General features: G+C 45.6%; 100 protein-coding genes and 2 pseudogenes (2 of these 102 running past the window's edge). 62 read left to right on the top strand and 40 right to left on the bottom strand.

Translation table 11 applies throughout. From position 1 onward, the window contains the following. A protein-coding gene (locus ACFSRY_RS16465; RefSeq protein ID WP_377510259.1) for a DNA topoisomerase IV subunit B crosses the window boundary here: on the bottom strand, window positions 1-290 show its 5' end (the start). 1573 nt of this gene lie to the left of the window's left edge; 290 of the gene's 1863 nt are visible here — the first part of the coding sequence; it begins with the start codon at window positions 288-290; its stop codon lies off the left edge, out of view. 342 nt (window positions 291-632) lie between these two features. Between ACFSRY_RS16465 and ACFSRY_RS16460 the strand changes: the two genes are divergently transcribed. From ACFSRY_RS16460 to fbaA, 3 genes are all read left to right on the top strand, one after another. Further along, window positions 633-1769: an AI-2E family transporter gene (locus ACFSRY_RS16460; protein WP_377510256.1), complete on the top strand. Its 1137-nt coding sequence runs from the start codon at window positions 633-635 to the stop codon at window positions 1767-1769. Window positions 1770-1810: 41 nt separating this feature from the next. Then, the gene (locus ACFSRY_RS16455) at window positions 1811-3313 is read left to right on the top strand and encodes an exonuclease domain-containing protein (protein ID WP_377510253.1); all 1503 of its coding nucleotides are present in this window, start codon (window positions 1811-1813) and stop codon (window positions 3311-3313) included. Between the two features lie 111 nt (window positions 3314-3424). Further along, window positions 3425-4501: a class II fructose-bisphosphate aldolase gene (gene fbaA / locus ACFSRY_RS16450; protein WP_377510250.1), complete on the top strand. Its 1077-nt coding sequence runs from the start codon at window positions 3425-3427 to the stop codon at window positions 4499-4501. 53 nt (window positions 4502-4554) lie between these two features. Here the strand turns inward: fbaA and ACFSRY_RS16445 are convergent, their stop codons facing one another. Genes ACFSRY_RS16445 through ppsA form a run of 7 tightly spaced genes read right to left on the bottom strand, consistent with a single transcriptional unit; the run spans window position 4555 to window position 15111 of the window. Then, complete coding sequence (locus ACFSRY_RS16445) at window positions 4555-5505, bottom strand: 1-phosphofructokinase family hexose kinase (RefSeq protein WP_377510247.1); 951 nt, start codon at window positions 5503-5505, stop codon at window positions 4555-4557. A gap of 44 nt (window positions 5506-5549) precedes the next feature. Beyond that, window positions 5550-7952: a glycoside hydrolase family 65 protein gene (locus ACFSRY_RS16440; protein ID WP_377510244.1), complete on the bottom strand. Its 2403-nt coding sequence runs from the start codon at window positions 7950-7952 to the stop codon at window positions 5550-5552. A 1-nt stretch (window position 7953) separates the two neighbouring features. Next, window positions 7954-8781 (bottom strand): trehalose-phosphatase, encoded by an 828-nt coding sequence (gene otsB, locus ACFSRY_RS16435; protein WP_377510241.1) that lies wholly within the window; start codon window positions 8779-8781, stop codon window positions 7954-7956. A gap of 5 nt (window positions 8782-8786) precedes the next feature. Continuing rightward, a complete protein-coding gene (locus ACFSRY_RS16430) occupies window positions 8787-9533 on the bottom strand; it encodes an HAD family hydrolase (RefSeq protein ID WP_377510238.1) in 747 nt (248 codons plus the stop codon). A 42-nt stretch (window positions 9534-9575) separates the two neighbouring features. Then, a complete protein-coding gene (locus tag ACFSRY_RS16425) occupies window positions 9576-12404 on the bottom strand; it encodes a cation-translocating P-type ATPase (RefSeq protein WP_377510235.1) in 2829 nt (942 codons plus the stop codon). Window positions 12405-12453: 49 nt separating this feature from the next. Continuing rightward, window positions 12454-12636 carry a hypothetical protein gene (locus tag ACFSRY_RS16420; RefSeq protein WP_377510232.1) on the bottom strand — a complete coding sequence of 61 codons (183 nt, stop codon included), beginning with the start codon at window positions 12634-12636 and terminating at the stop codon, window positions 12454-12456. Window positions 12637-12687: 51 nt separating this feature from the next. Further along, window positions 12688-15111, bottom strand: coding sequence for a phosphoenolpyruvate synthase (gene ppsA / locus ACFSRY_RS16415; RefSeq protein ID WP_377510229.1), 2424 nt, complete (start codon window positions 15109-15111; stop codon window positions 12688-12690). A 242-nt stretch (window positions 15112-15353) separates the two neighbouring features. Between ppsA and pgi the strand changes: the two genes are divergently transcribed. After that, a complete protein-coding gene (gene pgi, locus ACFSRY_RS16410) occupies window positions 15354-17009 on the top strand; it encodes a glucose-6-phosphate isomerase (protein ID WP_377510225.1) in 1656 nt (551 codons plus the stop codon). Window positions 17010-17103: 94 nt separating this feature from the next. Further along, window positions 17104-18699, top strand: a complete 1596-nt coding sequence (locus tag ACFSRY_RS16405; protein ID WP_377510222.1) for a hypothetical protein — start codon at window positions 17104-17106, stop codon at window positions 18697-18699. An 8-nt stretch (window positions 18700-18707) separates the two neighbouring features. Here ACFSRY_RS16405 and ACFSRY_RS16400 read toward each other — a convergent pair whose 3' ends face one another. Both ACFSRY_RS16400 and ACFSRY_RS16395 read right to left on the bottom strand, forming a co-directional pair. Continuing rightward, complete coding sequence (locus tag ACFSRY_RS16400; RefSeq protein WP_377510219.1) at window positions 18708-19619, bottom strand: DUF58 domain-containing protein; 912 nt, start codon at window positions 19617-19619, stop codon at window positions 18708-18710. A gap of 12 nt (window positions 19620-19631) precedes the next feature. Next, window positions 19632-20045 (bottom strand): septal ring lytic transglycosylase RlpA family protein, encoded by a 414-nt coding sequence (locus ACFSRY_RS16395; protein WP_377510216.1) that lies wholly within the window; start codon window positions 20043-20045, stop codon window positions 19632-19634. A gap of 131 nt (window positions 20046-20176) precedes the next feature. Here ACFSRY_RS16395 and ACFSRY_RS16390 point away from each other — a divergent pair, with 131 nt between their 5' ends. Both ACFSRY_RS16390 and ychF read left to right on the top strand, forming a co-directional pair. After that, window positions 20177-20530, top strand: coding sequence for a DUF3276 family protein (locus ACFSRY_RS16390; protein WP_377510213.1), 354 nt, complete (start codon window positions 20177-20179; stop codon window positions 20528-20530). 232 nt (window positions 20531-20762) lie between these two features. Then, window positions 20763-21860, top strand: a complete 1098-nt coding sequence (ychF, locus tag ACFSRY_RS16385; protein ID WP_377510210.1) for a redox-regulated ATPase YchF — start codon at window positions 20763-20765, stop codon at window positions 21858-21860. Between the two features lie 172 nt (window positions 21861-22032). On the opposite strand, the gene ACFSRY_RS16380 is transcribed toward ychF, so the two are convergent. Next, a complete protein-coding gene (locus tag ACFSRY_RS16380) occupies window positions 22033-23355 on the bottom strand; it encodes a type IX secretion system plug protein (RefSeq protein WP_377510206.1) in 1323 nt (440 codons plus the stop codon). Between the two features lie 158 nt (window positions 23356-23513). On the opposite strand from ACFSRY_RS16380, the gene ACFSRY_RS16375 reads away from it, so the two are divergent. Then, window positions 23514-24383 (top strand): SDR family oxidoreductase, encoded by an 870-nt coding sequence (locus ACFSRY_RS16375; RefSeq protein ID WP_377510203.1) that lies wholly within the window; start codon window positions 23514-23516, stop codon window positions 24381-24383. A gap of 1 nt (window position 24384) precedes the next feature. Here the strand turns inward: ACFSRY_RS16375 and ACFSRY_RS16370 are convergent, their stop codons facing one another. From ACFSRY_RS16370 to ACFSRY_RS16360, 3 genes are all read right to left on the bottom strand, one after another. Then, window positions 24385-24831 (bottom strand): OsmC family protein, encoded by a 447-nt coding sequence (locus ACFSRY_RS16370; RefSeq protein WP_377510200.1) that lies wholly within the window; start codon window positions 24829-24831, stop codon window positions 24385-24387. Between the two features lie 78 nt (window positions 24832-24909). Beyond that, on the bottom strand, window positions 24910-26265 hold the full coding sequence (locus ACFSRY_RS16365; protein ID WP_377510196.1) for a sensor histidine kinase: 1356 nt from the start codon (window positions 26263-26265) through the stop codon (window positions 24910-24912). Further along, on the bottom strand, window positions 26255-27643 hold the full coding sequence (locus ACFSRY_RS16360) for a sigma-54-dependent transcriptional regulator (protein WP_377510192.1): 1389 nt from the start codon (window positions 27641-27643) through the stop codon (window positions 26255-26257). The genes ACFSRY_RS16365 and ACFSRY_RS16360 overlap by 11 nt, the downstream gene beginning before the upstream one ends. 267 nt (window positions 27644-27910) lie before the next feature. Here ACFSRY_RS16360 and ACFSRY_RS16355 point away from each other — a divergent pair, with 267 nt between their 5' ends. Together ACFSRY_RS16355 and ACFSRY_RS16350 are read left to right on the top strand one after the other, a co-directional pair. Then, window positions 27911-30319 (top strand): ABC transporter permease, encoded by a 2409-nt coding sequence (locus ACFSRY_RS16355; RefSeq protein ID WP_377510189.1) that lies wholly within the window; start codon window positions 27911-27913, stop codon window positions 30317-30319. 699 nt (window positions 30320-31018) lie between these two features. After that, window positions 31019-32626 (top strand): alpha-amylase family glycosyl hydrolase, encoded by a 1608-nt coding sequence (locus ACFSRY_RS16350; protein WP_377510186.1) that lies wholly within the window; start codon window positions 31019-31021, stop codon window positions 32624-32626. A gap of 53 nt (window positions 32627-32679) precedes the next feature. On the opposite strand, the gene ACFSRY_RS16345 is transcribed toward ACFSRY_RS16350, so the two are convergent. After that, the gene (locus ACFSRY_RS16345; RefSeq protein ID WP_377510183.1) at window positions 32680-34341 is read right to left on the bottom strand and encodes an alpha-amylase family protein; all 1662 of its coding nucleotides are present in this window, start codon (window positions 34339-34341) and stop codon (window positions 32680-32682) included. A gap of 123 nt (window positions 34342-34464) precedes the next feature. Here ACFSRY_RS16345 and ACFSRY_RS16340 point away from each other — a divergent pair, with 123 nt between their 5' ends. Then, window positions 34465-35211, top strand: a complete 747-nt coding sequence (locus ACFSRY_RS16340; protein WP_377510180.1) for a DUF2490 domain-containing protein — start codon at window positions 34465-34467, stop codon at window positions 35209-35211. A 59-nt stretch (window positions 35212-35270) separates the two neighbouring features. Here ACFSRY_RS16340 and abc-f read toward each other — a convergent pair whose 3' ends face one another. Further along, on the bottom strand, window positions 35271-37205 hold the full coding sequence (gene abc-f / locus ACFSRY_RS16335) for a ribosomal protection-like ABC-F family protein (protein ID WP_377510177.1): 1935 nt from the start codon (window positions 37203-37205) through the stop codon (window positions 35271-35273). Between the two features lie 329 nt (window positions 37206-37534). Here abc-f and ACFSRY_RS16330 point away from each other — a divergent pair, with 329 nt between their 5' ends. Both ACFSRY_RS16330 and ACFSRY_RS16325 read left to right on the top strand, forming a co-directional pair. Beyond that, window positions 37535-38086, top strand: coding sequence for a 2'-5' RNA ligase family protein (locus ACFSRY_RS16330; protein ID WP_377510174.1), 552 nt, complete (start codon window positions 37535-37537; stop codon window positions 38084-38086). A gap of 79 nt (window positions 38087-38165) precedes the next feature. Continuing rightward, the gene (locus ACFSRY_RS16325) at window positions 38166-40775 is read left to right on the top strand and encodes a M1 family metallopeptidase (RefSeq protein ID WP_377510171.1); all 2610 of its coding nucleotides are present in this window, start codon (window positions 38166-38168) and stop codon (window positions 40773-40775) included. A gap of 60 nt (window positions 40776-40835) precedes the next feature. On the opposite strand, the gene ACFSRY_RS16320 is transcribed toward ACFSRY_RS16325, so the two are convergent. Next, a complete protein-coding gene (locus ACFSRY_RS16320) occupies window positions 40836-41807 on the bottom strand; it encodes a deoxyhypusine synthase family protein (RefSeq protein WP_377510168.1) in 972 nt (323 codons plus the stop codon). Between the two features lie 178 nt (window positions 41808-41985). Then, a complete protein-coding gene (gene hslV, locus ACFSRY_RS16315) occupies window positions 41986-42528 on the bottom strand; it encodes an ATP-dependent protease subunit HslV (protein ID WP_377510165.1) in 543 nt (180 codons plus the stop codon). A 452-nt stretch (window positions 42529-42980) separates the two neighbouring features. Between hslV and ACFSRY_RS16310 the strand changes: the two genes are divergently transcribed. The 5 genes and pseudogenes from ACFSRY_RS16310 (at window position 42981) to ACFSRY_RS16290 (ending at window position 45928) form a co-directional block, all read left to right on the top strand. Further along, window positions 42981-43997, top strand: coding sequence for a hypothetical protein (locus ACFSRY_RS16310; protein WP_377510162.1), 1017 nt, complete (start codon window positions 42981-42983; stop codon window positions 43995-43997). Between the two features lie 72 nt (window positions 43998-44069). Next, window positions 44070-44600 carry a hypothetical protein gene (locus ACFSRY_RS16305; protein WP_377510159.1) on the top strand — a complete coding sequence of 177 codons (531 nt, stop codon included), beginning with the start codon at window positions 44070-44072 and terminating at the stop codon, window positions 44598-44600. Further along, window positions 44593-44733 (top strand): type II toxin-antitoxin system RelE/ParE family toxin, encoded by a 141-nt coding sequence (locus ACFSRY_RS16300; protein ID WP_377510156.1) that lies wholly within the window; start codon window positions 44593-44595, stop codon window positions 44731-44733. Before ACFSRY_RS16305 ends, ACFSRY_RS16300 begins: the two co-directional genes overlap by 8 nt. A gap of 10 nt (window positions 44734-44743) precedes the next feature. Next, window positions 44744-44965, top strand: a pseudogene (locus ACFSRY_RS16295) (helix-turn-helix transcriptional regulator). A 72-nt stretch (window positions 44966-45037) separates the two neighbouring features. Further along, window positions 45038-45928 carry an FG-GAP repeat domain-containing protein gene (locus tag ACFSRY_RS16290; protein ID WP_377510153.1) on the top strand — a complete coding sequence of 297 codons (891 nt, stop codon included), beginning with the start codon at window positions 45038-45040 and terminating at the stop codon, window positions 45926-45928. Between the two features lie 122 nt (window positions 45929-46050). On the opposite strand, the gene ACFSRY_RS16285 is transcribed toward ACFSRY_RS16290, so the two are convergent. Together ACFSRY_RS16285 and ACFSRY_RS16280 are read right to left on the bottom strand one after the other, a co-directional pair. Further along, window positions 46051-47763 carry a pyruvate dehydrogenase complex dihydrolipoamide acetyltransferase gene (locus tag ACFSRY_RS16285; protein ID WP_377510149.1) on the bottom strand — a complete coding sequence of 571 codons (1713 nt, stop codon included), beginning with the start codon at window positions 47761-47763 and terminating at the stop codon, window positions 46051-46053. Between the two features lie 89 nt (window positions 47764-47852). Beyond that, window positions 47853-48512: a histidine phosphatase family protein gene (locus ACFSRY_RS16280; RefSeq protein WP_377510146.1), complete on the bottom strand. Its 660-nt coding sequence runs from the start codon at window positions 48510-48512 to the stop codon at window positions 47853-47855. A 58-nt stretch (window positions 48513-48570) separates the two neighbouring features. On the opposite strand from ACFSRY_RS16280, the gene ACFSRY_RS16275 reads away from it, so the two are divergent. From ACFSRY_RS16275 to ACFSRY_RS16240, 8 genes are all read left to right on the top strand, one after another. Then, window positions 48571-48990 (top strand): hotdog fold thioesterase, encoded by a 420-nt coding sequence (locus ACFSRY_RS16275; RefSeq protein ID WP_377510143.1) that lies wholly within the window; start codon window positions 48571-48573, stop codon window positions 48988-48990. A 3-nt stretch (window positions 48991-48993) separates the two neighbouring features. Further along, complete coding sequence (locus ACFSRY_RS16270) at window positions 48994-50175, top strand: chorismate-binding protein (protein WP_377510140.1); 1182 nt, start codon at window positions 48994-48996, stop codon at window positions 50173-50175. 76 nt (window positions 50176-50251) lie between these two features. After that, a complete protein-coding gene (menD, locus tag ACFSRY_RS16265) occupies window positions 50252-51952 on the top strand; it encodes a 2-succinyl-5-enolpyruvyl-6-hydroxy-3-cyclohexene-1-carboxylic-acid synthase (RefSeq protein ID WP_377510137.1) in 1701 nt (566 codons plus the stop codon). Between the two features lie 254 nt (window positions 51953-52206). Next, window positions 52207-52662 carry a DoxX family protein gene (locus tag ACFSRY_RS16260; RefSeq protein WP_377510134.1) on the top strand — a complete coding sequence of 152 codons (456 nt, stop codon included), beginning with the start codon at window positions 52207-52209 and terminating at the stop codon, window positions 52660-52662. Window positions 52663-52838: 176 nt separating this feature from the next. Continuing rightward, the gene (locus tag ACFSRY_RS16255) at window positions 52839-53951 is read left to right on the top strand and encodes an AMP-binding protein (protein ID WP_377510131.1); all 1113 of its coding nucleotides are present in this window, start codon (window positions 52839-52841) and stop codon (window positions 53949-53951) included. A gap of 67 nt (window positions 53952-54018) precedes the next feature. After that, the gene (locus ACFSRY_RS16250; protein WP_377510128.1) at window positions 54019-54894 is read left to right on the top strand and encodes an SMP-30/gluconolactonase/LRE family protein; all 876 of its coding nucleotides are present in this window, start codon (window positions 54019-54021) and stop codon (window positions 54892-54894) included. Window positions 54895-54991: 97 nt separating this feature from the next. Continuing rightward, a complete protein-coding gene (locus tag ACFSRY_RS16245; RefSeq protein ID WP_377510125.1) occupies window positions 54992-55921 on the top strand; it encodes a DUF1835 domain-containing protein in 930 nt (309 codons plus the stop codon). Between the two features lie 56 nt (window positions 55922-55977). Beyond that, window positions 55978-56394, top strand: coding sequence for a T9SS type A sorting domain-containing protein (locus ACFSRY_RS16240; protein ID WP_377510122.1), 417 nt, complete (start codon window positions 55978-55980; stop codon window positions 56392-56394). A 70-nt stretch (window positions 56395-56464) separates the two neighbouring features. On the opposite strand, the gene hutG is transcribed toward ACFSRY_RS16240, so the two are convergent. From hutG to ACFSRY_RS16225, 3 genes are read right to left on the bottom strand one after another with little or no spacing between them, the layout of a single operon-like run. Then, the gene (gene hutG, locus ACFSRY_RS16235) at window positions 56465-57442 is read right to left on the bottom strand and encodes a formimidoylglutamase (RefSeq protein WP_377510119.1); all 978 of its coding nucleotides are present in this window, start codon (window positions 57440-57442) and stop codon (window positions 56465-56467) included. Between the two features lie 11 nt (window positions 57443-57453). Further along, window positions 57454-58710, bottom strand: a complete 1257-nt coding sequence (gene hutI / locus ACFSRY_RS16230; RefSeq protein WP_377510116.1) for an imidazolonepropionase — start codon at window positions 58708-58710, stop codon at window positions 57454-57456. 22 nt (window positions 58711-58732) lie between these two features. Next, a complete protein-coding gene (locus ACFSRY_RS16225; RefSeq protein ID WP_377510113.1) occupies window positions 58733-60445 on the bottom strand; it encodes a urocanate hydratase in 1713 nt (570 codons plus the stop codon). Between the two features lie 121 nt (window positions 60446-60566). Between ACFSRY_RS16225 and ACFSRY_RS16220 the strand changes: the two genes are divergently transcribed. Then, the gene (locus ACFSRY_RS16220; protein ID WP_377510110.1) at window positions 60567-61205 is read left to right on the top strand and encodes a class I SAM-dependent methyltransferase; all 639 of its coding nucleotides are present in this window, start codon (window positions 60567-60569) and stop codon (window positions 61203-61205) included. A gap of 65 nt (window positions 61206-61270) precedes the next feature. Here ACFSRY_RS16220 and ACFSRY_RS16215 read toward each other — a convergent pair whose 3' ends face one another. From ACFSRY_RS16215 to ACFSRY_RS16200, 4 genes are read right to left on the bottom strand one after another with little or no spacing between them, the layout of a single operon-like run. Further along, window positions 61271-62317, bottom strand: a complete 1047-nt coding sequence (locus ACFSRY_RS16215) for an NAD(P)-dependent alcohol dehydrogenase (protein ID WP_377510107.1) — start codon at window positions 62315-62317, stop codon at window positions 61271-61273. Window positions 62318-62346: 29 nt separating this feature from the next. After that, window positions 62347-63255 carry an SMP-30/gluconolactonase/LRE family protein gene (locus tag ACFSRY_RS16210; protein ID WP_377510104.1) on the bottom strand — a complete coding sequence of 303 codons (909 nt, stop codon included), beginning with the start codon at window positions 63253-63255 and terminating at the stop codon, window positions 62347-62349. A 27-nt stretch (window positions 63256-63282) separates the two neighbouring features. Beyond that, complete coding sequence (locus ACFSRY_RS16205) at window positions 63283-63933, bottom strand: 3-keto-disaccharide hydrolase (protein WP_377510101.1); 651 nt, start codon at window positions 63931-63933, stop codon at window positions 63283-63285. A gap of 15 nt (window positions 63934-63948) precedes the next feature. Further along, window positions 63949-64419 (bottom strand): c-type cytochrome, encoded by a 471-nt coding sequence (locus ACFSRY_RS16200; RefSeq protein WP_377510098.1) that lies wholly within the window; start codon window positions 64417-64419, stop codon window positions 63949-63951. A 201-nt stretch (window positions 64420-64620) separates the two neighbouring features. Here ACFSRY_RS16200 and ACFSRY_RS16195 point away from each other — a divergent pair, with 201 nt between their 5' ends. After that, window positions 64621-67068 carry a zinc-dependent metalloprotease gene (locus tag ACFSRY_RS16195; RefSeq protein ID WP_377510095.1) on the top strand — a complete coding sequence of 816 codons (2448 nt, stop codon included), beginning with the start codon at window positions 64621-64623 and terminating at the stop codon, window positions 67066-67068. A 79-nt stretch (window positions 67069-67147) separates the two neighbouring features. Here ACFSRY_RS16195 and ACFSRY_RS16190 read toward each other — a convergent pair whose 3' ends face one another. After that, a complete protein-coding gene (locus tag ACFSRY_RS16190) occupies window positions 67148-67411 on the bottom strand; it encodes a hypothetical protein (RefSeq protein ID WP_377510092.1) in 264 nt (87 codons plus the stop codon). A gap of 154 nt (window positions 67412-67565) precedes the next feature. On the opposite strand from ACFSRY_RS16190, the gene ACFSRY_RS16185 reads away from it, so the two are divergent. Together ACFSRY_RS16185 and ACFSRY_RS16180 are read left to right on the top strand one after the other, a co-directional pair. Continuing rightward, window positions 67566-68186 carry an HAD-IB family phosphatase gene (locus ACFSRY_RS16185; RefSeq protein ID WP_377510089.1) on the top strand — a complete coding sequence of 207 codons (621 nt, stop codon included), beginning with the start codon at window positions 67566-67568 and terminating at the stop codon, window positions 68184-68186. Between the two features lie 210 nt (window positions 68187-68396). Further along, on the top strand, window positions 68397-69752 hold the full coding sequence (locus ACFSRY_RS16180; RefSeq protein ID WP_377510086.1) for a hypothetical protein: 1356 nt from the start codon (window positions 68397-68399) through the stop codon (window positions 69750-69752). A gap of 167 nt (window positions 69753-69919) precedes the next feature. On the opposite strand, the gene ACFSRY_RS16175 is transcribed toward ACFSRY_RS16180, so the two are convergent. Together ACFSRY_RS16175 and namA are read right to left on the bottom strand one after the other, a co-directional pair. Next, window positions 69920-70204 carry a GNAT family N-acetyltransferase gene (locus tag ACFSRY_RS16175; RefSeq protein WP_377510083.1) on the bottom strand — a complete coding sequence of 95 codons (285 nt, stop codon included), beginning with the start codon at window positions 70202-70204 and terminating at the stop codon, window positions 69920-69922. A gap of 54 nt (window positions 70205-70258) precedes the next feature. Further along, window positions 70259-71332: an NADPH dehydrogenase NamA gene (namA, locus tag ACFSRY_RS16170; protein ID WP_377510078.1), complete on the bottom strand. Its 1074-nt coding sequence runs from the start codon at window positions 71330-71332 to the stop codon at window positions 70259-70261. Between the two features lie 184 nt (window positions 71333-71516). Between namA and rluF the strand changes: the two genes are divergently transcribed. Beyond that, window positions 71517-72506 carry a 23S rRNA pseudouridine(2604) synthase RluF gene (gene rluF / locus ACFSRY_RS16165; RefSeq protein WP_377510075.1) on the top strand — a complete coding sequence of 330 codons (990 nt, stop codon included), beginning with the start codon at window positions 71517-71519 and terminating at the stop codon, window positions 72504-72506. Window positions 72507-72635: 129 nt separating this feature from the next. Beyond that, entirely contained in the window at window positions 72636-73688 is a 1053-nt protein-coding gene (locus tag ACFSRY_RS16160; RefSeq protein WP_377510071.1) for a pseudouridine synthase, read from the top strand. 78 nt (window positions 73689-73766) lie between these two features. Here the strand turns inward: ACFSRY_RS16160 and ACFSRY_RS16155 are convergent, their stop codons facing one another. The 5 genes from ACFSRY_RS16155 to ACFSRY_RS16135 all read right to left on the bottom strand — a co-directional run bounded on the left by ACFSRY_RS16155 (window position 73767) and on the right by ACFSRY_RS16135 (window position 78502). Further along, complete coding sequence (locus ACFSRY_RS16155) at window positions 73767-74234, bottom strand: SRPBCC family protein (RefSeq protein WP_377510067.1); 468 nt, start codon at window positions 74232-74234, stop codon at window positions 73767-73769. Between the two features lie 194 nt (window positions 74235-74428). Further along, window positions 74429-75283, bottom strand: coding sequence for a pirin family protein (locus ACFSRY_RS16150; RefSeq protein ID WP_377510064.1), 855 nt, complete (start codon window positions 75281-75283; stop codon window positions 74429-74431). Window positions 75284-75383: 100 nt separating this feature from the next. Next, window positions 75384-76271, bottom strand: coding sequence for a cysteine synthase CysM (gene cysM / locus ACFSRY_RS16145; RefSeq protein ID WP_377510061.1), 888 nt, complete (start codon window positions 76269-76271; stop codon window positions 75384-75386). 59 nt (window positions 76272-76330) lie between these two features. Next, window positions 76331-77647, bottom strand: a complete 1317-nt coding sequence (locus ACFSRY_RS16140) for a PQQ-dependent sugar dehydrogenase (protein WP_377510058.1) — start codon at window positions 77645-77647, stop codon at window positions 76331-76333. A 9-nt stretch (window positions 77648-77656) separates the two neighbouring features. Continuing rightward, window positions 77657-78502, bottom strand: coding sequence for an oxidoreductase (locus ACFSRY_RS16135; RefSeq protein WP_377510055.1), 846 nt, complete (start codon window positions 78500-78502; stop codon window positions 77657-77659). A gap of 138 nt (window positions 78503-78640) precedes the next feature. Here ACFSRY_RS16135 and ACFSRY_RS16130 point away from each other — a divergent pair, with 138 nt between their 5' ends. From ACFSRY_RS16130 to ACFSRY_RS16120, 3 genes are all read left to right on the top strand, one after another. Further along, complete coding sequence (locus tag ACFSRY_RS16130; RefSeq protein ID WP_377510052.1) at window positions 78641-79702, top strand: PA0069 family radical SAM protein; 1062 nt, start codon at window positions 78641-78643, stop codon at window positions 79700-79702. A gap of 98 nt (window positions 79703-79800) precedes the next feature. After that, window positions 79801-80595, top strand: coding sequence for an FRG domain-containing protein (locus tag ACFSRY_RS16125; RefSeq protein WP_377510049.1), 795 nt, complete (start codon window positions 79801-79803; stop codon window positions 80593-80595). 91 nt (window positions 80596-80686) lie between these two features. Next, window positions 80687-81805 carry a hypothetical protein gene (locus ACFSRY_RS16120; RefSeq protein ID WP_377510046.1) on the top strand — a complete coding sequence of 373 codons (1119 nt, stop codon included), beginning with the start codon at window positions 80687-80689 and terminating at the stop codon, window positions 81803-81805. Between the two features lie 154 nt (window positions 81806-81959). On the opposite strand, the gene ACFSRY_RS16115 is transcribed toward ACFSRY_RS16120, so the two are convergent. Further along, window positions 81960-82100, bottom strand: coding sequence for a hypothetical protein (locus tag ACFSRY_RS16115; protein ID WP_377510043.1), 141 nt, complete (start codon window positions 82098-82100; stop codon window positions 81960-81962). Window positions 82101-82140: 40 nt separating this feature from the next. On the opposite strand from ACFSRY_RS16115, the gene ACFSRY_RS16110 reads away from it, so the two are divergent. The 10 genes and pseudogenes from ACFSRY_RS16110 (at window position 82141) to ACFSRY_RS16065 (ending at window position 91482) form a co-directional block, all read left to right on the top strand. Then, a complete protein-coding gene (locus ACFSRY_RS16110) occupies window positions 82141-83412 on the top strand; it encodes a tyrosine-type recombinase/integrase (protein WP_377510040.1) in 1272 nt (423 codons plus the stop codon). Next, a complete protein-coding gene (locus tag ACFSRY_RS16105) occupies window positions 83294-83560 on the top strand; it encodes a tyrosine-type recombinase/integrase (RefSeq protein ID WP_377511223.1) in 267 nt (88 codons plus the stop codon). The genes ACFSRY_RS16110 and ACFSRY_RS16105 overlap by 119 nt, the downstream gene beginning before the upstream one ends. Before the next feature lie 98 nt (window positions 83561-83658). Continuing rightward, the gene (locus tag ACFSRY_RS16100; protein ID WP_377510037.1) at window positions 83659-84057 is read left to right on the top strand and encodes a hypothetical protein; all 399 of its coding nucleotides are present in this window, start codon (window positions 83659-83661) and stop codon (window positions 84055-84057) included. 285 nt (window positions 84058-84342) lie between these two features. Then, complete coding sequence (locus ACFSRY_RS16095; protein ID WP_377510034.1) at window positions 84343-84609, top strand: type II toxin-antitoxin system RelE/ParE family toxin; 267 nt, start codon at window positions 84343-84345, stop codon at window positions 84607-84609. After that, window positions 84593-84898 (top strand): helix-turn-helix domain-containing protein, encoded by a 306-nt coding sequence (locus ACFSRY_RS16090; protein ID WP_377510031.1) that lies wholly within the window; start codon window positions 84593-84595, stop codon window positions 84896-84898. Before ACFSRY_RS16095 ends, ACFSRY_RS16090 begins: the two co-directional genes overlap by 17 nt. Window positions 84899-85308: 410 nt before the next feature. Beyond that, a pseudogene (locus ACFSRY_RS16085) lies at window positions 85309-85971 on the top strand (transposase); the annotation flags it as partial. 21 nt (window positions 85972-85992) lie between these two features. After that, entirely contained in the window at window positions 85993-87057 is a 1065-nt protein-coding gene (gene rsgA, locus ACFSRY_RS16080; RefSeq protein WP_377510028.1) for a ribosome small subunit-dependent GTPase A, read from the top strand. A gap of 716 nt (window positions 87058-87773) precedes the next feature. Continuing rightward, window positions 87774-90116, top strand: a complete 2343-nt coding sequence (locus tag ACFSRY_RS16075; RefSeq protein WP_377510025.1) for an ABC transporter permease — start codon at window positions 87774-87776, stop codon at window positions 90114-90116. Window positions 90117-90258: 142 nt separating this feature from the next. Then, window positions 90259-90903 carry a hypothetical protein gene (locus tag ACFSRY_RS16070; protein WP_377510022.1) on the top strand — a complete coding sequence of 215 codons (645 nt, stop codon included), beginning with the start codon at window positions 90259-90261 and terminating at the stop codon, window positions 90901-90903. A gap of 138 nt (window positions 90904-91041) precedes the next feature. Then, window positions 91042-91482 (top strand): GNAT family N-acetyltransferase, encoded by a 441-nt coding sequence (locus ACFSRY_RS16065; protein WP_377510019.1) that lies wholly within the window; start codon window positions 91042-91044, stop codon window positions 91480-91482. A gap of 44 nt (window positions 91483-91526) precedes the next feature. Here ACFSRY_RS16065 and ACFSRY_RS16060 read toward each other — a convergent pair whose 3' ends face one another. Further along, entirely contained in the window at window positions 91527-92912 is a 1386-nt protein-coding gene (locus ACFSRY_RS16060; RefSeq protein ID WP_377510015.1) for an alpha/beta hydrolase family protein, read from the bottom strand. Window positions 92913-93136: 224 nt separating this feature from the next. Between ACFSRY_RS16060 and ACFSRY_RS16055 the strand changes: the two genes are divergently transcribed. The 3 genes from ACFSRY_RS16055 (at window position 93137) to ACFSRY_RS16045 (ending at window position 96381) form a co-directional block, all read left to right on the top strand. Next, window positions 93137-94030 (top strand): transglutaminase, encoded by an 894-nt coding sequence (locus tag ACFSRY_RS16055; protein ID WP_377510012.1) that lies wholly within the window; start codon window positions 93137-93139, stop codon window positions 94028-94030. 141 nt (window positions 94031-94171) lie between these two features. Continuing rightward, a complete protein-coding gene (locus tag ACFSRY_RS16050) occupies window positions 94172-94810 on the top strand; it encodes a YczE/YyaS/YitT family protein (RefSeq protein WP_377510009.1) in 639 nt (212 codons plus the stop codon). Between the two features lie 104 nt (window positions 94811-94914). Then, window positions 94915-96381 (top strand): aminoacyl-histidine dipeptidase, encoded by a 1467-nt coding sequence (locus ACFSRY_RS16045; protein ID WP_377510006.1) that lies wholly within the window; start codon window positions 94915-94917, stop codon window positions 96379-96381. Window positions 96382-96458: 77 nt separating this feature from the next. On the opposite strand, the gene glgP is transcribed toward ACFSRY_RS16045, so the two are convergent. The 3 genes from glgP to mug form a co-directional block, all read right to left on the bottom strand. Then, entirely contained in the window at window positions 96459-98111 is a 1653-nt protein-coding gene (gene glgP / locus ACFSRY_RS16040) for an alpha-glucan family phosphorylase (RefSeq protein ID WP_377510003.1), read from the bottom strand. A gap of 376 nt (window positions 98112-98487) precedes the next feature. After that, complete coding sequence (locus ACFSRY_RS16035) at window positions 98488-98757, bottom strand: hypothetical protein (RefSeq protein ID WP_377510000.1); 270 nt, start codon at window positions 98755-98757, stop codon at window positions 98488-98490. A 154-nt stretch (window positions 98758-98911) separates the two neighbouring features. Further along, a complete protein-coding gene (mug, locus tag ACFSRY_RS16030; protein WP_377509997.1) occupies window positions 98912-99463 on the bottom strand; it encodes a G/U mismatch-specific DNA glycosylase in 552 nt (183 codons plus the stop codon). A gap of 280 nt (window positions 99464-99743) precedes the next feature. Between mug and ACFSRY_RS16025 the strand changes: the two genes are divergently transcribed. The 14 genes from ACFSRY_RS16025 to ACFSRY_RS15960 all read left to right on the top strand — a co-directional run. Continuing rightward, window positions 99744-100637 (top strand): EboA domain-containing protein, encoded by an 894-nt coding sequence (locus ACFSRY_RS16025; protein WP_377509994.1) that lies wholly within the window; start codon window positions 99744-99746, stop codon window positions 100635-100637. Between the two features lie 43 nt (window positions 100638-100680). Continuing rightward, complete coding sequence (locus ACFSRY_RS16020; RefSeq protein WP_377509991.1) at window positions 100681-101622, top strand: TatD family hydrolase; 942 nt, start codon at window positions 100681-100683, stop codon at window positions 101620-101622. 1 nt (window position 101623) lies between these two features. Then, window positions 101624-102532 (top strand): UbiA-like protein EboC, encoded by a 909-nt coding sequence (gene eboC, locus ACFSRY_RS16015; protein ID WP_377509988.1) that lies wholly within the window; start codon window positions 101624-101626, stop codon window positions 102530-102532. 108 nt (window positions 102533-102640) lie between these two features. Then, complete coding sequence (locus ACFSRY_RS16010; RefSeq protein ID WP_377511220.1) at window positions 102641-103819, top strand: 3-dehydroquinate synthase; 1179 nt, start codon at window positions 102641-102643, stop codon at window positions 103817-103819. Between the two features lie 55 nt (window positions 103820-103874). Further along, window positions 103875-105155 carry a metabolite traffic protein EboE gene (gene eboE / locus ACFSRY_RS16005; RefSeq protein ID WP_377509985.1) on the top strand — a complete coding sequence of 427 codons (1281 nt, stop codon included), beginning with the start codon at window positions 103875-103877 and terminating at the stop codon, window positions 105153-105155. After that, window positions 105100-106503, top strand: a complete 1404-nt coding sequence (locus ACFSRY_RS16000) for an alkaline phosphatase family protein (protein ID WP_377509982.1) — start codon at window positions 105100-105102, stop codon at window positions 106501-106503. Before eboE ends, ACFSRY_RS16000 begins: the two co-directional genes overlap by 56 nt. Window positions 106504-106716: 213 nt before the next feature. Further along, window positions 106717-107148, top strand: a complete 432-nt coding sequence (locus ACFSRY_RS15995) for an HYC_CC_PP family protein (protein WP_377509979.1) — start codon at window positions 106717-106719, stop codon at window positions 107146-107148. 161 nt (window positions 107149-107309) lie between these two features. Further along, the gene (locus tag ACFSRY_RS15990; RefSeq protein WP_377509976.1) at window positions 107310-108605 is read left to right on the top strand and encodes an efflux RND transporter permease subunit; all 1296 of its coding nucleotides are present in this window, start codon (window positions 107310-107312) and stop codon (window positions 108603-108605) included. A 29-nt stretch (window positions 108606-108634) separates the two neighbouring features. Then, complete coding sequence (locus ACFSRY_RS15985; RefSeq protein ID WP_377509973.1) at window positions 108635-110533, top strand: efflux RND transporter permease subunit; 1899 nt, start codon at window positions 108635-108637, stop codon at window positions 110531-110533. Beyond that, window positions 110520-111824 (top strand): TolC family protein, encoded by a 1305-nt coding sequence (locus ACFSRY_RS15980; protein ID WP_377509970.1) that lies wholly within the window; start codon window positions 110520-110522, stop codon window positions 111822-111824. The genes ACFSRY_RS15985 and ACFSRY_RS15980 overlap by 14 nt, the downstream gene beginning before the upstream one ends. A gap of 32 nt (window positions 111825-111856) precedes the next feature. After that, entirely contained in the window at window positions 111857-113167 is a 1311-nt protein-coding gene (locus ACFSRY_RS15975; protein WP_377509967.1) for an efflux RND transporter periplasmic adaptor subunit, read from the top strand. Between the two features lie 18 nt (window positions 113168-113185). Then, window positions 113186-114385: an efflux RND transporter periplasmic adaptor subunit gene (locus ACFSRY_RS15970; protein ID WP_377509964.1), complete on the top strand. Its 1200-nt coding sequence runs from the start codon at window positions 113186-113188 to the stop codon at window positions 114383-114385. A 63-nt stretch (window positions 114386-114448) separates the two neighbouring features. Continuing rightward, a complete protein-coding gene (locus ACFSRY_RS15965; protein WP_377509960.1) occupies window positions 114449-115081 on the top strand; it encodes a DUF3347 domain-containing protein in 633 nt (210 codons plus the stop codon). Between the two features lie 104 nt (window positions 115082-115185). Further along, window positions 115186-115343, top strand: the beginning of a protein-coding gene (locus ACFSRY_RS15960) for a DMT family transporter (protein WP_377509957.1). Its footprint extends 298 nt past the window's final position; the window shows 158 of its 456 coding nt (coding positions 1-158); it begins with the start codon at window positions 115186-115188; the stop codon falls past the right edge of the window.

Raw genomic sequence — 115343 nt, 5'->3', positions numbered from 1 at the left:
TTGATTTTACTAACGCAGTCGATCACCTTACCCAGCGGAATACCACGGCCATAGTCCCTAACCTGTACCTTATGGTCAGAAATCTTTATGTCAATGGTCTTACCAAATCCCATAACATGTTCATCGATAGAGTTATCGACCACTTCTTTTACCAGGATGTAAATACCATCGTCTGATGAGGAACCATCTCCAAGTTTACCAATGTACATACCAGGTCTCAGCCTGATGTGCTCACGGGGTTCAAGTGACCTGATACTATCTTCAGTGTAATTATGCTCTAACTCTGCCATTCTGTAAGCGTAAGTGTAGTTGTTTAGGTAAAATCAATCGGAAAGATAAAAAAATAAAAGCGACACAGCGCAACATTTAGTTCCTGACCAGAACAAATCCCAATGCAAGGAAGTTGCTTGCTAAATTTATTAGTAAATATATGACTGGTCCTGAGGCTGTATCTTTTTCACAGCTATAGAACCATAAAATTAATGCTCTGGTTCATAAAAAACAAGGTTAATACTGATAAAGAAAGCCAATTTTTTTAGCAAAACAATATATAAAAACTTCTATTAATTAAGCAGTACTTTTACTTACTTTCGCTCCTGAAACAGCTGCTTTACTGAGTATCAAAATTATAAATGGAAATAAAACTGCCCCAGTACTTCAAATTTGTTATCATAATACTCGGCATCATTTTGCTGGTGTGGCTTCTACAGGCTTTTAAATCTGTACTCGTTCCCTTAGCCTTTGCTTTGCTTTTTTCTTTATTGCTGCTTCCACTTGCAAGGGACATGGAGCGTTTTCGCATACCTCGGCCTTTAGCTATTTTTTTCTGTATCATTTTAGTTGTATCAGTTCTGGGAACTGTTGTATGGTTCCTGTCCATGCAGCTGATCAGCCTTACTTCAGAGTTAGATACCATAGGCCAAAACATGGGCGACCTGGTGGACAAAGTGCAGGACTACCTTTATGTGAAGTTTGGGGTAGAACCTTCTGACCGTTCTGTGCTGATCCGAAATGCTATAGGAAGCTTGCAAAACATAACCACTAATTTCCTGGGCAGCACCATCTCTATGACAACCGGTGCACTGGCAGCATTTACCATAATCCCCATTTTTGTATTCTGCTTTCTATACTACCGGGATCACCTGGAGCAGTTCCTGTTCAAGTTTGTAACCAAAGACAGACGGGGTGGCTTGATTCAAACCGTAGTAACCATACAGCACGTTGTCCAGAGCTATATTTCAGGTTTAATGATCGTTATTTTTATAGTAGCGTTATTAAATTCTGCCGGCCTGCTGCTCTTGGGAGTCAAGTATGCTGTTTTCTTTGGAGTGTTCGCTTCTATCCTAACCATCATCCCTTACATCGGAATTCTTATTGGTGCTTTTGTTCCGGCTTTATTTACGCTGGCAACCACCGGTCATCTGATCGATGCTGTGCTTGTAGTGGCCGTCTTTATGTTCGTGCAGTTTTTGGAGGGCAATTTCATCACCCCTTTTGTGGTAGGCTCCAAAGTAAGTATTAATCCTTTTGCAGCCATTGTGGCGTTACTTATAGGTGGCGAAATCTGGGGAGCAGCCGGCATGATACTTTCTATTCCCTTCATTGCCATGCTAAAGGTAGTTTTTGATGCTTATCCGCCTCTTTCTCCTTTTGGTTTTCTACTCGCTGACATTGATGAGGTAAATCATAAAAAGCCAGGTCGCATAAGTACCTGGTTTAATGAAGTGTGGAACGGTATCTGGCATAGCAATAAGAAGGAAAACGAATAAATGCTAAAAATATTCGTGCTAACGGTTAAGCAGGTGCAGATTTGAAACGTAATACTAAAAATATTGGTTTAGGAGTAGAGCCATTGGCAGCAGCCAGTGCGCCGGAAGTAACGGACCTAAATCCAAACCACTTGTACGCCATAATTGACATTGAGACCACAGGCGGTCAGCCTGCTCAAGACAAGATCACAGAGATCGCTATTTTTATTCACGACGGTCAGCAGATAGTTGACAAATACAGCACGCTCGTAAACCCACAGCGTCCTATTCCATACTTCATTTCTCAGCTAACCGGCATTACTGATGAAATGGTACAGGATGCACCTAAGTTTTATGAGGTAGCCAAGGAAATCGTAGAATTTACGGAGGGCAAAGTTTTTGTTGCCCACAATGTCCGGTTTGATTACTCTTTCATCAAGAAGGAATTTGCCGATCTTGGCTTTACCTTTCAGCGCAAAACACTCTGCACCGTACGCCTTAGCCGTAAACTTATTCCAGGCCTTCCTTCCTATAGTTTAGGTAAGCTGTGTAAGAGCATAGAAATACCATTGCTCCAGCGGCACCGGGCTATTGGAGATGCTGAGGCCACTGCTAAACTTTTTGACAAGCTTATCAAGATCAACAGACCTGTTGTAGACGGAAACATGCATATGGCTGCAGAGACGTCGCAGGCCCTGAAGCAGGAAATTAAAACCTCACTTCTTCCCCCTAACATTTCCAAAGAACAGGTAGATGCTCTACCAATGGTACCAGGCGTATATTATTTCTACAATGAGCAGGGTGAGGTAATTTATGTTGGCAAAAGCATTAACATCAAGAAAAGAGTCATACAGCACTTCAACATTGATTATAAGAGCCGCAAGTCTCTTGACTTTAAAAATAACATAGCTGACATTTCTTACGAGTTGATGGGTAATGAGCTTGTTGCTTTGCTGTTTGAATCAGCTGAGATCAAGCGCATGAAACCGCAGTATAACCGCCAGCAGCGCAGAAGTGTGTTTAACACGGGTATATTCGTGTACGAGGACAGCAACGGTTATAAACGTATGACCTTTGGCAGCGTGAACAAGGCAGATGATAAGAGTATGACACCGCTTGTGGCACTCTCTAACCATTACAAGGCAAAAGGATTCCTGTTCCATAAAGTAGCCAAATATAACCTTTGCCAAAAGCTGTGCGACCTGTACAAAACCAACGGCGCCTGCTTTGATTACCAGGTACACCAGTGCCAGGGGGCCTGTATCGGCAAGGAATCTCCAGAAGAATACAATCAAAGGGTGGAGCAGGCTATAGACTCCTTCACGTATGAGCACAACAGTTTTGTTATCCTGGGCAAAGGTCGCGAACCTGGAGAAAAATCAGTGGTTGTAGTGGAACACGGCATTTACCTGGGGTTCGGGTTCATTGATGAGACTTTCTCAGCTTCTTCGCTCTCTGATTTCAGAGAAGTAATTACTAGATATAACGATAACAAGGATATCCAGCAGATTATTCGTGGGCACATGAGAAGCAAACATAAAGATAGAGTGATAGTCTTTGAATAATACTTACGGGGATAATATCAAAGGCTATTTTATCACCTGTTTCTTTTGATTTCCTGCTAAATCTGCTTTAATTATGATTTCAACTCTAGAAATTAATTAAAGAAGCTAAATGTGAGCGAAACAAAAACCAGATTCAGACCAGGCGTACTTCATGGAGAAGAGGTTTCCAACCTCTTCAAATATGCCAACGAAAATAACTTTGCACTTCCTGCCGTAAATGTAATCGGCACCAACTCTATCAATGCTGTTCTTGAAACAGCCAAGGCAGTTAACTCACCTGTAATCATTCAGTTTTCGCACGGTGGAGCTCAGTTCTTTGCTGGAAAAGGGCTCAGCAACGACAACCAGAAAGCTGCCATTGCAGGTGCCATATCCGGTGCGCAGCATGTACACCTGATGGCAGAGGCCTATGGCGTACCCGTTGTTTTACATACTGACCACGCTGCCAAAAAACTCCTGCCATGGATCGATGGCTTGTTAGACGCCGGTGAGAAGTATTATCAGCAACACGGAAATCCGCTGTACAGTTCTCATATGCTGGATCTCTCAGAGGAGCACATTCATGAGAATATTACAACCTGCGCCAGCTATTTAAAGCGAATGAATGCCATAGGCATGACCGTAGAGATTGAATTAGGTGTTACAGGTGGAGAGGAAGATGGCGTTGACAATACCGGCGTTGACAGCACGCGCCTCTACACGCAGCCAGAGGAGGTGGCTTTCGCTTATGAAGAACTCAAAAAAGTAAGTGACAGGTTTACCATTGCTGCCGCCTTCGGAAACGTACATGGGGTATACAAACCTGGTAATGTTGAGCTACGCCCGGAGATACTTAAAAATTCTCAGGATTACATTCAGCAAAAGTATGGAACCGGACCCAACCCTGTGAATTTCGTATTCCATGGCGGCTCTGGCTCAGAAAAACATCAGATAAAGGAGGCCATCTCGTATGGTGCCATTAAAATGAACATCGACACAGATATGCAATGGGCATTCTGGGAGGGGGTACGCAACTACTACGAAGGCAAGAAAGGCTACCTGCAGAGCCAGATTGGTAACCCGGATGGAGAAGACTCCCCAAACAAGAAATATTACGACCCGCGAGTTTGGCTACGTGAGGGAGAAAACAACTTTATTGAACGCCTGAAAGAAGCATTTACTGACCTGAATGCAAATAATAGAAACTAACTTGGCGTTTGCTTTAAACAGGAATGGCGAAGGGTACCCTTCGCCATTCCTGTTTAAAGCTGCACTTGATGTTCCTGCAACCATTTGAAAATTTCTTCAGTGTCCTCTTTACGGCAAAGTTCTGAGCCAGGCGTCATGGTTGCGGCTGTGCCGGCAGCTACCCCATACCGAACAACTTCATCCAGACTGCACCCTTTTGCCAGGCTCATCACCATTCCTGCAACCATACTGTCACCGGCGCCTACCGCACTTTTTTGCGGCACAGTTGGCGGTACAACATAGGTTATACCTTCCTTAGAAGCTAACATAGCACCGCGCGGCCCTAACGATACCACCAGTACTTTACACTTTCCCTCCTCCAGCACCTGCCTGGCTATTTCCTCTTGTTCAAGGGCGGAAATCTGATCTTTATTAGCAAGAGCAGCTAATTCACCTAAATTGGGCTTTAGCAGGTATACCCCCTCTCCTGCCGCCTTAAGTAGTGCCTCTCCCGATGTGTCAACGATTAGTCGAAACCCTCTTTTGTTTGCAATCTCAGCTAACTGCAGGTAAAAATTATCAGGCACTCCCGGAGGTAAGCTACCACTGGCTACAACATATTTAGGAAGTTCATCCTGCTTCATATTTTCTAGCTTTTCCAGGCATCGCTTCCATTCATTCTCATGTGTTTCCGGACCAGGCATGCCAAAACGGTACTGATTGCCTGTACTGTCTTCCATCACCATCAGATTCTCCCTGCTCCAGTTACGGGTCTTTACCGTCCAGTAATCTATTCCCTCTTCCTTTAGCAACTCACAAAGCTTTTCGCCCGCCGGGCCTCCTTCTAGAAACCAAGTACTGGACTTGCCGCCTAATTTCTTTATTGCCCTTGACACATTGATACCACCTCCACCGGGCTCAAAAACGGGTTGCTCACAACGTAATTTTTTTTCCGGCAGCACTTGATACACATGGGTGCTTTTATCTAAGGCTGGATTCAGGGTAATGGTGATTATTTCGTGCATATGCTGATTTTGAAGTTTCTTCTTGCCTTTGTAAAGCAATAGTTTTATCTCTTAATGTTAAATTCTTTATGATCACCGGTATTAAAAGTGTATACCTTGCCATCCATGCCTATCTGTACATCTTTGGTCCACCCTCTATCCAGGGTAATGATCATTTTCTCCTGCATAATCTGTAAGGAGAGCCAATGGCTCCTATAACGGATCTGAAAATTCAGACAGCCAAGTTCTTCCGGCAAAACAGGATTAAACCAAAGAACATCATCACGTATCTCTAAGCCAGTATAGCAGCGTTGTATTAGATCAACTGTGCCCGCCATCGCTCCTAAATGAATACCCTCCGGTGTGGTTCCTCCCTGCACATCTTCCACATCACTCATCAAGGCAATCTCAAAGTTTACCCAGGAGCGCTTACGGTCAGTACGGGCAAGTACCCAGGAGTGAACAATTTTACTTAACGTAGACCCATGGGAAGTTCTTGACTCATAGTAGGCAACATTGTCTGGTATACTTTCAGTATTAAAATTATAACCTAACCGGGTAAAAAGCTGCAGTAATTCCTCAGAAGAAAATAGATAGAACAGCATCATTACATCGGCTTGCTTGCTGGCCTTATAAGCATTTACATCTTTGTTTTCACTCTCCAGGATTCTGTCCAGTCGCATAGCTTCACCATACTTTTCCTTGTACGCTTCCCACGGAAATTCCTGTAACGCCTCATACCCCTCGAACTGGGCGATGATATCACTCTCGCCAATGAAAGGAACATACATACGCTGGCTGATATGCTGCCAGCGTTCCACATCGTCGGTTGAAATGGAACACTTATTCATCAACTCCTCAGTGCGGGACTGGTCAATTGTTTCAATAACCTGCAGGGCGCACTGGATCACCCAAACAGCCATTACATTAGTATAGGCATTATTGTTTAAACCCGGGCTGGTAGAGCCGGGATATTCTGTATGGTACTCATCCGGACCTACAACATTTCTGATTTCGTAGCGGCCTTTCTCCTGGCTGAAGATGGCAATGGTGGACCAGAATTGGGCAATCTCGAAAATCAGTTCCGCTCCATAAAAAGTTAAAAACTCTTTATCATGGGTGGCCTGATAATACTGCCACACATTGTATGCAATTGCCGCGTTTATATGACGCTGCAGAAAAGTATTATCTGGTATCCAACGTCCGGACTTTGGATTTAGATGGACGATCTGACTTTCTTCACGGCCATTACTTCCGCTTTGCCAGGGAAACATAGCCCCCCTGTATCCTGCTTCCAGCGCCGCGTATCGTGCTTCAGGCAAACGCCGGTAACGGTACATCAACAAAGCCCTCGTTAGGTCTGGAAGGCGCAGGTTCAGGTAAGGGAAAATGAACAGTTCGTCCCAGAATATATGTCCCCTATACGCCTCGCCGTGCAGTCCCCTTGCCGGAACACCAACATCGCGCCCGATAGAGTTGGGTGAAACGGTTTGTAAAAGGTGAAACACATGTAACCGCAGCACAGATTGCGCCTCTTTATTACATGTCAGTTCCAGATCGCACCGCTTCCACATTCGCTTCCATGCGCGACTACTGGCACTCAGCAGATGCTCAAAGTTCACTATCCGTTCTATGTTTCTCAACGCCTCCTGCAGCGGTTCAGATATAGCAAAGTCTCGGGAGGTGTAAATGAGTACTACCTTTTCAACCCCTATGGGCTGATTTTGGCTGCAGGTTATCTTTAGCACCTGCTCTACGTAATTATTCTCTGCTCTTGAATGGCGCTCCACCTCCTGCTTTTTTCCATCTGCCACAACAACTGTACGGGCAGCCTGAGCCATTCGAACTTTCGACTGCTTTGTTTGTACCAGAAGGTAAATGGATTCCTCGTCATACTGGTCTGCCCCTATGGGCTCAAGGTGCTCTCTCTCAAGGGAGCGATAGCGGGCTACACCACTGTTTGTTACCCGGCCATCCAGAGCTGTGCGAACCTCAATTTCTCCGGACCAGTTCAGCGGGGTAAGCTCCCAGACCTGTGCAGCCACATGAGGGTTAGCCATACTTACAAAGCGCCTGCTAACTAATCTTGTTTCACGGCCTTCTACATCTCTAAAGTGTATGTCCCGCCGTAAGACCCCCTCCTGCATGTCGAGTTCCTGGTAAAATTTTACCAGCTCAACCTTTTCCAGGCTGAACCAGTTACCTCCTGCATGCCTGAAGGTAAGGGGGAGCCAGTTCGGCCAGTTCACAAGGTCCTCATTTTCTACCTGTTTTCCTGCTACCTCTGAGATTGCTCTGTTGTACCCGCCTCCGAGGTAGGTACCCGGGTAATGCACTTTTTCATCCGCTTCTGCCTCCTCAAAGGCTCCTCTTGTTGCAAAGTACCCATTCCCCAGGGTACAAAGAGCTTCCCTTAGCGGCTGTTCTTCAGGAACCCAGTCTTCGTAAATAATCTCCCAATCAAGCATGCTACTCGTTCTTTAAATGATGTGTAAGTGATTCCAGGAATTTCTTCACCTCTTCCACATCTTTCAAATGATAAGATGCGGCAGTTCTGTCATCGTGTTCTCCTACCAGTATTCCCACACCCTGCCCCTGAAGTGAAGCAAAGGCATCTTCATCTGTTATGTCGTCACCAATATACAAGGGCACGATTTCCGGCTGGTTTAGCTTTAGCTCATCCATCAACCACAGTACAGCTCTTCCTTTGTGCCAGTCAAGGTTCGGCTTGAGCTCTATGATCTTTTTACCTAAACCTTCTTTTAACTCCGGATGCTTTTGAAGTACTTCTGCTGTTACTTTTTTCACCTTCTCTACCAGGTCATCATCGGCAACATTTCTATAATGCACGGCAATGGCATACCTTTTACGCTCCACCCATGCGCCTTCCACATCCTGTAGCTTATCCTTCAGCTCCTTATCTGCCTTTTCCAGAGCAGGCAAGGCTTCTTTTGCTCCACCCGGTTCTGTGTGCATATTATTTGGTCCGGAAATATCAAAGCCGTGGGAACCGGCAAAGTAAAGGTTATCCAGCTGCACAAAGTTTTCCACGTTAGCTCTGTCGCGACCACTTACCACTGCCACAAAACTTACCCTGGCTAGCTGCTGCAAAGTTTCGCGCATCTCCGGAGCCAGGAAAGCTTTATCAGGATCTTTAACAATTGGTGTCAGGCAACCGTCGTAATCAAGGAAAACAGCTGGCTTTTTACCCTTGAGCAGGTTTGAAATATCTTCTAAAGCTGACGGCAGTTCATTCGCTTCTCTTTTTTGTACAGTCTTCTCGTTTTGTTTATTCATAGTTCTTATGATGGGAATTTCTCAATCACCACGTCTGCTCCGTGGTCTAAAAGTTCAGTAGGATTATTTGTACGGTCTACACCAACAACTAAAGCGAAGCCTCCTTGTTTGCCAGCTTCCACCCCAGCCAGGGCATCCTCAAATATGGCAGACTCCCAAGGTTGCACCTGCAGCTGCCTGGCGGCCTCCAGAAACACATCGGGCGCAGGTTTTCCTTTTAACCCCAGTTCAACTGCAACTACTCCATCTACGCGCACTTCAAAAAGGTGCTCAATTCCCGCTGACTCCAGTATTGCTTTACAATTCTTGCTAGCTGAGATCACGGCGGTTCTTAGTCCTTTCCCCCGTTGTTTCTTCAGCCATTCCACCGTATCCTGGTATACATCTACCCCCTCCTGCCGCACCACTTCCTGAAAGTACGAATTTTTAAGGTTACCCAAACCAGCAACGGTCTCCTTGCCTGGTTCGTCAGTAGGCGCACCTTCCGGCAGTACTATACTGCGGGAAGCAAGGTAATTACGCACCCCATCGTAACGAGGTATACCATCAACGTACTGGCGGTAATCCGTTTCTATTTGCAGAGGTTTATAAATCTTCCCTTCTCGTTTTCCACGCTCCTCAAGATAGTCGTCAAACATCCTTTTCCAGGCATGTGCATGAACACGTGCAGTTTGCGTTATCACACCATCCAGATCGAATATGAGTGCTTTGATGTTTCTTTCTTTTAACAGCTTTTCTATACTTTTTTCCATGTGTATTGTTATAAACATGCTAAAAATTAAGGCATCAATTGCTCAGCGCTCACTTATGGCTTCTTCTATTTCCTGCCTATCCTTGACCTCTCGTGTCCTTTCCAGTTGTTTTTCCTCCGGACTTACATCTTCAAGCTTCCCAAAGCGAATGCGTTTGTAAATTTCTGCAAACCATATAACAGAAGAAGATAACACCAGGATTACAATAAGATCAAGAATAGGTAACTCTTCAAACCGGAAAATACCACTTAATAAAGGCGTGTAAATAACTATAAGCTGCAGCCCCAGCGATACAAGAAAACAAATGTTTATGTACTTGTTACTGAAAGGACCGATTGTGAAGAGAGATCGATTAAGGGACCTCATATTGAAAGTGTTAAAAACCTGTGTCATGGCTATCACCAGAAAAACACCTGTTCGAGCTATTGTATCTCCCTTTGGTAGGTAGTAAGCAAACGTGGCAAGAGATAAGCCAACCATTACCACACTCATGAGGAGCAGATAGGGTATTACACTTTTGTCCAGGATATTCACTTCTCTTACAACTGGCTTCTGCTTCATTATTTCACCATGGCCACGCTCAGCGGCCAATCCAAGTTCCATTACACCGTCTGTCACCAGGTTTACCCAAAGAATCTGGGTGGCGGTAAGCGGGAAAGGCCAGCCTATAGCCATGGCAATAATGAACACCGCCACAAAAGCAAAGTTGGTAGTGAGAAGGAAAAAACTTGTTTGCCGTACATTCTGGAATACGATGCGGCCTTCGCGAATAGCTCTGACAATAGTTGAGAAATTATCATCTGACAGCACGATATGAGCAGCATCTTTGGCAACGTCTGTTCCCCGTATACCCATGGCGATGCCAACATCAGCACGCTTTAATGCTGGGGCATCATTTACGCCATCGCCAGTCATCGCTATCAGGTGGCCTTTGTCCCGCATATGTTCTGCTATGCGCAGCTTTGTATCAGGGCTCACCCTTGCAAAAACAGATACATTATCTACCAGTTCATCAAATCTTTTGTCATCAACGTCCAGTTCATTCTCCTCAAGTGCATCTGGATAATCCCCCGTCTTTTCGGCTGTTTCCAGTATGCCTACTTCCCGGGCAATGGCAGCACCGGTCTTTTTATGATCGCCTGTTACCATCATCACCCGGATGCCAGCTGACTTACATGCTGCTATAGCTTCCTTTACTCCTTGCCTTGGCGGATCGACTATTCCTGTCATACCTATCCACACCAGGTCATGGACATCATCCGCCTTCAGATCATTTGATGCACCTTCCGCTTCTCTATAGCCCAGTGCCAACACGCGCATCGCTTTGTCTGCCCACTCGTCCATCCTGGCTTCTATCTGACCACGTGATTCCTCCGAAAGCTCCTGCGGCCCCTCTTTTATCAGAACTTTTGTACTCAGTTGCAGCACTTTCTCCGGGGCTCCTATTGTTAATATTTCCCGCTTACCCTTATTTTCAATCAGTGTAGCCCTAAACTTTTGTTCGGAATTAAAGGGAAGATCATCAAGCACTTCTACAACCTCATCATGCTCATCCGCAACGCCGCCTCCCTTCTTTGCCAACACCAGCAGCGCCACTTCTGTTGGATCACCTGAAACCTCCGGTTCTTCACTTTCCTCCTCACTCCCTTTGTTTTTCTTCTGCTCATTTGCACCATCACCCAAACGGGCATTATTGCAGGTTCCGGCAACGAGTAAAAGCTTAGCTAAAACAGGATTGCCGGAAGTATTTTCCTCCTCCTGCTTATTGCCTATCTCACCTTCCAGGGAATAACCGCTCCCCGATACTTCTAGCGCTGTACCGTCTCCTAAATACACCTCTTTCACGGTTAGTATGCTTCTGGTAAGCGTGCCTGTTTTATCGGTAAGGATTACGGAAACAGAACCCAGCATTTCAGTAGCTGTGAACTCGCGGATGATGGCATTTTGTTTAGCCATTCTCTTTGCTCCTATGGCCAGCACAATGGAAATAACGGCGGGCAGCCCTTCGGGAATAGAGGAAACAAGTGTGGCTACAGTTACTAGCAGCACCTCTTCAAAAGCAAAGTCTCTTACATAGTAACCAAGAATAAAAACGATAATGGAGGTAACAATGGATATGACAGCCATTTGTTTCCCGAGCCGTTCCGTTTTTTTTCGAAAATTGGTGGAGGTGGTTTTGATATCACCCAGTGACTTGGAAATTTTGCCGATCTCTGTGTTGGCCCCCGTTCCCGTTATAACCGCGGTGGCAGCACCCCGCGCAACATGAGTCCCTTTCCAGAGCATATTGGTACGATCACCCAGATTTGTATTTTCCTCGAGAGGCTCTGTGCTCTTCTCTATAGGCAGGGACTCACCTGTTAAGGAAGCTTCTTCGGTCTGCAGGCTTTTACTGGACAGGATGCGGGCATCAGCAGGTATACCGTTGCCTTCCTCTAAAGTGATCACATCTCCGGGCACCAGTTCTCTTGCCTCTACCGTTTTTGCCTTGCCGTCACGTAGTACCGTTGCCTCCTGCTTTATCATGCTTTTTAAAGCAAGAATGGCCTTCTCTGCCCGGTACTCCTGGAAGAAGCCCAGTACAGCATTGAACATGATTACGCCGAGTATCACATACACATCTACCATATGATCGGCGTACCAGGCCACTCCTGCTGCCAGAAGCAGGATAAGGATAAGAAAGTCTTTAAACTGCTTCAGGAACAGAATAAAAGGATTTATGCCCTCCTTACCAGTTAGCTCATTTGGCCCTACTTCCTGCAGGCGCTGCTGTGCTTCTTCCTGCGTTAAGCCTTCTTTCCCCGCCTTTAGCTTTTCAAGGGTTTCCTCTGCTGAAATACTGTGGAAGGGATACTTCTGATCTAAGGCCATTGCTGTTTACTACGTTGAGGGAAAGTGATCTGATGCAGCAGGGCCTCTCCTAGGGAATTCCTTCGGTGCGCTCATGTGGGGGAATATATGGCCCTTGCTCTGGCCTTGTGGCTCTGTTGTCGCCGCCAGTAATATAGCCTGTTGGTCCGGGAGGTGTTCGTTTTCCTTCATCCTCCCGTAATACTCCCTTTTTACCCGTTTTCTTATTTTGGTTCTCTTCTTTGTCTTTCATTTTTTTCAAATTACAGGTGTAGAAGCCTTACTTGAATTTGCGTCAACTTCTTTAACGAATTCTTCTTTCTGCTTCTACGATATTTTTGATGCCTTGGGCAATCGCGTCCGGGTTGAAGGAGATACTGTCTATGCCCTGCTCCACCAGAAACTGCGTTACCTCAGGATAATCGCTTGGCGCCTGACCACAAAGCCCGATTTTCCGACCATTAGCCTTGGCTGCTTTTATGGCCATTGAGATCATTTTTTCAGCTGCCGGATCACGCTCGTTAAATAGCTTACTGATTGTAGAAGAATCTCTGTCAATACCCAAAGTAAGTTGAGTCAGGTCGTTTGAACCAATAGAGAATCCGTCAAAAATGGCAGCAAACTCTTCCAGAAGAACAACATTGCTCGGCACCTCGACCATCATGTATAATTCCAGCCCCTGCTCTCCCTGCTTTAACCCCTGGTCAGCCATTATCTCCACCACTTTCCTGGCTTCTTCCACTGTGCGGCAAAAAGGAATCATGAGTTTCACATTTGTAAGTCCCATATCATCCCGAACCATGCGCATGGCCTGGCACTCCAACTCAAATCCTTCTTTGTAAGCTTCATGGTAATAACGGGAGGCACCCCTGAAACCAAGCATTGGGTTTTCCTCCTGCGGTTCGAACTGAACACCGCCAAGTAGATTAGCATACTCATTACTCTTGAAATCACTCATTCTGACAATCACATCCCGTGGATAGAAAGCAGCTGCAATTGTAGCCACTGCCAGAGCCAGGCGCTCTACAAAATAAATTGCAGGAGTTTCATAGCTAGAGGTCAACGCTTTGATTTTCTTCTTTGCTTCCTTGTCTTTTAACTCATCATACTTCAGCAAAGCCATAGGATGTGCTTCTATGCTGTTATTAATGATGAATTCCAGTCGCATGAGTCCTACACCTGCCACCGGGTACATCGCGTATTGAAAAGCCTGCTCCGGGTCACCAAGTATAAGCATTGGCTGGGTTTTAGGCTCGCCAAGCTCCTGCAGATCAATCTCATCCTCCTCCCATTCCAGCTTACCTTTATATACCTTACCTTCCTCGCCTTCGGCACAGGAAACCGTTACCTCCTGCCCGTCTTTTATACTTTTGGTAGCATTTACAGTGCCCACAACGGCTACAGCACCTAACTCGCGGGCAACAATGGCCGCGTGGCTTGTTCTTCCCCCACTATCTGTTACAATTGCGGAGGCCTTTTTTAACACCGGGTCCCAGTCAGGATTTGTAATACCCGTAATTAGTACATCGCCTTTCTGCAGCTTGTCAGTTTCTTTAGGAGAATGTAAAAGGCGCGCTTTACCTGCGGCAATTTTATCCCCTATGGCATTTCCGGTAGTGATTACTTTCCCGTTTGAAGTGAGGTGATATGTTTTAATAGTAGTTTTCCTCTTGCTGCCATGTACTGTCTCAGGTCGTGCCTGCACGATGAACAGCTCCTGGGTTCTGCCATCCTTTGCCCACTCTATATCCATGGCCTTGCCGTAATGCTCTTCGATAAGTAATGCCCATCTGGCAAGCTTTGTTATTTCATCATCATTTAGCACCCACTGCTTTTGTCTTTTTGGAGGAGTAGGAATATTTCTGGTTGTGTCACTTTTGCCCGCTTTGGCAGCAGCTGTCGTTCCGGTGCTATTTTTATCTTTACCAGAGGCGTATACCATAGTTTGCTCCTTAGCTCCCATCTTTTTTGAGATGATAGCACGCTTGTTTTTCCTGAGGCCTTCCTTAAAGACGTAGAATTCATCAGCGTTAACAGCGCCTTGCACCACGTTATCCCCTAAGCCCCAGCTACCAGTAACAAAAATAACACTAGTAAGGCCGCTCTCCGGGGCTATGGTAAAACATACGCCGGCACTTGCTTCATCAGAGCGCACCATACGTTGCACCCCAGCCGATAACGCTACCTGCATGTGTTCAAAGCCATTATCAACCCTGTATTTGATTGCTCGGTCGTTAAATAGCGAAGCATAACAGTTCTGACAGGCTTCTACTACTTTATCAGCTCCTCTGATATTGAGAAAGGAATCGTGCTGGCCTGCAAAACTTGCTTCGGGTAAATCTTCAGCCGTAGCACTGCTTCTTACCGCTACTGCAGACAATCCCTCTTCCTCCTGCTCTAATTCTCGGTATGCCTGTCGTATTGCTGTAGCAACGTCATCAGGCATTTTGGCTTTGAGAATTAGTTGGCGGGCCTTTTTACCAATCTTTTGCAGATTAGAAAACTCGTGAATGTCCAGGGAGTCGAGTAACGCCCGAAGCGGCTGCTCCAGGTTGTTATCGTGCAGAAATTTATTGTAGGCTTCCGCAGTTGTGGCAAAACCATTTGGAACAAGAATGCCTTTCCCTCCTAACTGCTGTATCATTTCACCGAGTGAAGCATTTTTACCACCTACTTTAGCAGTATCCTTATTGTTTAACTTTTTAAATGGTTCTACATATACCGGCATAAGCATTCGAGATAAAATGTTTTTATTAAACTTTTACTACGAATAAAGCAAAAATGCGGTGTTATTATTTGGTAACAGTAGCCGGGCAGTAAGTAACTGAAGCGAATTATAACTATTTTGCAGATAATTGAATCTGACTGACGTGTCACAGCTCCCTCTCCGGTAAAAAGATTCTGCGCAACCCGAAGAGGTAAATAAGAGTAGTTGAGCCCGGACAGGAATAACATCCACATCAATAAACTATGTTGAAGAATTACTCCCCAACCCATACTGAAGCCTGGAAAAAACTACAGGCACACTTTGAGCAGGTTAAGCCGAAGCACCTTCGCGAAATGTTTGCAGAAGACCCGAAGCGTTTTGAAAAGTTTACCTATAAAGTAGAGGATACGCTGTACGATCTTTCAAAGAACCGCATAACAACAGAGACCATTAAACTACTAACACAGCTGGCAGAAGAAATGGAACTGCCTGCTGCCATCGAAAGCATGTTCAGGGGTGAAAAAATAAATGCCACAGAAGGACGTGCAGTACTGCACACGGCCCTGCGTAATTTCACAGACGAGAAGCTTGAAGTTGAAGGGGAAAATGCCCTGCAAGAGGTACGCGATGTGCTCCAGCAGATGAAAGTCTTTTGTGATAAGTTACATAGCGGCGAGTGGAAAGGCTACACCGGGAAGCCTATAAACCATGTAGTGAACATTGGCATAGGTGGCTCGCACCTGGGACCCCAGATGGTTACAGAAGCTTTAAAGAAGTTTCAAAAGCCAAATATCGAGCTGAGCTTCATTTCTAATGTGGATGGTACGGATGCCGCCGAGGTACTGCGTAAATTAAACCCGGAAACCACACTTTTTATCATTGCCTCCAAAACCTTTACTACCAAGGAGACTTTAGCCAATGCCCACACCTCCCGTGACTGGTTCCTGGAGAAAGCTGGAGAAAAGGAGCATATCAAAAAGCATTTTGTTGCTTTATCCACCAACACCGAGGCTGTAGAGGAGTTTGGCATTGCCCCAGAAAACACCTTCCGCTTCTGGGATTGGGTTGGTGGCCGTTATTCCCTATGGTCTGCCATTGGCTTATCGATCGCAGCTGCTATTGGGTACGAAAAGTTTGAAGAATTACTGAAAGGTGCCGAGGCCATGGACAAGCACTTCCGCAAAGCCCCACTTCACCAGAACGTTCCGGTATTAATGGGACTCCTGAGCATCTGGTATACTAATTTTTTTGGCTGTGAAACGCACGCTGTCTTACCATATGATCAGTACCTGCGCCTGTTGCCTGAATACCTGCAGCAGTTGCTCATGGAGAGCAACGGCAAGAGTGCCTCACGTAACGGAGATGAGATAAATTACCAGACGCAGCCTGTCATATGGGGAGCCGCCGGCACCAATGGCCAACACTCTTTCTTCCAGCTGATTCACCAGGGTACAATTTTGATACCTTGTGATTTCATTGCCCCTGTTGTGAGCAATAACCCGATAGGTCAGCACCACCCGATGCTGCTCTCTAATTTCTTTGCCCAGACAGAAGCCCTGATGAAGGGAAAAACAAAGGAGGAAGTAGAACAGGAGCTGCGCCAAAAAGGTAATCTGAGCGATGATGAGATTTCTGAACTGGCTCCGCACAAAGTTTTTGAAGGCAACAAACCGACAACTTCTATCATGCCACATCAAGTCACTCCATTCTCCCTTGGAAGCCTGATTGCCATGTACGAGCACAAGACTTTTGTGCAAGGGGTGATCTGGAATATTTACAGCTTCGACCAATGGGGTGTAGAATTAGGCAAACAGTTAGCAGGTAAAATTGAAGAGGAGCTTTTAAGTGGTAAACAGGCAGAGCATGACAGTTCTACGGCTGGATTAATTGCTTATTACAACAAGAACCGCACAAAATAGAGTTAAGAGATATGAGTTAAGAGTTTATATTCCGTATGATGAATAGTCGGCAAAGTAAACTCTTAACTTGCACCCCTTAAAATAATTAAATCTGATGGTCCTGAAGCGCCCGGTCTTGCTGTTGCTCGTTATGATACTGCTAAGCAGCTGTGCCGACGACAACTTTTTTCAGGAAGACGCCTTGGTTCAACCTGAAGAAACTAGGTATAAAATTACCTCAGGATCTGACAGTGTCTGGGTGGTTGCCGGCAGGCACTATGACCGTAGCGGATTTCACCGCTTCTTTTGGGGCGACCATAACCGTAAAATCTGGAGTACCCCCGTAAAGCTGCCTGTCTTTCATTTAGATTCTGTAGCAGGCGGCTTAAAGGTGATAAAAAAAGGAGGAGGCTACCAGACTACCAGCTTTCACCTCCAGGATGACAAAGGACGACTGTATGCCTTTCGCTCCGTTGATAAAGATCCCATACATGTAGTCAGCAAATTCTGGCAACCTACTTTTGTGAGCAACATACTCCGGGATCAGATATCTGCTGCCAATCCATATGGTGTTCTTGTTGTTCCTGAATTAGCCGAGGCTGTTGGCGTACATCACACAAACCCCACCCTGTACTATGTTCCTAAAAAGGGTAACGGTTTTGGTGAATTCTCCTCAGATGTAGGAGGAAAAGTATTCATGCTCGAAGAGAAGTATGAAGAAAAAGTAGACCTCACAGCTCCATTTGTTAAAGCTGTTGACTTTGAAGATTCACATGATGCCTTGCGCGAGCGCTTTCAGGAAAATACGCACCATTTTGACCAGCGTGCCTTTGCCAGAGCCCGGCTCCTGGACGTGCTGATTGGTGACTGGGATAGACACAAAGGTCAATGGGACTGGGCCGTAAGAAAAGATGGACATGACACCTACTATGTACCTATCCCCAGAGACCGTGACCAGGTATTTATGAAGATGGGAGACGGACTGATTCCCTCTATTGCCACCAGCAAAATTATGGCCCGTAAGTTTCATTCCTTCGACCATGATTTCAGTGATGTGAAAGCCTATATGATCAATTCAAGGTTTCTGGATGAACGTTTGCTGAATGAACTGACATTATCCGAATGGCAATCTATTGCGAAGAAGATGCAACAGCAGTTAACTGACAAAGTTATTGAAAACGCTGTACAGCAGCTTCCTACTCCGATTTTCTCCCTAATAGGTGAAGAGCTGGCACAGGATTTAAAATCAAGACGGAATCTTCTGGATAAAGCAGCTACTAAGATGTATAATATTTTAGCTGAGTCGGTAACAATAGCTGGCACAGATCAGGAAGAGCGGTTTGTGGTAAAGCGACTTGATAATGAAAGGACAGAAGTGAGTCTTTACAGAAAAGCTGATAATGGTGTGCCTGCCAAACGTTTCTACCATCGCATATTTTACCGCAATCAAACAGAACTGATTAAGCTCTATGGCTTAGGAGATGATGATGAATTCATACTTACTGGAAATGTTGAAGAAGGGATAATGGTGAAGATATATGGAGGATTAGGGGCCGATGTGATAACGGACAGTTCCAGCGTTCAGGGCTGGAAAAAATACACCCAGATCTATGACACCGAACGGGGAAATGAGATTATTTTCGGAACCGAGGCAAAAGACAAAACTACCCGGGATGTAAGGGTTCATGCTTTCGACAGGGAAGGCAACTGACTCTTTCGTTATTTTACTTTTGCCCTCTTCACCAGGTACGAATAAAGCACCCTATCGAAAGGCTCATTAATATCAACCGGCACAAAATCAATTTTATACTGACCGCACTTCAAAGCCAGTTCCTTTTTATACGACTCCACGGCAGATTGATAATGCTCGCGCACCTGCGAAGGTTGCAGCTTCAGTTCCTGTCCTGTTTCAGAATCTACAAACACATAGGGACGTTCAGCAAAGTCAAACTCCTCCTCTGTCTTCCTATCCATTACATGGAAAATGAGCACCTCATGCTTCTGGTGCTTCAGGTGCTGCAGTGCTGCAAAGATGGCTTCACTATCATCCTGTTTGCTTAGCATGTCACTGAAGATAATCACCAGGGAACGCTTCGGAATTTGCTGCGCAATCTGGTGCACTACTTCTGAAACATTGGTATCCTTGGCAAAGGGTTTCTGCTCCAGTTGTTTTTGCAGTAAGAGCAGTAGCGTGTGCAGGTGCGAGGCTGTAGAACGAACAGGAGTCTGCAGCTCAATCTTGTCCGAGAAAGTAACCAGACCAATGGCATCGCGCTGCTTGCGAAGAAGGGTAGCTAAGGCAGCGGCACAAAGAACCGAAAAGGTAAGTTTGCCATTATTCTCAGTAGGGTAATACATAGAGGGTGACACATCCAGGAGCATGTGGCACCGCAGGTTCGTTTCTTCTTCGTAACGTTTTACGAACAGCTTATCGGTACGGGCAAAGACTTTCCAGTCGATATGGCGCGTACTCTCACCGCTATTGTAAAGCCGATGCTCAGAGAACTCTACCGAGAATCCGTGATAAGGAGATTGGTGCAGGCCAGTGATAAACCCTTCTACCAGTTGCTTTGCCAGAAACTCCATATTCTCGAATTTCTGCACATCGGCTAACGTTAAGGGCTTTTTCATAGGCAGCGGCAATCATTTAGAACTTGATTCTGCTTTAGAAACGGCCAGAGGAGTTTCTTGTTGCTCCAGATCATCTTTTCTTACTTCCTGTAGCTTTACGGGTGCCACACCGGCCCTGATAAGGTCAATTTCCTCAGCAGCAGCCCTGGAGAGATCAATGATGTTTGTACGGCTTCTGGCTTTTCTGTCGTTTATCCGGACAATCACGGATTTCCCGTTTTTAAGATTGGTCACCTGCACCAGCGTATTAAAAGGAAGTGTCACATGGGCGGCTGTCAGAAGTTTTTTATCATATCGCTCACCACTGGTGGTGCGTTGCCCCTGAAAACGATCAGCGTAGTAGGTAGCCTTTCCTTCCGCAGTGTAGAGGGTGGAATTATTGTAGAAAGAGAGCAGAAGTACTAGTATAACTGAACATAAATTCATAATATACTATTTTGGTCCAACTGCAAATATAAAATTTATTTTTTAAGAAAATTAAATTCAAATACTTTTATATATCAGAAGTATATGTTACTTTTAGATTCACAAAGTTGAATTTAACGTCTATTTAAACGGTGGAAGAGAACAACGAAAAAGCAGAGATTTATTCCCAAAGGGTAAGAGCCGGGAAGAGAACGTATTTCTTTGATGTGAAATCAACTCGCTCAAACGACTATTACGTGACTATCACAGAGAGCAAGAGGAAGTTCAAGGACGACGCCTTTTCTTATGAAAAGCACAAAATCTTTTTATACAAAGAAGATTTCGCGAAGTTTATTGATGCACTTCAGGAAACAATTGATCACGTGAAGTCAGAGTTGCTGACAGAGGAAGCACTAGCCGCTTTGGAAGCGCATGCAGAAACAGAAGAAACTGTTGAAGTTACTGCTACAGCCTCTTCTTTTGATGAAGAATTGAAGTGGGAATAGTAAGTTACTAGTTCCTGCAATTTGATATTAAAGCGTAAGCCCATGGTACATCCATGGGCTTTTTTTTCATCTACTCACTTTTTTCAGCCTTCTGTTTCTGGTTGTTATTTGAAGAAACTCTCCATTAAAAGTGAATAGACTAATGCTCATACCGGATTTATCTGAGAAGCATATGAAACATAACTCCCTAATTTATCTTATCTTTGCGCCCTGAAATTAACATTAAGTATACATGGGACTAAGATGCGGTATTGTGGGACTTCCGAATGTTGGGAAGTCAACGCTGTTCAACGCTATTTCTAATGCTAAGGCAGAATCTGCCAACTATCCTTTCTGTACCATTGAGCCAAACGTGGGGGTGATCACTGTACCCGACGAACGCCTGCAGATTTTGGAGGAACTGGTACACCCTGAGCGTGTGTTGCCAACCGTTATCGAGTTCGTAGATATTGCCGGACTAGTGAAGGGTGCTAGCAAAGGTGAAGGTCTAGGCAACAAATTCCTCGCAAACATACGTGAGGTAGATGCCATCATTCACGTGGTGCGTTGCTTCGAAGACCCTAACATTGTACACGTAGCAGGAAAAGTTGATCCTGTTTCAGATAAAGAAATCATTGACACAGAGCTTCAACTGAAAGACCTGGAATCAGTGGACAAGAAGATCCTGAAAGTTGTGCGTTCTGCGAAATCTGGTGATGCCAAAGCAAAGAAAGAACTGGCAAGCCTGGAGAAGTATAAAGCACACTTAGAGGCTGGCTTAAATGTTCGTAGCCTGGAAGTTACAGAAGATGACCTGGATGCCGTAGAAGATCTGAAATTGCTTACGGCCAAGCCCGTAATCTATGCGGCCAACGTAGACGAAAACTCTTTGAATACAGGAAACGAGTATTCGAAGGCACTGGAGGAGAATGTGAAGAATGAGAACGCGCAGGTAGTGCTTATCTCTGCCTCTATTGAAGCCCAGATCGCTGAGTTAACAGACCCCGAAGAAAAAGAAATGTTCCTTGCTGAGTATGGCCTCACAGAGTCCGGTCTTAGCAAACTAATAAAAGCTTCATACAGCCTTCTTAACCTGATCACTTATTTTACTGCCGGTGTAAAAGAAGTTCGCGCCTGGACTATTGAAAAGGGTTGGAAAGCCCCTGCAGCAGCTGGCGTGATACATTCTGATTTCGAGAAGGGTTTTATCCGTGCCGAGGTAATCAAGCTAAAGGATTACCAGGAGTATAAGTCAGAAGCAAAGATCAAAGAGGCTGGTAAAATGGCCGTGGAAGGTAAGGATTATGTGGTACAGGATGGTGACATCATGCACTTCCGCTTTAACGTATAGTGTCCTGTAAGAAGTAACTATAAAAATAAAAGAGGCCGATTTCTTAATCGGCCTCTTTTATTTTTGCACTGTTCATAATGAGTAAGCAGTAATTGGTTTACAATTTGCTCTCAGGTCCTGCTGTCACAAACTTTGATAAGCATTAAGTTTTTTTGGCTTACCATAGACCAAACTACCTCCTGTTAAAGTAGATCTCTTCGTACCCTATCAGAAGATCAGCACGTGTTCCGGGAGGGCGATAGTAAATGAGGAAATCATAAATGTTCTCTGTTTCAAAGTGGCTTCCCTCAAAAAAGCTGGCATCTGTTTCGGCAGCATTATCAGGCTTAAGTGCATAATAGTAATTATAGTACCCTTGCTTTAATAAGAGCCTGCCTGAGTAAACGCCCCGCTCAATGTCGTAGATCAGACGGGCATCTTCTTTTGGACGCCAATTCGTAAGTTCTCCCATAATGTAAACGGCACCAGGGACTTCAGGAGCCTGCAGTTCAAAGTCCACCCACGTATAGTCACCATTTACTTCACCGTTACCATATTGTTTGTTGCCATAAATGCGCATACCATTTATATCTGGTTCCTGACTATAAACATTTGCCTGGCGGCTTTTATCCAGAAACAAATTTACTTCTACCGGACTTGCCTGAAGGTTTATACTTTGCACGCCTAAACCATTGAAATTTAAACTGCGGGTATCAAAAGCTCTGAACTCGCTCAAACCTTGGAATAAATCCTTGGGTTCAAAAAAAACATACTCCAGACGTCGTTGCGCATCCTGCACAAAGGTGGGTCTAGGGATAAACTTCGCATTGTCCCAGCGGTAGTTTTGGCGCACCACAGCCTTTACTTCCAAAGAAGGATTCACGATCGGGTAATCCTTGTAAAACACGTTGAATTCCACAGGTTGCCTAGTATCACGTCCTCCCGGTCCTAACGGCGCCCCAAGCTTTGCTACTACGGTTACAGTGTTTTGGTATACCATTACACGCTGCGTAAGCAATGGGTTTCCTCCTTCTTCCGACACCAACAGCAGGTAATTACCGCTCAGCTTTACACGGGGCAACCGGAAACGGTAGTGTACATATGGCACCCGGGTGTTGATAGAATTCATTACATCGGTGATAAAGAATTCATTAAAATCGTTCAGGTACTGGGTCTCGTTCAGGTCGGAGGGTGTCCAGTTTGCATTGCAGTGTATAAGTTTAGCGATAAGGCGCTGCGGACCCGCATTCACCCTGTCAAACTCCAGTATAAGTGGTACTTCCTGACTAATTGGTGTAACAGCAGGATTAAGCACCTGTTCCGGTCCTCCGGTAGCCAGGTAAGTTTGGACTGAATTAATACTCTCGTCGTAAACGAAGTCTTGATACCTGATTTGGGCTTGAGCACTTTTAATACCACCACTGCTCTGTACCTGCTCTTCTATGGGCACACATGCAGAAAGGCTGCAGCCAAGTATAATTAATAAAAGGAGAGACTGGAAAGATTTTCGTGTCATTCGATGAGGTTAAAGCATGACCAATTAATGATTCAACTAAAACGAAGATAATCAAATTAAACATTAACATAGAAGCTATATGAAATGTTGTTAAAACCATTGCTGATCAAGCGTCTGTTAATTATCTTTATTTAAGCATACTAAAGCATCTGGGAACTATGAAAAAAGTACTTTTAGCCGGAGCCACCGGGCACTTCGGACGCCACTTGCTACTGGAGTTAAAACAGCAAGGATTTTATGTAAAGGTGCTGGTTCGTTCTGCTCGTAGAGCACGTGACCTTATGCCTGAACCGGATGAAATTCTTCGTGCAGATGCCACCAAACCTGAAACATTAAAAGGATGCTGTGAGGGTATAGACGTGGTAATTTCGGCTCTTGGTAAAAGTATAAGTTTAAAGAATAGAGAAAAGGCAAGCTTCCATGACATCAACTGGGGAGCAAATTATAATTTATTGCAGGAAGCTATGGCAGCAGGTGTTCCGCAGTTCATATACACTTCTGCCTTCAAAGCTGAGCAATACCCGAAGCTGGCCTTTTTTAAAGCACATGCTGATTTTTCAGATACACTCAGGAGTTCAGGTATAAGTTACACCATACTTCAGCCAACGGCGCTGTTTTCAGTTTTTGAAGAAGTAGTTGCAATGGCCCGCAAGAGACAAATAGGAATTATGGGTTCAGGAAGTCCATTAACCAACCCCATTTATGAGGGTGACCTGGCTAAAGTAGCCGTTGAACAAATCGGAGCACCTTCGCGCGAAATACCACTAGGTGGCCAAACCACCTACAGCAGGCATGATTTAGTACGCATTGCCTGCCAGGTGGCTAAGCACAAAGGAAAAGTACTATCTGTACCTTTTGCAGTTGTAGATACTATTCTCCCCCTGGTAAAATTGCTTAACCGAAACCTGTTCGATAAGCTGGCTTTTCTGATAGCTGTTTCTAAAGTGGATTGTGTTGCGCCACAAGTGGGCAATCTTACATTGGAAGAATACTTTGAGATATCACCCCTAGAGACAACCAGCGCCTAAGTTAATCTTCCAGTACCGTGTCTACTATTATGCCAGCAACGAGTGTTTTTTGTACCGGACACTTTGTTGAGATTACCTCCAGCCTTTGCCGTTGTTCCTGGGTTAGGTTTCCATAAAGACGGAGCCTTTTAGTAACCTGCGTAAGCTTCGCATCCTTCTCCCCGCAGTGCTCGCAATCGTCGGCATGTACCCGTTCATGCCTGAGACTCACCTCTGCCCGTTCCAGAGGCCATTTCTTTCGCTTTGCGTACATGTGAAGGGTTATAACAACACAGGAACCAAGTGCAGCCAGAATGTAATCATAAGGGTCGGCTCCCGCTTTTAGCCCCTGTGCAATCCCAGACTCATCGATAGTCATTTTCTCTGATCCTGCGATGATATTAGCCACCATGGGTGCGCTACTATCGGCACTTACTTTTACGTAACCTTCTTCTTCCAGAACACTCATACTTTTTCTTTTTTAGTTTATATAGGCAAACGTTATGTATAAGTAAAAGTGAGGTGAAAGGTTATTGGCTACAGCATATCAGAACCTGAGTATAAACCGGGTGCCTTTATCCAGCTCAGAGTGTACAGAAATAGATCCCTTATGCAGGCGCATAATCTGGCGTGACAAGCTTAGCCCTATGCCTGATCCAGTTTTTTTTGTGGTGAAAAAAGGTATGAAAATTTTGCTCATAGCTTCCTGGGTTAATCCAGAACCATTGTCGCATACCTCAATACTCACCCTGCTTCGTTCATCAAGGTGAGCGCGAAGTATGATTTCTTTTTCAGGCTTCTCCTGAACCGCCTCAATGGCATTCTTCACCAGGTTGATCAACACCTGCTCAATCATAGTTCTGTCTGCGGAAAGAAGCAAAGAGTCCTGCGGCACCTCCACCTTTAAAGCGACCTGTTTTTTAGATAACTGCTCACGCATCAAGGTTTTTATCTCCTGCAGCAACTCATTCACATCAAAACGCTCCAGCTGTGGCATTGAGATCGTAGTCAGGTTGCGGAAGTCGTTCACAAAACGGATCAGGCCGTCTGATCGCCTGCTGATCGTTTGCAGGCACTGCCCTACATCTTCCAGCTCTTCCCTTAAAAGCGTTACCTCTTCTGCAGCAGTATCTGTGTAGCTGCTAATTTCTTCATAGGCACTGGAGGAAAGTGAAGCAATAGGAGTAACAGAATTCATGATCTCATGTGTCAGCACCTTGATAAGAGTGTGCCACGCTTCCATCTCCTTCTCCTCAAGCTCCTTCTGGATATTCTGCAGCGATGCAAGGCGTATCCTTTCCCCCAACATCGAAAGCTCCATCACATGCACAGAAAGATTTACCTGTTCTCCTTTCTGTTTTAGTGGCACCAATACTTTATCGCCATGCTCTAACTGTTGCAGCACCAGTGTTAATTCAGGACTTTTTGTATTAAGCTCCTGCACATTTCGCAGCTGTCCAACTCTTAATAGTTTTTTAGCGGCATTGTTCAGAAGCAGAATGTTACCGTCAGGTTTGTAGGTGATGATACCAATTCCTATGTTTTGCACGATTACTTCGAAGTACTGCAGGTGCGCTTCTTTCTCTGCCCTTACCTCTCTGAACTTCTTCATCACATCGTTCAGGCGCAGGGCGAGTTCATTTTGAAACTTACCCTCTTTACCTACCTTGAATAGTTCAGTAAAGTCATCGTAGCGGATGGAGTTTAGAAAGCGGAGAAACTGTTGGTTTGTACGGTCCTGGAACAGCACCAGTAGCCAGACCTGTAGCAGAATAAGCAAGCCAAGGCCAACGTATGTTCCCCTGTATTGCGGATCAAAATCTATACGGGCAAAAAAGTAAATGCTAACAGCCAGCAAGATAATCCGCAGAACCAGTTGCAGCTTGTAGTTGTTAAAGTTCATACTTTTCTAACCTGCGATACAAGGCACCCCGTGAAAGGCCTAATTCTTTGGCTGCTTTCGATATGTTCCCATCATGCTTCTGTAGAGCCCGCTGCACTGCTTCACGCTCAATCTCATCAAGGTCAAGGCTGTTTGCTTCCAGTTGTGGAGAAGCAGCTAGAGGTTCTGTCTCAGCTAAAAAGAAGAAGTCGTCGGCATCCAGCTCACGGTTCTCACTCATAATGGAGGCTCTTTCCAACGCGTGCTGCAACTCCCGTACATTACCTGGCCAGTTGTAGCGCTTTAACCTTTCAAGACCGGAGGCAGACAGCTTTTTAACAGGCTGCTTATACTTCTGGGCGTAAATGGCGAGGAAATGTTCGGCAAACAAGGGAATATCTTCCAGGCGCTCACGCAGTGGTGGCAGATTTAATTCTACTGTATTAATGCGGTACAGCAAATCCTGGCGGAACTCATTACGCTGCACCATCTCTTTCAAGGGCATGTTAGTGGCACAGATCAGGCGCACGTTCACGGGTACTGGTTTATTTGTACCCACCCTAATCACCTCACGGCGCTGCAACACAGTCAGCAGTTTTGCCTGCATGGCCAGCGACAGGTTTCCTATCTCATCAAGGAACAAAGTCCCGCCGTTCGCCGCCTCTATTCTACCGATCCTGTCCTCTTTGGCATCGGTAAAGGCTCCTTTTTTATGCCCGAACAACTCACTCTCAAAAAGCGACTCTGTAACGGCTCCCATGTCAACAGTAACAAACACCTTATCGGCTCTGGAAGAGCGTTCATGAATGGTACGAGCGATAACTTCCTTACCTGTACCGTTCTCACCAAGCAGGAGGATATCAGCATCCGTTTTGGCTACTTTATTAATGATGTTAAACAGGTGAAGCATAGTTTTGCTCTCCCCCTGTATAATGTTTTTTCCTGAGCTGATCTGTGTATTGAGGGCACGGTTTACCTCTTTCAGCTGATTTACCTCTTTATAGGAATTCCGGAGCTTAGATGCCGCAGACAAGGTGGCGATGAGCTTCTCATTTTGCCAGGGCTTTAAAACAAAGTCTGTTGCACCTTCTTTTAGCGCTTTCACAGCCATCTCAACGTCTCCAAATGCTGTGATCATTACTACCACCGCATTAGGATCGTAGCTTAATATCTCCTTCAGCCAATAGAAGCCTTCTTGTCCGCTGGTAATATCCTGACTGAAATTCATATCGAGCAGGATCAGGTCAAATTCCTCGTTGTTCATCAGGAAAGGAATCTTCTTCGGATTCTTTTCCATTACCACTTCTTTAGCATGCTTCTTTAAAAGCATTTTAGCAGAGAACAATACATCCTCATTATCATCTATGACCAAAATACGTCCGAGGTTCTTTTCTTCCATAGGAAAGGTTGTGTTGTTTGGTGTGTCTAATGTTTTGAAAATATTGTGCCAGGGCTACTATTATCTAAATATAGCATATTTTAGGAAAAAGTGTACTGCCTTATGTCCAGTGATGGACAAGCAGTGTCCATCACTGGACACCTTCTAAAGCAGGACATAGGCTTTATTCGCCAGAAACGAACTTTTATACTTTGGCACAGCACTGGCATTAAGTACTACAACTAATTAGCACTTAAATTACCAAACACTACACTAAGCTTCTGAACTATGATTAAAATGTATTTCCTCACCGCTTTCCGCTCACTGATCCGCAACAAGAGCTACAGCATTCTTAATATTGCCGGATTAGCCTTGGGCATAACATGTAGTATACTGCTTTTTCTGGTAGTAAAGTATGAGCTAAGCTACGATACGTTCCATACCAAAGCAGACCGTATTTACCGGGTTACTACACAATACTCCCATGCTGAGGGAGTGAACAAACACATGGGTACCCGTTTCCCGATGGCTAAGCTCATCCGCAGTAATAGTAACCTTGGTATGGAAAATCTTACCCAGATTTATGGTGAGGAAACTGCTCAGATCAATATTGTTGGTGACAATGGCAATACCTCCAAACGCTTCTTGGAAGAAAGTCCCATTGCGTTTGTAGAGCCTGAATTTTTTGACATTTTTGATTTCGAAACAGGAGCTATAGATCCAAGACCAGGACTGGCAGAACCCAATACTGTTGTGCTTACCCAAAGTACTGCAGAGAAATATTTCCCGGAAGGGAATGCAGTAGGGAAAGTAATTAAGTTCAATAACATACTTACCCTCAAGGTTATTTCAGTGATTCCTGATCAGCCTTCTAATTCTGACTTCCCATTTTCAATACTGATCTCCTACCCTTCCTTCAAAAACTATTCTGCCTTTGATACGGAAAGCTTTGATGTACTTTCAAGTAATCATCAGCTTTATGTTTTGCTTCCTGAAAACGTATCACCAGAGGCGAAAGCAGAGGAATTGATTGCTTTTATGGATCGTAACCGGGCGAAGGACAGACGAGGCGTAGAGAAATATGAATTACAGCAACTTAGCGATATACACTTCAACCCTGAGTTGGGTAACTACGGACAACGCACCATTTCAAGGGAAATAATATGGTCTATGGCTTTGGTTGGTATTTTCCTGGTACTGGTAGCCTGTATAAACTTTGTAAACCTGGCCACTGCACAGGCTGTGAAACGGGCAAAAGAAGTAGGGGTACGTAAAGTGCTGGGTAGCAGCAAAAGTCAGCTTGTGCTTCAATTCATTGGAGAAACTTTTCTTATTACTTTACTGGCTACCCTTTGCTCTATAGTTCTCGCTGAGCTGGCACTGCCTTATCTAAATGAATTACTTGAACTCGAAATTACCTTTAACATTCTGCAGGACCCTGTACTGCTGATGTTCCTGATAGCGCAGGTGTTACTGGTAACTTTGTTTGCGGGATTATATCCGGCGATGATCCTGTCCCATTTCCAGCCTATTACGGCCCTTAAAAGCAAACTGAATACACAACAGGTTGGAGGCCTACCTATACGCCAGGGTCTTGTTGTGCTGCAGTTCACTATCTGCCAGATACTCATCATCTGTACCATTCTTGTAAACGAACAGATGGATTTTTTCAGAAGTAAGTCTTTGGGCTATAACAAGGATGCCGTTGTAACAGTTTTGCTACCAAACCAGGCTGGTCAGAAGATCATACCTCTGCGTGATGTAATGTTAAGCAACCCTGCTATTCGCAACGTTAGCTTTGCTGGTTCCCCACCTTCTTCCAATATTACCTGGGGCAGTAACTTCTCTTTTAATAACTCCAGCGAAGATGTTCCTTTTGAGGCAAATATTAAGTACGCTGATGAGAACTACCTTGATTTATTTGATATCAAGCTGGCAGCCGGACGCGCTTATAATAACAGCGACTCTGCCACAGTACTGATAAATGAGACGATGCGCCGAAAGCTGGGAATAGAAAGTGCTGCAGATGCTGTCGGGAAAAAGCTAGCACTAGGCAGACGAGATGTAAATTCCACTATTATTGGTGTAGTAGAGGATTTCCATCAGAACTCGCTGGAAAGGCCCATTGATCCATCTATCATGGTAACTAATCCGCAAAACTACCTGTTCCTGAATGCTAAAATAGACATGAATAACAAGCAGGAAGCGCTTAACCACCTGGAAAAGGTATGGAACATGGCCTACCCCGATGATGTGTTCAGCTACGAATTCCTGGATGAGACAATCGCCAATTTTTATCGCGACGAAGCAAGACAGAATAAGCTTTTCAAAGTCTTTTCTTTCATCGCCATCTTTATCGGTTGCCTTGGTTTATATGGCTTGGTTGCCTTCATGGCTGCACAACGCACAAAAGAGGTGGGAATAAGAAAAGTGATGGGTGCCTCGATATTTAACATCGCAGTGCTGTTCTCGAAGGAGTTTATCAAGTTGGTGTTGATTGCTTTCATACTTGCTACTCCGGTAGCATACTACATCATCAGTAAATGGCTCGAAGATTATACTTACCGCATTAGCATAAGCTACTGGCCATTTGTGATGGCAGGAATTGCAACGCTGGTCATAGCACTCCTTACCATGAGCACAAAGGCAGTACAAGCAGCCCTGACTAATCCGGTTGTATCGCTAAAAAGTGAATAGTATTATAGTGAAAATTGTCTTAACTCAACCAGTTGTTTAGACAAGCACCCGCTATCAATTGTATAAAACCAAAAAAGCCTGGAATATGTTGTCCCAGGCTTTTTTTACAGCTAAGCTGTTGGTTGTTTACTTTCCTAGCTTTCAATTTACATCACCTTTATCAAAGGCTATGGTATCTTATTTAAAGTAATCCTACTGGTGTATTCTGATGTTATGGTTTGTCGTTGGCAGGAAACTGTAGCAGCTAACACCACAGTATACAGGAACAACCTCGGCAACCTTCTTTTCATTATGATCACAATCAGCCTAATTAGTGGGCACAGGAAACAGCAAGTATTAAGTAAGGTTTTTATAGCTTGTTTATACCAATTGATCAACCCTGATCAATTTTATATAAAACAGATATAATTTTAGATGTAGCGGTATTGATAGTGCAAAAATATATACATTTAAATATATAACAAATTATATATTAATTTTTTGTTAAAAATTTACATGGATTAGTTCAGGCCAGGAAAGCTGGAGGTATATTTTTTGTTTTATATGAAAGAGGTACCTGCTAAGCCAGATGATGAATTTGTTATAAATTACTGTGCTCTTTTTCTCTTAAAGCCTCTCTAGCTATCCTCCTAATATCTTCAATCTTCTTGCTTCGTACATACAAAGCTGAAAAGTATGATGAATTAAAAGCACAGAAATATGGCGCAGCAAGAGCAGCAGTACCAATGGTGGCAGTCCGGTGTCGTTTATCAAGTTTACCCCCGTTCTTTCCAGGATAGTGATGGTGACGGTGTAGGAGACCTGAAAGGAATTATCAGCAGGTTGGATTACCTAAAGTGGCTGGGAATAACAGCAGTCTGGGTATCTCCTATTTATCCCTCTCCCATGGCAGACTTTGGTTATGATGTTTCTGACTACTGTGGCATTCACCCTCTATTTGGCACAATGGATGATTTCGATAACTTGCTAAAGGAGGTGCATGCCCGCGACATGAAACTTATACTGGACCTGGTGCCTAACCACACCTCTAACGAACATCCCTGGTTCCTGGAGTCCAGATCATCGAAAGATAATCCCAAGCGTGACTGGTACATCTGGAAAGATGCCAAAGAAGATGGTAGCGAACCTAATAACTGGCTGGCTGTTTTTGGTGGCAGCGCATGGGAATGGGATGAGAAAACACAGCAGTATTATTACCATGCCTTTTTAAAGGAGCAACCCGACCTGAACTGGCGTAATCCTGAAGTGCAAAAGGCTATGTTTGACGTGATGCGCTTCTGGTTAGACAAGGGAGTAGACGGTTTCAGGGTAGATGTGATGTGGCACATGATCAAAGATGAGGAACTACGAGATAATCCTCCAAACCCTGATTACGAGCAAAGCCAGTCCACCTATCAGCAGGTGGTTCCGGCTTTCTCCACAGATCAGCCAGAAGTGCATGAGATTGTAGCTAAGATGCGTGATGTGATGGATGAGTATGAAGAGCGGGTAATGGTTGGAGAAATCTACTTACCCATTCACAGGCTCGTAACCTATTATGGCGCAGATAACGAAGGTACGCACCTGCCTTTCAACTTTATGCTTATTACACTTGATTGGGATGCTACGGTACTAAAGTCACACATTGATGAATATGAGGGTGCCTTACCAGAAGGAGGATGGCCAAACTGGGTAATTGGAAACCATGATAAACCAAGAATAACAAGCCGCGTAGGACAATCGCAGGCAAGAATTGCAGGTATGCTCCTGCTTACCTTGCGGGGCACTCCAACCATGTACTATGGCGACGAGATTGGAATGCGTGATGTACCCATTCCGCCTGACAAAATACAGGACCCACAGGGACTAAACATGCCTGATAAAGACCTAAGCAGAGATCCTGCACGTACGCCAATGCAGTGGGACAACAGTAAAAATGCAGGTTTTACCAATGGTGAGGAGCCGTGGCTGCCATTAGCAGAAAACTATAAGCGACTAAATGTAGAGGTGCAGCGAGATGATCAGCACTCCATGCTTACCTTCTATCGGCGCCTGCTTGAACTTCGCCAGAAGGAACCCGCACTCCATATTGGAGACTATGAACCGGTTATGGCCAAGGCGCCTCTGCTGGCTTACATTCGCAAGCACTCAGGCCGCAGGTACCTTATTATTCTTAATCTCAGTCATAAACCATGTGTATTCCGACCAGAGCATGTGACGTACAAAGGCACCATTGTTCTGGCCACTGATCCTGAGCGTGAAAATCTAAAGATTGAGGGTAATACCAGCCTGGCAGGTGATGAGGGTATTCTGGTACAACTTGAATAGTCGCTTTATAGAATTTTTTATTTCATCTAAGGTAAGTGTCTTACTCACTTACCTTAGATTTCTTTTACCTGGTTCACTCTAAACCATCGGTAACCATAACTATTTAACTTCAGTTTTTTGGTATCCTCCTTCGTAGGTTCATAATCCTTGTCTTCAAAAATACTCATGAACTGCCGGGGGTGCAGCTTTTTTGTAGCCAAGCTAAACTCACACGGTTCCGAAGAAAGGTTATGCACGAAAACAAGCATACTGCCTTTCCACTCCATACAATGAGCAAGCACATGTGGGTTATCAGTTTTAAACACCACAGCTTTTCCCCAGCCTATTTCCCGGCAGTGTTTGCGTATACGAATAAGCCTTTTCATCCACTCCAGCAGTGAACGCTGCTGCTGGTGCTGGCTGTCAACGTTCACCTTCTTATAACTGAACGGCCCCTTTTCCAATGGCGGCCAAACAACTTTTTCTCTGTTAACATTGGAGAAGCCACCATTCTTACTGTCATCCCATTGCATAGGCAGGCGCACACTACCCCTTCCCTCCTGGTCAAGATCTTCTCCCATTCCTATTTCGTCACCATAAACCAGCATGGGGGATCCAGGCATAGAAAAGAGTAAGCTGTATACCATCTCAAGATGGTTGCGGTTCCCTTCCAACATGGGTGCTAACCTACGGCGAATACCCCGGTTAAATATGCGCATGTTTTCTTTTGGTGCGAACCTCTTGAAAACATCCTGCCGTTCTTCTTCAGAGAGTCGTTCCAGGTCCAGTTCATCAAGGTTACGGAGGAAATTAGCCCATTGGCACTTTTCCGGGGGCAATGGATTCTGGAGCCAGTTGGCAATTGGCTCAGCCTCTTCTCTTGCTAAAGCCAGGAAGATATAGTTATCAAGTATAAAGTTAAAAAGCATGTTCAGCCTTTCTCCTTTACCATAGTACAGGCCAATCTTATCCGGTTCCACATCCGCCTCTGCCAACAGTATCGTTTCCTGGCTTTTCTTAGTAACAGATTTCCGAAGCTCTTTCAGATAATGAACTGGTCTCTTCAGACGTGTACCCTCCACCCCTTTGCCTTCCAGAATGTGGGTAGCAGCATCTATTCTGAATCCATCCACTCCAAAAGATAGCCAAAACTCAATGATAGACCTGATTTCTTCCTGCACCTCCGGGTTAGCAATGTTCAGGTCAGGCTGGAAATCGTAAAACATGTGATGGTAATATGCTCCGGCACTCTTGTTATAGGACCAGACACTATCTTCCTGACCGGGAAAAATATTTTCCTTTGTCTCTTTTTCAGGCTTGTCAGAGCGCCAGATATAATATTCAAAGAACTTAGACCCAGGATCGGCGGTGGCTGCCTGAAACCATGGATGCTCATCTGAAGTGTGGTGCACGATAAGGTCCACCAGAATCCTGATATTATGCTCCTTTGCAACTTTAACTAGTTCAGTGAAATCACTTAAGCGGCCCATGCGAGGATCAATGGAATAGTAATCCCTTACATCATACCCGTTGTCCCTATTAGGTGTAGAATAAAAAGGCAGTATCCAGAGGCAGTCTACGCCTAAGTCTTTCAAGTATTCTATCCGTTTGATCAGGCCCTGAAAATCACCTATTCCATCATCGTCAGAGTCCTGAAAGCTTTCAACATCAATAGCATAAAATATGGCATCTTTATACCATAGCTCATTTTCTCTTTGAACTGAATCACTGTGCATATTCTTCGCTCCGGATAAAATTTTAAATTAAAATCTATATAGGGCACAACGCATTTAAACACATCCAGGTTAACATACTGCGTATATTAGTAGAGATGAAGCGCTATTAGACCATTGGTAATCATGCATGTTCATTACACCCTCCTATTTACCTGGCTGTTTCTTTCTGTCATAGCTTTCCAAAAGGTACAAGCGCAAAAAAAGGAAATCAGAGAAGAGCATGCCGTTTGGGAAGCGGCATTTGGAAACTTTCGTGTGTCAGAGCATCAGTCTGTGTATGTAGACCTGCATCATATAAAGGGATCTTTTACCGTTGCCCGAATAGGTCTCACCCAACACCTTTCTCATAATATAAGCGCAACAGGTGGTTACTCCTTTGCATGGCTAACTGTTCCTGGTGCTGACTCTGATGCGCTTAAGCGCCATGAGCACCGGCCGTGGCTACAGGTGGTCGCACCTGCAAGGTTAACTCAGAATCTGAACCTCTCCACAAGGTTCCGCTACGACATGCGGTACAAGCAACGGGTAGAGAACGCTACACTTCAGTCTGCATATGATTTCAGCCAAAGGCTCAGACTTCAGGAAATACTTCGACTAAATTTGCCCTCTCTCAAGACAGGAGAATCAATGCCTTACCTGGCACTTAGCAATGAAGTCATGCTGAACGTTGGCAGAAATGTTACGCATAACTTATTTGACCAGAACCGGCTCGGCCTGATGGCAGGCTTGGAGTGGCCGAAAATACGTTTACAAGCTGGTTATATTAACCGCTTCGTTCAGTCTGCCTCTGTTCCTAACCGGTATACCAGCAACCATAACTATACAATCTGGCTGTTCTACTCCCTTGATCTCCGGAAACAACAGGAGTAATTCAAACAAAAAGGCCCGGCAACTAAAGTGGCCGGGCCTTCATCCAAGTAAGCTTTATATTACTCTGACAGTTTGGCTTCAAGGTCTTCTACCTCTAACATCAACTCTTCCCACTTCTCCTGAATGGTATCTAACTCTTTCTGCACTTTCTCGAATTTAGCAGTAGTTTCCTGTAGCAGGTCTATATCACCGTATACTTTCGGGTCTGCCAGTTCTGTTTCGTAATTTTTCAGCTTCTGCTCCAGTTCCTGCACCTGCTTCTCTACGTCGCTGAGCTGCTTGTTCACCTGCTTCAGCTGATTGCTTAGCTGTGTGTACTCGTTTTTCTCCCTCGGCTGTTTAGGCTGGTTGTTCTGCTTTGTTTCTGCAACAGTTGCCGCGTCCTTTTTAGCTTCTTTCTCACGCTTCTCCATGAACTGCTCATACTCATGGTAAGTGCCGGGATATTCCTTCAACTGATAGTCTTCGATGTACCAGATCTTGGTAGCCACGTTCTCCACAAAGTAACGGTCGTGGGAGATAATGATAAATGTACCTTCATACTGCTCAAGTGCCTGTATCAGTATATTAACCGACTGCATGTCCAGGTGGTTCGTCGGCTCATCGAGCATCAGGAAGTTTGCTTCAGAGATAAGGGTTTTGGCCAGAGCAACCCGCGATTTTTCCCCTCCAGAGAGTACTTTTATCTTCTTGAAAACTTCATCGCCGGTGAAGAGGAATGAACCCAGAAGGGTGCGCAGCTCCATTTCTGTTTTCTTAGATCCCGCCTGCTGCATTTCCTGTAACATCTCGTTATCAACATTAAGCGATTCCAGCTGGTGCTGTGCATAGAACGACATAATTACATTATGCCCCAGCTCACGATTGCCTTTGATAGGTTCTGTTCCGGCAATAATGCGCAACAGGGTCGATTTACCCTTACCGTTAGCACCGATCAAAGCAATCTTATCGCCACGCTCCACATGTACGTTAGTGTCTCTGAAGATGACTTTATCGCCATAAGCTTTACTCATGTGCTCGAGGCGCAGAATATGGCGACCTGGCTGCGTCGTAAACTTAAAGCTGAAATTTACTTTGGCAGCATCTGGTGCCACCTCTTCAATTCGCTCCAGCCTGTCTAACTGCTTCATACGGCTTTGCGCCTGCTTGGCTTTTGTAGCTTTTGCCTTAAAACGCTCAATAAAGCGCTCTGTCTGCCTAATATGCGCCTGCTGGTTTTCGTATGCCCCTTTCTGTATCTCATTTCGCAGAGCCTTTTCCTCTACATAAAAGCTATAATTTCCTGCATATACATTCAGCTTCGCACCGGATACCTCCACTGTCATGTTTGTGGTTTTATCCAGGAACTCACGGTCGTGAGATACAATGACAACAGCCCCCTCAAAACGTTCCAGGTAAGACTCCAGCCATTTAATGGAAGGTAAGTCCAGGTGGTTGGTAGGCTCATCAAGTAAAAGCAGAGAAGGTTTCTGTAGAAGGATCTTGGCAAGCATGACACGCATGCGCCAGCCTCCTGAAAAAGACGCCAGTGGCTGCTGCAACTCTTCTGTGCTGAACCCAAGACCTTCCAGTATTGCCTCTGCTTCAGCCTGCATGGTATACCCCCCCAGCGCTTCAAAGCGCTCCTGTAAATGCGCCAGCCTATCCACCAAATTGTCGTGGAAGTTATTCTCAAACTCTACAAGTACCTTGTCAATCTCCTGCTGCAGGCTTATGGCTTCTTCAAAAGCCTGCATGGCCACAGAAAGTATGCTCTCATGCGTCTCGTAACTAAGCAGGTCCTGGTTCAGGAAACCGATAGTAGTCTCCTTACTCATTTGTATGCTGCCTCCATCTGGCTTATACTCTCCCACAATAATGCGCAGAAGCGTAGATTTTCCTGTACCGTTTAATCCGATCAGGCCGATCTTATCTTTGGGCTTTATATGCAGGTTGGCATCCTCATACATGGGGCGGCTGCCAAAATGGAAGTTCAGGTTATTAATGGAGATCATGTGCTATGCTTTGAGTAAGAACACAAAGGTACTTATTTTTGACTGTCTGTTAAAAACATAGCGCCGGCAGAATAAGTGCAATGGTAACCGTTACCAAAGAATGTACTTATATATTTGCCTGCTTCCTTATAATGACTAAATTAACTATTCGTTTAATCATTAAAGGTTTAAGAGTCAAAAGGGTATATGAGAAATGCCTGCTAACAACTTTGTGAGCCTGTGCCAGTATATATAGCCTTCCCTGCTTTTATTGCAGCATTCATGAATATTAAACCTAATTTTATTGCCCACGTTTTTATTTGGTGCACCTCTACTAAAATTTCAACCCTATGATCGCACTTGCCTGTCTTTTAGATAAAAGAACTTCTGAGCGCGTTAATGAGCTAACAGAAGATCTTGAGAAGAGATTTGGGTTGAATGGCGTAAAAATCACACCTTATCCTCACCTTACGATGCTAACGGCAGAGGTAGTAGATATGGAAGAACTCAAACAGTACCTGGATCTGACCTGCATTGAAACGGAAAAGTTTTCCATCAGAACAACGGGTCTTGGTCTTTTCCCTGGCGAAAGCCCAGTCATTTTTATTCCGGTGCTTCGCACTCCTCCACTTAATAAATTTCATGACCGGCTGCACCGTGATATTTCAGAAATGAGTACGGAGATGGGTTTGTATTATAACACTAATCTGTGGCTGCCACACATCACACTAGCCCTTGGTGACACCTCTCCTGAAATGCTTGGGCCGGTCCTCGCCTATCTTTGCCAGTATAACTTTAACTGGGAGGTTAACATTGATAACCTTACTATTCTTCAGAAATGCGGAGAATTTTACCTGAAAGATGAAGAATTTAAGTTTGGCAGACGTGAGTTGATTTCATAAGGTTAATTCAGTTTACTAGCTCTTCATCTGTTTTTCATACCTGTAATGCTTATATTTAAGTTTATCCTTGAGTATACCCATGAAAAATATTGTTTCATTTCCCATCAAAGCAGGTATTTTATCATTAGCGTTGGCTACCGGAATTTCCTGCAGTCAGATGGCTTCACAATCAAATTCCATTGCGGTGGAAACAGGTGTATCGGCATCGCTGGCCAATTACAGGAAGCAGGTATTAGACAATGTGAAGTATGACCTGCACCTGAATATCCCGGATCAAAAAGATGCCCCTATTGTATCAACTGAGAAAATAACCCTGAACCTTCTTGAGAAGAAACAGCCCCTGCAAATAGACTTTAAGGAGAAGAGGGAAAACCTTAAGCAGGTAATGGTAAACGGCAGAACCATTCCCATCAATTTCGAGAAAGAGCATATTATTATTCCGAAGAAGTACCTGAAGGAAGGGCAGAATACTATAGCCATTGATTTCATTGCCGGAAATCTCTCCCTTAACCGAAATGAAGACTACCTCTACACCTTGCTGGTACCTGACAGAGCACGCACTGTCTTTCCGGTTTTCGATCAACCTGACATAAAGGCTACCTTTAAATTAACTTTAACGATACCTAAGGACTGGAAGGCAGTAGCCAATGCCCCCTTGCAGGACATTGTTGCAAAGGATAGACAAAAAACGTATCGTTTTGAGGAATCCGACACCATTAGCACCTACTTATTCTCCTTTGTAGCCGGAGATTTTGATCTGGTAACACGGAAGGTAAACGACAGGCTTATGAATTTTTACCACCGTGAAACAGACAGCAGCAAAATCAACCTCAGTTTGGATCCCATCTTCAAGATTCATGGAGATGCGCTGGCTTTTATGGAGGACTATACTCAGGTTTCTTACCCCTTCCAGAAATTTGACTTTGTCGCTATTCCTGATTTCCAGTACGGAGGCATGGAACATGTAGGCGCTATAGATTATAAGGCCTCTACCCTTTTCCTGGATGAAGGTGCCACCAAAGACCAGAAGGTATCCCGCTCCAATCTTATTGCACACGAAACTGCCCACATGTGGTTTGGTGATCTGGTAACAATGCGCTGGTTCAATGATGTGTGGATGAAAGAAGTGTTTGCAAATTTCATGGCCGACAAGATCACGCAGGTGTCGCTGGAAAATTCAAACTATGACCTTAAGTTTCTGATTGATCATTTCCCGGCTGCCTATGCAGTAGATCGCACAACGGGAGCTAATCCTATACGCCAGCCTTTGGATAATTTGCAGGATGCCGGTACGCTGTATGGAGGAATTATTTACCATAAGGCACCAGTAGTTATGCGCCAGCTGGAGCGACTAATGGGAGAAGATGCGTTTAAAACGGGCGTTCGGGAGTACATCCAGAAATATGCCCACAGCAACGCCTCATGGCCAGAGCTTATTGAGATCATGGATCGCCATACGCCTGCCGACCTGCAAAGTTGGAATGAAGTATGGGTTGATGAGCCGGGAAGACCACAGTTTGAATATGTAATGGATTCGCAAAATGATAGGATTTCAGAGCTCACCATTTTGCAGAAAGGCGAAGACGGAACAGACAGGACATGGCCACAATTCTTTGAAATGGCTTTTGTTTACAAAGATCGTGTGGTTGAGCTTACGGTGAATATGGATTCCAGCAAACTATCTGTAGACAAAGCTGTGGGAATGGAAAAGCCCTTATTCATACTTTTTAATTCCTCCGGTCAGGGCTATGGACAATTCCCCGTAGATACCCAAATGTTCCAGAACCTGTACCTACTGGAGGACCCGGTAAGGCGTGCCTCTGCTTACATCAATATTTATGAGAGTATGCTGAACAGGAAACGTGTAAAGCCTGAACAGTTGCTACAGATTTACCGTAATGGCTTAACCCAGGAAACAGAAGAGTTGAACCTGAAGTTAATGACGAGCCAGCTAGGTGATATTTACTGGAACTTCACAGCTCCTGCCAGACGACAGGAAATTGTAACTGAACTGGAGAAAGATATCTGGCAGGCCTTGCAAAAAACAAAACAGCCAAACCAAAAGAAGCTGCTTTTTAAGGCTTATCAGAACATTTTTATGACGCAGGAAGCAAAGGAACGCTTATACCAGGTGTGGCAAAGGCAGGAAGCCCCTGAAGGCGTTAAACTGACAGAAGATGACTATACCTCTTTAGCGTTGGCACTTGCCCTGAGAGCGTATCCGTCAGGTAACGATATACTTACAAAACAACTGGCACGTATCAAGAATCCAGACCGCAAAAAACGACTTGAATTTATCATTCCAGCTTTATCTGCTGATGTTGAGGTACGGGATGCATTCTTCAGCTCTTTAGAATCTGAGAAGAACAGAGAGAAAGAAGCCTGGGTAGCTTCCGCACTCGCCTATCTGCATCACCCACTACGTGCAACAACATCAGAAAAGTACCTGAGGCAGAGCCTGGAGCTACTTGAAGAGATACAGATGACCGGTGATATCTTTTTTCCTGCAAATTGGCTGAATGCTACCTTCGGAGCCTATCAAACACCTGCTGCAGCCACTGTAGTACGTAGCTTTTTAGCGGAACGCCCGGACTACAATCCTAAACTTAAAGCTAAAATACTTCAGGCTTCAGATAACCTTTTTAGGGCAGAAAAGCTACTGGAGGAGAAAGACCAGATGATAAAATAAACAAAAGAGCCGACTGGAAATCAGTCGGCTCTTTTGTTTATTTAAAACGTCAGTTATGGATTACATATCCAGCACCAAAGCGAAGATAAGCGGAGCCACGATAGTTGCATCCGACTCAATCATAAACTTAGGTGTTTCTTTACCTAACTTACCCCAGGTGATCTTTTCGTTTGGCACTGCACCCGAATAAGAGCCATAGCTGGTAGTAGAGTCAGAGATCTGAGCGAAATAGCCCCAAAGCGGAACACCCTCACGCTGCAGGTCCTGGTGAAGCATTGGCACCACACAGATCGGGAAGTCACCGGCAATACCACCACCTATCTGGAAGAAACCAATGGTAGACTCTTCCTTCGCAGTTTTAGTATACCAGTCAGCCAGTTCGATCATGTACTGAATACCGGTCTTCATCGTATGCACATTCTTGATGTCGCCGCTAATCACGTGGCCTGCATAAATGTTACCCAATGTAGAGTCTTCCCAGCCTGGACAGATGATAGGCAGGTTCTTTTTAGCCGCTTCCAGCATCCAGCTATTCTTAGGGTCAATCTGGTAATACTGCTCCAATTCACCACTTAACAATATCTGATAAAAGAACTCGTGCGGGAAATATGCTTCACCGGCTTTATCAGCCTTCTCCCAATACTTCAGCACAACATGCTCAAGCCGGCGCATAGCCTCTTCTTCCGGTATACATGTATCTGTAACACGGTTCAGGTGGCGGCTCAGCAGCTCCTCCTCATCGGCAGCAGAAAGTTCACGGTAATGCGGCACACGCTCATAAAAATCATGTGCTACCAGGTTAAAAATATCTTCCTCCAAGTTCGCACCTGTACAGGAAATGGCGTGTATTTTATCCTGACGAATCATCTCGGCAAGTATAATACCCATCTCTGCTGTAGACATGGCACCAGCCAGCGTTACCAGCATTTTACCACCGTTATTCAGATGTGTTTTATATCCTTCAGCAGCGTCTATCACAGAGGCTGCATTAAAGTGCTTGTAGTGTTTCTTTAAAAATTCTGATACGTTCATAATTTGTTACTTAAAACCAAGGCTGCCTCACAAGGCTGATGGAGGCAGCAAGTTAAGATATATTTCGCTTAAGTTATAGTTATTCGAGTTTAGCAGGTATAATGTTCATTAGGTGCTTGTATTCTAAACTCCCTCAGACCAACCTGGCTCAAACTTGAACGCTGTAGTTCTTAAACTACTAAGAAGCTGGCTTCTCTATTATCAGGTTGTGATTGGTATAAATACAGATATCCGCAGCTATGTTTAAAGACTCCCGGACCATCTCTTCTGCAGACAGATGTGGCGCATGTTTCTTAAGTGCCAGCGCAGCAGCATGTGCATACATACTTCCCGAACCGATTGCCGCTATCTGGTTATCCGGCTCCAGCACATCACCTGTACCGGAAATAATCAGCAATTCATCCTTATTCGCCACCACCATCATCGCTTCCAGTTTACGCAGGTACTGATCTTTACGCCAGTCCTTCGCCAGTTCTATGGCAGCACGCTTCATATTGCTTTGGTATGCGTTCAGTTTCTCTTCAAAGCGCTCCAGCAGCGTAAAGGCATCGGCAGTAGAACCGGCAAAACCCGTAACGATTTTGCCATCCAGCAGCTTTCTGATCTTCTTTACATTGCTTTTAGCGATGTGCTTATCCATAGTAGCCTGTCCGTCGGCTCCCAGTGCTACTTCCCCATTATGAAAAATGCCGCACACGGTGGTCGATCTTATTTTGGTCATCTTTTTCTATTTGTTCAGATTAGACATACGCAGCTGCAGCAATACTTGCTACAACTGTAAGTAGTAAAGCTAAGCACTCTTCAAACAAAAAGCCAAAGCCTTACTTTGCGCCAAATTGTCTGATAAAATAACCGACTCTTTTGCTCCATCACCTGCCTATTATCTTGCTGCACCACACGAACTATCGTGGCTGCTTCCCTTCAGTAAGGCTTACAACATGCTTCTATTGCCGAGGGAGACTCTTTGTTAATTCTAAATAGAGTCGGCGGGTATGACTCTAGTTAAAAGTTACTATATTTAAATCATAGCTTGGTTGTTCAGCTGCCGGACATGAGTGGTAGTGATATATTTATGAAAAAGTTTATCTGATAATGCAGCTTCAAACCAACTCCGCTCATAGTGCAGATAACCGGAACAACTCCTTATACACTATAGTTAGGCCATATTAAAAAATGAAGACACTCAAGACATTATTTCTCTTACTAATTTCAACTGTTGCAATTGGACAGACAAGAGACGACCTGACAGCAAAACATATATTAGACTCTTCAATAATATTTAGTGGGGGAGAAGAGCGAATTTCCAAAATAGAATCATCCAGTATCAACTATTTACTAATTCAACCAGACGAGTCAACGGCAATAATTACAGAAAAGAGAAAGATTGGACAAAAATACGTTCAGAGCATCCTATCGATGAAACATGTACCTCAAACAACTTTTTTTGACGGTACAATGGTGACAAGAGTTGATGGCTCTTCAATCACCCAAATAAAGGACCTTGATGTCATGGAGGAAGTAAAGCTACGGACGTACAACCAAATCCAATATGGCTACAAAGCTTTAAACTATGAATTGACAAGACTCCCAGACAAGAAATTCAACAATTTCGATTGTTATGTTGTAAGTGCCAAAGCAGATAACGGCTATACAACCATGAACTTCTTCGACAAGACAAATTTCAGACTATTAATGGTAGTATATCCCAATGGCAATAAATCCTTGATGATTGACTACATGTTTAAAGACAGCATATTATTCAATTCTCATATCGTTAACACATTCGCTGACTCTGACGAGAAACAAGTTTTGAGACTACAGCATGCTGATTTGAATGTTGACATATCCGACTTATGGTTTAACTGTCCATACAAAGACAAGGTTTATACTCCACCACATATTAAGTCTGGGGAATTCGAATCCACAAATGGGGACAAAACAGTATTTACAAGGACTGAAAAATCACAGGACTACAAAGACGACCAAGGCAAACTCATCATGAGAAGATTCCTTAAATGGACTAATAATGATACCTATGGGCTGATTGACGAGAAGGCAATCAAGAACAATGACAGTTCACCCGAATCTCTGATTTTGGTAAGAATAATCTCTTGGGACGACAAAGAGTATGTTTGCCATTGGATTGCAGGTAAATACACAGACACTCAGGACTATAAAATAAAAGAATAACATGGCCTAACAAGGTTTATAGTGCATACCCTTCGGGATACGCACCATACACAAGCCGTTAGCAAATATAAAATGATAAAAGAGTTACTCCATAAAAGGCTAACGATTACAACAACTATTCTTTTCCTGTTAGGATTGTATAGTAGCCTTGACCGTGATTACAATGAGTTATGGGGATTATTCTATGGGTATTTACCCACAATAGGTATAGTGTTTACTTTGAGTATCGCTAACTTGTCTGATAACTGGAAGGCGTTTTCTATTACTACAAGTATCTTTTACTGTATCCTTCATTATCTTTTTATGAGCCCTTTTATCGAATTTGAAATTTATAGTATTGAGATTAAAGATATTTTACTCCCAGCAATTGGAGCACCCGTTACCCTTGCAATCCTGAAATTCTTTACAAAGCGACTTTATTTAGATTGGTCCGAATTTGCAGTTGCCTTTTTTTTAGGTGCTGTAACTTTTATTCCACGAGCGATAGACCATGATATATTAGCAATGACAATTTCCATATACTTATGGCAATTAATCGTTGGTCATTATTATAACTACCTTAAAACTAAAACTACATTAGCACACCAAAGCTATAGTGCATAAACGCACCATAGCAGAGCCGTTAGCGGGAAGCCTGAAAGAGTTCTACAGTATCAGGATAAACAGCCAGTGGAGAATTAACTTCCAATGGAGTAATGGCCAAGCATCAGAAGTAGAAATAATAGATTTCCACTAAGAATAAAGAAATGGAACGATTACCTAATATTCATCCAGGAGAAATACTGCAGGAAGAGTTTCTTGTCCCTTTAAACATCACAGCAGATACAGCCTGAAGATTAAGTTACTACTTTGGCAACTCCCCTAAATTCTGGCTCGGGCTCCAAGACGACTACAATTTGGAAGAAGAAATGGCAAATAAGCAAAAAGAGCTGGAAACGATAAAGCGCTTTGAGAAGAACGCAGCCTAACCCAGCACTGCTAAAAAATTAGCCACTCTTCAGCCTCATGCAGTACAAACTGATAGTTACCATTTATAATCTATGAAAACAGTTTCAGCCATAGGAATAGCCCTTCTTTTTGCCTGCCAAAGTTGTAGCACAACAAGTGAGGAGACAACTTTAGCGGTAGAGAATCCCGGGACTGTAAGTGTGGCTGAAAGCCCTCAAACCTTCAACCTGGAGAGTAGCCTTTCCAACTCTGCAGTCATTGGCTCAAGCACTAATAAAATACTTTCTACCGACACCATCAGGGACAACCTGTTTCTCTCCCAGTACGTGAGTGAGAACAGGTATTTAGGTACTGTCATCTGGACAAAGGAGAATGAGACTTTCAACCCCATATGGCAGGACAAAGACAGCAGCGACTTTCCGCCTCACACTTTTTCATTCGTTGACTTCGACAGGGACGGCAGAAAAGACTTAACCTTGTACTTTGGTCAGGAAGAGGTATACGGAACTGAGGTATACCTGAACCAGTCAAGCAAAGACTATCGGAAAGAAAATTTCAAACTTGCTTACCAAAACTGGAATGACTATTCTGTGATAGTAGACATAGACGGAGACGGCGTGCCAGAATTATTGGATTCGGGCTACGAAGGGACAGAGCATGTGGAAGGACCAGAGTTCTTTCTTACCGATGACGTTAGAGAACAAGTGCATCAAAAGTATGACCAGATAGCCCGGGTAGAGGGTGCCAATAACTTCACCTTCAATATGCCAAACTACTTCAAGGTGTTCAACTCCTTTGTGATGGACAGCATCAAAGTCTTTGCCTACGATAACGGCAGATTCACTGATAAGACCTGCATGTACACAGACTACCTTGACTGGCGAATAGGCATATTAAAGCAAATGGGAACTGATAACAGGAATGACAGCAAGAGAATAAATGAATTAATCAGCTATCTAGAAAAGAAGAAAACCTGTAACTAACACCGCACAGCTTTTAAGCTCGGGTACGCCTGCACATTAGCTGTAATGTATTAAACGTAATAAAACAAAAACGCCTCTCCGTTCCCGAAGAGGCGTTTTCTATACTTTATACTTTGCTGTGGTTATACCAGTATTCTCACCGGGTTCTCCAGCATATTCTTAAACGTTTGCAGGAAGGCAGAACCAACGGCTCCGTCTACCACGCGGTGGTCGCAGCTTAGCGTTACCTTCATCACGTTACCGATCTGGATGTTGCCATTCTTCACCACAGGCGTCTGCTTAATGCCACCTACTGCCATGATGCAGGCATCAGGCGGGTTGATGATGGCTGTAAACTCCTCTATGCCGAACATGCCCAGGTTGGAGATCGTGAAGGTATTCCCTTCCCAATCTGATGGCTGCAGTTTCTTGCTCTTAGCTTTGCCTCCCAGGTCTTTCACCTCGGCTGCAATAGCAGAAAGCGACTTATAGTCGGCGTTACGCACAACCGGCACCAGCAGGCCTTCTTCAACCGCCACAGCCACACCAATGTTGATGTGCTTGTTGTAACGGATCTTATCCCCCAGCCACGACGAGTTAACCGCAGGGTGCTGGCGCAATGCAGCAGCAGCAGCCTTAATTACCAGGTCGTTAAACGATACTTTAACCGGAGATACTTCATTTATACTTACACGCGCTTCCATCGCCTTGTCCATGTCAATTTCCATGGTCAGGTAGAAGTGCGGCGCAGAGAATTTGCTTTCGGCCAGGCGGCGGGCAATTACCTTACGCATCTGCGATACAGCTACCTCTTCGTAAGAGTCGGCAGGAGCACTTGGTACAGCTGCAGTTGCTGCAGGAGCAGCCTGTGGAGCAGCAGCTTTCTGAGGCGCAGCTGATGGTTTAAAGTTCTCGATATCACGTTGAACAATGCGTCCGCCTTCACCGGTACCTTTTACCTGGCTCAGGTTTATGCCTTTGTCACTTGCCATTTTCTTAGCCAACGGAGAAGCCTTGATACGGCCATTGCCTTCTGCAGCGCCGGCTTGCTCGGCAGACTCAGGGCCTGGCACTTTCTCAGTTTCTACTTTATCAGACGTTACCTCGTCCACACCGGCCTCGATGGCTTCATCTGTCTGCGCGTTTTCCTGGCGTTCCTGCTTGTCAGATGACGCAGCATCAAGAAGGGCTTTGTAATCAGCGCCTTCCTCACCGATAATGGCGATAATGGCATCCACAGCTACAGACTCCCCTTCTTTCACGCCAGTGTAAAGCAAAGTACCGTCTTCATAAGACTCCAGCTCCATTGTAGCCTTATCTGTCTCAACTTCCGCCAGCACGTCGCCAGACTTCACCTTGTCGCCTTCTTTCTTTACCCAGCTCACCAGCACACCTTCTGTCATGGTGTCGCTCATTTTAGGCATGCGGATAACGTTAGCCTTGATGTTGCTTGTATCTACAGAAGTTTTTACCGGAGCCTCCTCTTTGGCAACAGCTGGCTTAGTTTCCTCTTTTTTCTCTTCTTTTGCGGCAGGCTTGTCTTCTTCTGCCTTTTCCTCTTTGGCAGCTGGTTTTTCGCTACCATTCGCTTCGTTCAGAAGGCCTGAGATATCCTCTCCTTCTTTACCGATTATCGCGATCACGGCATCAACTGGCACAGAATCACCTTTTTTTGGACCGATGTATAACAGGGTACCATCTTCGTAAGATTCCAGCTCCATGGTTGCCTTGTCAGTCTCTACTTCGGCAAGAATATCGCCTGCACTAACTTTGTCGCCTTCTTTCTTCTGCCAAGATGCAATCACCCCCTCAGTCATCGTATCGCTCATCTTAGGCATTCTTATAACTTCAGCCATAAATTTCGTGTTGTTTAGTCGCCTGAATCAGGCCTTTCCTTATCCGCTCAAAATTAGATTTAAAAATATTTTATTCAAACTATATGCGGCTAATTTGTTCTTATGTCCTGCAGGCTGTCCTTTTCTGGCAGACTTTCTTTTAAATGAGATGTATCACAGTACTTCTTTACCACAAACATACTCCCGGTAAAGTCAAGCTGGTAAAGGCACAGGTTCTGGTGCTGGAACTCATCCATGCAGCGTAAAGGGTAGTGCAGAATTGTACAGAGAAGGATACGCATGGCTCTGCCGTGCATGCAGATCAGCACGTTCTTTTCTTCTGGTCTGCTCAGCATGAGCTTCACAAATTCTTTCTGCCGCTCAGCCACCAGGTCAGGACTTTCCCCTCCTTCTATACAGATCCCGGTTTCACCGTCGCACCAGCGCTGCAGCATGTTGTGGTAATACTCATCCTCCTCTGGGGTGATACGGGTGCCCTCCCGGTTACCCCAGTTTATCTCATTCAGGCCAGCATGCTTCTCATGCGGGATACCCAGATTTATAAAATGCTGTACTGATTGTACACTGCGTTGCAGTGTGGAGGTATAGATCTTGTCAAAAGCAACATCCTGATACTTCTGAAAGAATTTCGCAGCCTGCTGTCTTCCCTCCTCATTCAGACTCGAATCCACTCCACTACCCTGAACAATACCATTCAGGTTATAATCTGTTTGCCCGTGGCGAATAATGTATACTTTCTTAATACTCAAAATTCTTCTACTTTTGCCTTCTGGTTAAATCTTAGCGCGAATATATAAATCGCAGCCCATGCACAAAACTTCTATTACGTTAGATACTCTGAATGAGTGGCGAAAAAACACCATGGTAGAACACCTTGGTATTGAAATCACAGCGTTTGGCGAAGGTTATATATGCGGTAAGATGCCGGTAGATCACCGCACACACCAGCCAATGGGTTTATTACATGGTGGTGCCTCTGTTGCACTTGCTGAAACACTGGCCAGTATTGGGGCTAACATTCACGTTGATCCAACAACCAAAGCTTGTGTTGGTTTAGAAATAAATGCCAATCACATCCGGAGCGTACGTGAAGGTTGGGTGTATGGCAAAGCAACTGCCTTACATATGGGCAAAACAACCCAGGTCTGGGAAACGAAAATCACTACCGAGGCAGGAGACACGGTTTGCATCAGCCGGATGACAGTGGCTGTAATAGATAAAAAATAAACTATGGGTGCAGAACCCCAGGAATTTTCATTAGAACGTATTTTTCAGGCAGCCATCGCACAAAACCGAGCGGTGGCTTTTTGGCGATTACCCCATACCAAGGAAGTTAATATCTGTGTCTCGCTGCAGGAAAACCTGCTAATACACCAGCCAAAATTAGAGGAAAGCCCTTTTGGCTTCCTTTTTTCTCCTTTCCAGGAGTCTGGCGGATATAGAAATAACTTCATCAAAGCTGATATACATTACAGCACAGAAACAGGGGCCTTAACTTTTTCTCCAGATGTGCCTGCTGCTGCTCTTGAAGACTTTAAAGAAGCACTCGCTTCATCATCAACATTGAACGTTGGTTGGCATACTCCTTCTACAGTAATTGAGCAGAAACACCAGACAGAAGAAGGCTTTGTTGCTGCTGTTGAAAAAGCAAAGGAAGCCATCGGAAACGGTGAGATGGAAAAAGTAGTTTTATCAAGGAATATTCAGAGAGCCCTGCCCGTTTCTTTCTCCCCTTTTGGTGCTTTTGCTACTGTACAGCAGGAGTACCCGAGGGCATTTGTATCGTTGGTGTCGGTGCCGGAAGTGGGAACATGGATGGGCGCCTCACCGGAGATTCTTGTTAGTATCAACCCTGAGCAGATCTTTCATACGGTTGCTCTTGCAGGCACACAGCCAGCTGCTGAGAATCCGGCAGAGGCCATCTGGCGACAAAAAGAGATTGAAGAGCAGGGAATGGTGGAACGATACATTCTTAGTTGCTTCAAGAGCCTACGACTACGCGAATACACGGAGGTCGGTCCCCGGACTGTGATAGCCGGTAACCTGATGCACCTCCGAACTGACTTCAAAGTAGATCTGAAAGAGGTGAATTTCCCTACCCTGGGCTCTGCCATGCTGGCTCTGCTTCATCCTACCTCAGCTGTTTGTGGTTTGCCAAAGGAACCTGCTCTGGAATTTATACTTGCCCATGAGGGCTATAACCGTGCCTACTACAGCGGCTATCTGGGTCCTGTAGGTAGTCCGGGAGGCACACATCTCTTTGTTAACCTGCGCTGCATGGAGCTTCTGAAGAATGATGTGATTTTATTTGCCGGTGCCGGAATAACAGGAGACTCCAATCCGCAGAAAGAATGGCAGGAAACGCAGCATAAGATGCAAACGATGCAAAAGATTCTTTCTACTTTTGAATAAGGGGCGGACGGACCATGTAATATTTTACCATGTACCCACTCCGGGACTTATAAAACGTCTTACTCATTATCAGCCTATGATCATTCAACCTGTTGTTAATGTTGCGGAGATCTGCGCACAGAAAGGTGTTAAGAACGTAATTCTATCACCGGGTTCGCGCTGTGCACCACTCACTATTGCTTTCGCCCGTCACAAAGCTTTTCTGGTGCGTACGGTCAGTGATGAACGGGCTGCAGCTTTTATTGCTCTTGGCTTAGCTTTAACCACAGGTCAACCCACTGTACTTATCTGTACATCCGGAACCGCTGCGCTTAATTATGCCCCGGCTGTGGCTGAAGCTTTCTTTCAGCAGGTTCCTTTGCTGATACTTACCGCTGACCGCCCACCTGAATGGATTGACCAGCTGGACGGGCAGACCATTCGCCAGCAGAACGTCTTTGGGCAGCACATAAAGAGTAGTTATACTTTTCCGGTTGATTTCTCAACTCCGGATGCTGTTTGGCACAGTGAACGTATGGTATCAGAGGCACTGAATGAAGCAATGGCTTTTCCGGGCGGCCCGGTACATATCAACGTGCCCCTACGTGAACCGTTTTACCCTTCACCAGGTGAACCTGTTAAATTTGATAATAAAGTAAAGATAATAGCCGAGGAGGAATCTGCCTACATGATGAGTCCGCAGTTATCTTTAAAGTTGCAGGAGGAAATCCTGAGACACCGCAAAGTACTCGTCGTAGCAGGACAACAAACATATGACCCGCACCTGCTACAGAGCCTTCACGCCTTTGCTGAATCAACGGGTGCTGTCATAGTAGGAGATGTCATTAGCAATATTCAGGAATTACCAGCTGTAGTACGCCACCAGGATGTGTTCCTTTCATGCCCTAATGCTGAGAAACTGAAACAGCTACAGCCTGATCTTCTGATAACTTTTGGCAAGTCAGTTATTTCTAAAAGCCTGAAGTTATACCTCCGTAACTATAAACCTAATACACACTGGCATGTGCAGCCAGCCGGGCAGGTAGCTGATACTTTTCAGGCGCTTACCAAGATAATACGCTGCAGTGCCACCAGCCTTTTCTCTGGCTTAACAGGCAGCACCAAAACGGATGCAGCTTACGTCAGGGCCTGGAGGGGAATGGATAAAAAGGCTGGCAACTTTTTGTCTGCTTATACGGCTGATTCCGGGTACCATGAACTGGCAGTAGTGGCACGTTTTTTCAAACAGCTACCACACAAGAGCAACCTGCACCTGGCAAACAGTATGTCGGTTCGTTATGCCAACATACTAGCCCTACAACCTGACCAGGAAGTAGAGGTGTTCGCAAACAGGGGCACCAGTGGCATAGATGGTAGCACCAGTACTGCCGTAGGATGCGCTTTAGCCAGCAGCAAAATTACCACCCTCCTCACAGGCGACCTTGCTTTTTTCTATGACAGGAATGGTCTGTGGCACAACTACCTGCCCCAGAACCTGCGTATTGTGCTTCTTAACAACCATGCCGGGGGTATTTTCAGATTAATTGATGGTCCGAGGCAACAACCGGAACTGGAGCCCTTTTTTGAAACAGAGCAGGCGCTTAATGCCGAAAATACAGCCCGTGACTTTAATTTGCATTACGTAGCTGTTAGAAATATCAATGAACTAGAGAAAGCTTTACCTGGGTTCTTGTCCACAGATACCGGAGCCGGTATCATGGAGATCTTTACGAACAGTTCATCCAACGCAGCAGCATTTGATAAATACAGGCAGGCTGTAAGAAGTATAGAATTTTAGCAGTTATCAGTTTAGTATAGTAAACAATCAGGTTTAACGCTTCCAATTCCTATAATAGTGGCGTTTAAAGCCTATTTGGTTATAGTATCTGCTTTGCTGCTGATGGTATTCCTAACACTGCTTCAAGTTAGCAATAAGCTTCTCCCACACAACCGAAACCCTTCACTAACAAATACGCCACTACATCATCCACTTTGAAATCAAAATCGTTTAAACAATTAATTACCAATATGTTCCAATAAATATTTTTAATCATGGACCTATCACACGACATGCACCGCGTAGAACGCTGGGCAGATACGCACCACCCCATGTGGCTCGACTTTCTGCGAGTTGGATTGGGAATTTTTCTTATGGTGAAAGGCTTCATGTTCGTACAAGATACCGAAGCACTTTTCAGCATCATGCGCAAAAGTCAGTTCCCCTGGGTTTCCATGGGTCTTGCACATTATGTCGCTTTCGCACATTTAGTGGGGGGCTTCCTGATTGCCCTTGGATTGATAACGCGTGTGGCTATCCTGTTCCAGTTACCCATCTTGCTTGGAGCTGTGTTTTTTATTAACCCTGAACGAGGTTTCTATTCTGAAAACACAGAGTTGTGGGCTTCTATTATTGTACTGGTTCTGCTGGTTTTCTTCCTGATATTTGGCTCAGGTAAATTCTCTGTTGACAGGCTGATACGTAAACCAAAGAAGGACTGGCTTTATTAGCTTCATCTAAATCTTTCAGGCACTGACGCAAAGCAGGCAAAAGCACAAACCTTTGCCTGCTTTGCTTGTTTTAGTTCGAGTTTGCCCCCATTTTTGCATTCACACGTAAAGCTTCCGGTATAGGGTTTCTCCCACCTCACACTGCTTTGCAGGGTATAAATAGTGAATTTTGATCAATGACTGAAAAGTATCTGTTACTAAATGGCAAGAAGTTTTACTTCGATGAAATTTCAAATTACTCTTTCCGGAATAGCATTCCGCTAAACGGTTATGAATCGAAAACCCTGGAGTTTTGCCGTAGTTGGCTGAATGGTGTGCAGGAGTTCCCTATCCAGACGTCAGGTTCTACAGGTATCCCGAAAACAATTTCCCTTACCCGGCAGCAAATGGAAGACAGTGCCCGCCGAACCATTGAACTGCTCAATCTTAAAAAGGGCGATTGCACTTTGGTTTGCCTGAATACAGAATACATCGCAGGAATGATGATGTTGGTCCGGGGCTTTTTAGCAGAGCTTGCCATGATCATAGTTGAACCAATCGGTAATCCTCTTTCTCTGGTGGACAGGGATGAGAAAATCGACTTCGCTTCTTTTGTGCCAATGCAGCTACAAACTATTCTACAGGAAACTCCAGAGGCCTTGGCACAGCTTAATGCGATGAAGGGCATCCTTATTGGAGGGGCCCCTGTTACTCCTACGCTACAGCGCGAACTGCAAAGTATAAAGGCTCCTATATACCATACCTACGGCATGACGGAAACATCCTCTCATATAGCTCTCAGACGCTTGAATGGTCCTGAAGCCGCAGAATACTACCAGGTGCTGAAGAACATCACGATTGGTCTGGACAAACGCGGCTGCCTGACAATAAAAGGAGATGTCACTAACAATGAACTGCTGGTGACAAATGATATTGTTGAGCTGCTGACACCGGAACGCTTCCGATGGATAGGCCGTGTAGATAATGTTGTAAACACAGGCGGGGTTAAGGTACAGGTTGAGAAGGTAGAGCTGGCAGTAGCCGAAGCCTTCGCTGATCTAACAGACTCCCCCCGCTTCTTTATTGCCTCGCAGCCAGATGAACTGCTGGGTGATAAAATTGTGCTGATCATGGAGGGGAAACCACTTGCGCCTGATGATGAGAAACTCCTTTTTGACAGGCTTCGAGGCACACTCAGAAAGTTTGAGGTACCACGTGAAGTATACTACAGCCCTGCATTTACCGAAACAGCAACAGGTAAGCTTTCTAGGAAGCGTACCATGCAAAAATTAGGCTTATACACCGAATAGAAGCAGAAAGCATAACAGCAGGCACATAGAAGCGTAAAAAGTATTTAACCAAATACTGAAAACCGCTATGCGTTATGTTCTCGCGGGCGTATGCTCGTTATTTATATTGTTAACCCTTGGCAGCTGTAACAGGGGGCTTTTTACAGCCAAAGCTCCTGTTGAGTTGGAGCAGGCCTGGGCCACTGACAATACGCTTCGTACGCCCGAATCTGCCCTTTTTGATGCGCAGCGCAACACCATCTATGTGTCCAATATCAACAAAATGTCTGGCAGTAAGAAAGATGGTGATGGCTTCATCTCAAAAGTTAATAACAACGGCGAAGTAGAAGAACTGTACTGGGTTTCGGGTTTGAATGACCCGAAGGGAATGGCGCTCCACAACAATGTGCTGTATGTTTCTGATGTGAATGAAATTGTGGCCATATCCACCCAGACCGGAGCCGTTCTGGGGCGGTATGAAGCAGAAAATGCTAAATTTCTGAATGATGTTGCTGTAGATAGCCGAGGAAATGTTTTTGTAACAGACTCAGAGCAAAAGCGAATTTACCAGCTGCGCAATGGGCGTGTCAGCACCTGGATGGAGAATACGGACAGGGAAAAACCAAACGGTATTTTTATTGATGGTAACAGAATGATCGTTGCCTTTATGAGCAGCGGCAATGTACGCTTCCTTGATCCGGAGACGAAGAACTGGACCAATTGGACAGAGGGGATTAAATCAGCTGATGGCATCGCAGAAACGGGCACTGGCGATTACCTTGTCTCCAGTTGGGACGGGGAGGTATATTTTGTAAACAGTGATGGTAAAAACTGGCGCATTCTGGATACAAAAGATCAAAATATCAATGCTGCAGATATCAGCTATTCTGAGAGGCTTGGGCTTTTGCTTGTTCCAACTTTCAAGGACAACAGGTTGGTGGCGTATAGACTATCCCGCAGATAATTGCGTTATGAAATAACTGTTATAATGTTGAAGCAAGGCAGCGACACATTTTGTGTCAGCTGCCTTACTTTTTTGATGGCGTTCTACTTTAAAACCTATGAAACAGCTTCCTACTATACATATCTTAAACGGAGACGCTTCTCTACCAGCTTTACAGGCAGCAGCCTTTCCGGGTCAGTTACTTGTCTGGCGCGAAATCCTTTCTGAGGGACCGGCACTTGCCACACTGCCTGAAGAAGAATTCTGGGAACAGCGCCAGGAGTTCATCACCTCCTCCTACAAGGAGACGAAAGAGAACTACCGCAGGAAAGTATTGGATGAGCTACCGAAACTACAGGAAACAGGTGCCTTCTTTGAAGTTATACTTTGGTTTGACAGAGACCTGATGTGCCAGGTAAACCTGCTTTACCTGCTGCACCGGCTTCATGAAATAAAGCCAGATATTGTTTCTCTATGCATGCCACGCGATGGAAAAAGCATTTCAGAGTTAACACATGAACAGGTACAGCAGCTTTACAGAGACAGAGTACAGCAAAGTAAAGCTCAACTAAAACAGGCAAGTGAACTCTGGCAGCTTTACGGAGGTCCTGATCCCTTGAATTTACAACTTTACCTGGCGCAGCGTGAGATTTTTATTCCTTCCGTGCATAAGGCACTGAAGCTACTCTTCCATCGATTCCCATACTGCCAGACAGGCCTGAGCCAACCTGAGAGCATAATCCTGGAGCTAATTTCAGACGGAGCAGATAGCACTGATGTACTTATTGAGCAGTTTCAGAAGCAAAACCCGGAGTATGGTTTCGGAGACCTGCAAATTCTTCATATTCTCCACCGATTGCAGCCTGACTTGGTACAAGGACGAGAGGCTTTACACCTGAGCTTCTTTGGTGAGCGGGTTATGCAGGGGCTAGCATCTTTCACCCCAAAAGCCCGTTGGTTAGGGGGCACGAAAATCGAACCTTCGAGCTACCACTGCTTTAATTCAGAAACAGGAGAATTAACTGCTGCATCCGGCAACTCAAAATAATTTGGCCCCAAATATGCTTAACAGAGGTTATACTTACATCTTAACCCCTGATAAACATGAAAATTAAGCAAAAGTATACCAAAGCAATTGCCTGCACCCTTTCCTTAGCTGCTCTTAGCTTGACTGCTACTGCACAGATCCAGTCTCTTCCTAAACAGGAACTGAAGCACATTCTTGTTATAGCAGAAGAGGACACAACCGGTGATACCACCAGGGAAACGCTTTCCGGAATTAATTTACTACCTGCAGGAAAGGGCACTTTCCAGCTGGATTTTTCACAGAATCTGGAAGAAAACGCAACGCTGCAAATAACCGATGCCTCAGGTAAATTGGTTTTTCAAAAGCCTGTTAGCATTGCTAACAATAAGAAAGCATGGCGTTATAATGTTGGTAAATTACAGCCAAGCGTATACCTCGTAGAAGTAAAAACCAGCGATACTACGTACTGGACCAAATTCAAAGTAGGCAGGTAAGTTAGTACAATCTAAAAGCAGAGGCCGCTGAATAAGATTTATTCAACGGCCTCTGCTTTTACTTTTTGTGTTATTGTATCTTACTCCATGCACGCAGTGCATCATACAGTATGGTAGCACCCAGTTTCGCAGTTCGGTTGTCCAGGTCCAAGGCAGGATTCAGCTCTGCGACATCAAGACTTAACAGCTTACCACTTCTCACCACTGTTTTCAGTAATTCCAGCACGGGTTCAGGCTGAAGTCCCAAGGCATTTAAGGCACTCACGCCGGGAGCATAAGGGGCCGCAAATACATCCAGATCAATTGTTACATATACTTTGTCCACCTGACCTAAAAAAGTATTCAAGGACTGTAATGGCTGCTGAAGATTATGTGACTGCACTTCCTCAGCCAAGCTATAAGTAACATTCAGATCACCTGCCGTCTGAAACAGCTTTCGCGTATTTCCGTACTCCTGCAGCCCTACTACATGATAAGAAAATGAGCGACTTTGCTTCCTGAGTTTGTCAGCTATCTGCAGAAAAGGGGTTCCGGAGCTAGGCTGTTGCTCATAGCTTCTTAAATCAAAATGAGCATCAAAATTCAGAATCCCTAATCTGAGGTCTGCTGTCGCTTTTTCCAGGCCTAAAAAATGACCATAAGCAATTTCATGCCCGCCACCCAATAAAAGAGGTCTATACCCCTGTTCCAGCAACAGTGCCACTTTCTTTCCTAACTGCTCCTGGGCCTCCTCCAGGTTCTGATTCGTGCATAGCACATCCCCTGCATCATACAGGGCCACATGTTCAGGCAAGTGATGGGCAAAAGAAGCCATTGCCGCACGCAAAGCGGCTGGTCCGGCCACAGCTCCGGGCCTGCCCTGGTTACGCCTTACCCCTTCATCACAGCAAAACCCAAGAAAGGCAAAGGCAGTCTGCTCCTCTGGCACTTTAGGTGCTCCCTCTGACAAATTCAAGAGCTGCACGGCCTGATGCCAGCGTAAACCCATTTCGCCATCATGCGCATCCACTCTACCCTTCCAGGCCGCTTTTGTAGTTGGTTTATACATGGCAACCCGGACTATTGATGGCTAATTTCTTTTCCTTTTTTCCAGATCCGGGTCGGTTTCATCTTTCCCTGAAAGTACAGAATCTCTTTATAGTTGTCTGTCGGGAAAGCGATCATATCAGCCAGAAACCCATTCGAAAGAACACCTCTGTCTGAAAGTCTAAGCGCATGGGCAGCACGGGAAGTAATACCTGCTAAGGTTTCTGCGGTTGTCAGCTTTTCGGATGCCCCCAATAAAGCAGCCTGCATCAGCAGGTCGCCCATTGGAGCAGAACCAGGATTCCAGTCAGTGGCAATCGCCACACATAAACCTCCATCAAGCATCTTTCGGGCCGGTGCATACTGCATGCCCAGGCCCAGAGAGGCTCCCGGTAACACAGTAGCCACAACACCTGCATCGCGCAGCAAGGCTATTTCATCTTCGCCGCTTGCTTCCAGGTGATCAGCGCTTACCGCTCCTGCTTCAGCCGCCACCCTACTGCCCCCTGTACTGAATTGATCGGCATGCACGGTAAGTTCAAATCCCAGCTTTTTTGCAGCTACTAAATACTCCAGCGACTCCAGCTCGGTAAAGGCTGTATCTTCAATAAATATATCAATACGGTTAGCCAGATCCTGCTCTTTGATGGCAGGTAAAAGTTCGTTCAGTATGCACTCCAGGTACTTGCCAGAGTCGGTGTGTTCCGGCGGACGCATGTGAGCTGCCAGGCAGGTTGGAATGAGATCTAAGGTATGATGTTTATTAACCAGCTGAATTGCCTCCAGCATCTTAATTTCTTCCTCCACTGTCAGTCCGTAACCGCTTTTTACCTCACAGGTTGTAACGCCTTCCTGCAGGTGACGGTCACAGCGTTTCTTTAGCAGGTTTACCAGTTCAATTAAGGTTGCTTCCCTGGTCTTGCGAACGGTGTCGAGAATACCACCTCCATTGCGGGCAATTTCAAGGTATGATTTTCCTGCCACCCGCATGGCGTAGTCGTTTGCCCTTGATCCAGCGAAACAAATATGTGTGTGGGCGTCAATAAACCCGGGTAGCAGTACCATCGGGCTCTCCACTTTTACCAAAGCATAATCGTGCTGCTCAGCTTCCTGCATGAGCTTTATATAATCCCCGACCCGCACAATCTGGTCATCCTGCACCAGTACGCCGGCCTGTTCCAGAACATGTAGTTGTTCATCTGGAATAGGCCCCGTCTTTGGCAAGTGAGCCATGGTCACAATTTGTGAGAAGGGACCTATAAGGGTATAGGTTGATGTTTTTTTATTCATAGCTTTAAAGAAGTCAGTAGTACTACAAATTCAATCCGAACTTCTCTGCATTCTCCTTCGCTGTATCATAGCCGGCATCTGCATGACGGAAAATACCCATCGCAGGATCGTTGTACAGCACACGGCTCAGGCAACGATCGGCACGCTCTGTTCCATCAGCAAGAATAACCATACCGGCATGCTGGGAATACCCGATCCCTACGCCACCGCCATGATGGAAAGACACCCAGGTGGCACCTCCGGCTGTATTTGACATCAGGTTAAGTAAAGGCCAGTCAGAAACGGCATCAGAACCATCCAGCATGCCTTCTGTTTCACGGTAAGGTGAGGCAACAGAGCCGCAGTCAAGGTGATCACGGCCAATTACGATTGGAGCCTTTACCTTGCCTTCTCGCACGAGCTTATTGAACAAAAGACCTGCTTTTTCACGCTCTCCCATGCCCAGCCAGCATATACGGCACGGCAGCCCCTGGAAGGCAACTTTTTCCTCCGCCTCATTCAGCCATTTGATCATGTGCTCGTTTTCAGGAAATAGCTCCTTTAAGGCTGCATCTGTAACTTTAATATCCTCAGGATCTCCTGACAAAGCCGCCCAACGGAAAGGGCCCTTCCCCTCACAGAACAGCGGGCGCATGTACTCCGGAACAAAACCAGAAATTTTGAAGGCATCTTTTTCTCCTCCCTGCTGGGCAAATTCACGGAGGTTGTTACCATAGTCGAACGTGCGGCTGCCTCTTCTCTGAAGCTCCAGCATAAACCCAACGTGGCGGGCCATGCTTTTCAGGGAAAGGGCCTTATACCCCTGCGGGTCTTTCTCCCGCAAAGCTTTTGCTTCTTCCAGAGTAAGGCTGTTTGGAACATACCCGTTTATCGGATCATGGGCGGAAGTCTGGTCCGTCAGGATTTCCGGTGTGATATTATCCTGAATCAGGCGCTCCAGCACATCACCGATATCACCCACTAAACCTACCGAAATTGCCTCGCCTTTTTCCTTTGCCTCCAGTACCCAGGCTTTCGCCTCTTCGTAGTCAAAGGTCATTTTATCAATATACCGGGTATCCAGGCGCTTTTTAATTCGCTCCGGATCTACATCAACCCCCAGGAAAGTAGCTCCTGCAATGGTAGCTGCCAAAGGCTGAGCCCCACCCATTCCACCAAGTCCGCCGGTTACGAGCAGCTTGTGGCGCAGGTCTCCGTTAAAATGTATCCTGCCGCAGGCAGCAAAGGTTTCGTAAGTGCCTTGCAATATCCCCTGTGTACCGATGTAGATCCAACTGCCCGCCGTCATTTGCCCGTACATCATCAGGCCGCGCTCACGCAGTTCATTAAAGTGCTCCCAGGTGGCCCAGTGAGGCACCAGGTTGCTGTTTGCTATCAATACGCGTGGCGCCTCCGGGTGTGTTCGCACCCTACCCACCGGCTTACCAGACTGCACCAGCAGGCTCTCGTCTTCCTCCAGGTTTAAGAGCACTTCAATTATCTTTTGGGCATCAGCCACTGTACGGGCTGCCTGTCCGATACCTCCGTATACGACCAAACGGCTCGGATCCTCGGCAACCTCATCGGTAAGGTTGTTCAGGAACATGCGCAGTGCCGCCTCCGTCTGCCAGTTCTTCGCATTCAATTGCGGACCGGTTGGTGGAATATAAGTAGGATGATTGGCGTATTTTTGAATGAATTCTGATACAGACAAACCAGACCGGTTTTCCGTTGCTATAGTTGATGACATATTCATAGTTAGTTATTGCGACAGTATCAGTTCAATATTCTTAAAAAATAAGCAGAAAGGACAGAAAAAATGTTCTTAATTTAGGCTTTAGCAAATCACCAGGTATAAATTTTACAACACATTGGTCATGTTTCACATTCCCCTTACCTCCATCAGGCAACAATTTGGCGATATGGACATCTACCTGTTCGACCAGCTTTTGAAAGGGAGAATTGCAAAAGGGATGCCCCTTTTAGATGCCGGCTGTGGAAGTGGCCGGAATGTGGAATATCTTATGCAGGCGGGTGTAAAAGTATATGGTGCTGATATATCCGAAGAAGCCATCGGAAAGCTGAAGCAGAAAGCAGCCACCCTAGCCCCTACTCTTTCTCCAGGCAACTTTGTAGTTACAGACCTGTCACAGCTACCATTCGCCCATGCTTCTTTTGATGTGGTAATTTGCAGCGCTGTCTTACACTTTTCTAACAGCGAACAGCATTTTAAATCCATACTTAAAGAACTGTGGCGGGTACTGAAACCTGATGGAATGCTTTTCTGCCGGCTTAGCACCACTATCTGCATGGAGGGCAAGCTGCAGAAGGTAAACAGCAGAAAGTACCTGATGCCACACGGGGTAGCCTGGTTTCTTGCCGATGAGGAAATGCTGCGGGAGATAGTGACACAGTTTAATGCAGAGATGCTGGAGCCACTCAAAACAGTGTTGGTAGAAAATGAACGGAGTATGACTACTTGGGTGCTTAGAAAAAGAGACACTCCTAAATCATAAAAAGACTTACCGTTAACCTGAGTCAAGGGTAAGTCTCTTTAATAGTTTAGCAAGGCAGAAGCCTTTTAGTCAAGGCTCGCCATATCAATAACAAATCTGTACTTCACATCTCCTTTCAGCATCCGCTCATAGGCTTCGTTTATGTAGTCAATCGGAATTACCTCCACATCAGACATGATATTATGTTCTGCACAGTAATCCAGCATTTCCTGTGTTTCAGCAATACCTCCGATCAGTGAACCAACCATACGCCTGCGCTTGAAAAGCAGATTAGCAGCAATAACCTCGGCAGGAGCAGGAGGAGCTCCCAAAAGGATCATCGTTCCGTCTCTTTTCAGCAGCGTTAAATAATTGTTGTAGTTATGGGGAGCGGATACTGTATCAATGATAAAGTCATAAGAGTCTGCCATCTCCTTCATCACTTCATCGTCTTTGGTGTTCTTAAAATTATGAGCACCCAGTTCCCTGGCATCCTTCTCTTTTTCCGGTGAGGTACTGAGCACTGTCACATCGGCCCCCATAGATGCGGCCAGTTTAACTGCCATGTGTCCTAGACCACCTAAACCTACAATCCCAACACGATGGCCTTTACCTATTTTCCACTCCTTCATGGGGGAATACGTTGTGATACCGGCACAGAGCAAGGGCGCAACCCGGGAGAGATCCAGGTTTTCAGGTACTTTGAGGGTATACTTCTCATCCACCACAATCTGGTTAGAATATCCCCCCTGCGTTACTGTTTTTCCGTCCTTCTCCAGGCCTGAATAGGTAACTACCAGATGATTCTCGCAGTATTGCTCCAGTCCCTCGTTACAACTATGGCAATGACGGCAAGAGTCAACAAAACAACCTACCCCTGCCAGGTCTCCTTCTTTAAACTTATCTACCTTTTCGCCCACTTTTACCACACGGCCAACTATTTCATGTCCGGGTACCATCGGGTACAAGGCGCCACCCCATTCGTTACGCACCTGGTGTAAATCAGAGTGGCACACGCCACAGTAAAGAATTTCAATTTGTACATCATGCTCCCCAACCTCCCGGCGTTCAAAATCGAAAGGGGCCAATGGAGTGCTGGCGTCCTGCGCTGCGTATCCTTTTGTTTGTATCATAGCTTTATGGCTTATAGTTTATTTTATTTCTATCCTTTTAAACTGCCTTTGTAAAAGTTGGCGGGCAAACCTTTTTCACCTGGTTTTACAAAAAACAGACCGCCACTTAATGGGTAGGCCTTTTGTTTCTCTTCACTCAACCATTCTCTGCCCGTGGTAATGTATAGCGTGTCCAGGTTCTTCCCCCCGAAAGCGCAGGATGTCGTATTTGTAGCCGGCACCTTTACCTTTTGTAATAGCTTTCCGGTTACAGGATTATACTGGGCTACGGCTCCGGCACCATGTAACGCCACCCATAAATTACCTCCGGCATCAATTGTCATTCCGTCAGGGGCACCTTCCGACTCCGGAATATCTATTATGACCTTTTCGTTACTGATTTCGCCTGTTTGGTTGTCATACGCATATGACTTCACCTTTTGCGTAGGGGTATCCGTAAAATACATTGTTTTTTTATCAGGAGACCATATTATGCCGTTGGAGATAGTGAGGTTGTGCAGCACTTCATCTATACTACCGTCCTGATTCATCCGGTAAAGTTTTGCCGCTCCCTCCCGTGTATCCAGGGCCATGGTGCCTACCCAAAAACGACCAGCCGGATCGCATTTGCCATCATTGAAGCGTATATCCTTTTCTTTGATCGGGTTGCTGACAAAGGTGAGTTCTCCGGTTTTAATATCAATCCGGAAAATACCGTTCTGAAGCGCCACCAAAGCACCTCCCTCTTCAATGGGCACTACCGTTCCGATCCTTTCGCCTACATCCAGCTTTTTGTCTTCACCACTTTCCGGGTCATACAAGTGCAGCGCACGCCCTTCTATATCTACCCAATAAAGAAGCTGTTCTGTTGGGTGCCACAGCGCTCCTTCCCCTAGCCTTGCATTGGCATCAAGCTCCAGGGTTGCTATAAGAATTTTGGTTTCCTGATTGTTGCTCAAAATATTATTTGCTTAAACTCCCTCAGACTATAGTTTTCTGATTATGATGTTCCGGAACCACACCTCGTCACCATGATCCTGCAGGGCTATTCTTCCTGACCGGTAGCTTCCAAAGCCCCGGATACTTTTAAACTTACTTGTCGAGTTCAACTGTTGCCAGTTATCATCCCATAGTTTTGTCAGGATAACTTTTTCCCTGTTCAGGTAGATCTCAAGTATCCCCTTATCCGACACAATCTCCGTCGAGTTCCAGGCTCCGGCTGGGTTAACAGAGCTTGGAGCGCTTTCGATCAGATCATACAGGTCACTGGCGCGGCGTTTAGGTATGTCAGCATCAGGATGCCGTTCATTGTCCAGTAGCTGTACTTCCGGACCAGTCATCCATGTCTGTTCATATCGTTCCGGATCATCCTGCACATAAAAAAGAACACCGCTGTTGCCGCTTTCGCTTATTTTCCATTCGAGTCGCAGATGAAAATCGCTGAACAATTCATCCGTTACCAGGTCTGCACGCTCTTCACTTCCTTCACCAGACTTATCCAGATGTATGGCCCCCTCTTTTACTTTCCAGGCTTTGCCTTTGGCATGCCTCCTGTATGGGTGCCAGCCTGCCAAAGACTTACCATCAAAAAGAACAGTCCAGCCTGCGCTGTTACCTTCTTTACCCTCTCCTTTCAACTTAATAAGTGGGTATTACTGGTTTAGCGAGAGAACATACTTTGCCATTTCACGGGCATCTTCACGGCTAATGTTCGGGTGCGGCGTCATAGGTACCTGCCCCCACACTCCTGCTCCTCCCTCTATTATTTTGCCGGCCAGGTAGTCTACGTTCTTATCGTTGAACTCATACTTTTGTGCAACCTCTTTATAGGATGGCCCTACCAGTTTCTCGTCAACTCTGTGGCATGACAGGCAATCAGACATGGCAATCAGCTTTTCACCTTTAGCATACGGATTCGTCTCAGTGGCAACAGCAGCATTATCCTGCATGTCGTTAACTCCCGCATCGGCACCCACTTTTGTTTGCGCTACAGGGCCGTCATCCGCCTCGCCGGCTACCTGCTCACGGTCTTCGTCGTAGTACTTATCATAATCGGATTCATTGCCACCACCACATGCAGCTAAAAAGAGGCAGCAACTACAAATGAATAATACCTTTTTCATGTTCTGTGCTTTGTTTAGAGGTAAGTTCGTTTATACGGCAAGATGAGTTTCGGGTGGTGTGGATTTGTAAAAGTTGAACCTAATCAGGGAAAGAATATTTTCTCACCAACTTCGCAGCAGTCCCCAATAAAGCTGGAATTACAAAAAGAAGTTTAAATTACTTACCTTACCATATCAACCTAAACAACCTATCTGAAACGAATGAAATCACCTGTTCTAAGAAGCTTATGGCTACTTCTGCTACTGCCTTTGCTCACAGCAAGTGTAGCAGTTGCTCAAAAGCTCCCTTCCATCGCCTCTAAAACAGCAGGCATGAAAAAGTACCCGGGCTACTTCAACTTTTATTACGATGATGAAACCGGAAAAATCTGGTTAGAAATAGACAAACTGAACCAGCAGTTCCTGTATGTTAATTCGCTTCCTGCCGGCCTTGGCTCCAATGATATTGGGCTGGACCGTGGCCAGTTAGGTGGTGAGCGTGTTGTATACTTTAACAGGCAGGGGCCTAAAATTATGCTCGTGCAGCCAAACATGGCTTACCGTGCCACTTCAGAGAATCAAAATGAACGACGTGCCGTTGAGGAATCCTTTGCACAGTCAATCCTTTGGGGTTTCAAAGCTGAAGCAGCAGATGGCAACAGGATCCTGGTAGACGCTACGGACTTCCTGCTCCGCGATGCGCATGATGTAACCGGAAGTATAAAACGCAGCAGGCAGGGCAGCTATAAACTGGATGCAAGCCGTTCAGCCTTATACCTGCCACGCACTAAAAACTTTCCTGAAAACACAGAATTTGAAGCAACGCTAACTTTTACAGGCGGAGAAGATGCTGGCCGCTATGTTCGGGAAGTTGCCCCGGATGTGCAGGCACTTACTTTGCGCCAGCACCATTCCTTCATTCAGTTACCTGACAATAACTACACTCCCCGTGCCATGGATCCGCGCGCAGGGTACTTTGGCATTTCCTACCTTGACTATGCCACACCGGTTGGAGAGGATATTGAGAAACGCTTTATCGCACGCCACCGCCTGCAAAAGAAAAATCCGGCTGCAAAGGTGTCGGAGGCTGTAAAGCCTATAGTTTATTATGTAGACAATGGTGCTCCTGAACCTATTCGTTCCGCCCTGCTGGATGGTGCCCGCTGGTGGAACCAGGCCTTTGAAGCAGCTGGTTATAAAGATGCTTTCCGGGTAGAGGTATTGCCTGATACGGCTGACCCGATGGACGTGCGCTACAACATCATCCAGTGGGTGCACCGCAGCACACGCGGCTGGTCTTATGGTGCCTCAGTGGTAGACCCCAGAACAGGAGAGATTATCAAAGGACATGTTTCTCTGGGCTCCCTGCGCGTGCGCCAGGACTACATGATCGCAGAAGGGTTGCTGGCTCCTTATGAAGAGGGCAAGCCGGTAAATAAAGCGATGATGGATATGGCTTTGGCACGCATACGGCAGCTTTCCGCACACGAGTTAGGCCATACGCTGGGCATCATGCATAACTATGCTGCCAACAACAATGCCTCTGTTATGGATTACCCGCACCCGCAGGCCAAGATAGACCGAGCTGGTAATATTGACCTTAGCAGTGCCTATGGTACAGGAATCGGTGCCTGGGATAAAGTAGCGGTAGCCTATGGTTACCAGGATTTCCCGAAAGGTACAAATGAAGAAAAAGCCTTGAATGAAATACTGGCTAAAAGCCGGGTAGACGGTTTATTGTTTATTTCGGATCGTGATGCCCGTGCTCCGGGGGGAGCCCATCCTGTGGCGCACTTATGGGATAATGGCGCCAACGCTACCGATGAACTGCTGCAAGTGCTGCGTGTTCGGGAGAAGGCACTGCAGAACTTCTCAGAGAAAAATATCAAGCAGGGAGCACCTATGAGTACTTTGGAGGATGTGCTTGTTCCTATCTACAACTATCACAGGTACCAGACGGAGGCCGTTGTTAAGCTGATTGGTGGGGTAAACTATACATATGCTGCCAGGGGCGATAAGCAGCTGGTTACGGAGGTAGTTGATAAAAGGGAACAGCAAAAAGCCCTGGATGCAGTGCTTAAGACTATCTCTCCGGAGGTACTGACTTTGCCGGAGCGCATCATAAGCCAGATTCCCCCACGCGCTCCAGGCTTACGCAATAGTCGGGAACTATTTGAGAAACGCACCGGACTTACGTTTGACCCTCTGGCTGCTGCCGAAGCCTCTGCTGATTTTACCCTTTCATTCCTGCTTCACCCGGAGAGAGCGTCACGTTTGGTAGAACTTGGGGCCCGCAGCAACAGCCTTAGTCTTCAGGATGTGTTGAAGCAAACGATTGAAAGCACCTGGAAGAGTCGCAGAAAAGAAGGCCTGGAGGAGGTAGTTCAGCTACAAACCGAACAGGTAATTCTTACACATTTGCTGGCATTGGCGCACAACGAAAATGCTTCTTACCAGGCAAGGGCTGTAGCTAACAATGCTCTTAAGGACCTGAAATCATTTATAGAAAGTAAACAGAAAAGCCATAAAGAGAATGCATACCAGGCTCACCTGGCTTTCGCACTGAATCGCTTAAACAGACCTGTTTCTGAGGATATTAAACCAAGCAAAGTATTGGACCTGCCTCCTGGGTCGCCGATTGGAAGCGGGGAGATTATTGGATGTGAGTAGAACAAACTACAGTAAAAAAGGACGCCGTTTTTGTGTTACTTAACAAAAACGGCGTCCTTTTTTAAATCATTTACTTATTTCAAACACTCCCGCCCCAAACATCCTGCACATCAACTTCTTCAACATAAGGCTCAAGAACAGCTAGCGCATTAGCAGACCGTTTAAATATGCTGTAAACCTGTATATCCTCCCCTGTCCAAAGCTCAACAAAAGAATTGTTAACGGCATAAAGCGTGACAACCCATTTGTTGTGTTTCCTTTGGGCAAGTACTGTACCGTCTTTGGCTATGATTTCTGCCTGGCTCCTGAAGGGGAGCCTTTCAAACATTGAGTACTCCAGCATCTTTAAGTAAGGTATAGTGGTAATAATTAAGTGCAGTGGCGCTAAATTAGTTTCATTTTTGCATCTCCCCTCTAGCTGCAATAGAACATACTAATACGAACAAAATAGCAGAATATGCGTGAAAGGTAGAGCATCATCATTAGCAGGATTAACCATGGAAAGTAGTGACAGAGAAATTAAGGTAGTGGTTTTCGATCTGAATGGCACTTTTTACAACAAACACTCTAAAGATGAGTTCTTCAAATTCGTTCTGTCTAAAGAGCCGAAGCGCTTTCACTACTATTTTCAGATGGCCTACTACAAAATCCTGAATAAACTCAACCAGATCAGGCAGACAGAATTCAAAGAGAACTTTTTCAATTACCTGGATCACCTGCAGCCAGAGCAGGTTAAAAAATATGCAGAGGAATTCTGGCAACAAGAGTACCCGGAAAACTTTAACGATGAGCTGAAAAGCATATTTGACAAGCACAGAAAAGAGGGTACTACAATATACTGTGCAACCGGTGGACTAGAGATGTATGTAAAGCCTTTGTTTGACATGTACAACGTCGACTATTTTGCCGGTACAGAGACCAGGTACGAGAACGGTACCTATAAAGTAATTGGCAAAGCCTGCAAGGATGAAGAAAAACTGGTAAGGATAAACAAAGACTTCGCAGGAAAACCTTTCAGAATAATAGAAGCCTACTCTGATAGCAAAGAAGCTATTCTTGACAAGGCAGATAAAGCCTTTCTGGTGGAAGACAAGAAAATAAAACCCTACCAGGGATAAGCATCTCCCATTATAGCCACCCCTTAGCTTACCTGCTTCCATTACTATTTCAGCTAATTCTTTGTTAGCTTTTGCTAAATGCCGGCATCTGATAGTGTGGCTGTTACACACTATTCTACCAATTTCCTTTATTAACTTTTTTACTCGCCTTCAGACAACCTTTTGAAAAGCTCCTGCATCTGAACTACATAACCTACAACTATACAAACTATGAGAAACGGGTTCCTATCAGTTGCACAACTTATCATTTTGCTATTCAGCCTCTTCTTCTCCGCAGGTCCACTTCTGGCACAAACAGGAAAAGAATGTCCTGTGTATTCCCATAACGTTACACCTGGTGCCGTTAAGAGCATTAAAAATAAAACCATCACCTCTAAAAAAGGCCAATATGATCTGTCTTGGTTAGACAAAGCCATCAAGACAAAGAAGGTTTTAATGCTGGGGGAAAATCACTGGATGTCATCTATCAGCGCCATGGAGGAAGCCATAATCTTTTACGCCAATGAAAAGGGAAGCTTTCCGGTGCTCGTCTTAGAGAACTCCTACTCCAGCACAGCCTACATAAATGCCTATATTAACTGCCCGGAGGGAGTAGACTGTGAGCCTTATCTTAAAGTATTGAAACCTGTAGTTAGATCGCAGGAGTCTGTTAATCTACTGAAAAGTTTAAAGCAGTGGAACGCAACCCACCCAGACAAAAAGATAACGGTAGCCTGTACGGATGTTGAGCAGGATTTAGGCTACACTTTAAATAGCGTCATTGTACCGTATATTAAACAGTTGGGTGACAAAAAACTGTTCGCTATGATAAATAAGGAACAGCAATTCACAGACGGGATAGTCGCTTACATGGATTCTCTGATTCAGAATTCACCAGAAAATTTCGCAGTAGAAGGCAAGCCATTTTTGAATAAAGCTTTTCTTAAAAATGTTCTTTTGAACTTTAGAGTCAGGTATGATTCTGAAGTTGCATCAAGAGCACAAGGGGATGGTTCCTTTGACAGGATATTCTCTACCGCCAGGTTAAAACAGATAAAAGACAACCTGACGAACGAGGCTCTTTTTGGAAAGTTGATTGAAGAGCACAACAGTATATTTATAGGAGGTGCCAGCCATTCCCGCATATACATAGCTGGTAACGGTGACGAAGAGGCTATGAATTGGGAAGGATGGTATTTGGCCAATGAATATGCTCCCACAAAAGGAAAAGTGTATTCAATCAAACTGGTTAACCTGAGCTATGATATTCCAGCCTCCAATATGAATCAGGAGTATGAAACTGACAACCCAGGACTTAAATATCTTGTCTCAAATTACAAAAAATGCTTTTCTGCAGAAGGCAAAAAGGGCTATAGGTTAATTGACGGGCTTACACCCGTAAGCTCTGCCCTTGTTGCTGACTTCAAGAAAAACAAGGACCAACCTGTACGCCTGCAAGGTAACACCGAAATGAAAAAGCTTCTTGCGAAGTCTCCCGAATTAAAGGAAGATCATAATCTAAAAAGTTTCTATGGACATGATGTAGTTGTGGTTTTTCCTACTGCTACTCTTTTTGACATGCTCTAAAACGAGCAAGTATAAGCCATAATCTAAAAAGCCCTACTCTTTGCCCTTAAGGCTTAAAGGACAGATAAACCTGGAGTCGTGACCTCTACATCAATGAAAATGTCCTGCATTTAGAAAAGTGCAGGACATTTTCATTGGTAGAGGTTCTTTATCTTTTAGTCTAAGAACTACTCAGGGTGCACAATATCCCTATACTCCGGGTTCCGCTTAATGTATGTTTCGACTACAGGGCAGGAGGGAATGATTTTATAGTTATTATCCCGGGCATAATCCAGCCCGCATTGCACTAGTTTATCAGCAACACCCTGGCCACGGTATGCCTCCGGCACAAATGTGTGGTCAAAATCCATCACTTCCGTTTCAGGATAAGTATAGGTTAATTCCGCCTCATCTTCTTTGAAAGGCACATAAAAGCGGAGATCTTCTTCGTCGTGAATTATGTCTTCAGTCATTGTCGTTCAAAATTATTACCATAGCTTTTACGAAACGGAGAACCTGTTGTTGGACTATTTTCGTGGTTTTGCCCGCTCATATTGAGGTGGCCATGCCTGCTCCTCCCCTAACTCTACAGCAGCATGCAAAGGGAAGTACGGGTCGCGCAAAAGCTCCCGGGCCAGCAGCACCACATCCGCATGGCCATTTTTCAGTATCTCTTCTGCCTGCCTGGCACCTGTTATCAACCCAACTGCCCCGGTCATTACATTAGCCTGCTGCCTTACCTGCTGAGAAAAGGGCACCTGGTATCCTGGCCCCACCGGAATAGCAGCCTGGGGTACATTGCCGCCGGTAGAGCAGTCAATCAGGTCCACCCCTCTCCTACTAAGCTCCAGTGCCAGAGCTACAGAATCTTCCACTGTCCAGCCTCCTGTTACCCAGTCGGTGGCAGAAATGCGCACAAACAGCGGAAGGTCATCAGGCATTATTTTTCTCACCTTCTCTGTCACTTCTAACAGGAACCGGATGCGGTTATCGAAAGAACCGCCATATTTATCTGTGCGCCTGTTACTGAGCGGAGAGTAAAACTCGTGGAACAGGTAACCATGTGCCGCATGTATCTCTATCACTTTAAAGCCCGCATTCAAAGCCCGCTTAGCAGCGACTTCGAAAGCCGCTGTTATTCCCTTTATTTCCTGTTCGGAGAGAGAATGTGGAGTGGGGCTATCTTCCTTAAAAGGCACAGCACTTGGAGCCACTGTCTGCCATCCTTGTTCTTCCTGGGGGGAAACAGCTGCGCCTCCCTCCCATGGCCTGTGGTGACTTGCTTTTCTCCCCGCATGGGCCAGTTGAATTCCCGGCACCGAACCCTGCCCTGCAATAAAGCTGGTAATTCTTTTTAGCCCCTCCACATGCTCATCTTTCCAGATGCCAAGGTCGTGCGGTGAAATTCGTCCTTCCGGCACAACCGCTGTTGCTTCAGTAAAAACAAGGCCGGCCCCGCCAACTGCCCTGCTGCCAAGGTGCACCAGGTGCCAGTCGTTGGAAAAGCCGTCTTCACTGCTGTACATGCACATAGGCGACACCACAATTCTGTTTTTTAGCGTAATGCCCCGGATAGGAAGCGGCGAAAATAGGATAGACATAAATCGGTTTTAAATCTGAAACATCAGCTAACATATACCGCTGTACAAAGTTTAGAGTTTTTGTCTCCGGCTATCCTACAATAGTTAAATCACCTCTTTTCCCGTACTTTTGAAGAAAGATGTATAGTACAGGCTACTGATGCTTATAAAACCATGAGTATTCCGTAATCCGCACCACCATAATATGGAACCGATCAGATTAAATAAATTTATCAGCGACTCGGGCTTCTGCTCCCGCCGTGAGGCTGACAAAATGATAGAGCAGGGGCGCGTAACTGTAAATGGAAAGCGTCCGGAAGTAGGCGCAAAAGTAACTGCCAGAGATAAAGTACGCGTAGACGGAAACCTGCTTGAGGTAAATGCAGTGGAGCCTGTGTACCTGCTTTTAAACAAGCCTCCGGGGATAGAAACCACTACCGATACTTCCCAAAGAGACAATATCATCAGTTTCACGAATTACCCGGAGCGTATCTTTCCCGTTGGTCGACTGGATAAAGATTCCGAAGGCCTGATCATCCTGACCAACGATGGCGATATTGTAAACAAAATTCTGCGTGCCGGTAATAAGCATGAGAAGGAGTATGTGGTGACAGTAGACAAGCCCATCAACCAGGATTTCGTGGACCGGATGAGCAATGGGGTCTCTATACTCGGTGTGAACACCAGGAAATGCAAAGTGACGCAGGAAGGAGCCAACAGGTTCCGCATAACCCTCACCCAAGGTATGAACCGCCAGATCAGGCGCATGTGCGAGGCTTTGGGTTATGAAGTGCAGACATTGCAAAGAACCCGTATCATGCACCTTTCGCTGAGTAAGATCCCGCTTGGCCAGTGGCGAAACATGACGGACCCGGAAGTAGCTGAATTACAACGCCTGATTGCAGGTTCCACTAAAACGGAAGAAGGCTCTACGAGTAAAAAACGCTCTGGAACCGGAGAGGTACCAACTCCTGGTAAAAGTAATAAGCCAAAGTCACGCGGGGGTGGTTCTCCTGCCGGTAAGCCTGGAGGGCGGTCGGGAAGTGCTCCAAAAGGAGGCAAAAGCACGGCAGCCGGTAAACGGGATAAGCCTAAGAGCTCGAGTTCAGCAAGAGGCTCCCGGGGAGCATCGAAGGGCACTACGCCTGGGGGTAAAGGAAGAAGTGCCGGTGCGAAAGGCGGAAGAAGGAGATAGTTCTTTCGTAAATATTCATTCGTAAATCTTATTTCCTTTTCCTGTAATTTTACCTTTTCATAAAATCTGGCGCAACAAAAGAAAGTAGAACTTACTACATACCTGAAGTATAGCGCCACACAATATAAAATGGAACCAAAGCGACTAAATAAATTTATTAGCGACTCAGGCTTCTGCTCCCGCCGGGAGGCAGACCGCCTGATTGAAGAAGGAAGAGTGACTGTGAATGGTAAAGAACCGGAAGCAGGAACCAAAGTAACCCCAAAAGACAAAGTAAGGATAGACGATCAGCTCCTGACCGTTCGGGACGAGGCACCTGTGTTCCTTGTTCTGAATAAGCCATCAGGCATGTCGGTAACCGCAGACATGGGCGTGCGTGATAATGTGGTACGGGCAATAAATCATCCCGCTTCGTTACAGCCTGTTGGCAAACTTGACAGAGAAGACGAAGGGGTGTTGCTGCTGAGCAACGACAGCGACTTTGTTAGAAAACTTTCAAAAGCTGAGAATAAACTGGAGAAAGAATTAGTGGTTACGGTCAATAAGCCTTTCTCCTCTGATTTCATCTCTAAGCTTAGCGAGGCCTGTGCTTCTTTCGAGGATGGCAATCCAAAGAAAGCGGTGGTTAACAAGGAATCGACAACCCGCTTCAGGATTGTGCTGGAACCCGGCATGAACCATAGCATTAAAAAGACCTGTGAGGCATTAGGATATAAAGTTACATTCCTGCAGCGTGTTCGGGTACAGGGCATAACTTTGACAAAGCTTCAGAAAGGCCACTGGCGCACACTCACCGGGCAGGAAGTGGAAAGCCTGAAACAAGTAGCTTCCTCCAAACCAGTTAAACCTGCAGCAAAAGGAAAGGCTGATTTCAGGGAGTCTGGCTATAAAGGGAGCGCTGGTAGAGATAAAGCATCTACTGAAAGAAATAGTTACCAGAAGCCAAACAAAGCAGGCGCTGCAGAATTCAGTGGATCGGGTAAGCGAATCGGTAAGTCAAGACCAGCTACAACGGGCTCAGGTGGTGCGAAAGACACACGAGGTGGTACGAAAGACACAAAAGGCGGTGCAAGGAGCTCTGCCGGCAGAAATACAACCGGGAAACCGGGTGCATCAAAAAACAGCAGCAAAGGAACAACTGCAGGAAGAGGCGCTTCTCCAAAGCGTTCAACAAAACGCTGAGGATAGTTAACCTATAAAGCAAGAGCCCCTGCTACAGTAATAAATAGCAGGGGCTCTCGCTTTAAACGATATTAAGGTCTAAACCTGCTCTCTACTTACAGAAACCGCCAAACACTCTTTTGCTTCCTGCTTGCGGTCTAGCAAAGTAAAGCCCGTTTCGCAGAGGACTTTGAGCATGTACAGGTGGCGTGCCCAGTGGTAATTGCAGGTGGCATATAATTCGTCCTCATCGGCGTATCCGGTATGCTTAAAGTCCAGGCAGGTAAAATCGCTTTTTTCAGAAAGCGCAAAAGTAACATGTGTACCAGTCCAGGCATCACCAGATTCAACACCCTCCCACTTTACAAAAGAGTCAGGCTGCAGGGTAAGTACTTTCATGTAAACGTTAGCATGCCCTTCCGTATGAAATTCATTTACGAACCCTACTTCTGGTTTTACTTTACAATCTGCTATCCACCACTCAGAGAGACCTTTCTGCGTGGTAATGGCCTCATATACCGTAGCGCAGCTTGCATGGATTAATACCTGATGATAAATGTTCGCCATGTACTTATGATTGGTTATTTAAATAAAAATGAAAGGAGCTTATAGAATAAACCTGTTTAAATATAACATGAGTTAAACTACCAAACAAATTAAGGCCTGTGGCTTAAAGAACTGAGACTTATAGCAAAAAGCAAAGCGCCGTATCTTATACAGCGCCTTAACTAATGGCTCAAAATTATACTCTCTTACTACGCCTACTCTTCCCAGCTACCCATTTTGCCCAGTTGGTAATCACGGAAAGCCTCCTGTATTTCCTGCTCTGTGTTCATCACAAAAGGACCATGTGCTACCACAGGCTCATTGAAAGGCCTGGCGTGCCCGAAAAGGATATAACTTTCTTCCTGGGCCTCTACTTTTATTTCCTCCCCCTCGTTTGAAAACTCCACCAGGTGCAGTTTCTCCACCTTCTCCCCGTTAACTTTCACACTTCCGCGCACCACATAGAAGAAAACGTTTCGCTCAGCAGCTACGGTTGTTGTAAAGCTCCCCGCTTCCTGTAACTCAACACTAGCCATGTGTATATCACTTAGTGAGGGAATAGGTCCTTTGGTTTCGCCCCAGCTACCTGAGATCACATTCACTTTTACCTTACCCTCATCTTCTGTAACCACCGGAATCTTATCCTTCTGCAGTCCAACATAAGCTGGCTTTACCATTTTATACTTTGCCGGCAGGTTAAACCACAGTTGCAAAATCTCCAGTGGCCCTCCCTCCTTCTTAAACTTTTCTGAGGATACCTCGGCATGTATCAATCCCGACCCTGCGGTCATCCATTGCACCCCGCCAGCTTCAATCACATCCTTGCCTCCGCCTGTGTCCTGATGGGTGATATCGCCTTCCAGTATAAATGTAAGCGTTTCAAAACCCCGGTGCGGGTGCGGACCAAAAGGCAGCCCCTGGTTATTTGGCTTGTACACCTGCGGACCGTGGTGGTTCAGAAACAGGAACGGATCAATGTACTCAACGGTGTTGGTTGGCAATGCTCTATAAGTTACCAGGTCACCCATGGGGGCACTAATGGCCTTGTGTATTTTCTTTATTTTTCTCATCTTGATTTCTATTCAATGTACCTACACTAAATTACAGCTTATGTGTCTCAGAAGCAAATTACCAAGTCAAAACTTCTAACTATGGATTTGATGAACCATACTATTTCTGTGCGAAAAGATCAGAAGATAAATAGCGGTCACCACGGTCACAGATTATGCAAACCACTACTCCTTCTGCTAACTCTTCTATCAGCTTTGTTGCCACATGCACAGCTCCACCACTGCTCATACCTGCAAAAATGCCTTCTTCACGGGCTAGCCTTCTTGTCATAGTTGTGGCCTCTGCCTGACTTACATCTATGGTTCGGTCAACACGCTCTGGTTCAAAGATCTTCGGCAGGTATTCTTTCGGCCACCGCCGAATACCTGGAATCTGGGAACCTTCCACTGGCTGCGCTCCAATAATCTGCACCTCCGGGTTCTGCTCCTTCAGGTACCGCGATACGCCCATTATAGTACCCGTCGTTCCCATGGATGAAACAAAATGCGTGACCTTTCCCCCGGTATCGCGCCAGATCTCGGGACCAGTGGTACGAACGTGAGCTTTATAATTATCCGGGTTGCCAAATTGGTTCAGCACCAGGTAGCCTCCTTTCTCCACCTGTTCTGCAACATAGTCTATGGCTCCCTCCATAGATCTTTCTGCAGGGGTAAGTATGACTTTTGCTCCGAAAGCCTCCATTGTCTGCACCCGCTCTTTTGTGGCACTCGCAGGCATTACCAGTTCTATCTCCACGTCAAACAGCCGCGCAATCATGGCCAGTGCAATCCCAGTGTTTCCGCTGGTTGCCTCTATCAGCTTCATTCCCGGCTTCAGATCCCCCCTATCCAGCGCACCTTTTATCATGTTATAAGCGGCACGATCTTTCACACTGCCACCCGGATTGTTTCCCTCCAGTTTTCCGTAGAGTTTTACACCGGGCTTAATATTAATGTGATTCAGCTCTACCAATGGAGTGTTGCCGATAAAGTCTAATAAGGTTGCCATGTTAGAAGAATAAAGTTTGGATTAGATTTAACTGCCAGGAATGAAAATTTTGAATTTCGCTATTTATCGGCACTCACTCGCCAGATTGTGTTGGAGGTATCGTCCGTAACAAGTAATGCTCCATCTGGCATCACCGTAACACCTACCGGACGGCCGAAAACATCATCTCCATTCTTTTCTGCAAAAAAGCCTGTTAAAAAGTCTTCTGCCGGACCAGTAGGTTTGCCATTTGCAAAAGGTACAAATACTACTTTATAACCAACTAATTCGGAACGGTTCCAGGAGCCATGCTGCCCGACAAATGCCCCGTTCCTGTACTTCCCGGGGAAGGCATCCTTATCATAAAAAGCCAGCCCCAGGGAGGCAGAATGTGCTACCAGGGGCACATCAGGCACTATGGCCTTTTGTACCAGGTCAGGCCGCTCCCCCACCCTTCGTGGATCCTCATGGCTTCCAAAATACGAATAGGGCCATCCGTAGAATCCGCCTTCCTGCACACTCGTCAGGTAATCAGGCACCAGCTCATCCCCCAGCTCATCACGCTCATTCACTGCGGTCCAGAGGGTGTTGGTGCCCGGAGCCCAGTCCATGCCAACAGGGTTGCGAAGGCCGCTGGCGTAAACGCGTTCTCCGGTGCCGTCAGGGTTTATCTCCAGAATGTTTGCCCTGCGCTCTTCTTCTTTCATCCCATGCTCCCCATGATCGCTGGCTGATCCTACAGCCACATAAATTTTTGAGCCATCGGCATTGGAGATGATGTTTCTTGTCCAGTGGTTGTTATAGCCACCGGCCGGAAGGTCCAGTATCTTCTCCCCTTTTGCTTCGATGCTTGTCTGCCCCGCCTGATAGGGGTAGCGCCAGACCCCATCTGTGTTTGCCACATAAAAGAAATTGCCGAGTACCAGCATTCCCAGCGGTTGATTCAAGTTGCTGAGGAAAATTTTCCGAATGTCCGGCGTACCGTCTCCGTTGGTGTCGCGGAACAGGGTAATGCGGTTCGCACTGTTGCCTAAAGCCATTGCCTTGGATATGCCAATAATCTTCGCCCCGATTCGTTTCCAGAAGCCAACTTCTGTACTTGCCTCGGCTACCAATACATCTCCGTTTGGTGTTACATACATCCAGCGCGGGTTTTGTAAACCATCAGCATACTTGTTCACCGTAAAACCGGCAGGTGCCTTGGGTTTGTTACCGTTCTTCCACCCGATCACCTCCGGAAAATTCATATCCGATTTCGTCTCATGTGGAGGAGGCAAGGTAACGGTCAGGCCAGCCGGAGTGGTGACAGTAGACGGTTGTTGCTGTACTACAGGATGATTTGAGTTGCACCCCCACAAAAAGGCAAAGGCTATAACCAGGCTACAGGATTTCTTCATGGTTTCTTCTTAATCTTCAAAGGAAGTTTTCGTGGCAATTCTTTCCCACGTCCACATGTCATTTTCAAGGTTGCGCATTTTTGTCCTGACTGCTTCGTAAGCAACCTGCCCTAGCGGCAACCGCAATGGCGGATTATCAGAGTCTACCACCTGCCACAGTACTTCTGCTGCTTTAGCAGGATCTCCATCCTGTTTCCCGTTTCGTTCCTGCATGGCTCTCTCAAATGCCCCGGCTGTTTCGGCATAGGCATCCAAATGCTCATCGGCTCTTTTTATACTTGAACCGGCAAAATTGGTGCGGAAAGGGCCTGGCTCTACAATAGTGACTTTTACATTGAAGGGCGCCACTTCCTGTGCCATTGCTTCACTAAAACCTTCCAGGGCAAACTTACTGGCATTGTAAACGCCAAAGCCCTGGGTGGACCTGAAGCCTGCCACCGATGAGATCTGCAAGAAATGGCCATGTCGCTGCTCTCTGAAAATAGGCAGCGCGGCCTGCGTTACATGCAGTGCCCCATAAAAGTTAGTTTCCATCACCTCGCGCACTTCTGTTACACTCACCTCCTCTATCGCCCCTAAAAATCCGAAACCTGCATTATTCACCACCACATCCAACTGGTCAAAATGATCATATGCCTTTTTCATGACAGAGATAACATCAGCACGTTGCGTTACATCCAGCACATGTGCAAAGGTGAGGCCGGGCGCAATATCATTAAACTCCTGCACCTGCTCTTTGTTCCGGACAGTTCCTATTACGCGTTCCTGGTGGGCAGCCACTTCTTTGGCCAGTTCACGCCCGAAACCACTTGAGACACCTGTAATAAACCATACTCTTTTGCCACTCTTTTTCATTTCCAATACTATTTGATGAAGACTCTTCTAAACAAACTGGCTTCGGCAATTAACTGTTACAAATATTTTGCAACAGCCTACACAATAAAGCTAATAATATTAGCTAAACTAACTATATTAGCACAAGTATAAAAAGCTATGAAAGCAGAAGAATTTATAAAAGGAAGAGGCGCTCAGTATAACCCGGTAAACCCATACATGAAACAGGAGTATGTAGCGGAGCATATAGAAGGACTGGACGAGGCAATGGTATCCAATTCTAAAACTGAGTTTTTTACCGAGCACCCGAAAAAGATCGTGAACAAGGTGGAGAGTCCGGACATAGGGCTGAGTTATTCCCTGAACCCTTACCAGGGCTGCGAACACGGCTGTGTTTACTGCTATGCCCGAAACACTCATCAATATTGGGGTTATGGTGCAGGACTTGATTTTGAACGAAAGATCATTGTAAAGGAAAATGCCCCACAGGTTCTGGCAAAGCAACTGGAGAACAAGAACTGGCAGGTCATGCCGCTTATGCTGGCAGGCAACACCGACTGCTATCAACCCATCGAAGCAAAAAAGAAACTCACACGCCAGATCCTGGAGGTGCTCCTGCAGTACCGCCACCCGGTCAGCATCATTACCAAAAACGCGCTTATACTGCGCGACCTCGACCTGCTGACCGAGCTAAATAAACTGGACCTGCTGCACGTGAACATCAGCATCACCACTTTGGAAGAAAAGCTGCGCCTGAAGCTGGAGCCACGTACTGCCTCCGGGGCAAAAAGGTTGGAGGTAGTAAGGCAGTTACGCTCGGCGGATATACCAGTTAATGTAATGGTAGCACCTGTTATTCCCGGCCTCAACGATTCTGAAATTCCACAGATCATAAAAAAGGCTGCAGATGCCGGTGCTCAAAACGCAGCTTATACTATCGTAAGGTTAAACGGAAGCATCGGCCCTATCTTTGAAGACTGGATAAAAGAAGCATTCCCAGATAGGGCAGAAAAGGTGCTGCACCAGATTGCCGATTGCCACGGAGGACAGCTGAACGACAGCAGGTTTGGCACCCGGATGCGCGGAGAAGGTAAGTTTGCAGATGCTATTGGAAAACTGTTCCGGCTGAGCAAGCAGAAGTATATGGCTGGCAGAAGCATTAAGCCTTTTAACTATACCCACTTTTGCAGCCGGTCTGGTAAACAGCTAAACCTGTTTTAGCAGCCGCTTCACCATTGCCACCTATTAATAAATTGTAACTAAGAGAAGGGTTTATAGTATGCTCCAGTAAGCACTTACCGAACCCTTATTTTCGAAACATGGAAAGCCCAGTAGAAGACATTGTAGTAAACAGCTGGACAGAATTACAATCGGCTCTGTTTGATCACAGCTGGGACGATAAAATCGAACGATTCAGGTCTGCTCATGTGTACCGCGGCACCTATAATAAAGAGTTTAATCTCAGTACCAGCATCATGCGCATCGGCAGTAAGTATGATATGTTGGAGCCACACCTCTTACGCAACTTCCGCAAGTATGCCCATAACAACGCTGCACCAGGCGACCTTATCTGGAACTGGCTGGCAGTGGCACAGCATCACGGCCTGCCTACCCGCCTGCTAGACTGGACCTACTCCCCTTATGTGGCTCTGCACTTTGCCACCGAAGATCTTTCTACTTTTGATCAGGATGGCTGTGTGTGGTGCGTAAATTATGTTAAATCAAGAGACTATCTCCCATCTACTTTAAAGAAAACACTCGAGGAAGAAGGGTCAAACGTGTTTACACCGGAGATGCTGAGCCCTGTGGCACCCTCCTTTAAAGCACTCGAAAGTTTTCAGGAAGAAGATTATGTGATCTTTTTAGAACCACCTTCCCTTGATGCGCGCATCGTGCACCAGTATGCCCTGTTCTCTATGATGTCGAAAGTAAAGTCTGAGCTGAATGAATGGCTCGTGCAGCACCCGGAGTTATACTTTCGGGTAGTTATTCCAGCCAAGCTAAAGTGGGAAATAAGAGACAAGCTTGATCAGGCCAATATTACAGAGCGTGTATTATTGCCGGGTTTATCAGGACTCAGCCAATGGTTAAAGCGCCATTACACACATAAATAAAATTTTCACTAAGTTCTGGTGGTTATTAGAAGCCTTTGCTGCGTAAATTATTATATTCAGCACACAATACACTTTTAAAATTTTAATTTTGATGAACCCGCGCAAACTACTACTGAAAAACATTCTTTTTCAGACAGATGCTTCTACCGACTTTAAATCACATCTAAACTTTTTAACCAGAAAAGCCAAAACAGCTGCACTTATTTGTGGCTTATTCGTAACTGCTTCCTGCTCACAGGAGCAAGAGGCGCAGACTGCTACTGCAGCAGCAAAGCAACCTGCGGAAGTAACGCTGCCTGACACGACCGCCATCAACTCAGTAGCTACAGACACTGCTGCTGCAACCACTGACACAGCTGTAACAGCTAAAGCTGAGGAGCCTAAAGTTGACAGTTCATACCAGTACCCTGGACCTAAACCACTGCCGGGTGCCATACTTCCGCACAAGCGGATCCTTGCCTATTATGGTAATCCGCTGTCCAAGCGCATGGGTATACTGGGAGAGTTCCCGGAAGACCAGGTATTGGCGAAACTGGATCAGGAAATAGCCAACTGGCAAAAAGCCGACTCCCTTACGCCTATTCAACCTGCCTTGCATGCGGTTGTGGTTACTGCCCAGGGCCACCCTAGCGCCGGGGGTAAGTACCGCCTTCGTATGTCTGATAAAATGATTGACGGAGTGCTGGAGATGGCTAAAAAGCGTGATGCCATTGTTTTCCTGGATGTGCAGGTAGGTCAGAGTACACTTCAGGAAGAATTGCCTGCGTTGACAAAGTACCTGCAAATGCCAAACGTACACTTAGGCATAGACGCGGAGTTTTCTATGAAAAATGGTGGCGTACCGGGCAGACGAATCGGCACTTTTGATGCCGCAGATATTAACTACGCAACCAAGTTTCTGGCGGACCTGGCAAAAGAACATAACATCCCGCCTAAACTGTTGATCGTGCACCGCTTTACGCAAGGCATGATCACCAATACCGAGGATATTAAGCTTCGGCCAGAAGTACAGATCGTCATGCACATGGATGGTTGGGGACCTCCTTCCCTTAAAAAGGACACGTTCCGCCGCTACATCAAAAATGAACCGGTACAGTTTACTGGTTTCAAGATCTTCTACAAGAACGACACAAAGAACAATTCCCGCCTGATGAGACCTGAGGAAGTGCTGGCGCTTAAACCGACGCCGATGTACATTCAGTATCAGTAGGAAAACACAGCTAAAATAAATACTACCCTGGCTCTGAACCAGAAAGGTACTGTAGGTATAGACTACTGCTGTAAACAAGCAGTAGTTTCAGAACTGTCTGGAAGATGAAGGTAACAACAATGCCCCGCCTGTACTTTAGGCGGGGCATTGTTGTTTATTTCTCCATGTAAGGCTGCCAGTTTACAACAAGCACCTTCTCTCCCTCGAGCAGCAGATAGCCATAGTCGTAGCAGAAGTGGTAGGTGTTGCCTTTGCTGGTGCTTAACTCACTCGAGCACGAGAGCAAGCACTTCATACGCCTTTGGCACAAGCCGGATCATCGCATAACGAAGCTGTTGAAAAGCAGCGAATTGGTTAAGTATAGCCAGACTTATAAGTGTTTTGTAACGCACAAAACGCCGGAGGCGATCGAACTGCTGCACAGGCACTTTCAGGGGGTGGCGCTGGTTGATGCGCGTTACCTGAACAGACCCAGGAGACTTCGACCAGCAATGGGCGCTGTGATCACGTCGGGGAACCTGCAGTCGGAGCCGCTGGCTAAGCTGCCCGAGCTACCCATTATCAGATTACAGCCGCTGGAGCACAATGGGAAGACGCTCATCCAGATCTCTTTTCCTTTCAACGAGCTGATTTATAAAACCCTGAGATGCAGCTCCTGCTGCCAGTGGCTACAAGAGCCAAGGTGCTTTGCCGTTGGCACCGAGGCCGCGAGCCTGCACCAGCTGCTCGACGATGTGCAGGGAACGGCACAGGTGTGGCTAAGCAACACGATGAAGATAAATGACATGACCATTATGCGCAGGCTTTGGGAGCAGACCTACAGCAAGGGAGCCGGATATATTACCTGTCCGCTTCCCTACCTGGAAAAGCTGTACCTGCTTAACTATTCGCTTAACACTATCCGCACTTACCACTCCCTGCTGCTGCGCTTCTTTAACGGGCACAGCGAACTAGGTCTGGAGAAGATTAACGCTTTTGCAACGGAGGAGATAAACCAGTACCACAGGCAGATGGTGCAAAGTCAGCAGTACTCCTACTCTTTTGTAAACCAGAGCATTAATGCCGTAAAATTCTACTTTCACCGGGTGCTGGGCCGGCACACCCTGGATCTGAGCCAGGTGGAGCGGCCCGAGAAAGCCGACCGGCTGCCCACCGTGCTAAGCAAACAGGAAGTGCAACGGATTCTCTCCGCCACTGTCAATCTTAAGCACCGATGTCTCCTGCAACTGCTCTACGCAGGCGGACTACGGATCGGAGAAGTCATCAACCTGAAAACTACGGATGTGCAATCCGACAGAAACCTGCTTCTTATACGCGGGGGCAAGGGCAAGAAGGACCGCACCACGCTGCTCTCGCAGAAACTGCTGGAGAGCCTAAGGGCATACTATAAAGTATACAGACCAAAAGTATGGCTCTTTGAGGGGCAACACGGGGGCCAGTACACCACCGACAGCATTCGTAACGTATTCAGGGACTGTGTGAAGAAGGCTGGCTTACAAAAAAAAGGTAACGCCCCACTCGCTACGCCATTCCTTTGCCACGCACCTGCTGGAGCAGGGTACGAACCTGCGTTACATCCAGTCTTTGGTGGGGCACAAGAGCAGTAAGACCACCGAAATCTACACTCACATCACTAGCCATGGGCTGGAGAGCATCGTCAGTCCGCTTGACAATCTGCAAATAGTACCTATATTAGCTAAAGAATATACTATAGAGCATGGAAGAAACGGCTTATCGGAAATTTGGGTACTGTAAAAAGGAGTTTTTACAACTCAGCTCATAGTACGGATAACCGGAACAGCTCCTTATACACTATAGTTGTGCTTAACTTGAATCTACTAATATTCACAAACATGAAAACAATCCTCTTTTCACTCCTATTCATTTTGCTTTTTTCTTGTTCCAATAAATCAAGTGAATCAATAGAAATATCAATTGATGATACGTCGGAAATTGTCCTTAAGAATGATCTACCAAATTTGCTAGCACACATAGAACAGAACAGTCACGAAGAATATTTAATAGCATTATCGAAGACAACGGATGAGATAGCTAATTTATGGACCGCTAACCCTGAGAATATCTCAGTAACAGGATTTGTGAAGTTGTCTGGACTTGATGAAAAAATTACAGGATATACTCAAAGGAATAATATTGTCGAAAAAATAAACTATATACCTGAGCCTATTATCAGCTCTTTCAAAAAGGAAGCTAAATGTTATTTACCTGACGAAGAAAGTAAAGTAAAGTAAAGAGAAGTTTGACCTTAGCATTTGAAGAATCTGAAACGGCCATGAGAATATTGATTGAAGAGAAGCTATAAAAAAACAAAGCACAATCACACCCATAAGTCAGTTACGCCGCCTTATAGCCAAGTCCGTTATATGCGATTTCAAAATATGAATTGCTGTTTTAACAAAGTTTCACTTTAGGGCAACTTTCTGTATCTTTGCTTCGTGAATAATAAAGGAAAACATCGGAGAGTAATTTTCTATAAAGAGTACTTTCAAGAATTCTTTCTAAAGCAAAGGGATAAGGTGAAAGATAAGATTATCTGGACCCTTGGCTTAATTGAAGAACTTGAAAGGGTTCCTGAAACCTATCTCAAACATTTAGAAAATACTGACGGACTTTTTGAGATTCGGGTACAGCAAGGAAGTGACATCTTTCGGATTTTCTGTTTTTTTAATGAAGGGAAATTAGTGGTTTTAGCTAATGGCTTTCAAAAGAAAACCCAGAAGACGCCGAAAAAGGAAATAGAAAGAGCATTAAAAATCAAAGGAGAATATGAAAGCGGGAAATAAAAATATCATGACACTCGACCAGTTCAAAGAAAAGCACTATGGTAAAGTAGGAACCAAAAAGCGTGATGAATTGGAAGAAGGGTACGAAAACTTTAAGATAGGCGCTCTGATTCATGAAGCCAGATTAGAAAAAGGTTTAACCCAGGAAGAGTTAGCTGCAAAAGTTGGAACCTCTAAATCCTATATCTCCAAAATTGAGAATAATATAAAAGAAGTACGTTTATCAACCTTAAAAAAAATCATTGAGCTAGGTTTAGGCGGACATCTAGAGCTTTCAATCAAATTATAATCCTAAAGAAAGAAGCAAAACCACATATAACCCGGCGTAGCTTCAACCTTTACTCCGTTACAGGCTCAGGCTACGCAAACCCGTCAGACTGTCTAATAACATCCTTCTTCCGGCAAGCTTTGTCAAGATAAGTGTCTAAGTGACGAGATACCTATCCACTTGGGCCATGAAATTCAAACAGGTCTACAGCCGGGACGAACCTCCCGGTGGCGGGGCCAGTCTGGAGGAGCTGATTTCCCCCGACAACGAAGTGCGCTTTATCGACGCCTTTGTCGATTCCCTGCCTTTGGAGAAGCTGGGCTTCCGCACCGAATTCCCCGAGAACGGGCGCCCGGCCTACCATCCCACTGTTTTGCTCAAGTTGCCGGTCTACGGCTACCTGAACCGCATCCGATCCTCAGTGCCATCGCAACCTGGAGGTGATGTGGCTGCTGGGCCGGCTGGCCCCCGACCACAATACCATTGCCAACTTCCGCAAGCACAAGTCAAAGGCCATCACCCGCGTTTTCCGCGCCACAGTGAAGATGGCCGGGCACTTTGACTTGGTCGGCGGGGAGCTGTTGGCCGGCGACTCCACCAGGCTCCGGGCGCAGAACTCGAAGAAGAACAACTACAATAGGGGCAAGATCGCCCGCCACCTCACCTACATCGAAAGCCGGCAGATGATCATCCGAAACACCATCACGGAAGCGGCCTACAACGTGCAGGCCACCATGGACGCCCGGCACTGCCTGCCCGTCGACTACCGCATGACCAACCACAATGACTGCAAGGCCAAGAGCATTGTTCGCAACAGCACTTTCACCGCCCTCTTCGACAAAGGCTACAACCTGCGCCGCCTCCTCAAGATCGTCGGCCTGGAACGGCTGCTGGCCCATTCCAGGGCCTGTGCCGCCTGTTTAGCCTTCCTGAGCAGCTGGAGAGCCTGCTGTCGGGGCTTTAGCCAACGTATAAAACGAACGGCGATAGTGCAATATACCTGCAAACCAATGTCTTCAAACAAGAAACGAGCCGAGGTTTTTAAACAACTGACGTTGGCGGTCAGACTAAAAAATACCGTAAGTATTGAATAAACTAATCAATTCAATATTGAAATGACATTAGACGATTTAGGATATAATGATAAACTTGAAAAATTAAGGAATGAGAACAACCTGAAAGGGTTTGAGATTGGAAGAGTAATATCAGAGCATAAGGAAAGATATATTGTAAAAACTGAAAAAGGAGAGTTTGAAGCCGAGATAACGGGGAATTTAAGATTTACAGCAAAAAGTCGTGAAGACTTTCCAGCCGTTGGCGATTGGGTAGCCATAACAATTCATGATTCAGGCTTTTCCATTATTCACAGCATATTTCCAAGATTCTCTGTTATTTCCAGGCAGGACATTGGTAAATCCGGAGAGATACAAATTATAGCAACAAATATTAATTATGCATTATTGGTGCAGGCCGCTGACAGGGATTTCAATATCAACAGACTTGAGAGATACATGACCATTTGTAATTCTTCAAAGGTTAGTCCCATTATAGTACTAACTAAGATTGATTTAATTGATGAACATCTGACTTTGGAGATCCTGGATAAAATAAAAGCCCGAATTAATAATGTACCGATAGTTGCCTTAAGTAATGCATCACAAGAAGGCTATGACAATCTAAAAGCGATAATAGAAAAAGGTAAAACTTATTGTATGCTTGGTTCTTCAGGTGTTGGAAAATCCACTCTGTTAAATAATCTTTCCGGCAAATCTGTAATGCGAACAGATACAATTAGCCAGAGTACAAACAAAGGGAAACATATTACTAGTCACAGAGAATTAATTGTTCTTGAAAATGGCGGAATATTAATTGATAATCCGGGAATGAGAGAAGTAGGCATTGCCGATTCAACAAGCGGATTAGAAATTACTTTTGATAAGATAATCAGGCTTGCTCAGAATTGTAAGTTTAAAGATTGTACGCACACGAATGAGGCAGGATGTGCTGTGATTGAAGCCGTTGCAAAGGGAGAAATAGACCAGGCTTTCTATGAAAACTACCTGAAACTTGAAAGAGAGAAAGCTCATTTTGAATCTACGGTTGCTGAAAGACGGAAAAAAGATAAGGAATTCGGAAAAATGGTTAAGAATTACAAAAAGAACATCAATAAGAAAAATTGAAGCTCTGAGAATAGAAGCCCAAACCGCTTACATACGTTTGGTGTCACTTTACTACGCATCATGAGTGAAGGCGTTTATTGCTAAAAGTAGTTTCATAGGGATACAGTAAATGCTCATCAAAAAACCTTAAATCTATTATTGATTTGTTGACTTGCAGGTGCTTTTCTTTATCCTCTCACGGATAAAATTGCCGGCAATCTATATAAGGACTACAGCTTTAACTCAACATTTTTGTTTCAATTGGGCTATTCACTAATCGTAGGCTAAGGTTTTCCCAATGCCCCACCATCGCCAATACGTAAACCGTTAGCAACACTGGCCTCCCGTGTAACCCGACATATATTCCCAGAAAACAAAGAAACGTTTGACAATCCTACCAATAGGCTTCTCCACGGCAAACACCCACTGATATCAAGTAAGTCCATCTGTCTCAGCTATATGTGACATTTAGTCAATTTTGCAATAGGTGCTTCATTGATCCTGAACATTCATCGGTTTTATCACCTTTTTAGGGTATTTCATCACATTTAGTTGTTGTTATTCTAAATCATCCATATTCTTACTTTAACAAACCCCTTTCTTAAGCATTAAGGGGCATGAAGTATAGTATTAGCGAGGTAAACTTAAAGAATTAACACAAACTTTGCCAATAGAATTGAGATGGATCCTTCCTCAGTATTTGGCGGGTTTTTCATTAATAATCAACACGTTAAGTCATGTTAAAGAATAATCTAAAAATCGTTATCCGGATACTCTGGAAAAACAAACTTTTTTCATTAGTCAATATACTGAGTTTGTCTTTGAGTATGGCAGTTGGTGTTATTCTTTTTACATACATAAAAGCCACTTACGATGCAGACCATTTTCATCCAAATCTAAATCAAATAGTGCGGATACTCACGCAGGAAACAAATGAGGTGGAACAAACCAAATGGGCTACAGCTCCATTGCCGTTGGCGCCTCAAATGGAGAGCGTCTCTTATATTGAAAAAACGGTAAAAGTACGCCTGGCGGGAAAACACAACTTGCAAACCGATAAAGGTGATATACCAATTGATATAAAATTTTCAGAGCCTTCCTTTTTTGATGTTTTTGGCTTCAAACTGTTGTCAGGTAATGCACAAAGCCTTACAAATAATCCCACTTCCCTTTTTTTAACCGAAAGAACAGCAGAAAAGATATTTGGCAACGCCAATGCTTTAGGGCAAACGGTTCAATTTGAAAACTTAGGTTCTTATACCGTTGAGGGAATTATCCAGGACCCGCCTTTAGAAACACACCTACCCATTGAAGCAATGCTTTCTATCAATGCTGCTGGATTGCTTGAAAAAAAAGGAGTAATCAGTAATATTTCACAAAACTGGGGAGACTTCAAGAGCTCAGCAATTTATGCCCGTTTAAAATCAGAAGATGATTTAAAGCAGCTCAATACCACGCTCCAAAACTATACCCGGAGATTGGATAAGAGCAATCTTCAATTTTTGGCACAACCCATAGAGGCTATTACCCCTCAAAACGATGACATTAAAAATGACCCCAATGCGGTCGGCAGTTGGGAGGGCATAAAAATACAGCTAATGTTAATTCTATCCTTAACCCTCTTATCAGCTTTCAACTACATCAGTTTGACATTGGCGCGTGCCTTCTCCCGAGCGAAAGAAGTAGGTATTCGCAAAACAATAGGCGCAACAAGACGGCAAATTATAAGTCTGTTTTTAATGGAATCAACCCTTGTTTCCCTGCTTGCTTTGTTGTTTACAATGCCATGTGTTGAAATTTTAATGCACTATGTACCTGACCCTGACATGGAAGTGGCGTTTTCTTATGATACAACCTTAATTTTAGGCTTATTGACCTACGCAGTTATCACAGGCTTAGTAGCTGGAGCACTTCCATCATGGTTATTGTCAGCATTTAAGCCTATACAGGTTTTGCGTAAAATGAAGAATATTAAGCTGTTCCAGAGTGTTGCCATTTACAAAGCTTTGATTGTCGTACAATTTTCCGTGACCATTATGCTGATGATAGTGGTTGTCATATTAGCCGATTATGAATTGAAAAGTCGTGCAATCATTAGCTCAACCGTGTCACCCCATGTGCTGACACTTGATTTAAAAGGTGAAAACTATGAAAACCTGCAAAACGAAATAAGTCAGTTAAGCCAGGTAGAAACGACTTTGGCAACTAACTGGTATCATGAGCTAATTCAAATTGGCAAATCTTCTGTAACATTTAACGATAAAACTCTCGAAATAAATTACGTAAGTATTGACCCAAAAACAATTGAAACAGAAGGTATCACCCTAAAATCCGGGCAAAATTTCCCTGAAAATATGCCTAAAAGTACTGAGCAATATGTGTTGGTGAATGAAGCTGCCGCAGAAATAATAGCTTCTGAATCGGAGACTTTAGTGGGGCAAACCCTATTACTAGATTCTGCCTATGTACAAGTCATTGGCATCATGCCCAATGAAGTTATTGGCGCACAACGGCCTCTGATTTATCGGTATCTGCCAAATGAAATAGCCACCTTAATCATAAAAACAAATCCAAACGCAGAATTGGAAGCAACCAAAGCCGTTCAAACCTTGTGGAAAAACCATTTTCCTGAAAAAACATCAAATCTTTATAATTTAAAAGAACACCGTTATTCAGGACCAAGCAGTGGAGATAGAATAGGTTTGTTTGGAGGCGCTGCTCTGATTGTCATGATAATCGCTGGTTTGGGCATTTTGGGCATAGCCAGTTACTCTGTAGAAATACGCACTAAAGAACTGGGTATAAGAAAAGTATTAGGAGCAAGCAACAAAGAATTGGTGTGGGCAGTTACCCGTAATTTTGGCATTCTTATGCTAATTGCCGGACTTATTGGCGCTCCACTGGGCTTTTTTTGCGGTGATTTAATCAGACAAGATTTAGGCAGCAGACTTGTTGATTTGAGTTTTATAAATATAAGCATAGGCTTTGGTTTGGTTGCCATATTCGGGCTATTGACAGTTCTATCCCAAACCATTCGAGCGGTGCATATTGAACCTGTAAAAGTTTTAAAAGCAGAGTAAAATAGTATATATTAGTTGGCAGGTTATGACGATGGCGAGCCAATTAATGCTATTCCGCGACACTATGACCACAATGTAAAGACCGACTATATTTGCGAGAAGAGGAGCACATGTTGCTAACAAAATGATAATAAAAGCAAAAATGAAGAAAACTTTTATTCCGCTCATTACCTTATTACCAGTCGGCATACTTGCTTATATGTATAACCTGATCAGTTTACTTTTGCTTGTAGCGATTGCTCTAAGCTTGGCAGTATTACTAGTGGCAGGTGTGGTAAAAGCTTTTCACTCTAACCTTAGTGCAAGGTGGTGGAGAGTGCCTTGCATGATAACAGCAGTATGTGTCGCAGGAGTTATAATCGGACTGTTTCGTCCCCTGGAGCCTGCCGTGGTACACTCCGGTGATGCTAGTGACAAGCTAGCTCACGCTTACAAAACCGACCAGGCAGACCGAATGACCATCAAAGCATACCTCAGCATGCTAAACGACAGCATGGCGAAGCGAGACAGCATCAGGCTCGAGCAAGTCACCCTGCTCTACAAGGAGAGTCAGATTAGCAAGCCAATAGATAAATTTCATGCCGCTTTTATTTTCCACCACAGCAAGAAGAGCACACTCTTTGAAACAGCTCAGAAACTCGCTGGTGAAGCGGCTTCTGTAAGCGAGCTGAAGGATAACTACGTAGTGCAATGGCTAGCCAAAGCTACTTATGACAGATGGATGGTTTCTTTGGGTAAAGCACAGAAATACGGGACTCAAGACAAATTTAGCGTGAGTGTAGAGTAGATACATTAGAAAGCAGTAGTTTTCTCTTTATGAATACTTCTGCCCAATACTAAGAAACTCATTGCCTGACCACACTTAAACTTTAACTGCGCCATAGTTTAACCCAGTCCGTTGCCTCTACTTTAGATTCTACGCAGAATGATAAGACCATATACCAGTAAGGATGATGATGAGCTTATAGCTTTATTAAGACTTAATACTCCACAGTATTTTGATGCCGCAGAAGAATCCGATTTCATTGATTACCTGCAACATCATGTAGAAGATTATTTTGTGGTTGAGGAAAATGACAGAGTGGTTGGATCAGGAGGAATCAATTATTTTCCTGAAAACAGATCCGCCCGAATATCATGGGATATCATTCACCCGGACCTCCAGGGAAGAGGCATTGGCAGAAAGCTGACGCTGCATAGGATTGCCCTACTTAAAAACAATCCTTCAATTGATTGGGCAATAGTCAGAACAACCCAACTTGTCTATAACTTCTATGAGAAGATGGGGTTTGAGCTGGAAAAAACAGAAAAGGACTTCTGGGCCAAAGGCTTTGACCTTTACCAAATGAGAATGAAGGTCGGGTAAATTACTCTAACTGTGATTCAGCCTCAGTACATATCCTACTTCCTTCAGGATTCTTTACGAATCCCTTTTATCCATTTATCTACTACCTCTACCAGCTCCTGGTTAAAATTTTCCCGAATAAAAGCACCAAACTGTTGACTCTGTTGAAGCTTTAGTAAGTCCTGGATTGTACCAACTTTGATAAAGCCATGATCTGTACCCGGAAGAAAATGATAAGTAGCCGACCCAGGATGCATCTGGTTTATTGAATTTACCAGCAGTTTTGTGTTAGCAGGGCTTATCGCAGCGATGTCCGCCTCTCCGTAAATAGCCAGCACATTTGTATCCGCCTCACGCCATGCCTTATGAAAAGGGGCCTCCTGTATGCCCTGCATAAAGGAGTAGTGCCTGTCAAACACATGCCCTTTCCCGTCGTAGTTGAAGCTTTGCTCCAGAGCTGCTTTATACTCCGGTTTTTGCACAAGCTCCTCCGGCGATTTCTTCTGAATCATAAATTCATATGTCAGTGGCCCCATAACCCGCATATCCTCATCTATCTGAACCGGATCACCGCCTACCACCGTTCGTTGCTCCCTGAAAACATCCAGCATATACTCATACCATGGTTTACCTGCTACGCCGTAAGCAATGATTCCCTTCACTTTATTATCCATGGCAATTATAGGTGCGGTATTCGCTCCTAAAGAATGTCCAAAAAGGAAAACATTTTCTGCATCTACAAAATCATATCCTTTTAGTTTTATAAGCCCTGCAGAGAAAGCTGCCAGTTCTTCTGGATAACCGATCTCCGTACAGGGAGCACTACCCTGGCTATCACCTGAACCTGGTTTATCCATTTTAAAAACGGCATACCCTTTCTGCACCAGGCCATCCATTAATTTCTGCTGGGGATCATAGGGCGGCAGGTTATCTATAGAGTTACAACCATAACCCTGGATAAAGAAAACTGCAGGAAACCTGCCTTTACCCTTTGGCTTTTTTACAATGGCTCTTGCATACCCTTGATCAAATCTAACTTCATCATAAATTACATCAGCCGCAGGGTCTGTTTCCTTTGGCATAGGTTTTACCTTATCTTTTAAAGACAACCTTTTTCCGCCCCGGTTTACGATTACCGCTACAGGCTCGCCGGTTGTAAAAGTCTTCGCTGTGGCTACCACATCTGCCGATGATCTGATATCCGTATTGTTTATTCTGAGTATTACATCGTTTGGCTGCAATTTAAGTCCGGCGGCAGTGCTGTTAGGTATAACGGCTACCACTCTCCCGCCCTCTGTCGATTTCAAGCTGTAAGCTGCGGCCAGGGAATCAGTAACAGGGGCAATCTGTACTCCTAAAAACGGCCTACGCTTCAGGTGCTGGGCATTTGCCTCTTCTAAGGTGCCAGCAGTCAGAAAAGCTGCAACAGTAAGTGCAAATAACAATTTCATAGTTCAAGAGTTTAAAGATCAATAGGTTAATCACCTTGATAAAGTTAAAAAATTTATGTTTATTAGGCTTTACTAGTTATAAGAAAAAAATAATTTAAAAAAAGTTAATATTCAGGAGCAAAAAGGCCTTGCTTTTGCGTTACAAGAATAGAGCCTTCAGGCTTTACACAATCTTGTAAAGTATACCCTGTCCCGAAGCGCCAGAAACCTCAAACCGAGATCCTATGACGCAATACTTACGAATATCGCAGCTACTGAACTTCCTGGTCAGGTTCATCCAGATCATCATTGTTTTCCCGATGGCTGTGCTGCTCAGCTTCTATATCGAACCCTTCGCCTCCCTCGACTATGAGTTACACTTCCTGGTGTGCCTGATGTTTGCCGCTGCGGTTTCAGTTATTGTCACTAAAATCAGCAGAAAACTTATCGTAGTCATGTTTATTGGTATTTTGGGAGTCTTTGCCTTTAACCGCACTTTCAAGGACCAGACGCTGGATGGTATATATGCGGACTATAACGCGATGCTGGTGAACATGACGAGTAACCCACATAAGGTGTCTTACTTTAAACCTGTAAGGGGTACTTATTTTCAGGATCAGCGTGTAAGAAGTGCCATGCAATCCACTCACCCTAAAGTGCGTGCCTTTGCCGTTGAGAATTCTACGCGGTATTTCCATGATGAGTATTACCGTAAATTCGGAAAAGCGACCCGTTACTTCTCGCTGTTCAAGCACATCCGCCTGAATTGGAAATATGTAAACGATCCTTTGGGTATGGATTATTACTCTCCTCCCACAGAAAGCATGGGCTTGCTGGCAGGCGACTGTGATGACTACGCGATCCTGATGGCTTCTTCAGTAATGGCAATTGGTGGCGAGGCACGCGTTGTTATCTCTCCAAATCATATGTATACTGAGGTTAAAGTGGGTACAGTAGACGATATTGAAAAGATAAGCTATGCCCTTCGCACTTTGTTCCCAGATGAGATAAGCGGGGGAAAGATTCACTTCCACGAAACTGGTGGCGACCTATGGATCAACTTTGACTATACAGCACAATACCCTGGAGGACCATTTCTGGAGCCAGAGCTTTATAGTGTTATCACTTTTAATAAGTAATTTCGATCATATGCTTGTGCTACCTGTATGGCTTTAAGCAAAACTCTATAATAATTTATTAGCCCTTATTTTGTAAACTTGCGCCTGCTAATGCAGGCGTTTTTAATTTTCACAACAGGCTAAAACCTGCTTTACAAAGCCATGAGAGATTGGGTTATACGGTACAGCTTCTTTTTTGCGGGGCTGCTTTTGTTTGGTTTAGGAAATGCTTTGGCGGTAAAAGTAAAGTATCTCGGCCTGCACCCCTGGGAAGTCCTGAACGTAGCCTTCTGGCAGAAATTCGGCTTTACCATAGGTACCTGGAGTGTTCTTACAGGGTTGGTCCTTGTGGGAATATCCTGGTTCATGAACAAGAAATATATCAACATTGGCACCTTTCTGAACGCGCTGCTGATCGGTCCTTTTATGGACTTGTTTCTGTGGCTGGATATTTTACCGGAAGCCACACACACCTGGGTTGATTACGCTTACCTGCTTACTGCAATCGTAATAGGCGGAACGGCAGGAGGATTATATGTTGCAGGCGGTATAGGGGCAGGTCCACGAGACGGCTTCATGCTTTCCATCTCTGACAGGACGGGCCTTTCTATCAGCAAAGCCAGAATTATTGTGGAATCGGTGGCACTGATTATTGGTTGGTTAATGGGAGGGCCTGTGGCTATTGTTACGTTCTTTTACACTCTGCTCTTCAGCCCGATATTTCAGTTTACCCTCAAGTTTTTTGTAAAACTGCGGGACAGGATTACCACAACGGAACCCCCCAGGCAGGTAAAGGCCTAACCCTTACGTTTACATAATCCTTTTAAACTTATTACCTTTATTCAAATTATAAGCTGACAGCAGCAGTGATACCAAATGCAGCTGCATTAAAAACTATACAAACTATGAGCACAGAAGTAAGAAACCTGGAGCCAAAAGCTCTTTGGAACAACTTTGCAGATCTTAACGCTGTACCAAGGCCATCTAAAAAAGAAGAGCGCGTAATCAGGTTCATCAAAGAATTTGGCCAGAACCTTGGTCTTGAAACATATGAAGATGAGACTGGAAACGTGATCATCAAGAAGCCTGCCACCAAAGGTATGGAGAACCGCCAGATAGTGGCTATACAAAGTCACCTGGACATGGTGCACCAGAAAAATGCCGACACTGAATTTGACTTCGACACGCAGGGAATAGAGATGTATGTGGACGGTGACTGGGTGAAAGCAAACGGTACGACGCTGGGCGCTGATAATGGTATGGGCGTAGCCTCTATCATGACCCTGCTTGCCTCAAAAGATATAGCCCACCCCCCTATCGAAGCCCTGTTTACTATTGACGAAGAAACAGGCATGACAGGTGCCATGGGTTTAAAAGGCGGACTGCTGGATGCCAGCATTATGCTTAACCTGGACACCGAGGACGACCATGAGCTGACCATTGGCTGTGCTGGTGGTGTGGACATTACAGCCACAGGCAAGTATGAGCAGGAAAGTACACCGTCGGAAGGGATGAAAGGGTTTAAGCTTACCATCAAGGGTTTGACCGGTGGCCACTCAGGTATGGACATTTACCTTGGGCGCGGGAATGCCAACAAACTGATGAACCGTGTGCTGCTGCAGGTTGTGGAACAGTTTGGCGCCTCCATAGCTCTGATTGACGGAGGCGGCCTTCGCAATGCTATCCCCCGTGAATCTTTTGCCATAGTCGCCGTGCCTGTAGCTGAGGAAAAGAATTTTAAAGCATTTGTAGAAGAGCAAAAGTCAGTTCTGAAAAGCGAGCACGCTACCACAGATCCTAACCTGCAGGTTGTTCTGGAAGAAACTTCTACGCCATCCCAGGTAGTCTCTAAGGATTTTATAGCTCAGTTGCTACGGGCTATCTATGCGTGCCCTAACGGAATTTACCGCATGAGCCCTGATATTCAGCACCTGGTGCAAACTTCTAACAACCTCGCCCGCGTGCTGGTGAAAGAGGGTGAATTTACCCTGCTTTGCTTAACCCGCAGCTCTGTTGATTCAGAAAAGATGGACCTGGCCCGCGCTATTAAATCAGCATTTGAATTAGCAGGCGCCTCTGTAGAGCTTAATGGCTCTTACCCTGGCTGGATGCCTAAGCCGGATGCAACGATCGTTAAATTAATGAGCGACATTTACCGCTCAAAATTCAACGAGGAGCCAGATGTAAATGCCTGCCATGCCGGATTGGAATGCGGCATACTTGGTGCCAATTATCCTGAAATGGAAATGATCTCCTTTGGCCCGAATATCCGTGGAGCACACTCACCTGATGAGAAGGTGCAGATCAGTTCTGTGCAGAAGTATTGGGACTTTTTGCTCGAGACGTTGCAGCGAGTGCCGGAGAAGGTGTAACCGTTCTACTTAATAAAACAGCAGCGGCCGCTTAGACTTTATGCTAAGCGGCCGCTGCTGTTCTTTTAGAGTCATACTTAATAATTATACATCTTCTCGTAATATTCGTGCGCCATTCTGTCAGCATCGAACGCAGGAATCACATCACGCATACTTTGCTTCATGATCTCCATCCACCTGTCCCGGTTCTTATAATAAGTTGGGACGATCTCCTGCTCCAGAATACGCATCATGTTTTCATAGTCAGCATCATCCTGAATATGGTCAGGAAGTGTAACATCTGCGATCGGTATAATAAAGCTATTTTCACCGTGTCGTGCAAACTCAGGTATCCATCCATCCTGAATAGAGAAGTTCACTGAGCCATTCATAGCAGCCGTCATACCACTTGTACCAGACGCTTCGCGGGGTCTGCGAGGGGTGTTCAGCCAGATATCGGAACCTTGCTTCAAATCACGCGATAACTCCAGCTCATAGCCGGTCAGCACCGCAACATTATCCCGCTTATAAGCCACTTTCACCAGCTTGTTGAATATCTGTACTGCGCCATGGTCGAATGGGTATGGTTTACCTGCCCAGATAACCTGCACCGGGAATTCAGGATTATGGATCAACCTGAAAAACCGGTCTATATCACGGAGTAAAAGATCAGCGCGCTTATAGGCAGCAAATCGGCGGGCCCAAACAATGGTGAGAACGTCTGGCCTGAAAAGTTTTCCTGCCTGGTTTGCCACCAGTTTGAAAAGCTGCTTTTTCATTTCAGCCTTACGACGCTTCAGCTCTGCATTATCATCTTTCTCCAATGCCTTCTGCATCGTTTCATCCATCCAGTAAGGCACGTTCTGGGCATTAGTGATAGATTTGATTTCGCATACACCTTCATTGTCGTACCACATCTCACGGGCAACCTCCCCGTGTAGTTTAGATACACCGTTAGATACCTTAGACAATCTCAATGCGGCTAGTGTATGGTTAAACATCAGGGCATGCATGCCTGTGATGTTCCGAACCTCCTCTAAGGGAATCTCATTGAAGAAGCCCATTCTTTCAAGCAAGTGAATATCGTGCTCCTCATTACCGGCTTTCTCAGGTGTGTGCGTTGTAAAGACCATTCGCTGGCGAACCTGATCAACATTTCTGTATTTATGGTACAAATAGAAAGCCAGAGGAAGGGCATGTCCCTCATTCATATGGTGTATGTCAGCCCCACCCAGCGCTTCCACTACTTTGGCACCACCTATGCCCAGCACTATACTTTGTGCAATGCGGGCCATCGGCTCCGGATCATAAAGCCTTTGTGTTATGGTTTGAGCCAGGTGATCGTTTTCAGGAACTTCTGTTGTCAGGAAGTACATCGGCACCGTACCAAATATCTCCGGCTTCAGCACCATCGCCTTTACAACAACAGGATGATTGTTTATATCCACCCGTACTGTAATGCCACTGTACTCTAAATAAGTATAATACTTCTCCTGGAAGAGCACCCGCATCGTCTGGTCTTCGTTTCGCTCCTGATCATAGTAGCCAAACTTCCACAACATACCGATGCCTATCATGTCCTGGTGCAGATCAAATGCACTTCGCATGTGCGAGCCAGCCAGAAACCCGAGTCCGCCAGAGTAGGTTTTCAAAGCCTGATGAATGGCAAACTCCATACTGAAGTAAGCTACTTTCTTCGTATACCTTTTATCTATATCATGAGGGTGTGACCACCTGTTGTACTGTGTCATAGTCAAATTAATTATTCTCCCAAATTGCAGCTTTTATTCGACATTCCTAGAGATAAAACGTCAAAAATAAAGCTGTAAAGGTAGCAAGTTCAGGTCCTTATTATAATAACCTGATTCTATAAACTAATTATAACAGCTACGCCAAAGAAGCCAAAACTGATACAGAAACTGCCTTAATTGAAAGTGAGAGTCACAAACGCCTGAAGATAAGAACTTAAAGCATATGGATGATACTACGACTGTTTATAAGCTCTGGTAAACCCATAGCTATCATTCTGTAAAAAGTAACAAGCACCCATAGAAACTAAATGAAAAAAACCTGGCTAGTGCCAGGTTTTAATACCTTAAAAAGCTTACGTAAAGAATTCAAACCATCTTATGTAAGCTCGTGAAGTAATTTCTTTGTTTTCACACTCAGCGAAAACCAATCATAGTTGTTTCTAAGCATCTGCAGGTTACTTCCTTCTACTATGCCTTGCATTCCTCTTTCGCTCAACGCTTTAGCCAGCACATCATCTTCAATAACAAAAGAATCGACTACCATTCCTTCTTTTACGAATGAGCATTTAAGGCCCAGGTCTTCATTTTTGTAAACTAACAGGTTGCTTTTTGTTAAGCCTTCTTTTAATCTATCCAATTCTTCCATCAGTACTATTAATTTTCATATATCACGTCAGAATCAACTTAAAAGTTCATATCGTTAAATTTTTATCAAAAAATAATCTCTTTGAATTGGTGAATGGCTAATATTCATGGGTGAATCAATCTTTGACTTAGATTTCAATTGGCTTCTACAGTTTCTACAAAGAGATATAGAGCTGACGGTATTCAGCAGCAAGTGCTTCAGGAGGGTAATGTGCGTTTAATCCACTTGGGTTTGGAAGCACCCACAGGCGGGTATCACCAATATATTCCGCCTGCAGACCGGTTTTAGCATCTCTTCGGTTAAATGCTGCTCTGTAAGCTGTTACTCCTAACATGGCAAGCACCTTTGGTTTAAAGGTCAGGACCTTTTCAACCAGTTTCTTGCCTCCCTCTACCAGTTCTCTTGTACTTACCTCAGCTGCCGCTGTGGTGGCTCTCTCAACAAAATTAGTGATACCACAGCCATAGGTCAGCAGCTCTTCTTGTTCATGGGGTTTTAATAGCCGGGGTGTGAATCCTGAGGAATATAAGGTAGGCCAGAACCTGTTCCCTGGCCGGGCAAAATTGTATCCGGTTGCAGCGGTATAAAGACTCGGGTTTATACCACAGAATAACACCTGGAGATCTTTGGCGATTAAATCATCCACTTTTTTACCTGCAGCTGCTGCTATTTCTTCCTTAGTTGGTTTGTAGATTTTGCTCGTCACCTTATGCTTTGATCTTATCCGTAGCACCTTTACGGCATACGTAAAAAAAGTTAGTTAAAACAGTGCAAAAATTCTGTTAACCTTCTGCCCTCCCTATCGTAAAACCAACTTCGGTAATTTAACCATCACTGTATACCGCTCACGCTTGGCAAATATTCTTAGCTATTTCTCTATAGATAGAAGTTATCCGACACCAGGTGGTTTTCTTCCCTTGAAACCATGCACTGGAATCGCTTACAATATGTGTTGAACCTTTTGAAAACGTCAAAGCAATCCTAAAGTGTATCAGGCAGACATCTACGCAACCCGAACTTTTCTGAAAGAATTACTGGAACGCAGCTCCTCTCAAAAGGCCATGGAATGGCTTAACCAGAAGATGGATCTGGCTGCAGCCGGAAAGGACAAAGACTTTTACCTTGCTTTCAGCTCAGCTCCCCGCTTTGTGGGAAAAGAAAAACTACAGTACACCGCAGCAGATGCTCATAAAGCACGGTTGCTGAGGAAAGGATTTGACCCGAGCCGCTGGTTAACCGCCCAAACTGCACGCACACTCCTTTTACTTTCGCTGCCTTACACGGATGCCGGCGCCTTCCAAAGCAAAGTGGAAACCCTTTACAGTACCGCCGACATGGGCGAGCTGGTGGCGCTGTATGCGGCCCTGCCACTGTTGCCCCACCCGGAGCTGTTCCGGAAAAGAGCGGCAGAGGGCTTCCGCACCAACATGGGTGATGTGTTCGAGGCCATTGCCCTCGACAACCCCTACCCTGCCGACTACATGGAGGAGGATGCCTGGAACAACATGGTGCTCAAGACGCTCTTTGTCGGCAAACCCATTTACCGCATCTATGGCATTGAGCAGCGCAGCAACGCAAAGCTTGCCCGCATCCTTTCAGACTACGCGCATGAGCGTTGGTCTGCAGGGCGCCCCGTTTCACCAGAGCTCTGGAGGCCAGTCAGCCCCTTCATTGATGATGTTATCTTAAAGGATATTCAAAAGCTCTTCTCCCAGCCAAACGAACTGGAGCAGGAGGCTGCAGCCCTTGTATGTGCCCAAAGCAACTCTGCCCCGGCAAAGGAACTGCTCAACGCACACCCGCAACTGAAGTCGCGGGTGGAAAACGGCGAGATCACCTGGAGCCTGATCGGTGACAAGACCCTTTCTATGAACAAATAAAATTAAAAGCTAAATAATCTAACCATCCTTTTATTCTGAGCTTATGAATACGCACAACCTGATGCTGATCGACCCGCACATTCACATGACCTCCCGCACCACAGATGACTATGAGCGCATGCGCAAAGCAGGCATCGTGGCCATAATCGAGCCTGCATTCTGGCTTGGGCAGCCCCGCACCGAGGTAGGTTCTTTTAAAGATTACTTCAGCAGTTTGGTGGGCTGGGAGCGTTTCAGGGCCAGCCAGTTCGGCATTAAGCATTACTGCACCATCGGCCTTAACTCAAAGGAAGCCAACAACGAGCCGCTTGCCGAGCAGGTGATGGAACTGCTCCCGCTATTCGTGTGCAAAGAGGGTGTGGTGGGCGTAGGCGAGATCGGCTACGACGACCAGACGCCTGTAGAAGACAAATATTTCAGGGCACAGCTCGAGCTGGCAAAGGAGGTAAACCTGCCCGTGCAGGTGCACACACCGCACCGCGACAAAAAGGCAGGAACCATCAAAAGCATGGAGGTCTGCCTGGAGCACGGCATCTCACCAGACATGGTTATCATTGACCACAACAACGAGGAGACAGTCAAGGACGTTTTGGACAGGGGCTTCTGGGCCGCCTTTACTATATACCCGAATTCCAAGATGGGCAATGAGCGCATGGTGGAGATCATGAAGAAGTATGGTTCGGAGCGCATCATTGTCAACAGCTCCGCCGACTGGGGCGTGTCTGACCCACTGTCCGTTCCCAAGACTGCTTCCCTGATGCTCGAAAGGGGAATCGACATAGAGGATGTGCGCAAGACCTGTTACCAGAATGCGCTGGACTCGTTTGGCAAGAGCGGCCAGATGCACGAGTCTGATTGGCTAACTCCCTCTTCTGTGGACCAGCGCGAGAAATTCTCCGACAACTCCGTATTGCGCGGTGGCCAGACGCCTGTGGTTGGTGAGGTCGCCCCTGACGGAGCACTGGACTCTAATATCGTCCGCTAGCATGACGACAATCGGAGCATACCTTCGACTGATGCGCCCTGCAAACATCGTTACTGCCATAGCTGATATCATGCTTGGTTTCGCAGCTTCCGGAGCACTGATGTCTGTATCCTTGTGGGAGAATGGCTTTGAGATGGCTCACCTACAAACCCTGGGTTGGCTGGTGCTGGCAACAATTGGTCTGTATGGCGGTGGCGTTGTTTTCAACGATGTTTTTGACGCTGACCTGGACCGGGTAGAGCGCCCTGAGCGCCCGATACCAAGTGGTAAAGCAACCGTTACAGGAGCCGCTTTGCTTGGAGGGCTTCTGTTGGCGGGAGGTATACTCGCAGCCTGGCAGGTTTCCCTTATCAGTGCTGCTATTGCCCTGGTGGTAGCCTTGCTTGCCCTTCTGTACGACTGGAAAGGGAAGCACCATCCGGTATTTGGTCCTGTAAATATGGGAGCCTGCCGGGGTGGTAACCTGTTATTAGGAGTAAGCGCAATTCCTGCTGCTTTGGCAAGCCTCTGGTTTATCGCCCTTATTCCTGTTATCTACATTGCAGCTATCACCATGGTTAGTCGTGGAGAAGTGCATGGGGGGAATACAGCTGCCCTGAAAGGAGCTGTTCTGATGTACCTTATTGTATTTGCCGGCATCATCAGTCTGGCACTACTCCCACAGTTCAGACTACTATATAGTATTCCGTTTCTGGTGCTCTTTGCTTACATCATTTTCCCGCCGCTGTTTCGTGCTATGCCAGCCCGTGAACCAAAAAGGATCATCAAAGCGGTTAAGGCTGGTATACTGGCTCTGATTGTGATGAACGCAAGCATCGCTGCCGGTTTTGCCGGGTGGCAGTATGGCTTAGTTGTACTGCTTCTTTTACCAATATCTATTTACATCGCCCGAAATTTTGCAGTAACATGAAATACGCTTTCCGTGTATCGTGCTTTATCTTCCGTAGGATTACAGCATACTTACACTCTTAACATACTAAATCCGTATTCACTCTTATAAACATACCTCTTCCCCATGATGAAGACGATACAACAGAACTTTGCAGTGCAGTTCAGGTATGGGGTTCACTTTACCGAAGATCTCTTTTCAAAGGATAACGAGCTGTTTCTGGATGTACTGCCACAAAACGCTGCAGCTCATCAACGGAAAGTCCTTTTTGTGGTGGACAAAGGAGTGGCAGACGCTAACCCCACACTTTTAGAACAGATCACGGCTTATACAGCAGCACATGCCGGAGTGCTTAAGCAGTTGGCATCACCCGTTGTTATAGCAGGTGGCGAGGAGGCCAAAAACGATCCGGACCTGCTGCAGCAGCTCTTAGCCGCTGTAAATGATTATGGCGTGTGCCGGCATTCTTACCTGGTGGCCATTGGCGGCGGGGCCGTACTTGATCTGGTAGGTTTTGCAGCAGCCATCGCACACCGGGGAATACGCCACATCCGCATCCCTACTACGGTTCTCTCTCAGAATGATTCCGGCGTAGGCGTGAAGAACGGGGTAAACTCCTTTGGGAAGAAGAACTTCATCGGCACCTTTGCTCCTCCCGTTGCTGTTATCAACGACAGCAATTTTCTGCAAACCCTGGAGGACCGGGACTGGCGTGCCGGCATATCGGAGGCTGTCAAGGTAGCTCTTATCAAGGATGCCAAGTTTTATAAAAAGATAAAAGAAGACGCGCAAAAGCTGGTGAACCGTGATATGGAAGCTATGCAGCAGCTTATTTATCGCTGCGCTGAACTGCACGTGGAGCACATTGGGGGAGCAGACCCATTTGAATTCGGTTCTTCCCGACCATTGGACTTCGGGCACTGGGCTGCGCACAAGCTGGAGCAGATGACTGATTACAGGCTTCGCCATGGCGAGGCTGTAGCTGTTGGAATAGCTCTTGACGTGGTCTATTCACGACTGAAGGGAATGATTACCGAAAAGGACTGCAACAATGTTCTTGACTTGCTGCAGACCTTGGGCTTCGATCTGTTTGTACCGGAACTGACTCATAAAGAGCAGTCTGGCCAGCTTACTATCGTCAGAGGGCTAAACGAATTCCGGGAGCACCTGGGGGGGAAACTCACTATAATGTTATTGACAGGAATTGGCGCCGGGGTGGAAGTTAATCATATGGAGGAGGCACTTATTTCAGAGGCTGTAAAAACACTTAAGCAAAAACACCAACCCCAAAAGCTTTCACAAGTATAATCACTGGTAGAGCCGCTGAATTACACCGGTTGATTTTTAACCAAAGACGCAAGCCATGTACCTGGATAAAGGATATCATCTCACTTACTGTACCAATATCCATCCCGGAGAGTCCTGGGACGAAGTATACCAAAACTTAAAAACATACCTGCCACCTCTCAAAGAAAAGCTGTCCCCGGACAAGCCTTTTGGCATAGGTCTGCGGTTGTCACATCTGGCGAGTAAAGAGTTACTGGGCAATGATGTGCTGTCCGAGTTTAAGCAGTGGCTTCAGGATCAGGACTTATATGTTTTCACTATAAATGGATTCCCTTACGGCGAGTTTCACCACCACGAGGTAAAGGACCAGGTGCATAAACCTGACTGGACAACGGAAGCCCGCTTAAGCTACACTGTGAGACTGGCAAAGATATTGGCCGAGTTACTTCCCCGCGAAATGGAAGGAGGCATTTCTACTTCTCCACTTTCTTATAAACCCTGGCTGCTGGAAGAGGATGACTCTAAGGTAAAAGCTATTTATACCAGCTGCACGGATAACCTGATCAGCCTGGTAGAAGCACTGTTGGAGATCAAGCAAAAAACCGGCAAAACCATACATGTTGATATAGAACCAGAACCAGACGGGCTTTTGGAGAACTCAAAGGAGGTAATCAAATTCTATAACGAATGGTTATTGCCTGTAGGCCTTAAAAAGCTCCAGGATACAAGAGGCCTCACCAAGGATCAGGCGCAGGAAGCGATCTTCAGGCACCTGCAGCTCTGTTATGATGTATGCCACTTTGCTCTTGCATTTGAAAAGCAAGCCGAAGCCTTGTCCAAATTGAAGCATGCCGGCATCAGAATCGGTAAAATACAGCTAAGTGCAGCTTTGAAAACCAAGTTACCGGAAGATATAGAAACCCGTAGTGAAATTGCAGAAACCATGTCAACCTTAGCCGAATCTACTTACCTGCACCAGGTGGTGGAGCGCAGCGATGACGGAGAATTAACCCAGTATCCGGACCTGACTTTTGCGCTACAGCACATCCGGAAACCGAATGCCATAGAGTGGCGCACGCACTTCCATGTGCCATTATTTACCGAAGAGTACAGCGGTTTGCAGTCGACACAGGAGGATGTAGCGGAGGTGCTGCGGATATTACAAAAAGAACCGGTAACACAGCACCTGGAGGTAGAAACCTATACCTGGGAAGTGCTGCCTGAAGAAATTAAAAAAGATTTAGCAACGTCTATTCAGCGTGAGCTGGAATGGGTTCTTAAAAACATAAAAACAGATCAAGATGCAGAAAACGGTAGTTCTGAACGTGGTAGGCCTCACCAGGTCACTCATCGGTAAAAACACTCCTTTTCTGGCCAAATGGGCAGCAGAAGCACAACAAACAAGTATAAAGCCAGTACTCCCGGCCGTTACCTGTACCGCGCAATCCACTTACTTAACCGGCAAGTGGCCTTACGAGCACGGCATTGTTGGCAACGGATGGTATTTCCGGGATGAGGATGAGGTAAAACTTTGGCGCCAATCAAATAAACTGGTTCAGGCACCTAAAGTGTGGGAAGTTGCACGCGCAGCGGATCCAAACTTTACTGTGGCAAATATGGGCTGGTGGTACAACATGAATACCTCTGCCGATTATACCCTTACGCCGCGTCCACAGTACCTGGCCGATGGTCGTAAGCTGCCCGATTGCTATACACAACCCGCCGACTTGCGCGACAAGTTACAGGCTGAGCTGGGGACTTTCCCACTGTTCAACTACTGGGGACCAAAAACCTCCATCAAGTCAAGCAGATGGATTGCAGAAGCAAGTAAAATCACTGATAATCTGTACGACCCGACACTAACCCTCATATATTTACCCCACCTGGATTATAACCTGCAGCGGTTGGGCCCGTCCAACCCACGTATTGGCAAGGACTTGCAGGAAATAGATGCTGTGGTGGGTGATCTGATAAAATTCTATGAGGCAAAAGGTGCCAGTGTAATGGTGCTTTCTGAATATGGCATTTCAGACGTAAACCAGCCAGTGCACATAAACCGCGTGCTGCGTAAAAATGGTTACATTCAAGTGCGTGTGGAGCGGGAAACGGAGTTATTGGACACTGCTATGAGCGCGGCTTTTGCTGTAGCAGATCATCAGGTGGCGCATGTTTACGTGAGAGATCATGACAAAATTCCTGAAGTAAAGCAGCTACTAATGCAGACAGAGGGAATAGATGAAGTATTAGCCGGTGATGAGCGTCACAAGTATAACCTGGCCCATGAACGGTGCGGTGAAATTGTTGTAGTTGCTAAAGCCAATGCCTGGTTCACGTATTACTTCTGGTTAAATGACGCGAAAGCACCAGATTATGCCCGAATGGTAGACATCCACAAAAAGCCAGGGTATGATCCTGTAGAGATGTTTATCGACCCTAATATAAAATTCCCGTTACCATTGGTGGCAGGAAAGTTGCTAAAGAAGAAACTGGGCTTCCGTACAGTCCTGGATATTATCCCGTTGGATGCTACGCTGATAAAAGGATCACATGGCCGTATACCAGAGGATGTAGAAGAATGGCCACTTCTGTTGACGAAAAATAAGCAGGAGGTACCAAAACAAATGCATGCTGTAGATGTATTTAACACAATACTTCAACACCTTCAGGTCCCAAAGCCAGAGCCAACTTTCATTGCAGAAGCGTGAGAGCTATGTGAGCTGCTGAAATCTTTAGCAACCAACGTATGATGCTTCATAGAAGCTAAAACCTACCAGCACGCATATGGAGTAAAGGGAGGTCGTCTTTTTGAATCGTTTATAGCCCTCACCTGTTAATAAGAAAATGTTACAAATATTTTGCTTAATTTTGTAACAATACTTGCTAATTACATCATAGCTTTGTAGCAGGAAACATAAGAAATGAATCTATACCGCCGGATCATATTGCTAACCCTTACGCTGCTGGTGCTCGTCTCCTCGACAGGCATAGCTATGGGTATGCATATTTGTGGCGGTGAGCTGCGTGATGTTACCTTCTTTGGTACCGAAGCAGAATGCCCAATGGAGCAGGAGCGTGAAAAAGCTCCTGCCTGTCATGCTCCCCAGCAAAGCCCGGATGACAAAAGCTGCTGTGAAGATCACCAGATGATCATTAAGCGCCTCGACATTGCGGCCAAGCACAAAGACATTACACTTAATAATCTACAGGACATCAAGCTTATAGCCGCTGTAAAAGCCGTTATACTCCGTTGGTATGCGCCTGAGGCGGACCTGAAGCCGACCTACGCTCTTTACGAGTCTCCCCCCCTGGCCCGCGACATACCGGTGCTGGTGCAGTCTCTCCTTCTATAACCTTTGAACCAGGTGCCTAAGGGTGCGCTGAGACGCTGCAGCTTCACTTTGCTGTGCGCTTTGGCATAGTCATACCTATACTTCAGTTTAAGGCACCTCCTTCTTCTCCGCAATTCCAGCGGTAGTCAATACAATTTGTAAAGGTTTAGAACATCATTAACATGATTGAGAAGTTAATCTCATTTTCACTACGAAACCGCGTGTTCGTACTCCTGATCTCTGCCATCCTTTTTGGCTGGGGAGTTTATTCCGTTCAGACAAATAAGGTAGATGCTATCCCGGACCTGTCGGAAAACCAGGTTATTGTTTTTACTGAATGGATGGGGCGCAGTCCGCAGATTATCGAAGACCAGGTTACCTACCCCCTGGTTACTAACCTGCAGGGTCTTCCGAATGTAAAATATGTCCGGGGAAGTTCCATGTTTGGCATGAGCTTCATTTACATCATATTTGAGGATGACACGGATATTTACTGGGCCAGATCCCGGGTGCTGGAGCGTCTTAATTCTGTAGGTGACCTACTTCCACCAGGAGCAACGCCTACATTAGGACCGGACGGAACCGGTGTGGGGCACATCCTTTGGTATACGCTTGATGCTCCGGGCATGGACCTCGGAGAGCAGCGGGCCGTGCAGGACTGGTATGTCAAATTTGCTCTGCAAAATGTTGAAGGCGTCAGTGAAGTGGCATCTTTTGGAGGGTTTCAGAAGCAATACCAGGTAACAGTAGATCCAAACAAACTCACTTACTACAACATCACTATCCCACAGGTGATACAGGCTGTGCGGGCAAACAACAACGAAGCCGGCGGCCGTAAGTTTGAGCGCTCAGATATTGGCTACATCATTAAAACCACCGGATACCTGAAGTCATCGGAAGAAATCGAGGACATTGCCATCACCACCAATAATACCATTCCGGTAAGGGTAAGCGATGTAGCTACGGTCCAGATGACGGGTGAAAGCCGGCTGGGCATTTTCGACCTGAATGGTGAAGGCGAGGCCGTAGGTGGTATTGTTGTAATGCGCTACGGTGAAAATGCCGAGGAAGTGATAGGGAACGTGAAGGAGAAAATGGCGGAGGTTTCAAAGGGACTTCCCGAGGGCGTGAAGTTTAACATAGTTTATGACCGCAGTGGCCTGATCAACGAAAGTATTAGCTCTGTAAAAAAGACACTTATAGAAGAGATGATTGTGGCTTCTGTTGTGGTGTTTCTATTCCTTTTCCACTGGCGAAGTGCCCTGGTTATAATCATCCAGTTACCGCTTTCTGTTGCCATAGGCTTCATCCTCCTGAACGCTTTTGATATTTCATCCAACATCATGTCTTTAACAGGTATTGCCCTGTCAGTGGGGGTGATTGTGGATGATGCCATTGTGATGGTGGAGAACTCTTACCGGCACCTGGCAGAAGCGACAAAGGCAAAGGAGTGGATCGAAGAAGAAGTAAACAGCTAAAGTAAATCAGCTAGTTAAGATCGAATCAAATGAAATTAGATAAAGAAACCAGGTTATCCATCATCGAGAAAGCCAGCAAACAGGTTGGCCCCAGTGTGTTCTGGAGTACGGTGATTGTAATCACTTCCTTTCTGCCTGTTTTCCTGCTAACCGGGCAAGAAGGAAAACTGTTCAGCCCCCTGGCCTGGACGAAAACGTTCATTCTTATAGTAGATGCGATAGTGGCCATTACACTGACGCCGGTACTTATCTCCTTTTTCCTGAAGGGCAAGTTTAAAGATGATAACAAGAACCCTATCAACAGGGGCCTTGAGCGGGTGTATAGTCCTGTGCTGAAATGGTGCCTGAAATGGAGGAAAACAACCATCGGCATCAACATTCTGGCCCTGCTGGTGGCAATACCAATGCTCTTTAGCCTTGGCACAGAATTTATGCCACCACTTGATGAGGGTTCTATTCTCTTCATGCCCGTCACGCTTCCGGATGTTTCCAATGCCGAGGCGAAGCGAATCCTGCAGGTTCAGGATAAGATCATCAAATCTGTACCGGAAGTGGAGAGTGTCTTGGGTAAGGCAGGTCGTGCAAGTACAGCTACCGACAACTCCCCTATCAGCATGATTGAGACCATCATCATGTTAAAGCCGCGGTCAGAATGGCGCGAGGGAATCTCGAAGCAGGACATCATTCAGGAGCTGGATGCAAAACTGCAGATTCCGGGGGTTGTAAACGGATGGACACAGCCAATTATTAACCGTATCAATATGTTGGCCACTGGTATTCGTACCGATGTAGGCGTGAAGGTATATGGTCAGAACCTCGATTCTGTCTATGCTGTGTCTGAGCGGGTAAAACAGCAACTGGAGTCTGTGCCGGGGGTAAAAGACCTGTACGTGGAGCCTATCACAGGAGGGAAGTACCTGGAAATAGATATTAAGCGTGAAGCACTGGGCCGCTATGGCTTAACAGTAGATGATGTGAACATGACCATAGAATCCGCTTTGGGTGGAGCAAGCATAGGTAATACCATTGAGGGCCGTGAACGCTTCTCGATTAACGTGCGCCTGGCACAGGATTACCGCAACAGCATAGAGCGCCTGAGACGCATTCCGCTGCAAACTTCAGCGGCCGGCACTATTCCGTTGTCCTCAGTGGCAGACATAAACTTTACTGACGGGCCGCCAATGATTAACTCTGAAAATGCGCAGCTTCGCGGGGCAGTGCTTTTCAATGTACGTGACCGTGACCTTGGCAGTACCGTTGAGGAGGCGATGGAAAAAATCAACAAAGAAGTAACCGGAATTCCTGAAGGATATTACCTGGAGTGGAGTGGACAGTGGGAGAATCAGGTGCGGGCAACACAAACGCTGCAGGTTATTATTCCACTTGTGCTGGTAATCATCTTCCTCATCCTGTACTTCAGCTTTAAATCCCTTAAAGAAGCCCTTTTAAACCTGATCACGATACCTTTTGCACTGGTTGGAGGCGTATTCATTGTGTATTTCTATGGCGTGAATTTATCAGTGGCTGTGGCAGTAGGCTTTATAGCTCTCTTTGGTCTGGCGATTGAAACCGCTATGGTGATGGTTGTTTACCTGAACGAGGCAATGAAGCAGTTGGTAGACACAAAAGGTAACACTGCTGAGACCATAACAAAGCAGGACATCCGGGATTATGTATTCATGGGTGCTGCCAAGCGCCTCCGGCCGAAGATCATGACTGTATCTGTTGCACTTTTTGGCCTGGTGCCGGTGTTGTGGGCGTCTGGTATTGGTTCTGATGTGATGCTGCCAATCGTGCTACCAATGATTGGTGGTGTGTTCACCTCTTCCATACATATTCTGCTGGTAACCCCGGTTGTGTTTGAAATGACAAAAGAGTACGAGTTAAGGAAACACGGAAAATTAGAGATTTACGATGTCAAGCATTAAAAAATATACTTTAAGTACCTCTCCTGTTAAGGGAATGGGACGATTCTTCTCCCCTGCTGTAGCTGTTTTGCTCGTACTCCTGCTGAGCATTCCAGCCATAGCTCAGCAGCAGCCTGTAAAACTTGATAGCGTGCTGCAAGCTGTTCGGAGAGATAATCCTATGATGCAGCAGTTTAGTTATCGCGCGCGCGCCATGGATGCCTATGCAGAGGGAGCAACAGGCTGGATGCCACCAATGGTGGGTGCGGGCGTCTTTATGCTGCCCTATCCTGGCCAGGAAGTGGAGCGTGATGAGCGGGAGGGCTCTTATATGATATCGGCGGAACAGGCGATACCCAACCCGGCCAAGCAGCGGGCAAAACAAGCATTTTTTGATTCCAGGGCAGCTATTGAGCAAGCCAAGGCAGAAGTAACATTTAATGAGCTGCGCTCTGAGACAAAGGTAGCGTACTACAATTGGCTGGTACTGGAAAAGAAGCTGGATGTACTTCAGGCAAGTGAGCGGATAATGGAATACATGCTAAAGCTTGCCCGCATCAGGTACCCCTATAGCCAGGGCAAGCTTGGAAGCATTTACAAAGCGGAAGCACGTTTGCATGAAGTAGAAAACATGCAGCTTATGACGCGCAATGAAATTCTGCAGCAGAATGTAAAGCTTAATATTTTAATGAATCTCCCAAAAGACTCCCGCTTTCTGATCGACACGCTCATCTCTATTCCTGAACCGGTTGCCCTGGCCACTGATTCGGCCTATCTGATCAGCAACCGAAGCGATATCAGGCAGATAGACAGAACAATAGAATCAATGAAATTAGGAATGGAACAGGAAAAGCTGGAGCGAAAGCCCGACTTCAGTGTTCGTTTTGACCACATGACACCACGAAACAATATGATGCCGAACCAATTTACCGCCATGGGTATGGTTTCTATCCCCATAGCACCGTGGTCGTCTAAAATGTACAAAGCCAACACAAAGGCGATGAACCTGGAGATTGAGGCCATGCAACGTGAGCGTGAGAACATCCTGAATGAAGCGCAGGGCATGGTGCGTAACATGGCGCTGGAGCTTAATGCAAAACGTGAGCAGGTAGAGAATTACAGGAAAAAAATCCTTCCGGCGCTAAAGAAAAATTATGATGTGACCATGCTGGCTTATGAACAGAACAGCGCTCAATTACCAGAGGTGATTGATGCATGGGAAGCTCTGAACATGGCTCAGATGGAATACCTGAACAACCTGCAGGCCTTGTACCTGTTGGCTGTAGCTTATGAAAAAGAGATCGAAAGGTAGTTTCCCGGTAAATCAGCCTAAAAGATATTGAAATGAAGAATTTTATTAATGTACTGTTCCTGTTGCTCATACTGGTCTTTGGTGCTTGTTCTGAGCAGGAGCATCAGCATGCGGAAGGTACAACCTATACTTGCCCCATGCACCCTCAGATCGTGCAGAACGAACCTGGTACCTGCCCTATCTGCGGCATGGACCTGGTACCGCAATCTACCCATGGGGAAGACATCGAAATAACAGAAGACCTGGCCTTCCTGTTAAAACCTACAGACGAAGTTGTGGTGTCTAACATCAGTACCATACAGCCGGAGGAAAAGTCGGTGCCAACAACAGTGGAAATGGAAGGTCTGATTACCTATGACGAGCGCAGGATCTTTTCAATTCCGGCCCGTGTAGGTGGCAGGATTGAAAAACTGTTCGTGAAGTACAACTACCAGCCGGTAAACAAAGGTCAAAAGCTGATGGAATTGTATAGTCCGGAATTGGTAACGGCACAAAAAGAGCTGTTATACCTGGTAAATTCTGCCCCGGAGGATAAGGCGTTAATCGAAGCCGCAAAACAGAAGCTACGTCTGCTAGGAGCTACAGATGCCCAGGTAAATCAGTTATTACGCACAGGTGAAGCCAGTTATACCTTTGCTATTTACAGCCCTTATAACGGCTATGTGATCGGCTTGAATACAACAGCTCCGTCTGCAAATCCAAGTAGCAGAAGCATTACGGCTCCGACAGCAGGTGATGGCATGAATAGTATGGGAGGCGGCACAGCAAATCCTGGTATGGATCGTAGTGGTGCAGCTACCCCTGCCGCGGGCAGCGAACTTCAGCTGCGTGAGGGTATGTATGTCAGCACAGGGCAGCCGCTGCTTCGTGTGGTAGACCCAAACCAGCTGTGGGCTGAGTTTAATGTTCCTGCCGGTGAAGTGACTTCTATAGCAAAAGGTGCCCCTGTTCAAATCACGCTCCCGCAACTGCCCGGTAAAAAACTAGAGGCGAAGGTAGACTTTCTGCAACCTTTCTACGAAGCTGGAGAGAATTTTGCCAAGGTAAGGGTGTACCTGCCAGGTGAGCAGAAGATTGCCCGGGTGGGTCAGCTTGTTTCCGGCTCAGCTACCTATACCAATGAAACATCGCTTTGGGTTCCTAAGCAAGCGGTGATGGATATAGGGACCAGGTCAGTTGTCTTCAAGAAATTTAATGGGTCTTATAAACCAATAGCTGTGACTGTCGGATCCACATCAGGAAACCAGGTACAGCTTATATCTGGAGTTGACCAGAATGATGTTATCGCTGCCAATGCACAATTTATGGTAGATAGTGAAAGCTTTGTAAAAATAGAAGAGTAGTCACTTCAAAATAAGAACATGAAACGATACTTAAATATATTACTTGCACTCCTGATCCTCTTTCTCGGTGCCTGCACTGAAAAACAGCATGAACAGGCTGGAGCTGAGGAGCAGATTTATACCTGTCCCATGCACCCTCAGATCGTACAGAACGAGCCTGGTATATGTCCGATCTGTAACATGGACCTCGTTCCTGTCTCTCAAAGTGGTACGGAGCAAGGCGAGCTAATGCTTAGCAACAGCCAGATCGCTTTAGGTAACATCAGCACCAAGCGAGTGAAATACGGGGATGTTAACTCCAACACCATCCTTACCGGAAAGCTTGTGCTGGACGAGACACAAACGGACGTAATCAGCAGCAGAGTTCAGGGACGAATAGAGAGACTATATATTAAGGAAACTGGGCAGACGGTGCAGAAGGGACAACCCCTGTATGATTTGTATTCTGAGGAGCTGCTTACGTTGCAAAGAGAATACCTGCTTGCACTAAGGCAGTACCAGGAGCTTGGTAAAGAAAACCCTCGCTTCGCATCTTTCCTCGAGGCTGCAAAGCAAAAGCTCCTCCTGTTTGGACTTACTGAAGGGCAAATTAAAAGACTTGCCAGGAGCGGCGATCCTGAGTCAAGGATAACTTTCTTAGCACCGACAAGTGGTGTGATAACAGATATTGCGGCTGCCGAGGGTCAGTACGTTTCAGAAGGCTCCATTTTATATAGACTGGGTAAGCTTAACAGGATCTGGGTAGAAGCAGAATTATACCCTCAGGAGCTAAACAATATAGAGATCGGGGAAGAACTTGCCGTTTCAGTTCAGGGCTTTGCAGAGGAGGCTGTGCCTGCAAAAATTACTTTCATTAGTCCTGAATACCGGCAAGGAACTCAGGTAGCTGTACTTCGTGCAGAGTTGCCAAACAAGGATGATCAGTACCTGCCTGGCATGCAGGCCAATGTGATTCTTCCCGGTAAAAGCGGGCAGGATTTAGTGTTGCCTACTGATGCGGTTATACGGGATGAGAAAGGAAGTCATGTTTGGGTACAAACCGGGAAGAATACTTTCCAGGCACGTATGGTAACCACCGGTGAAGAGAGCGCATCCAATATAGCTATTGTTTCGGGAATAAAAGAAAATGAAAAGGTGGTTACAACAGGAGCTTATCTGCTATATAGCGAGTTTGTGCTAAAAAAAGGTGCTGATCCTATGGCAGGGCACAACCACTAAGAGATCTTCTCTTTCACTTATAGTAAAACTAAAAATCAATATAATTCACTCAAATCAATTCAAATGAAAAAGACTTTTTTTACTGCAGCCGTTATAGCTGCGTTCGCCTTTACAGCATGCTCTGAGACCACCACTGAGAACGCGGAGGTGGCAGTTGAGCAAACCGAGGAAATGGACCACTCTACGATGGACCACAGCCAGATGCCAACTTCTGTTGTTGTGGAGACACCTAATTTCGAATCTGTGTCTGAGCCAATGCAAACCCAGATTGAGCAACTGGTAGATCAGTATATGAAGTTGAAGGATGCTCTGGTAGCCTCTGACGCCCAGGCTGCTCAGGCAGCAGCCAATGAAGTAGTAACAGTTGCTAAAGCGATGCCTGTAGCTACACTTACCACAGATGAAAAAGCATACGCTGAAGAAAAGACCCAGGAAGTAATAAGCAGTGCTACATCTATTGCATCCGCAAATGATCTGGCTGCCCAACGTGAGAACCTGGAAATGCTTTCTGAATCTGTGTTTTCATTAGCTAAGGCATTTAATGCCGCAGATGAAACGTTATACTATCAGCACTGCCCAATGGCAATGGATAACAAGGGAGGATACTGGTTAAGCTCAAACGAAGAGATTCGTAACCCCTATTTCGGGGAGTCTATGCTGAAGTGTGGTAGTGTAGAAGAGGTCTATAAGAAGTAGACGAGATTCACCTTATTAAAAGAGCGAGCCTGGTGGTTCGCTCTTTTTTTGGTATAGCCTTTTTAATTAAGGAGCACTATCTTTGGCTTCTAAAATCAGAAGCTATGCCTCAATTAAATATTTCCTGGGTTATGCTGTTACCTTTCCTGGCTGGTATAGCAGTTTCTACTCAGACAGCTGTCAATGGCCAGTTAAGAGCCACAGTTGGAAGTCCTTTGGTTGCCGCCTTTATTTCCTTCAGCGTTGGCACTATTGTGCTTGC

The sequence above is a fragment of the Pontibacter locisalis genome (assembly GCF_042684605.1).
Taxonomy (GTDB): domain Bacteria; phylum Bacteroidota; class Bacteroidia; order Cytophagales; family Hymenobacteraceae; genus Pontibacter; species Pontibacter locisalis.
This window is presented reverse-complemented; position numbering and strand designations above follow the sequence as displayed.

What these genes read in the sequence shown, in the direction of transcription:
- ACFSRY_RS16460 (WP_377510256.1), top strand. Translation starts at nt 633, where the DNA reads ATGGAAATAAAACTGCCCCAGTACTTCAAATTTGTTATCATAATACTC.
- ACFSRY_RS16445 (WP_377510247.1), bottom strand. Translation starts at nt 5,505, where the DNA reads ATGCACGAAATAATCACCATTACCCTGAATCCAGCCTTAGATAAAAGC.
- ACFSRY_RS16440 (WP_377510244.1), bottom strand. Translation starts at nt 7,952, where the DNA reads ATGCTTGATTGGGAGATTATTTACGAAGACTGGGTTCCTGAAGAACAG.
- otsB (WP_377510241.1), bottom strand. Translation starts at nt 8,781, where the DNA reads ATGAATAAACAAAACGAGAAGACTGTACAAAAAAGAGAAGCGAATGAA.
- ACFSRY_RS16430 (WP_377510238.1), bottom strand. Translation starts at nt 9,533, where the DNA reads ATGGAAAAAAGTATAGAAAAGCTGTTAAAAGAAAGAAACATCAAAGCA.
- ACFSRY_RS16425 (WP_377510235.1), bottom strand. Translation starts at nt 12,404, where the DNA reads ATGGCCTTAGATCAGAAGTATCCCTTCCACAGTATTTCAGCAGAGGAA.
- ACFSRY_RS16420 (WP_377510232.1), bottom strand. Translation starts at nt 12,636, where the DNA reads ATGAAAGACAAAGAAGAGAACCAAAATAAGAAAACGGGTAAAAAGGGA.
- ppsA (WP_377510229.1), bottom strand. Translation starts at nt 15,111, where the DNA reads ATGCCGGTATATGTAGAACCATTTAAAAAGTTAAACAATAAGGATACT.
- pgi (WP_377510225.1), top strand. Translation starts at nt 15,354, where the DNA reads ATGTTGAAGAATTACTCCCCAACCCATACTGAAGCCTGGAAAAAACTA.
- ACFSRY_RS16405 (WP_377510222.1), top strand. Translation starts at nt 17,104, where the DNA reads ATGGTCCTGAAGCGCCCGGTCTTGCTGTTGCTCGTTATGATACTGCTA.
- ACFSRY_RS16400 (WP_377510219.1), bottom strand. Translation starts at nt 19,619, where the DNA reads ATGAAAAAGCCCTTAACGTTAGCCGATGTGCAGAAATTCGAGAATATG.
- ACFSRY_RS16395 (WP_377510216.1), bottom strand. Translation starts at nt 20,045, where the DNA reads ATGAATTTATGTTCAGTTATACTAGTACTTCTGCTCTCTTTCTACAAT.
- ychF (WP_377510210.1), top strand. Translation starts at nt 20,763, where the DNA reads ATGGGACTAAGATGCGGTATTGTGGGACTTCCGAATGTTGGGAAGTCA.
- ACFSRY_RS16380 (WP_377510206.1), bottom strand. Translation starts at nt 23,355, where the DNA reads ATGACACGAAAATCTTTCCAGTCTCTCCTTTTATTAATTATACTTGGC.
- ACFSRY_RS16375 (WP_377510203.1), top strand. Translation starts at nt 23,514, where the DNA reads ATGAAAAAAGTACTTTTAGCCGGAGCCACCGGGCACTTCGGACGCCAC.
- ACFSRY_RS16370 (WP_377510200.1), bottom strand. Translation starts at nt 24,831, where the DNA reads ATGAGTGTTCTGGAAGAAGAAGGTTACGTAAAAGTAAGTGCCGATAGT.
- ACFSRY_RS16365 (WP_377510196.1), bottom strand. Translation starts at nt 26,265, where the DNA reads ATGAACTTTAACAACTACAAGCTGCAACTGGTTCTGCGGATTATCTTG.
- ACFSRY_RS16360 (WP_377510192.1), bottom strand. Translation starts at nt 27,643, where the DNA reads ATGGAAGAAAAGAACCTCGGACGTATTTTGGTCATAGATGATAATGAG.
- ACFSRY_RS16355 (WP_377510189.1), top strand. Translation starts at nt 27,911, where the DNA reads ATGATTAAAATGTATTTCCTCACCGCTTTCCGCTCACTGATCCGCAAC.
- ACFSRY_RS16350 (WP_377510186.1), top strand. Translation starts at nt 31,019, where the DNA reads ATGGCGCAGCAAGAGCAGCAGTACCAATGGTGGCAGTCCGGTGTCGTT.
- ACFSRY_RS16345 (WP_377510183.1), bottom strand. Translation starts at nt 34,341, where the DNA reads ATGCACAGTGATTCAGTTCAAAGAGAAAATGAGCTATGGTATAAAGAT.
- ACFSRY_RS16340 (WP_377510180.1), top strand. Translation starts at nt 34,465, where the DNA reads ATGCATGTTCATTACACCCTCCTATTTACCTGGCTGTTTCTTTCTGTC.
- abc-f (WP_377510177.1), bottom strand. Translation starts at nt 37,205, where the DNA reads ATGATCTCCATTAATAACCTGAACTTCCATTTTGGCAGCCGCCCCATG.
- ACFSRY_RS16330 (WP_377510174.1), top strand. Translation starts at nt 37,535, where the DNA reads ATGATCGCACTTGCCTGTCTTTTAGATAAAAGAACTTCTGAGCGCGTT.
- ACFSRY_RS16325 (WP_377510171.1), top strand. Translation starts at nt 38,166, where the DNA reads ATGAAAAATATTGTTTCATTTCCCATCAAAGCAGGTATTTTATCATTA.
- ACFSRY_RS16320 (WP_377510168.1), bottom strand. Translation starts at nt 41,807, where the DNA reads ATGAACGTATCAGAATTTTTAAAGAAACACTACAAGCACTTTAATGCA.
- hslV (WP_377510165.1), bottom strand. Translation starts at nt 42,528, where the DNA reads ATGACCAAAATAAGATCGACCACCGTGTGCGGCATTTTTCATAATGGG.
- ACFSRY_RS16310 (WP_377510162.1), top strand. Translation starts at nt 42,981, where the DNA reads ATGAAGACACTCAAGACATTATTTCTCTTACTAATTTCAACTGTTGCA.
- ACFSRY_RS16305 (WP_377510159.1), top strand. Translation starts at nt 44,070, where the DNA reads ATGATAAAAGAGTTACTCCATAAAAGGCTAACGATTACAACAACTATT.
- ACFSRY_RS16290 (WP_377510153.1), top strand. Translation starts at nt 45,038, where the DNA reads ATGAAAACAGTTTCAGCCATAGGAATAGCCCTTCTTTTTGCCTGCCAA.
- ACFSRY_RS16285 (WP_377510149.1), bottom strand. Translation starts at nt 47,763, where the DNA reads ATGGCTGAAGTTATAAGAATGCCTAAGATGAGCGATACGATGACTGAG.
- ACFSRY_RS16275 (WP_377510143.1), top strand. Translation starts at nt 48,571, where the DNA reads ATGCACAAAACTTCTATTACGTTAGATACTCTGAATGAGTGGCGAAAA.
- ACFSRY_RS16270 (WP_377510140.1), top strand. Translation starts at nt 48,994, where the DNA reads ATGGGTGCAGAACCCCAGGAATTTTCATTAGAACGTATTTTTCAGGCA.
- menD (WP_377510137.1), top strand. Translation starts at nt 50,252, where the DNA reads ATGATCATTCAACCTGTTGTTAATGTTGCGGAGATCTGCGCACAGAAA.
- ACFSRY_RS16260 (WP_377510134.1), top strand. Translation starts at nt 52,207, where the DNA reads ATGGACCTATCACACGACATGCACCGCGTAGAACGCTGGGCAGATACG.
- ACFSRY_RS16255 (WP_377510131.1), top strand. Translation starts at nt 52,839, where the DNA reads ATGACTGAAAAGTATCTGTTACTAAATGGCAAGAAGTTTTACTTCGAT.
- ACFSRY_RS16250 (WP_377510128.1), top strand. Translation starts at nt 54,019, where the DNA reads ATGCGTTATGTTCTCGCGGGCGTATGCTCGTTATTTATATTGTTAACC.
- ACFSRY_RS16245 (WP_377510125.1), top strand. Translation starts at nt 54,992, where the DNA reads ATGAAACAGCTTCCTACTATACATATCTTAAACGGAGACGCTTCTCTA.
- ACFSRY_RS16240 (WP_377510122.1), top strand. Translation starts at nt 55,978, where the DNA reads ATGAAAATTAAGCAAAAGTATACCAAAGCAATTGCCTGCACCCTTTCC.
- hutG (WP_377510119.1), bottom strand. Translation starts at nt 57,442, where the DNA reads ATGTATAAACCAACTACAAAAGCGGCCTGGAAGGGTAGAGTGGATGCG.
- hutI (WP_377510116.1), bottom strand. Translation starts at nt 58,710, where the DNA reads ATGAATAAAAAAACATCAACCTATACCCTTATAGGTCCCTTCTCACAA.
- ACFSRY_RS16225 (WP_377510113.1), bottom strand. Translation starts at nt 60,445, where the DNA reads ATGAATATGTCATCAACTATAGCAACGGAAAACCGGTCTGGTTTGTCT.
- ACFSRY_RS16220 (WP_377510110.1), top strand. Translation starts at nt 60,567, where the DNA reads ATGTTTCACATTCCCCTTACCTCCATCAGGCAACAATTTGGCGATATG.
- ACFSRY_RS16215 (WP_377510107.1), bottom strand. Translation starts at nt 62,317, where the DNA reads ATGATACAAACAAAAGGATACGCAGCGCAGGACGCCAGCACTCCATTG.
- ACFSRY_RS16200 (WP_377510098.1), bottom strand. Translation starts at nt 64,419, where the DNA reads ATGAAAAAGGTATTATTCATTTGTAGTTGCTGCCTCTTTTTAGCTGCA.
- ACFSRY_RS16195 (WP_377510095.1), top strand. Translation starts at nt 64,621, where the DNA reads ATGAAATCACCTGTTCTAAGAAGCTTATGGCTACTTCTGCTACTGCCT.
- ACFSRY_RS16190 (WP_377510092.1), bottom strand. Translation starts at nt 67,411, where the DNA reads ATGCTGGAGTACTCAATGTTTGAAAGGCTCCCCTTCAGGAGCCAGGCA.
- ACFSRY_RS16185 (WP_377510089.1), top strand. Translation starts at nt 67,566, where the DNA reads ATGGAAAGTAGTGACAGAGAAATTAAGGTAGTGGTTTTCGATCTGAAT.
- ACFSRY_RS16180 (WP_377510086.1), top strand. Translation starts at nt 68,397, where the DNA reads ATGAGAAACGGGTTCCTATCAGTTGCACAACTTATCATTTTGCTATTC.
- ACFSRY_RS16175 (WP_377510083.1), bottom strand. Translation starts at nt 70,204, where the DNA reads ATGACTGAAGACATAATTCACGACGAAGAAGATCTCCGCTTTTATGTG.
- namA (WP_377510078.1), bottom strand. Translation starts at nt 71,332, where the DNA reads ATGTCTATCCTATTTTCGCCGCTTCCTATCCGGGGCATTACGCTAAAA.
- rluF (WP_377510075.1), top strand. Translation starts at nt 71,517, where the DNA reads ATGGAACCGATCAGATTAAATAAATTTATCAGCGACTCGGGCTTCTGC.
- ACFSRY_RS16160 (WP_377510071.1), top strand. Translation starts at nt 72,636, where the DNA reads ATGGAACCAAAGCGACTAAATAAATTTATTAGCGACTCAGGCTTCTGC.
- ACFSRY_RS16155 (WP_377510067.1), bottom strand. Translation starts at nt 74,234, where the DNA reads ATGGCGAACATTTATCATCAGGTATTAATCCATGCAAGCTGCGCTACG.
- ACFSRY_RS16150 (WP_377510064.1), bottom strand. Translation starts at nt 75,283, where the DNA reads ATGAGAAAAATAAAGAAAATACACAAGGCCATTAGTGCCCCCATGGGT.
- cysM (WP_377510061.1), bottom strand. Translation starts at nt 76,271, where the DNA reads ATGGCAACCTTATTAGACTTTATCGGCAACACTCCATTGGTAGAGCTG.
- ACFSRY_RS16140 (WP_377510058.1), bottom strand. Translation starts at nt 77,647, where the DNA reads ATGAAGAAATCCTGTAGCCTGGTTATAGCCTTTGCCTTTTTGTGGGGG.
- ACFSRY_RS16135 (WP_377510055.1), bottom strand. Translation starts at nt 78,502, where the DNA reads ATGAAAAAGAGTGGCAAAAGAGTATGGTTTATTACAGGTGTCTCAAGT.
- ACFSRY_RS16130 (WP_377510052.1), top strand. Translation starts at nt 78,641, where the DNA reads ATGAAAGCAGAAGAATTTATAAAAGGAAGAGGCGCTCAGTATAACCCG.
- ACFSRY_RS16125 (WP_377510049.1), top strand. Translation starts at nt 79,801, where the DNA reads ATGGAAAGCCCAGTAGAAGACATTGTAGTAAACAGCTGGACAGAATTA.
- ACFSRY_RS16120 (WP_377510046.1), top strand. Translation starts at nt 80,687, where the DNA reads ATGAACCCGCGCAAACTACTACTGAAAAACATTCTTTTTCAGACAGAT.
- ACFSRY_RS16115 (WP_377510043.1), bottom strand. Translation starts at nt 82,100, where the DNA reads ATGAAGTGCTTGCTCTCGTGCTCGAGTGAGTTAAGCACCAGCAAAGGC.
- ACFSRY_RS16100 (WP_377510037.1), top strand. Translation starts at nt 83,659, where the DNA reads ATGAAAACAATCCTCTTTTCACTCCTATTCATTTTGCTTTTTTCTTGT.
- ACFSRY_RS16090 (WP_377510031.1), top strand. Translation starts at nt 84,593, where the DNA reads ATGAAAGCGGGAAATAAAAATATCATGACACTCGACCAGTTCAAAGAA.
- rsgA (WP_377510028.1), top strand. Translation starts at nt 85,993, where the DNA reads ATGACATTAGACGATTTAGGATATAATGATAAACTTGAAAAATTAAGG.
- ACFSRY_RS16075 (WP_377510025.1), top strand. Translation starts at nt 87,774, where the DNA reads ATGTTAAAGAATAATCTAAAAATCGTTATCCGGATACTCTGGAAAAAC.
- ACFSRY_RS16070 (WP_377510022.1), top strand. Translation starts at nt 90,259, where the DNA reads ATGAAGAAAACTTTTATTCCGCTCATTACCTTATTACCAGTCGGCATA.
- ACFSRY_RS16065 (WP_377510019.1), top strand. Translation starts at nt 91,042, where the DNA reads ATGATAAGACCATATACCAGTAAGGATGATGATGAGCTTATAGCTTTA.
- ACFSRY_RS16060 (WP_377510015.1), bottom strand. Translation starts at nt 92,912, where the DNA reads ATGAAATTGTTATTTGCACTTACTGTTGCAGCTTTTCTGACTGCTGGC.
- ACFSRY_RS16055 (WP_377510012.1), top strand. Translation starts at nt 93,137, where the DNA reads ATGACGCAATACTTACGAATATCGCAGCTACTGAACTTCCTGGTCAGG.
- ACFSRY_RS16050 (WP_377510009.1), top strand. Translation starts at nt 94,172, where the DNA reads ATGAGAGATTGGGTTATACGGTACAGCTTCTTTTTTGCGGGGCTGCTT.
- ACFSRY_RS16045 (WP_377510006.1), top strand. Translation starts at nt 94,915, where the DNA reads ATGAGCACAGAAGTAAGAAACCTGGAGCCAAAAGCTCTTTGGAACAAC.
- glgP (WP_377510003.1), bottom strand. Translation starts at nt 98,111, where the DNA reads ATGACACAGTACAACAGGTGGTCACACCCTCATGATATAGATAAAAGG.
- ACFSRY_RS16035 (WP_377510000.1), bottom strand. Translation starts at nt 98,757, where the DNA reads ATGGAAGAATTGGATAGATTAAAAGAAGGCTTAACAAAAAGCAACCTG.
- ACFSRY_RS16020 (WP_377509991.1), top strand. Translation starts at nt 100,681, where the DNA reads ATGAATACGCACAACCTGATGCTGATCGACCCGCACATTCACATGACC.
- eboC (WP_377509988.1), top strand. Translation starts at nt 101,624, where the DNA reads ATGACGACAATCGGAGCATACCTTCGACTGATGCGCCCTGCAAACATC.
- ACFSRY_RS16010 (WP_377511220.1), top strand. Translation starts at nt 102,641, where the DNA reads ATGAAGACGATACAACAGAACTTTGCAGTGCAGTTCAGGTATGGGGTT.
- eboE (WP_377509985.1), top strand. Translation starts at nt 103,875, where the DNA reads ATGTACCTGGATAAAGGATATCATCTCACTTACTGTACCAATATCCAT.
- ACFSRY_RS16000 (WP_377509982.1), top strand. Translation starts at nt 105,100, where the DNA reads ATGCAGAAAACGGTAGTTCTGAACGTGGTAGGCCTCACCAGGTCACTC.
- ACFSRY_RS15995 (WP_377509979.1), top strand. Translation starts at nt 106,717, where the DNA reads ATGAATCTATACCGCCGGATCATATTGCTAACCCTTACGCTGCTGGTG.
- ACFSRY_RS15990 (WP_377509976.1), top strand. Translation starts at nt 107,310, where the DNA reads ATGATTGAGAAGTTAATCTCATTTTCACTACGAAACCGCGTGTTCGTA.
- ACFSRY_RS15985 (WP_377509973.1), top strand. Translation starts at nt 108,635, where the DNA reads ATGAAATTAGATAAAGAAACCAGGTTATCCATCATCGAGAAAGCCAGC.
- ACFSRY_RS15980 (WP_377509970.1), top strand. Translation starts at nt 110,520, where the DNA reads ATGTCAAGCATTAAAAAATATACTTTAAGTACCTCTCCTGTTAAGGGA.
- ACFSRY_RS15975 (WP_377509967.1), top strand. Translation starts at nt 111,857, where the DNA reads ATGAAGAATTTTATTAATGTACTGTTCCTGTTGCTCATACTGGTCTTT.
- ACFSRY_RS15970 (WP_377509964.1), top strand. Translation starts at nt 113,186, where the DNA reads ATGAAACGATACTTAAATATATTACTTGCACTCCTGATCCTCTTTCTC.
- ACFSRY_RS15965 (WP_377509960.1), top strand. Translation starts at nt 114,449, where the DNA reads ATGAAAAAGACTTTTTTTACTGCAGCCGTTATAGCTGCGTTCGCCTTT.